The sequence below is a fragment of the Mesorhizobium sp. 113-3-3 genome (assembly GCF_016756495.1).
GTDB lineage: Bacteria > Pseudomonadota > Alphaproteobacteria > Rhizobiales > Rhizobiaceae > Mesorhizobium.
In genome coordinates, this window is record NZ_AP023243.1 from 55,792 (window position 1) to 169,742 (window position 113,951).

Sequence of the window (113,951 nt, forward strand, 5' to 3'; positions counted from 1 at the left end):
ACTGCTCGATCAGCGGCAGGTCGAGGCCCATCTCGCGGCGCGTGCGCTCCACCACATTGGCCGGCGCCCGGTCGCCGAGCACCGCCAGCACCGGATCGATCGGGATGACGCGGCCGATGAAGAAGGTGACCGCGAGAAGACCAAGATAGGTCGTCACCGCGATGACCAGGAAACGGCCAATCGCCGACGCAATAGCGACGGCGCGGGCGCCACCGCGCCCGCTCTCGTTTTCAACCGCGCTCATGCGGCGCGTCCGCGGGCGCTATTCTTTCGAGACCGGCCCGACGAAATTGGTGTCGAAGCTCGGGCCGAGCGCGAAGCCCTTGAGGTTCTTGCGAAGGCCGGCGACTTCCAGCTGCTGGTGGATGACGACGAACGGGCTGGTGTCGAGGATCTTCTTCTCGAGGTCCTTGTACATGTCGGCGCGTTTGCCCGAATCCTTCTCCAGCAGGGCCGCTTCCGTCTGCTTGGTCAGGTCCGGAATATCCCAAGCATTGCGCCAGGCCAGCGTCTTGGTCTTGCCCGCATCCGAATTATCGGGATTGGACGCAAAGGTCTGGGCGTTGGAGTTCGGATCGAAATAATCCTGGCCCCACTGGCCGATATAGATGTCGTGGTTGCGGGCGCGGTACTTGGTCAGCGTCTGCTTGCCGTCGCCCGGAATGATCTCCAGCTTGATGCCGGCCTGGCCGAGAGTCTGCTGGATCGATTCCGCCATGCCGGTGGTCGGCTGGCCGGTGCGTACGTCCATGGTTACGCTGAAGCCGTCGGCCAGGCCGGCCTTGGCCAGCAATTCCTTGGCCTTGGCGACGTCGAGCTTGAACGGGTTCTCGTCCAGTTCGCCGAGCACGCCCTTGGGCAGGAAGGTCTGGTGGATCTCGCCGATGCCCTTGAGGATGGTGGTGCTCAAAGCATCATAGTCGACCAGATATTTGAACGCCTGGCGCACTTCCGGCTTGGCGAGGTTCGGGTTCTTCTGGTTGAGGCTGATGTAGTAGACCGTGCCCTTCGGCGCGCTGGTCGAGGTGAGGTCGGCGTTCTTGGCGATGGCGTCGAGATCGTTCGGCTCGAGGTTGCGGGCGACGTCGATATCGCCGGCTTCGAGCGCCAGGCGCTGGGCCGAGCTTTCCTTCATGTTGCGGTAGATGACGCGGGCGAGTTTGGCCTTGTCCCCGTGATAATTGTCGTTGCGCTCGAGAACGACAGCCTCGTTGGCGCGCCATTCGCGCAGCTTGTAGGCGCCGGAGCCGGCATAGCCGGTCTTCAACCAGGCATTGCCGAAGTCGTTGTCCCATTTGTAGTCGGCGCTCGGCGTCACCGCGGCGACGTGCTCCTTGACCAGCTTGGCGTCGACGATCGAGGCAACGGTGGCCGACAGGCAATTCAGCACGAAGCTCGGCGCGTAGGCCTTGTCGACGGTGAACTGGAATGTGGTGTCGTCGATTGCCTTGGCCTTTTCGGTGACATTGTCGCCGCTGATGCCGAACTGGTCGATGATGAAGGCCGGGCTCTTGTCCAGCTTGACGGCGCGCTCGAACGAATAGGCGACGTCAGCCGCTGTGATCGGATTGCCAGAGGCGAATTTGAGGCCTGGCTTGAGCTTGAAAGTGTAGGTCAGGCCATCGTCGGAGACGGTCCAGCTTTCGGCGAGATCGGGCTTGACCTTGGAGGTGTCGCTGAGGTCGAGGCGGACCAGCAGGTCATAGGTGTTGCCGGTGACTTCGGCGGTCGACAGCTCGAACGCTTCGCCCGGATCCATGGAGATGATGTCGTCGATGGCGAAACCCTCGACCAGCGTGTCGGCGGGTGTGACCGCGAAGGCAGGTGCTGCGCCAATGAGCAGCGCGGACATCGCCGCGCCCGCAAGCAAGGCACGCGAGCGAAGAGCAAACTTTTCCATCATCATCGTGATTGTTCCCTGTTTTGTTGGTTTATTGACCTGAGTTCCCGGCTCAGGATTGCAGAATTCTTGTCGGACCAGAGGACGGCCTCTAACCCCTTACCGTCGCGGTTTTTGTCCAATTGGTCAACAGCATATCCAGCGGTCTCGCGGCGGGCAATGAGCATTTATGCGATGGCCGATTGGAGCAGAATGGCGGGTGGCGCGTCGACGCACAGCCTGGCCAATCGAGGCAGCCGAACGAGAAAAATCTGCTAATTTTTCAGCTATTTCAGCGCGGCGACCAGGCTGGCATCGGGAAAGCAGGTCGCGGCCTGGCCATTCTTGGTCTGCCACTTGCCGATCGAGCGGCGGGTCTTGAAGCCGGGCAGGCCGTCGGCGCTGCCGACATCATAGCCCTTGGCTTCCAGCGCGCGTTGCAGGGCGGCGATGTCGGAGCGATGGAGATCGCCGACCGGACCCCAGCTGCCGGAAAAATTCCGGTCGCCTTGCGCAATGCGGTCGGCGCCATGGCCGATGAACAGCGCGTAGAGGTCGCTGGTGTTGTATTCCTTCAGCACATAGAAATTGGGGGTGGCGATGAAAGCCGGTCCGCTGCGGCCGGCCGGCATCAGCAGGAAACCCTCCGCCGTCAACTCGCTCGGCGGAAACGGCTTGCCGCCGACGCGCTTGATGCCCATGCCCGCCCACTCGGATATCTTCTTGCCCTGATCGGGACCTTCCAGGGAGCAGGAGACGCTCTCGGGCACGGTCACCTCGAAACCCCAGCCGCGTCCCCTCACCCAGCCATAATGGACGAGATAATTGGCGATCGAGGCGAGCACGTCGGGCGTCGAGTTCCAGATATCGACGCGTCCGTCGCCGTCGAAATCAACGGCGTGCTTGAGGAACGAGGTCGGCATGAATTGCGGCTGGCCAAGCGCACCGGCCCAGGACGATTTCATCGCGCCGACGGGGGCGAGGCCGCGTTGGACGATTTCCAGCGCGGCCAAAAGCTCGGTGCGGAAGAAATCCTTCTTGGTCGACATGAACGCCTTGGTGCCGAGCACCTCGAAGGCGTCGTAGGGCATTTTCGCCGCGCCAAAGCCGGTCTCGCGGCCCCAGATCGCCAGAAGGATCTCGCCGGGCACGCCATAGCGCTTTTCGATCGCGGCAAGCGTCCTGGCATTGGCGGCTTCGCGCGCGCGGCCGCCCGACGTCACAGCACGAACCGTCTTCTCGGCGAAATAGGCGCCGGGCGAGCCGAACTCAGCCTGATGCTGCTTCTGCGGCGTCTTGGGCTTCTCGCCGGGCATGACAAGGTCGGGCAGCTTCAGATTGGGCTTGATACCATCAAAGGCGGCATCGAAAGTCTGCTTGGAAATGCCTTTGGTTTTGGCCTCGGGCCAGAGATCGTTCTGCAGCCAGGCACGGAACTGGTCGTCGATCTTGGCTGCCGAGGCGGGCGTGAAAAAGACGAGGAAGGCAAGCGCAGTCATCAGGAATATACGACAAAACTGGCGAAGGCCGCGTTCTGTGTCGGTGCCTGGCACCAGCCTGGAAGGATGCGCAACAGTCATGATCCGCATACTTTCCCGCAACTTTGTCAAAACGCCGTCCGCGAGCGCAGCGCGGCGGCGAGCGTACCTTCGTCGAGATAGTCGAGTTCGCCGCCGACCGGCACGCCATGCGCCAGCCTTGTCACCTTGATGTCGAAGCCGGACAGCTGGTCGGTGAGGTAATGCGCGGTGGTCTGGCCCTCGACCGTTGCGTTGACGGCAAGGATGACCTCCTTGACCTCGCCGCCGGCGACGCGGTCGATCAGCGATCGGATGTTCAATTGGTCGGGGCCGACACCGTCGAGCGGCGACAGCGTGCCGCCGAGCACATGGTAGCGCACGTTCATGGCGGCTGCCCGTTCCAGCGCCCAGAGATCGGAGACGTCCTCGACAACGATCAACGTGGCGGCGTCGCGGCGCGGATCGGTGCAGATCATGCAGGGGTCGGATGTGTCGACATTGCCGCAAGTGGAACAGATGCGCACCTTGTCGGCCGCCTCGCCCATGGCGGCGGCGAGCGGCGACAGCAGTTGCTCCTTCTTCTTGATCAGATGAAGGGCGGCGCGCCTGGCCGAGCGGGGCCCAAGCCCCGGCACCTTGGCCAGGAGCTGGATCAGGCGTTCGATCTCGGGACCGGCGATTCGCTTGGACATCGCTCTGATCTAGGATTTTTCAGAGCGCTTTGGAACATCCCGCGTTCGCCATGCTGCCACGCGAAGCCGTGGCGATGCGAATCAGTTGACCTCGAGCGGCCGGCTCTGGCTGGCGATCATCGCACCGATGGCGTCGGTATTCTCAGGCGTCGACTGGAACCCCATCGCCGCCTCTTGCGGCGCACCCTGGACCGAGGAGATGACGCGGGTGTTCAAGGTTCCGCCGAAACGGGCGGCATCCGGTTCTTCCATCGGCTCCTGCATGGCGACCATTGTCGGCTTCACGGCCACGCGCGCCGATTTTGCCGTGGGCGCCGCGGCCGCGGTCACATAAGTCTCTTGAACCGCGGCGGCCTTGGTCTTGGGCTGACGGGCCGGTTCCACCGATGCGGTCATAAAGACCTGTTGCGCCGGAGCGGCGCGAGACGTCTTGGCGGGGCGCACTGGTTCGGCCGAGGCAACCATCGTCACCGGCGCGGCGGGCTTCACCGTTTCAGGCGCCACGGAGGCAACCATTGGTTCATCGGGCAGCGGCTGCCAGTTGCGGCCGCGCTTCTCGTAGAAGGCATTGCCGCCGGCAACCATGGTGTAGTGCATGTTCTTGTACGGGAAGCGCAGGCCAGCGGTGTGGAAATACATCGTGTTCTTCAGCTTGGCCTTGCGCTCGCCCTTGAGCACGGCGTCGGCTGCTTCCTCGACATCAGGCATGGCGCGCGAATTCATCGGCCTGGTCATGACGCCCGGCGCGAACTGTCCCTTCTCGCCGACGACCTCGCAGATGGTGCCGCCGTGGTTGCCGGAGCGCAACCGGTTCATCACCACGGTGCCCACCGCGATCATGCCGTCACGGCTCGAGCGGTTGGATTCGAAAAACATTGCCCGCTCCAGGCACTCCCTGTCTTTCGGCGAGTGGCTGGAGGCGCGCGACGTCAGGAAACTCGGCGTGATGGCATCGGTCAGGCTGGAAACAGACATGCCGTGCGAAGTGGTCTGGCTGCAGGCAGCCAAAAACAGGGGAGACGTGATGACGCCGAGCAACAGCGGCGTCTTCCATCGCGTAACGATCAACAGGCTACCCTCTCACTTCGATGCCCGCCCCCAGGCTGCGGCAAGAATGAGACACTTTCGGGCAAAATGATGGCCAAAACGTTATTAACCACCTACTGTTGCTGAAAAGGCACAATTTTGAGCCTTTCCAGATAGATCGAACCGTCATTTCACAAAAGCGATGACCGCTTTCTCTTGGTTTCGCCGCAATTGCCGAGAGGAAAAACGCGTCCCGCTTCCCGGGGAATCGCTATCGCCCGGCTGCGATCGCAGCCGGCTGACCAGGCTCGAGTTCCTCGAATTTCTCCGAAAACAGGCCGCGCCTGAGGAAAAGTGCCCGTGCGTCCCTGGCCACCGGCGCGATCTTTCCCGGCCAGTCGCTGTCGATGAATTCGGCCTTGGTGAAATCAGGATTTGTTTCGGAAGCCGCCTCGAGGAATTCGGCGATCTCGAGCACGACAGCGCGCTCGTCCTTCGAAAGCGCCGACGTCCCGGCCTCGATCGACGGGCGGTGCACGAAATCCTCGAACAGGTAGAAGTAGCCCTTGATGCCGACAATATCGACGCCGGCATCGCAATCGGCGAGGATCTCCAGAATCTCGTAGATCCTGTTGCGGATACGCTGTTCGATCAGTCTTTCGGACGGCTCTTCGGTCATGGGCGCATCGCCGCTGGGTTCAACTTTCATGCATGCCGCTCACCCAAAACCGCCGCATGGCTTTGGGCAAGATGCATCAGAAGGGCAGTTTCATTCCCGGCGGTATCGGAAGGCCAGCGGTCAGCGCCTTGGTCTTTTCCTGCATGATCTGCTCGACCTTGGCCTTGGCGTCATTGTGGGCGGCCAGAAGCAGGTCCTCGAGGATCTCGACCTCGTCCTCCTTGAACAGAGACGGGTCGATCTTCAGCGACTTCATCTCGAACTTTCCGGTCAAGGTGACGTTGACCAGGCCGCCGCCAGCCTGGCCGGATGCTTCCAGCGTGGCGATCTCGTCCTGCATGGCCTGGAACTTGGCCTGCATTTCCTTCGCCTTGCCCATCAGGCCGAGAAGATCTTTCATGGTCCGATCCTTGTCTTGGTTTATCAGGTCTCGTCATCATCCGCCGGCGGCTCGACCGGCACTTCGGCCTCGGTCGTGTCCACCTCCGGCGCGTCGGGAATGCGCACGTCGATGATCTTGGCGCCGGGAAAGCGCGCCAGAATGGCGGCAACGGTCGGATCGCTCTTGGCATCGAGGAAGGCGTTTTCGCGCTTGGTCGATTCCATCTCGGCCAGCGTCTGGCCGCCCTCTTCCTTCGATAGCGACACCAGCCAGTTGCGGCCGGTCCAGGCGCGCAGTTTGGTCGTCAGATCGTTGAGCAGCAGCTTCGGCGCATCCTCGGTCAGGCTGACGTCGATGCGGCCCGGCTCGAAGCGCACCGGGCGGATGCAGCGCTTGACCAGCACCTTGAAGGCGATGTCGCGCTGCGCATCGGCCAGGGCGACAATGTCGGCCAGCGACCTGACCGGCACATGCTGCGGTTCGGACACCGGCGCGGGCGGCGCGACGAAGGCGGCCGGCGCAGGCGTGGCCTCGACCAGCCGCATGGTCTGCGCGCCACCGGACCCGGATGGCATGCGCGCCTGCGCCACCGCGCTCGCCCCGCCGCCATTGCCGTTGCCGGAACCAGCGGGTGCGCCATTCGGGCGCGATGCGCCATTTTGAATCGTTGCCGCCCCGTCCAGCGATCGCAGTGCTTCGTCCAGCGTCGGCAGGTCGGCGGCATGTGCCAGCCGGATCAGCACCATTTCGGCGGCACTGACCGGCCGGTTGGAGGACTGCACCTCGGGAATGCCCTTGAGCAGCATCTGCCAGGTCCGCGACAGCACGCGGACCGAGAGCGCCCTGGCAAAATCGGCGCCGCGCTGGCGCTCGTCCTGCGACAGCGATGCATCGTCCATGGCGGTCGGCACGAAACGCAGCCGGGTGACGAGGTGGTTGAATTCGGCAAGATCGGTAAGCACCGCGGCCGGATCGGCACCGGTGTCGTATTGGGTGCGGAATTCGGCGAGTGCCGCCGCCACGTCGCCCTTCATCACATGTTCGAACAGATCGACGATGCGGGCGCGGTCGGCCAGGCCCAGCATGGCCCGCACCGCTTCGGCGCTGACGGCGCCGGCGCCGTGCGCGATCGCCTGGTCGAGGATGGAGAGCGAATCGCGGGCCGAGCCTTCGGCCGCGCGGGCGATCATCGCCAGTGCGTCGTCGTCGACCGAAATGCCTTCCTTGCCGGCGATCGAGGAGAGATGCGCGACCAGCGCGCCTGCATCGATGCGCCTGAGATCAAAGCGCTGGCAGCGCGACAGGACGGTGATCGGAACCTTGCGGATTTCGGTGGTGGCGAAAATGAATTTGACGTGCGGCGGCGGCTCTTCCAGCGTTTTCAGCAGGCCGTTGAAGGCCTGCGTCGACAGCATGTGCACTTCGTCGATGATGTAGACCTTGTAGCGGGCCGAGACCGGCGCGTAGCGCACGCGCTCGATAATGTCCCTGATGTCGTCGATGCCGGTGTGCGAGGCGGCGTCCATCTCGATGACGTCGACATGGCGGCCTTCCATGATCGCCTGGCAATGCTCGCCGAGGACGGCGAGATCGACCGAGGGCTGGTCGACGGTCGATGTCTTGTAGTTCAGCGCCCGCGCCAGGATGCGCGCCGTGGTGGTCTTGCCGACACCGCGCACGCCGGTCAGCATCCAGGCCTGGGCAATGCGGCCGGTGGCAAAGGCGTTGGTGAGGGTGCGCACCATCGGCTCCTGGCCGACCAGCTCGGAAAAATTCGACGGACGGTATTTGCGCGCCAGCACGCGGTAGGCGGCGGCCTTTCCATTCTCCGGGCTTTTCGGCCCCGAATTTCCGGCTTCGCTCATTCGCCCGTTAAGCTCCAAAAGGCCGCGCCCAAAGGCGCCGATTCCTGCGCATAGTCTCGCCCGCGCTGCAATGCGTCGTCAATGTCGCGAGGAGGGCCGATGAGGTGGGAGGCTGGAACAATGACCCGTTCCGGGCTCGTTAGGGCTGCTTCCTTCCGGACCTGACCCGGTTGGCGAGTGGATCGTCCACCACCAACCTCCCGCTGTCCATATCGGCAATTGCGCGACGAAATGCAAGTGCGCAGGCAAATCGGCGCGATCACACGAGAGATTCGCTTGCAGCCCCGATGCAGCCGCTCTAGCGTTCATGGTTTGAGGAAACCAAGAAAAGCAAGGGAAACGCCGATGCTGCCGGGCCTGAAGGCCGGATTCACGCTGGATGCCCGGCTGGAGGCGGATAGCGAGCAGTTGATGTGGCTTGGGCTGTGCGAATTGCGGGTGATGAACGATCGCCGCTGGCCATGGCTGCTTCTGGTGCCGCAGCGGCCGGGCGCGGAAGAAATCCACGACATGACGCCGCTCGACCAGGCGATGCTGACCTTCGAAACCAATATGGTGGCGCAGGCGCTGAAGAAAGTGAGCGGCTGCACCAAGATCAACACCGGCGCGCTCGGCAATATCGTGCGCCAATTGCATATCCATATCGTCGCACGGTCCGAAGGCGACCCCGGCTGGCCCGGTCCGGTGTGGGGGTATGGCTTGCGCGAGCCGTATCAACCTTCCGATCTGCGCCGGTTTGCCGAAACGATAAGGGCGGCGCTATAAGCCTTCCCCGGTGTTTATTCCAAAACACGTTCATTCCCAGACATGTCCATCCCAAAGCATCAGAGTCCGTATGAGCTTCCGCCTGTTTGACGCGCCTTTGCGCGAGCCGAGCCAATTCGTCGGCTTTGCCGGCAACACGATCGATCGGCAATCCGAGAACCGCGCCGACGATTCGGTCGAAAGGGCGCTGGCGGATCCGAGGACGCGGCTGCTTTTGATGAATGGCGGCCGGCTCCACCTGAAGCTTGGAACAAGCGGCAGTCTCGATCCCTGGTTCGATGCCGCCGGGAGCGAGCCGTTCAAGCCGTCCTTTGCCGGGGCTGTGCTGCTCGGCTTTTCCGAACAGGGGCCGGTGCTGGCGATGCCGGTCGCAATCGAGGCCGAACAACTGCCCGAGACCGTCAAGGCGATCGACTACCGTTCGGTCTACATGCAAGGGCTGATCGACGAAGCGGCCGCCGGCGCGATGGCGCAAGGGGCCGCCCTGCTCGCCTGGCACGCCAGCCATCGTTTCTGCAGCAAATGCGGCACACAGTCCGAAATGCGGGCCGGCGGCTACAAGCGCCACTGCCCGAATTGCGGCACCGAGCATTTCCCGCGCACCGACCCCGTGGCGATCATGCTGACGGCGACGCGGGAGAAATGCCTGCTCGGGCGCGGCCGGCACTTCGCGCCGGGCATGTATTCCGCACTTGCCGGTTTCATCGAGCCGGGCGAGACGATCGAGGCCGCTGTGCGCCGCGAAACGCTGGAGGAGGCCGGCATCCGGCTTGGCCGCGTCGTCTACCATGCCAGCCAGCCCTGGCCGTTCCCATATTCGCTGATGATCGGCTGCTTCGGCGAACCGCTCAATGAGGACATCCAGGCCGATCTCAACGAGTTGGAAGACTGCCGCTGGTTCGGCCGCGACGAGGTGCGTCTGATGCTGGCCAGGGAGCATGCCGGCAATCTGGTCACGCCGCCGAAAGGGGCGATCGCGCATCACCTCATCCGCGCCTGGGTCGACAGCGAATAGCTACTGAAGTCATTGCAGGAGAGACAAATGATCCGTCACACCGTCGTCTTCACGCTGAAGCACCCGCCGCACTCGCTGGAGGAAAAGCGCTTCCTCGTCGACGCCAAGAAGATCCTCACAGGGATCAGGGGCGTCACGCATTTCGAACAATTGCGGCAGATCAGCCCCAAGAACGACTATCAGTTCGGCTTCTCGATGGAGTTTGCCGACCAGGCCGCCTACACCAGATACAACGACCATCCCGACCATGTCGCCTTCGTGCGCGATCGCTGGGTGCCGGAAGTCGAGAAGTTTCTCGAGATCGACTATGTGCCGCTCGGCGCGGTGATTTAGTCAGCCACTTTCCACTGCTCGCGCGACTCGCTGGCCGGGTAGACGCCCAGGATCCGCACTTCGCGGGAGAAGAAGCGAAGCTCGTCCAGCGCCAGCTTGACCAGCGGATCGTCGGGATGGCCCTCGATGTCGGCGTAGAACAGCGTCGCCGTGAAGGCGCCGAGCTGGTAGCTCTCCAGCTTGGTCATGTTGATGCCGTTGGTGGCGAAGCCACCCATCGCCTTGTAGAGGGCAGCCGGCACGTTGCGGACGCGGAAGATGAAGGTGGTCATCATCTTGGTGTCAGCTGACGGGCGCTCGGTCCATTGCTTGCTTTTGGTCAGGACGACGAAACGGGTGACGTTGGAATCGGTGTCCTCGACATTTTCCTCGATGATGTCGAGCCCGTAGAGCGTCGCCGCCAGCGCCGGCGACAGCGCGGCCATGGTGCGATCCTTGACCTCGGAGATCATCTTGGCCGCACCCGCCGTATCGCCGGCGACGACCGCCTTCCAGCCGTTCTTGCGAATGTATTTGCGGCACTGGCCAAGCGCGTGGATGTGGCTGTGCACGGTCTTTATCTCGTCGCGCTTGACGCCGGGCAGCACCATCAACTGGAAATGGATCGGCAGGAAATATTCGCCGACGATGTGCATCCGCGATTCCGGCAAAAGATGATGGATGTCGGCGACGCGTCCGGCGATGGTGTTCTCGATCGGGATCATGGCGAGGTCGGCCTTGCCGGTCTCGACCGCGTTGAAGGCATCCTCGAAGGTCGGGCACGGCAACGGCTCCATCGAGGGATAGACGTTGCGGCAGGCGGTGTCGGAATTGGCGCCCGGCTCGCCCTGGAAGGATATTCTGTTGGTCTTTTCAGGCATGGGCCAGGTCTCGATTCACGGGTGTCGAAGGGGGATTTTTCAGTTCGAAAGGATTGTCCGGGCGCGCTCGAGGTCTTCCGGCGTGTCGACGCCGAGCGGCAGCGCCCGGACGATCTCGGCATCGATGCGCATGCCGGCTTCCAACGCCCGCAGCTGCTCCAGCCGCTCGCGGCGCTCCAGCGGCGACGGTTTCAGCGCAACGAAGCGTTCGAGGGCGGCACGGCGATAGGCGTAGAGGCCGACATGGTGATAGAGCGGCCCCTCGCCCCAAGGTGCTGTGGCGCGCGTGAAATAGAGCGCCTTCAGCCGCGTCGCCGACAGCGGCGAGCCGACGATCTTGACGACGTTGGAATTGGTCTTTTCCTCTTCGCGCACGATCTCGACGCCGAGCGTGGCGATATCCACGGCGGCGTCCTCGAACGGCCTGAGCGCGGCGGCGATGATGCCGGGGTCGATGGTCGGCAGGTCGCCCTGCACATTGACGACCGTTTCGACCTTGCGCCCGGGATCAAGCGCAACCAGGGCCTCGTGGATGCGATCTGAACCCGACTCGTGGTCGATGCGCGTCATCACGGCCTCGAAACCATGCGTGCGCACCGCTTCGGCGACGCTTTGCGTATCGGTCGCCACCACCACGCGACCGAGGCCGGCTTCGGCCGCGCGGCGGGCGACATGGACGATCATCGGCGCGCCGGCGATGTCGGCCAGCGGCTTGCCCGGCAGGCGGGTGGAGGCCATGCGGGCCGGTATCAGGATCAAGGTGGACATCGCTGTGGCAAGGCGTTCGAAAAGAGGAGGGGAAAAGTGGCAAAAGGTCTCACTGGCAGCGCCCTTATAGGTGTTGCAACGCCGGAGCAAAAGACCTAGTTTCCGCCCGATTTGACCGGCTCTGGAGGGCAGGTCTCGATACCGACGGACGGAGTGGACGGTTCGGTCCGCCGGAAAAGGGAGCAAGGGGCGTATGGATTCCAACGAAGTCAACAAACTGCTCGCCGGATTGCTCGGGACCGTTTTCGTCGTTTTCTCGGTCGGCCTGGTGTCTGACGCGCTGTTTGCCTCGCCGGCTCCTGAAAAGCCCGGTTTCGCCATCGAGGCTGCTGAGCCCGCCGAAGGCGGCGCGGCCGCGCCTGCCGCCGAATCCAAGCCGATCGCCGATCTGCTGCAGACCGCCAATGTCGAGGCGGGTGCTGCCGTCTTCAAGAAATGCCAGGCTTGCCATTCCGGCGAAAAGGGCGGCCCCAACAAGGTCGGCCCCGACCTGTGGGATCTCGTCGATCGTCCTGTCGCCGAACATGAAGGCTTCGCCTATTCGGCCGGCATGAAGGAATTCTCCAAGGGCGGCACCGAGAAGTGGACCTACGACAACATAAACCACTTCATCACCTCGCCGAAGAAGTTCGTGAAGGGCACGGCCATGGGCTTCGCCGGCCTGCCCAAGGACGAGGACCGCGCCAACGTCATCGCCTATCTGCGCACGCTGTCGGACAATCCCAAGCCGCTGCCGGCACCGGGCGCCGCAGCCGACGCCAGCGCGCCCGCCAAGCCGGCTGATGGCGCCGCACCGGCCAAGCCTGCCGCGCCCGCGGCTCCGGCAGCACCAGCCGCGCCGGCCAAATAACCGAATTGTCATCAAAGCGTTCATAGAAAAGCCGGGTTCAGCCCGGCTTTTTTGTTGGGAAATGCCGGATGCGGCGACAAAGCCGCTGCATTGCGGTTTCCACGCGCGCCAAATCATCTAGGATCGCCTTCTGGATGATCTGGCACGCATCGCGAAGAGGATAGTGCATGACGGTTGGCCGAACGCTTCTCAAGTCGCTGCTGGCGGCGGCCCTTCTGGCGGCGGGACTGCAGACGACCCTGGCCGACGAGTGGCGGACCACCTCATCGCTGATCGGCCAATCCAAATATGGCGACAACTTCCAGCATTACGACTACGTCAACCCGAACGCGCCCAAGGGCGGGACGCTGAATTCTGTGCTGCTTGGCACCTTCGACAGCTTCAATCCCTACATCGTGCAGGGATCGCCAGCGGCGGGCCTCGTCGGCTTCGGCGGTGGCCTGCTCTACGATACGCTGATGGAGCAGGCGACGGACGAGGGCAGCACCAGCCACCCGCTGATCGCCGATGCCTACAAATATCCCGCCGACTATTCCTCGGCGACCTACCGTCTCGATCCACGCGCGAAATGGCATGATGGCCAGCCGATCACCGTCGACGACGTGATCTGGTCGTTCCAGGTGTTGAAGGCGAACAGCCCGCAATACAGCCGCTATTTCGAGAATGTCACTGACGCGGTAGCGATCTCCGGCCGCGAGGTCGAATTCCACTTCAACCAGAAGGGCAATCGGGAACTGCCGAAGATCATCGGAGACCTCGCCGTGCTGCCGAAACACTGGTGGGAAGGCACCGATGCCAGCGGCAAGAAGCGCGACGTCACCAAGCCGACGCTGGAAATTCCGCTGGGTTCAGCGGCCTATAAGATCGCCAGCTTTAAGGCGGGCTCGGAAATCGTCTGGCAGCGCGTGCCGGACTATTGGGCGGCCAAGCTGCCGGTGAAGATCGGCCGCGAGAATTTCGACACGCGCCGATACACCTACATCCTCGACGACAATGCCGCCTGGCTGGCCTTCACCAAGGGAGGATTGGAAGACATCAACCGCGAGTACAGCTCCCGCAAATGGGCGACGGCCTATAATTTCCCGGCCGTCCAGGCCGGTGACGTCATCAAGAAGGACTTCCAGACTCAGTCGCCACAGCCGATGCAGGGCTTTGTCCTCAACCAGCGAAGGCCGCTGTTCCAGGACCGGCTGGTTCGCGAGGCATTGACCATACCCTTCGATTTCGAGAGCATGAATCGCACCTTGTTTTTCGGTTTCAACACCCGCACATCGAGCTATTTCCAGGGTACCGAACTGGCGTCGAGCGGTCTGCCGCAAGGCAAAGAATTGGATATCCTCGAGAAATATCGCGACAAGCTGCCACCCGAACTCTTCACGCAGGAGTTCAAGCTGCCGGTCTACGATTCGCCACAAGCCGAGCGAAAGTACTTGAAACAGGCGGTCGATCTCTTCGCCAAGGCGGGCTGGGTGATTAGAGGCGGCAAGATGGTCAACGCCAAGACGGGCGCCCAGTTCAAATTCGAGATCCTCGGCTGGAATGATACCGATCAGGTGATCGCCAGTCCCTATATCGCCAATCTGCGCAAGATCGGCGTCGACGCTTCCCTGCGTATCATCGACCAGACGCAGTACATCAACCGCGTCAACAACTTCGATTTCGATGTTGTCACGGGTCTGTTCGGCCAGTCGGATTCGCCTGGCAACGAGCAGCGCGACTTCTGGAGCTCGAAGGCCGCCGACTCACCCGGCTCGCGCAATCTGATGGGCATCAAGGATCCCATCGTCGATGCGCTGGTCGACCGCATCATCTTCGCCACCGACCGCGACGATCTCGTTGCCGCCACACATGCGCTCGACAGGGTTCTTCTATGGAACTTCTACGTCGTGCCGCAGTATTATCGGTCGGCGGTCTGGTTGGCCTATTGGGACAAGTTCAAATTCCCCGACAAGCAGCCTGCCTATGTTGGTGCCGATATCGATTCTTGGTGGATTGACCTCGACAGGGAGAAGGCACTGGCCGCCAAATACAAGGGCGGCAATTGATGGGGCGGCAATTGATGGGGCGGCAATTGATGGCGATGCTGCCCCGTCGCGATTTTCTCGCCCTCGGCGCCGCTGCCGCTGCCGCGGCCATGCTGCCGGGCCGAGCCTTCGCCGACATTGCGACCGGCGTGAAATTGCATGGGCTCTCCGCCTTCGGCGACCTCAAATACAAACCGGATTTTGCGCATTTCGACTATGTCAATCCGGACGCGCCCAAGGGCGGCCAGATGAATTTCACGCCGCCCAGCGCAACCCTCAACCAGAGTTTCCTGACCTTCAACACCCTGAATTTCCTGGTGTTGAAGGGGGAGGCGCCGCCGCGCGCCGAACTCTGTTTCGATTCCCTGATGACAAGCGCGCTCGATGAACCGGATGCGGTCTACGGCTTGCTGGCCGAGTCCGTCACCTTGTCGGCGGACCGCAATGGTTTCCGCTTCGTGCTTCGGCCGCAGGCGCGCTTCCATGACGGCTCGCCGCTGACCGCCGAAGACGTTGTCTTCGCGTTGAAGCTCTACAAGGACAAGGGCCACCCCAACCTCTCCAAGGCATTGCGGCACATGACCGACGCGGTCGCGGCCGATCCCGTCACCCTTGACCTGACCTTCAATGGCGAACAGTCGGCGCAAAACATCCTGGCGGTCGTGGGCATGCCGGTCGTGTCCAAGGCCTTTTATGCGGCCAATGAGTTCGATGCCTCGACCATGACACCGCCGCTTGGCTCGGGGCCCTACAAGATTGGACGCGTGGTCGCCGGACAGACCGTCGAATATGAGCGCGTCGCCGACTATTGGGGCCGCGATCTCCCGGTGAATCGCGGCCAGTACAATTTCGACCGCATCCGCATCGACTTCTATCTCGACCGGCAGGCGGCATTCGAGGCCTTCAAGAAAGGCGATACGCATTTTCGCGAGGAATTCACCTCGCGCGTATGGGCGACCGGATATGATTTTCCGGCGTTGAACGAGGGCAAGGTCGTCAAACGGGAATTTCCCGGCGAGAAGACGCCCGACATGCAGGGCGTCGCGCTGAACCAGCGCCGTCCGCAATTCCGCGATGAGCGCGTGCGACAGGCGATCGCTAACTGCTTCGATTTCGAATGGATGAAGCGCGCGCTGTTTTACGGCTCTTACGAGCGCTCGCAATCGAACTTCGAACGGTCGGACTACAAGGCCGAGGGCCTGCCCTCGCCAGGGGAATTGGCCCTGCTGGAGCCATTACGCGCCGATGTGCCGCCACAGGTCTTTGGCGAAGCGGTAACGCTGCCTCTCTCGGACGGTTCAGGTCATGACCGCAAGCTGCTGAGCGCGGCTTCGAAACTGCTTGCCGAAGCCGGCTGGAAACGCACGGGCAGTTTCGTCGTCAACGACAAGGGCGAAAGGCTGCGGGTGGAAATGCTGGCGGAGGACGATGGCATCGTTCGCATTTTCACCCCGTGGTCCGAAAACATGAAGGCGATCGGGATCGATGCTTCGATCCGGCAGGTCGATTCGGCGCAATATGAACAGCGGCAGAGTGATTTCGATTTCGACCTCAACCTCCTGCACTGGTCGATCGGCGCAACACCCACGGCCGATAGCCTGGAGATGCTCTACGATTCGCGGATGGCGAACACGCCGGGGCAGCGCAATTATCCGGGCACCCAAAGCAAGGCCATCGACGCGCTGATCGTCGCGGCCGGCAAGGCGCGCAGCCGAACAGACCTCGTCACCGCGCTCAGAGCGCTCGACCGGGTCTTGCGCGCGCGGCTAGACTGGATTCCAACATACTATCTGGCGAATCACCGCGTCGCCTATTGGGACATGTTCGGCTTCGTCGAGCAAAAGCCCGATTTCGGCTTTCCGGTCGAGACGCTGTGGTGGTTCGATAAGGGCAAGGCGGCAAAAATTGGCAAAGGCTGAGATATCGGTCCACAGAAGGCAGGAAGCCTGATGGGCGCCTATATACTGCGCCGCATCCTTTTGATGATCCCGACCCTGTTCGGCATCATGGCGATCTCCTTCGCCGTCATCCAGTTCGCGCCGGGCGGCCCGGTCGAGCAGGTGATCGCCAAGCTGACCAATCAGGGCGGCAGCGACCGCCTCGGCGGTGGCGGCGGCGATGCGGGCGGTTCCAATTTCGACGTCGCCGGCGACGTCAGTTCGAAATACCGCGGCGCGCAGGGCCTCGATCCGGAATTCATCAAGAAGCTGGAGAAGCAGTTCGGTTTCGACAAGCCGCCGCTCGAGCGCTTCGGCATGATGCTGTGGAACTATATCAGGTTCGATTTCGGCAACAGCTACTTCCGCGATATCTCGGTGCTCGACCTGATCCTGGAAAAGATGCCGGTGTCGATTTCGATCGGGCTCTGGATCACGCTGTTGTCCTATCTGATTTCCATCCCGCTCGGCATCCGCAAGGCGGTGAAGGACGGCACGCCTTTCGACGTCTGGACCAGCGGCGTCGTCATCGTCGGCTATGCCATTCCGGGCTTCCTGTTCGGCATCATGCTGATGGTGCTGTTCGCGGGCGGCTCCTTCTGGGACTGGTTTCCGCTACGCGGCATCGTCTCGGACAATTGGGACCAGTTGTCCTGGCCGGCCAAGATCGCCGACTATTTCTGGCACATGACCCTGCCGCTGACGGCGCTGGTGCTGTCGGCCTTCGCCACGACGACACTTTTGACCAAGAACTCGTTCCTGGAGGAAATCCGCAAGCAATATGTGGTGACGGCGCGCGCCAAGGGCCTGTCGGAGCGGCAGGTGCTCTACGGCCATGTCTTCCGCAATGCCATGCTGATCGTCATTGCCGGCTTCCCCGGCGCCTTCATCTCGGCCTTCTTCACCGGCTCGCTGCTGATCGAGAACATCTTTTCGCTCGATGGCCTCGGCCTGCTCGGCTTCCGCTCGGTGGTCGAGCGCGACTATCCGGTGGTGTTCGCCAATCTCTACATCTTCTCGCTTCTCGGCCTGTTCGTCGGATTGCTGTCCGACCTCATCTACACCTGGGTCGATCCGCGCATCGATTTCGAGCGGAGAGACGTCTGATGTCGGAGGCAAGCGTTACTGCCGGCGTGGTTCCGGGGCGGATGCCGCGGCCATTCCTGTCGCCGCTCAACAAGCGCCGCCTGCAGAATTTCAAGGCCAACAGGCGCGGCTACTGGTCGTTGTGGATTTTCCTCGTCCTGTTCGTGCTGTCGCTGTTCGCCGAATTCATCGCCAACGACAAGCCGATCATCGCCTCCTACAAGGGCGAGATCCTGTTTCCGGTGCTGGTCGCCTACCCCGAGGAAAAGTTCGGCGGCTTCTATGCCGTCACCGATTACCGCGACCCGGTGATCCAGGACGAGATCAACGCCAATGGCTGGATGATCTGGCCGCCGATCCGCTATTCCTATCAGACCGTCAACAACGCCATTCCGGAAGCGGCACCCGCCAAGCCGTCCTGGCAGTATGACGCCGCGAAGCGCTGCAACCAGTATCCGCAAGGGGCTGCCGATCCCGCCTGCATCGTCGGCAACTGGAACTGGCTCGGCACCGACGACCAGGCGCGCGATGTGCTGGCGCGCGTCATCTACGGCTTCCGCATCTCGGTGCTGTTCGGGCTGATCCTGACCGCCGGCTCAGCGCTGATCGGCGTCGGCGCCGGCGCCTTGCAGGGCTATTTCGGCGGCTGGACGGACCTGCTGTTCCAGCGCTTCATCGAAATCTGGTCGGCGATCCCGGTGCTCTATCTGCTGCTCATCGTCGCCGCCATCCTGCCGCCGGGCTTCTTCATCCTGCTCGGGCTGATGCTGCTGTTTTCCTGGGTGGCGCTGGTCGGCGTGGTGCGGGCCGAGTTCCTGCGCGCCCGCAATTTCGAATATGTCAACGCCGCCCGCGCGCTCGGCGTGCCCAACCGCACCATCATGTTCCGGCATTTGTTGCCCAACGCCATGGTGGCGACATTGACCTTCATGCCGTTCCTGCTCTCGGGTTCGATCTCGACGCTGACCTCGCTCGATTATCTGGGCTTCGGCCTGCCGCCGGGATCCGCCTCGCTCGGAGAATTGCTGAAGCAGGCGCAGCGCAACCTCAATGCGCCGTGGCTCGGCATTTCCGGCTTCGTCGTCATCTCGCTGATGCTGTCGCTGCTGGTCTTCGTCGGCGAAGCGACGCGCGACGCCTTCGATCCGCGCAAGACGTTCAAATGAGCGAAGCGCCTTTGCTCAGCGTCCAGGACCTCAGTGTCGCCTTCAGCCAGGGCGGCGGCCAGTCCGTCGCCGTCGACCACATCTCCTTCGATATCGCCAAGGGCGAGACAGTGGCGCTGGTCGGCGAGTCCGGCTCCGGCAAGTCGGTCTCCGCGCTGTCAGTTTTGAAACTCCTGCCCTACCCCAGCGCCAGCCATCCCTCCGGGAAAATCCTGTTCGAGGGCGCCGACCTGCTGGCGATGAGCGAGAAGCAGTTGCGACAGGTGCGCGGCAACAAGATCACCATGATCTTCCAGGAGCCGATGACCTCGCTCAATCCGCTGCACACGATCGAGCATCAGATCGTCGAGATCCTGAAGCTGCATCAGGGCATGGCCGACCGCGCGGCCAAGGCGCGCACGCTGGCGCTGCTCAACGAGGTCGGCATCCGCGACCCGCAGAAGCGGCTCGATGCCTATCCGCACCAGCTGTCCGGCGGCCAGCGCCAGCGCGTCATGATCGCCATGGCGCTCGCCAACGAACCGGAACTGTTGATCGCCGACGAGCCGACGACGGCCCTCGACGTCACCGTGCAGGCGCAGATCCTCGAACTGCTGGCGGGCCTCAAGAGCCGCAAGGGCATGTCGATGCTGTTCATCACCCATGATCTGGGCATCGTGCGCAAGATCGCCGACCGGGTCTGCGTGATGACCAAGGGCAAGATCGTCGAGACCGGACCGACCAGGGAGATCTTCGCCAACCCGCAGCACCCCTATACGCGGCATCTGCTGGCGGCCGAACCGAAAGGCAAGCCGCCGGCCGCCAACGCCGACGCCAAGCCGGTCATGACCGGCAAGGACATCAAGGTCTGGTTCCCGATCAAGCAAGGCTTCTTCCGCCGCACGGTCGACCATGTGAAGGCGGTCGACGGCATCGATGTCACCGTGCGCGCCGGCCAGACGCTGGGCGTGGTCGGCGAGTCCGGTTCCGGCAAGACGACGCTCGGCCTGGCGCTGGCGCGCATGATCTCGTCGACGGGAACCATCCAGTTCAACGGCCGCGACATCAACCAGCTCACCTTCAACGCCATGCGGCCGCTCCGGCGCGAATTGCAGATCGTCTTCCAGGATCCGTTCGGTTCGCTCAGCCCGCGCATGTCGATCGCCGAGATCATCGAGGAAGGACTAAAGATCCACGAGCCGAAGCTGTCGCCCGATGAACGCGACGACAAGGTTGCCGACGTGCTGAAGGAGGTCGGCCTCGATCCGGCGACCCGCAACCGCTATCCGCACGAGTTTTCCGGCGGCCAGCGCCAGCGTGTGGCGATCGCACGCGCCATGGTGCTCAACCCGCGCTTCGTCATGCTCGACGAGCCGACATCGGCGCTCGACATGAGCGTGCAGGCGCAGGTCGTCGACCTCTTGCGCAATCTGCAGGCCAAGCACGACCTCGCTTATCTGTTCATCAGCCATGACCTCAAGGTCATCCGGGCGCTTGCCAATGACGTCATCGTCATGCGCAATGGCCAGATCGTCGAAGCCGGCCCCTCCCAGCAGATTTTTGAAAATCCGCAAACCGACTATACTCGGGCACTGATCTCGGCCGCCTTCAAGATAGAGACGGCGCCGGTCGGCATCGTCAGCGAGTAATTTGCGTAAGAGGGATTAGACGAACCGCGATGGAAAAAGGCCGCATCCTGCTTGCCGTCACCGGCTTTCATCCGCAGCGCTGGCGCGAGCTGCTGTCGGCCGAGCGCGAGGTGGTGCTGGAGCCGGACGGCGCCAAGGATCCGTCGATCACCTATGCGGTGGTGTGGAAGCAGAAGCCCAATTTGTTGTCGTCGCTGCCCAATCTGCGCGCCATCTTCTCGATCGGCGCCGGTGTCGACCATATCTTCGCCGATCCCGGCCTGCCCGACGTGCCGATCGTCAAGGTCGTCGCCGACAACCTCACGCAATACATGACCGAATATGTCGTCTGGCGGGTGCTCGATCATCATCGCCAGGGCCTGCTCTACCGGCAGCAGCAGCAGAAAAAGATCTGGCACGAGCCGCAGCAGCGGCCGGCCGGCGACATATCCGTCGGCATTATGGGCCTCGGCAATCTCGGCCGCGCCGCGGCTTCGGTGCTCTTGTCGCTCGGCTTCGCGGTCAATGGCTGGTCGCGCTCCGAGCGGCCGATGCAAGGGGTGGCGACCTATTCCAGCGAAGCCGGGTTGATCCCCTTCCTCAAGGCGACCGACATCCTCGTCGTGCTTCTGCCGCTGACGCCGGACACGCAAGGCATCATCAATTACGGTGTGCTCAAGGAATTGCGCAAGCGCAACGGCCTCGGCGGTTCGGTGCTGATCAATGCCGGACGCGGCCGCCTGCAGAAGGATGCCGACATCGTGCGGGCGCTGGACGACGGCACGCTGAAGGAGGCGAGCCTCGACGTGTTCGAGGTCGAGCCCCTGCCGAAGACCAGCCCGCTGTGGAACCATCCGAAAGTGTTCGTGACGCCGCACGCGGCCGCGACCTCGGATCCCATGCACCTGGTGCCGTCGATGCTGCGCCAGATGGACGCTTTCGAGCGTGGCGAAAAGCTCGAGAATCTGGTGGATCGCAAGGCCGGATACTGACCAGGAATACTATCTGGCCAGATCCCACTGCCGGAAGCGTTGCTTGATTGCTTGCACCGTGGACAGCTGCAGCTTCGGCAGGTCGAGCTCGTCGAACATCGCCTGGTATCTCCGGCGGTTCTTCGGCGTGGTCACGGCAATATGGTGGATCATGTCCCATTTGACGCTGTCGCGCCCGCCCTCCAGGGCTCCGCGTCTGTTCTTCTCGAACCAGCTTCGCCTGAAGTAACGCAGCAAGCTTGCCGGCGTGGAGATGTCCAGCAGGATCACTCCCGTCGCCCGCCGGAAACGTTGCGGCATGCAGATCGAGTAATTTCCGTCCATCACCCAGCGCTCGCCGGCGATCGCGGCATCATGCAAGGCGATGAAATCGGCCTTTGGACGCGGCTGCCAGTCGGTGTTGGGCAGATGATGAAGCAGATCGAGGTGAACGGGCTCCAGGCCACGCTTGCGGGCAATCGCGTCGGCGAGCGTCGACTTGCCGCTGTTGGACGGCCCCAGGATGCAGATGCGGTCGCCAAGGTCCGAGAGTTTCATCCGACAGTGCCCTTATGCGGATGCAGAACGCCGTCCACGACGAATTGCCGACCTATAGCGTGTCCTCAACTGGGCAAAGCGAATTTCTTCTTCTGATTGTCCGGCTTGCCGCAGTCGCGGCGCGCGATCGACCGGTTCATGGCGTCGATCTCGCCCGCCGCCTTGTCGCTGTCGCGCTTGGCCTTGGAGCGCATGTCGGGCGTGAACGGACCGAAACCCATGGCGGGATTGGAGAAGGTCGGCTTCGCGGTCACCGGAAGGCTGTATTGCTGCGCCAGGCCATTGCGCTGCGCCAGCAACTGATCGCACGGCACGGTGTCGTATTGCAGGGAGGATTCTACGTTGGCGTCCTGCCGCTCGGACATCGAATTGCCGACGCAGCCGGCCGTTGCCAGGCAAGATGCCAAGATCATCATGTTCCAGCGCATCCGATATGCTCCTCCTCCTGTCCCGCCCTGATGCGACCAGATCGCAAATATCAGTGGCGCACGCAAATCGGACTTTTTCGCAGCAGGCCGTGGCAGCACTACCGCAAGATGATCCTGCACACGCTTCAAACGGCGTGAGGCTTCCACGCCACAACGCCCAGCCCTTTGACAGGCTCGCGGCGATCCTGCCGGATGGTGGTCGGCTCCAGCGCCAGGATCGTAAGCCCTTTGGCCTCGAGTGTCCGCCTGACATAGAATTCCGAATGGGCGTAACGCCGCGAGGTCTGCAGCGCGAAATCACCTTCGCCCGCCAGGGTCTCGACGGAGAAGGCAAACAGGCCACCCTCGGCGAGCAGGCCAGCCACCGTGCCCACCAGGCCGTCGAGCGCGCCGATGTAGATCAGGACATCGGCCGATGTCACCAGATCGGGCTTTTCGCCTTGGTGGGAAAATCGCTGCAGATCCGCTTTTGTCAGCGTGTCGTAGATGCCTTTCGACCGTGCCTTCTTCAGCATCCTGGCCGAGATATCGACCCCTTCCAGCCGGTCGACAATCGGCCTCAACCTCTCGCCCATCAGCCCGGTGCCGCAGCCCAGATCGAGCGCCAGGCGGAAGCGGCCCGGCTTTGCCTTGCGAATCATGTGCTCGAGGAATTCGGGCAACCGGTAATCGAGCTTGCCGACCAGCATCTCCTCGAACGTCTCGGCATAGTGGTCGAACAGCGCTTCGACAAAGGCGCTGGGTGGGGCTGCGGCAACCGCACCCTTGCCGATCAGCTGCAGTTTGAGGGCCGCGCCCTGGCGATCGGCCGGATCGAGTTTCACCGACATCGCCCAGGCCTGCGCCGCCAGGTCGAGCCTGCCGGAAGCCTCCTGAATTTCGCCGAGGCGGAACCAGCCCATTGCCCATTCCGGCGCCAGCTCCAATGCGCCGAGCAGCAGCTCGGCCGCCGCCGTGTGATCGCCGGAGGCAACGAGCATCTCGGCATAGTCGGCACGGCGATCGGCGTTCAAATCGCCTGATGAGGTCTGGAGCGGCTTCATGATGATGGTTCCGCCGGCGGAGGCCGGACCGCCACCTCTGTAGAGCAAAGGATGCGGAAGCTGAACCGAATTGCGCGTCCTTTGCCCAGGAGAGTCAGCAGTCTGCGACCACAGGCTTCCCGCGGCGGAATTATATCCTATCTTGGAAACCATGCGCGCCAGCGACCTGCTTCATCCCCGGCCCGAGGGCCTTTACTGCCCGCCGGGCGATTTCTTCATCGACCCGGTGCGGCCCGTGAACCGGGCGCTGATCACGCACGGCCATTCCGACCATGCGCGTTCCGGCCACCGCTCGGTGCTGGCGACGCAGCAGACGCTCGACATTATGGGCCTGCGCTATGGCGAGGACTTTGCCGGAACGACCCAGGCCGCACGGCTCGGCGAGACGATCGCGCTCGGCGGCGTCAGCATCAGCTTCCATCCGGCCGGCCATGTGCTGGGTTCGGCGCAGATATCGGTCGAGCATCAGGGCATGCGCATCGTCGCCTCCGGCGACTACAAGAGGCGCAGGGACGCGACCTGCGCGCCGTTCGAGCCGATCCGCTGCGACGTGTTCATCACCGAGGCGACATTCGGCCTTCCGGTGTTTCGCCATCCGCCCGACACGGAAGAGATCGCCCGCCTGCTGAAGTCGGCGGCGCAGTTTCCCGAACGCTCGCATCTGGTCGGCGCCTATGCGCTGGGCAAGGCGCAGCGAGTGATGCGGCTGCTGCGCGATGCCGGCTACGACAGGCCGCTCTACATCCATGGCGCGCTGGCCAGGCTCAGCGCGTACTATCAGAGCCAGGGCATCGACCTGGGTATCCTCGAACCGGCAACGGTCGAGGGCGGCAAGGATGACTTCACAGGCGCAATCGTCGTCGGCCCGCCATCGGCCTTCGCCGACCGCTGGGCGCGGCGCTTTCCCGATCCGATCTCATGTTTCGCGTCGGGCTGGATGCGCATCCGCCAGCGCGCCAAGCAAGGCGGCGTCGAACTGCCCCTGATCATCTCGGACCATGCCGACTGGGACGAACTCATCGCCACCATCAAGGAGACCGGCGCCGAGGAAATCTGGGTGACGCATGGCCGCGAGGAAGCCCTGGTGCGCTGGTGCGAACTGGAAGGCATTGCCGCGCGGCCGCTGCATCTGGTGGGCTATGAGGATGAAGGCGATTGACCCGGCTAGTTTGCTTCTGTCACCTTCACCCGCGTGATGATGGATTTCTCATAGAAGATATCCACCTCGGTATACTGTCCTTTCCTGGCAGGCTTCCGGTATGCCACCTTCCGGTAGGCGACATCGTCGGTGCCAACGTCGCCTTTTTTTACGATCGTCAGATCGAGCATCAGAATTGCCGGATTGATACCTTGTGGAACCGTCATTTTCAGTTTCGGAACCAGATTTCCTGCTCTTGTTTCGACTTCGCCTGTGACATGAATCGCCGGCGATGCTCCCGGCATAACATTGATCCAGGCTTTCCATTTGCGATTTGCAGGTGCTGCCATGTTTTTACCTCCCAGGTTAAAGACACGCGGTATCATATCTTATCGAGACCTCGACCGCGAGATGTTGCGTTAACTGGTGATTTGGTTTTCTCATGAACCGCTTCGCCGAACTTCTCGACCGCCTGGTGCTGACGCCGTCGCGCAACGGCAAGCTGACGCTGCTGGTCGATTACTTCCGAACCGTCGAGGATCCGGACCGCGGGTTGGCGCTGGCCGCCATCACCGGTGACCTTACAATAGCCGCGGTCAAGCCGGCGATGCTGCGCATGCTGGTCACCGAACGCATGGACCCGGTGCTGTTCGGCTATTCCTACGACTATGTCGGCGACCTCGCCGAGACCGTGTCACTGGTCTGGCCGCAGACGCCGGGCAAGATCCCCAACCGCGAGCCGACGCTCGGCGAGGTCGTGGCAAAATTGCAGGCGGCAAGCCGCTCCGACGGGCCGAAGGTGCTGACGAGCCTGCTGGACAGCGCCGGCATCTCGGCGCGCTTCGCCATCATCAAGCTGGTCACCGGCGGCCTGCGCATCGGCGTCTCGGCACGGCTGGCCAAACAGGCGCTGGCGGATTTCGGCAAGGTCGAGGTCGCCGAGATCGAGGAGCTCTGGCACGGGCTGTCGCCGCCCTACACGGCGCTGTTCGCCTGGCTGGAAGGCAAGGCCGAAAAACCCCGGAATACGGCATTGGCGCTGTTCCGCCCGGTGATGCTGTCGAACCCGGTTGGCGACGGCGATCTCGAAAAACTCGATCCGGCGGATTACGCGGCCGAATGGAAATGGGACGGCATCCGCGTCCAGGCGGCGGCGGAAGGCGGCATCCGCCGGCTCTATTCGCGCACCGGCGACGATGTCTCCGGCGCCTTCCCCGACCTCGCCGACGCCATGCATTTTTCCGCGACGCTGGACGGCGAGTTGCTGGTCGGCGACCCGCGGGAGGCGACCGGGACCTTCTCGGACCTGCAGCAGCGGCTGAACCGCAAGACGGTGACGCCGAAGATGCAGCAGCAATATCCGGCCTTCATGCGCTGCTACGACCTGCTTCAGCTCGGCGACGAAGACCTTCGCGCATTGCCGTTCCGGGAACGCCGCAGCTGCCTCGAAGCCTTCGTGAAAACGCTCGACCCCAGCCGTTTCGACCTGTCGCCCTTCGTCGCCTTCGCGGACTGGCGGGCGCTGGAAGAACTGCGTCGCGCGCCGCCGCACCCGATCATCGAGGGCGTGATGCTGAAGCGCTGGGATTCGCCCTATGTCGCCGGACGGCCGAAAGGCCCGTGGTTCAAATGGAAGCGCGATCCGCACACGGTGGACGCGGTGCTGATGTATGCCCAGCGCGGCCATGGCAAGCGCTCGAGTTTTTACTCCGACTACACGTTCGGCGTCTGGTCCGGCGCCGAGGGTGAGGAGGAACTCGTGCCGGTCGGCAAGGCCTATTTCGGCTTCACCGACGAGGAACTGAAGCAGATCGACAAATATGTCCGGGACAACACGGTCGAGCGTTTCGGGCCGGTGCGGTCGGTGCGGGCCGACCGCGACAATGGGCTGGTGCTGGAAGTCGCCTTCGAGGGGCTCAACCGCTCGACGCGGCACAAATCCGGCGTCGCCATGCGCTTTCCCCGCATTTCACGGCTGCGCTGGGACAAACCGGCCAACGAGGCCGACCGCATCGAGACGCTGCAGGCATTGCTCGATCGCTAAAATCCTACTGCTCGATCGAGACGCGGATCTCGTAGATGTCGACCGCCTTGCCCTGCTTGTCGAAATCGGAATTGACGGCGATGGTTCCGGCCGAGCCCGGATGCTTGGCGGGGAACTGCACGTCGAACAGATATTCGTTGCGCTGCTGGCCGACCGCGTAGCGCTTGCGGCCGCAGTCGCCGAGTTCGCCGAAATTGCAGTCGACCGAGATCTGCGTGTCCTTGCCGTCCTCGGCACGCGCGATGATGTCGAACACGGCGTGCTTGCCGGCGAGCTTCTCCAGCACGCCCTGCCCGACATCGAAGGCGATCGCCGAACCGGAGGGGCCGGACTGGATGCGCAGGAACGACCCGGTGTCGTCCTTCATCACCGAGGCCTTGGCGTCCGACGGGGCGGCGACATGTGTCGGGTCTGCCGGCGAGAACACATTGATCCAGTTGCGCGACTGGTCCGCCGCACCAGGCTTGGCCGGCGCGTTGGCGCCGTCGGCCGGGGTGAAATCGTCGTCCTCGACGGTTGGCGGCGCTTCGGGCGGCGCCGTGTCGAGTTGCGCCGCCGTCTTGAACACGCCGGTCTGGAAGGCGAAGAAACCGCCGATGCCGATCGCCGCAAGCAGGGTCACGGTGAAGAAGATGGCGGTCAGCGGCAGGCGGCGCCCGCGAATGCGCCGTTCATCGCGATCGGGCGCCACTTCCGTGGCGACACCCGAAGCAGCGGGAGCGGACATGTCTATGGCCGGCACGCCGGGAAGGGTCGCGTCCGGCATGATATCGGGGACGACCGGCAGCACGCGCGAGCGCGGCGCATCGGAGGCGGGCTGCGCGGGGCCGTCGACGGTGACGGCGGGCGATGGCGCCTTGTCGCCGATCTCGATGGCGGGCGCCGCGATGGCCGCGGGCTCGGCCGCCGGTGCGTCGACCTCCAGGCCCACATCCGGCACCGCCGGCAGGAACTCCGATTCGATTTCGGTGATCGTCGCCTGGATCGCCTTGCGGCGCTTGATGGCGACCTCCACGGTCACGCCGGGATTGGCCTGGAGCGCACGGTCGAGCGCGGCAAAGGCCGACCGATAGACCTTCTCGCGGAACGCGCGGTCCTCGGCATTGCCCTTTTCCAAGGCGTTCCGGATCGCTTTTTCGATCGCGTCCACGCGGATCCCTCTGCAAATTGCCCCAATCTTCCCTGATGGTTAGCGGTAGGCGACCAATCAATCAACGGGCGGGCGGCCGCATTCTGCCTCGACGGGCCATCCAAAGTCCATCTTGGCGGTATTCCGGCAAACAAAATCGGCTCAGGCCGGGGATTCTCGCACGCCGGGCTGCGCGAACCCTTGTTTCGATCGCGGCGGGCGCCTGTGCATGATTTGGCAAGTGGCATCTTGAATTCGCGGCCGGTTGAGTCTATCACCCAGCCCATCTTGGAGGCCTCGGCCTCCCGGGCCGCTTTAGCTCAGTTGGTAGAGCACATCATTCGTAATGATGGGGTCAGGTGTTCGAGTCACCTAAGCGGCACCATTTTTTTCCCCTCCCGTCGTCCTCTCATATGCGCCTGCACCACCTGTGCAGGGGATCCCGCCAAGCCCTCCATATCCACCATTGTCGCGACTCGTCTTTGGTGGGAAACTCGTGGGCCTCAGCATGGGAGGTCCAAAATGCCCAACACTTTCAAGACCGGAGACGTCGTCAAGCTGAAGTCGGGAGGGCCGAAGATGACGGTCAGCGACGGCGCCGCTTCCGGCATGTATCTGTGCCACTGGTTCAACCGCGAGGGCGATGTCTGGATTCCGCAACATGCGGGATTCAAACCGGACCAACTGGTGGCCGCCGACCCATCGGCATAGCTCCCGCCCGTTCGCCAGGGGCGGTGGCCGGCCGGCGTGGACGACGCCGGACGGGGTGTCATGGCCGCCGCTTTTAGCATGCACGGGGGTGGCACCGCAGAATCGAATGATCGGCACGGGCGACCGACGGATTTCTCGCGTCACGGCGTTTAACGGTTGAAGCGTGACCACGGCATGGGCCGTGGCCGACGCGCCAACCGGAGACGCCTAAGCATGATAAGCCGTTCGATCCTTGCCGCTGCCTTGAGCCTGCTGACCGTTGCGGCCCTCGCCCAGACGGCGACGCAGCCTCCGGCCGCCACACCTCCGGGCGCCACGCCGCCGGCCGCCGCCGCGCCAAAGGTCAGGTCCGACATCACGCTGGCCAAGTTCCAGAAGCGGCGGGAGAAGGCGATCATGGCCGCCGACACGGATGGCGACGGCAAGATCAGCCTGCTCGAGTGGGAGGCCTTCCAGGCCAAGCGCAACATCAAGGGCGATGCCGCCAAATCCTTCGCGCGCATCGATTCCAATCATGACGGCTTTATCGACCGCGCCGAGCTCGATGCGTTCTTCGCCAAGCGCTTTGCCAGGCTGGACAAGAATGGCGACGGCGTTCTGACGGCCGACGAGATGCCAGGCCACAAATCCGCTCCCAAGCCGGAGCAATGACCAAGAGGCCATGACGCGTGATGGATATCGGGAGTGCGCCAGCCCATGAGCGCCGATCCGGACGAGGAGCTGGTTCGCCGGGTCGGGGCCGGCGACCCGGCGGCCGTGCAGACGCTCGTTGCGCGCAAACTGCCGCGCATCCTTTCGCTTGCCGTGCGCATGCTGGGCGACGCGGCGGAGGCCGAGGACGTCGCGCAGGAGACTTTCGTGCGCATCTGGCGCCACGCCTCGAGCTGGCGGCGCGGCAATGCACGCTTCGACAGCTGGATCCACCGGGTGACGCTCAACCTCTGCTACGACCGGCTGCGCCGGCGCCGCGAGGTGGTGACCGACGATTTGCCGGACATGGCCGACCCCGCCCCGCTTCCCGATGCTCGCGAAGAGCCGCACCGTGTCGAGCAGGCCTTGCAGGCAATCGCGCCACGCCAGCGCGAGGCGATCATCCTGGTCTACTATCAGGAGATGTCCAACATCGAGGCGGCCGCGACCCTGGAGATCAGCGTCGATGCGCTGGAGAGCCTGCTCTCGCGCGGCCGGCGGGCCTTGCAGATGATATTGGCCAGGGATGGCGTCCATGACTGAGAGGAGCGCGACCATGGATGGCGGACATTCACCGCGCCTCGCGGGCGACCGGGGGGGACCGGTTTTTATCGTTTCCAACCCGCCTGCGCACGCGGCACCAAGGGGCAAGGGGAAGACCGATGGCTGAAGAAATCGAGGACGGGCCGGCAATGGACGCCAGGCGTTTCGCGGCGCTCACCGAGGCCTATGGCGGCGATCCGCGGCGCTGGCCGCAAGCGGAGCGCGAGGCCGCCGCTGCCTTTGCTTCAAGCGAGACGGGCCAGGCCATTTCACGAAACGCCGGCGCGCTTGACGCCCTGCTCGACAGCTACAGCATCCGGCACCCCGGCAAGGCGCTGCACGACACGATCCTGCGGACCGCCGACCGGTACGTCGTCCGGCGCCGGCGTCAGCGCTTCTGGTGGCTGGGGCTGGGGCTTGCCGGCATCGGGCTCGCCGGCGCCATCGCCGGGCTGGTCCTGGTGACCGTCGTCACGCCCGAGATCCAGCCCGACCACTATGTGCTCGATGCCAATGCGACGGCGTTCGGCGATGCCGGACCCGACACGATCGAGGAAGACCTATGAGCACCGGCCGCAACCTCCTCATCGCCTCGGTGGTGCTGAACGTTTTCCTGGCCGGTGCGCTTGCCGGCGGGGCCGTCTGGATAAAAAGCGGGAAGCCGGCGCAGGGCACTTCGCTGGAGGCGGCCGGCGGCCGGCTTCCCGACCAGCAGCGCACGCTGTTCCGCAAGGCGCTGCGCGAAGTCCGCCGCGAGTCGCGCGATATCATCCTCGACGGCCAGCAGGCCAGGCGCGACGCGGCGGATCTGCTGCGGCAGCCCGTCCTCGACACGGCTGCCCTGTCCGCCGCCCTGGAGCGGGCCCGCAATGCCGACGTCACCGTGCGCACGCGGCTTGAGCAGCGCATCATCGAGTTCGCGGCGGCAGGCTCCGCCGAGGATCGCAGCGTGCTGGCGGAAGGCCTCTCGAGGCGCGCCGGGCCGCAGCCGTCGACACCGCCAAAAAAATCGCCGTGACGACCGACGGAAAATGCCGACGGCGCCCGTTTAACGAGATGAAGGGCAAGGCCTGCCGGGCCATCCGGCGCCGACAGGTTTCAACCTCGGATAACTTCGGAGCATGGTCATGAACTATCTGACAAAATACGCAGCCACCGCCGCTCTCGCGATGACCGGAACGGTTGCTACGGTTGCGGCATCCTCGGCGATGCCGCTGGCGCCGCTTGCCGCGCCGGCGGTGGTCGAGCACGTCGCCTGGGGTTGCGGGCCTGGCTGGCATCCCAATCCCTGGGGGCGCTGCGTGCCCAATCGCGTGGTCGTCTACCCCGGCTACTATTATTGGCACCGCCCGGCTTTCTACGGGTGGCATCCGCACCGTCACTGGCACCGCTGGCATCGCTGGTAAGGGTCTTTCGGGGCCGACAACTTGAGTCGGCCCCACGATCTCATTGAACAGGGACGAAACGGCTCGAACGGACTTCCGGCGCCGCGCGCGGGAAGCCCAAGCAATGGAGAGCTGACTTGGCTATCCCGGCCTCCAATTCCCCGCCAGACCCAGTGCCAGACCCAGTGCTTGTCGCTTTCAACCGCTTCGGGCTCGGGGCAAGGCCCGGCGACCGCGACAAGGTGGCCCACGATCCGCGAGGCTATCTGAAGGCGGAATTGCGGCAGCCCGACATCGCCCTGATCGCGCTCGACGATCCGGCCTATGCGAGCCTGCCGGGCAGCACGCCGGCCATCCAGGCCAGCATGGCGGCAAACCTCCAACGCAAGCTCGACCGCGAGCAAAAGGCCGCGGCGGCACAGCCGGCAATGGCGCGCGCCGATCCCATGCCTGGCCAGGCCACGCCGGCCCCAATTGCGCCTGCCCAACCCACGCCGCCGCCCATGGCCCCGGCAAAGCCCGTGCCGCCAATCGAGGCCACGCTGTTTCGCGCTGAAGCCCAGGCGCGCTTCGACAAGGCGTTGCGGGCCGAGGCCGGCTTTGTCGAACGCCTCGTCTATTTCTGGTCGAACCATTTCTGCGTCTCCGTGGCGAAGGACAATATCGTGCGGGCGAGCGCCGGCGCCTTCGAACGGGAAGCCATCCGCCCCTTCGTGCTCGGCCGTTTCGCCGACATGCTGATGGCGGTGGAGCGGCATCCGGCGATGCTGTTCTATCTCGACAACCAGCAGTCGATCGGCCCCGACTCGCGCGCCGGCAGGAACCGCCAGCGCGGGCTCAACGAGAACCTCGCCCGCGAGATCATGGAACTGCATACACTGGGCGTCGGCAGCGGCTATACCCAGGCCGACGTCACCAGTTTCGCGCGCATCCTGACCGGCTGGACGATGGCCGGGCGCGAAGGACGGCTGGGCGAACCCGGCACTTCCGTCTTCAACCCCAACGCCCATGAGCCGGGCGACGCGGTGCTGCTGGGCAAGACCTATCCGGCCGGCGGCATGGGCCAGGCAGAGGCGGCGCTCAACGACATCGCCAGCCACCCGGCGACGGCACAGCACATTGCCACGGAACTTGCCCGCCATTTCATTGCTGATGACCCGCCGCCGGCGGCGGTCGCGCGGCTGGCCAGGGTTTTCGCCAAGAGCGACGGCAATCTCCGGGCACTGGCGGCGGCCCTCATCGACATGCCGGAGGCCTGGTCGACGCCGCTGGCCAAGATGCGCTCGCCCTTCGACTACATCGCCGCCATCCGCCGGGCGGCCGGCCCGGGTCCGGCGAACGATCCCGGCCAGACGCTCAACTGGCTCAACGTGCTGGGCGAGCCGCTCTGGCAGCCGCCGGGGCCGAACGGCTTTTCCGACCAGGCGGACAGCTGGGCCTCGGCCGAAGGCATGAAGATCCGCCTCGACATCGCCTGGCAGACGGCCCGCCAGGTCAAGGATATTGGCAATCCCAACGACATGCTCGACGCCGTCATCGGTCCCTCGGCCTCGCCGGAGACGCGCCAAGCGGTCGCCCGCGCCGAGTCCAGGCAGCAAGGCCTGGCGCTGCTTTTGATGGCGCCCGAATTCCAGCGACGATAGCGCGAGCAAGGGTCGTTCCGTCGCCGATACCTCCGTGGAGATCTCGTCATGAGCCCGCTGTGTGAAACCCCCTCCCGACGCGCCGTGCTGATGACCGGCGGCGCGCTGTTTGCCTGGGCCTATCTGCCGCGCTTTGCCCGCGCCGCCGACAATCGCGATCCGCGCCTGATCGTCATCGTGCTGCGCGGCGCGCTCGATGGCCTGTCGGCGGTCGGTCCGGTCGGCGATCCCGACTATGCCGGCCTGCATGGCGACATCGCCTTGTCGCTCGCCGGCCCGCATCCGGCGCTGCCGCTCGATGGTTTCTTCGCGGTCAATCCGGCGATGCCGGTCTTCGCCAGGCTGTTCAAGGCAAGCCAAGCCGCAGTGGTGCATGCGGCCGCGACAGGCTATCGTGAACGCTCGCACTTCGACGGCCAGGACGTGCTCGAAAGCGGTTTCGCCGGTCCCGGCCATGTCGCCACGGGGTGGCTCAACCGGGCCCTGGAGAGCCTGCCGGCGGGCGACCGCGTGGCGACGCTTGGCGGCTTGGCCGTCGGACCGTCGACGCCGCTGGTGATCCGAGGTGCCGCCCCCGTGCTCGGCTGGGCGCCGCAATCACTGCCGGAGCCGGCCGGCGACCTCGCAACGCGGGTTCTCGACCTTTACCAGCATCGCGACCCTGTGCTGGCGGTGGCCCTGCAAAAGGGCCTCGATGCCGACCGGATGGCGCTCGACGACCATATGGGCGCCAAGGCGATGAAGCCGAAGGGCGGCCTCGACAGCGCCGCCGGCATGCGGCAGGCCGCGCAAGGTGCGGCCAGGCTGATCGCGGCGGATGACGGGCCGCGCGTTGCGGCGCTCGCCTTCGACGGCTGGGACACGCATGTCAACGAAGGCGGCGCGACCGGCCGGCTCGCCACGCTGCTCGGCGGCCTCGACGGCGCCTTCGAGGAGTTCGAGAAGGGTCTCGGCGAGCGCTGGAAGGACACGGCGGTCGTCGCCATCACCGAGTTCGGGCGCACGGCACGGATCAACGGCACGGTCGGCACCGATCACGGCACCGGCACGGTGGTGCTGCTGGCCGGCGGCGCGATCAAGGGCGGCCGCGTCATCGCCGACTGGCCGGGATTGAAGCCGGCCCAGCTCTACGAACAGCGCGACCTTGCCCCGACCAGCGATGTCAGGGCGGTGCTGAAGGGCGTGCTCGCCGACCAGTTCGGCCTGTCTGCCACCGTGCTCGGCGACAAGGTGTTTCCGGAGTCCGCGGCCGTGAAGCCGATGCGCGATCTCGTCGCGTAAAAAGCCTGATGGCGTCACAAGGGACGCCATCTTTGGCGAAAAGGAGCAGGCTCCGCGTCGATCCGCTCAGCGATCACCAGCGGTGGTGCCAGCGGTGGTAGTGGTGGTAGCGCCAATGACCCGGCCTGACCACTATCACACGACGATGGTTGGGCACGCAATTTCCCCACCGGTTCAGGTGCCAGCCGGGGCCGCATCTCCAGCCGACGCTTTCGATTGGCGACGGAGCGGCGCTGGGCTTTGCCATGGGCAGAGCCTGCGAGCCGACACTCGACAGCAGTAGCGTGCCTGCGGCGGTAGCAATCGGCAGAATGTATCTGAGCATGATTGTGTCCTCCATGGTTGATATTCCCGAGGACAACATACCACCCACCCGGCTGAATGCCGGATGGGTGGCCCTATCACATATTCGTTAGCCTAGCGGGCGGAGCGCTCGCCAATCGACGCCGCGACTTTCGGCGAGGCATCGGCTCGCTGCCCATGATCAGGCGGCCTCGACCTTGATGACCGTCGCGTCCCGCACCAGTTTGGTCACGCCGGCGAAGTCGAGCTTGCCGGAACCGAGCACCGGCACTTTCGGGACGACGCGCACTTCGGCGGGCACCATCAGGTCCATGGCGCCATTGGCCTTGGCGAAGGCCAGGAACTCCGCGCGTGTGGCGCCGGGAGCCTCGGTGATGAGAATGAGCTTCTCGCCCTTGCGCGCATCCGGCACCGAAGCGACCGCCGACAATGTGCCTTTCCACATTTCACCCGCCAGAGCCTCGACGGCGGCGAGCGAGATCATCTCGCCGCCGATCTTGGCGAAACGCTTGGCCCGGCCGCGAATGGTGATGAAGCCGCCGTCGTCGACCGAGACGACGTCGCCGGTGTCATGCCAGCCGTCCTCCAACGGCTCCAGCACACCGGGCTTCTCGGCGCGCAGATAGCCCGACATGACATTCGGGCCGCGCACGTAGAGACGTCCGCCTTCATCGACGCCGGGTACCGGATCCAGGCGGTATTCCATGCCGGGCATGATTTTGCCGACGCTGCCGGACTTGTTGTACATCGGCGTGTTGATGGCGATTACAGGTGCCGCTTCGATCACGCCGTAGCCCTCGAGGATACGCACGCCGAACTTTTCCATATAGGTCATGCGTGTCGCTGCCTTGACCGGTTCGGCCCCGGCAAAACAATAACGTATCGAACGGAAGTCGTAGGGGTGCGCAGTGCGCGCATAGCCGTTGAGGAACGTATCGGTGCCGAAGATGATCGTCGCGTTGGACGCGTAGATCAGTTCCGGCACGATGCGGTAGTGCAGCGGCGACGGGTAGAAATACACCGGCACGCCCGAGATCAGCGGCAGCACCGTGCCCGCCGTCATGCCGAAGGAATGGAAGATCGGCAACACGTTGAACACCTTGTCGCCAGAGTGGAAGTCGATGCGCGAGGCCGCCTGCGCGGCATTGGCCAGGATGTTGCGGTGGGTGAGCACGACGCCCTTCGGCGTGCCTTCCGAGCCGGAGGTGAACAGGATCACCGCCGGATCGTCAGCCTTGCGCGGTGCGCGCGGCGTCGACTTGCGCAACAGGCCGAGCAGCTTGTCCCTGAGGCCGATGGTCTTGCGCAGATCGTCGAGCCAGACGATGTCGACCGAGCGGCCGATCTCCTCGACCACCGCACCAAGCTTGGCCTGCTCGACGAAGGCGCGCGAGGTGAGCACGGTGCGCACTTCTGCGGCCTTGCAGGCGGACAGGATGTTGGCGGCACCCGCGGTGAAGTTGATCATAGCCGGCACCTTGCCGGCCGACATGACGCCAAGCAGCGTCGCGCAGGAGCCGTTGGCGTTGGGCAGCATGATGCCGAGCGTCTGCTGGTCGGCATAAAGGTTCTGGAATTTCTCGCCAAGCACGGCGGCCGCCGTCAGCAGCTTGCCATAGCTCAGCGAGCCGGTGACCGGATCCTGCACGGCGAGCCGTTTCATGCCGCGTTCATTCGCCGTCAGGATGATCTTTTCCAGCACCGTCCTGTCGATGTCCTGGGTGCGGAAGACGAGATCCGACATGACCTGGTAGAGGGCGGCACCCGCCGCGGCGCGGCGCTGGCGGCCCTTCAGTTCCGGCGGCACTTGCAGCTTGACCGGTTCCAGTATGGTCACCTTGACCTTCGGGAACAGGCGGCGGCGCACATGCTGCGACGTCAGCCGCGAGAACGGGCTTTTCTCCAGCCCGTCGATGCGGATCGGCACGACCATCGAGCCGGTCTTGTCCGCCACCATGGCGGCGCCGTCATAGACCTTCATCAGCCCGCCGGTGACGGTGATGCGGCCTTCGGGGAAGATGACCAGCGGATCGCCGCCCTGCACGATCTTGATCAGCGTGCGGGTCGACATCGGCTTGGCCGGATTGAGCGGCAAAGCGCGGGCAAGCTTCATGAACGGCTTCATCCACCAGGCCTGGGCGATGGTGTAGTCGATGGCGAAGACCGGCTCCTCATCGGTCAGCGTCAGCGCCAGCGGACCGTCGAGGAAGCTGACATGGTTGAGCGCCAGGATCGGCGCCTTGCCGGCCGCCTTGAGGTTCTCCATGCCCTCGACCTCCAGGCGCAGGAAGGCGCGGAACAGGATGGAGACGAAGTCACGGAACGCGTTGGTCGGCAGGAATTTCAGCATCAGCCAGGCGGCGACGGCGTTGGCCACGGCCAGGCCGAACAGGATGCCGCCGGTGGAGACTTTCGTCTGGATCAAGGCGACAACAATACCGCCTACCGTCATGAAGCCGGCATTGACGATGCTGACCGCGGCGACGACGCGGGCGCGGCGCGCTTCCGGCGACCAGGCCTGCACGGCGGCGAAGGTCGGCACCACGAGGAAGGCGCTGGCGATGGCCATGGCGGCGAGGTCGATCGCTACACGGATCGTGTTTGGCCCGGCGAAGAACAGCGCAAGTGTTTGCGCCTTCGGCGAAGGCTGCATGCTCCAGACGGCCCAGGCCAAATGCAGGCCGAACAGCGCCAGCAGCGCCGTTCCGACCGGCGCGGGCAGAAGCACGATGCGGCCCTGCGACATCCATGCGGCAATCGCCGAACCGATGGCGATCGAGACGGCAAACACCGCGAGATAGACGGTGACGGCGATCTCGTCGCCGCCGAGCGAATCCTTGATCAAGGTCGGCAGAATCGAGAGCACGATGGCGCCGATCAGCCAGAACCACGAGGTCATCAGGCCGGCGCGCCAGATGCGCATATCGGTGCGCAATTCGCTGACCTGGCGCCAGGTCGAGCGGAAGATGTTCTTGTCGATGGCAAGGTTGGGCGCCGCCGAACCGGTGGGCGGAATGTAGCGGCTTACGAACCAGCAGCCGACGGCGAGGGCCATCATGATCGGGCCGAACACCATGACGCCAATGCCGTCGGCCGAGACGACGCCGCCGGCGATCGTGCCGCCGAGGATGGCGGCAAACGTGGCCGACTCGATCCAGGCGTTTGCCTTGGGCAGTTCCTTGCGCTCGAGATGGTCGGGCAGGATGCCGTATTTGATCGGCCCGAACAGCGCCGAGATGATGCCGAACATCAGCAGCGCCGTCATCAGCACCGGGATCGAAGACAGCGCGATGCCGGCGACGGAGACCGCCGCCGCGGCGATCTCGGCGAATTTCAGCCGCCGGGCGATCAGGGCCTTGTCGAAACGGTCGGCGATCTCGCCGCCAAGCGCCGACAAGAGCAGGAAGGGCGCCATGAAGACGGCGCCGGCGAGCGTGACCAGCGAGGCCGCCTGGTCGGCGGCCAGCGTGAAGAGGATCAGGAACACCAGTGTGTTCTTGAGAAAATTGTCGTTGAAAGCGGACAGGAACTGCGTCCAGAACAGAGGCGCAAAGCGCCGGGACAACATCAGATGCGTGTTCATGGCGATTTCCATTTGGCGGAACCCTGCGGCTGTGTGCCGAAAGGCCCTGCAGGTTGCACGCGCTGTTTCGATCTCAGTGATAGTCCTGAGCTGGTTAAACTTCCTTGCTGTGCTTGATGCTCATCGGCGGCTTTTTGCTTGCCTGAAATGAACATCGTTCATAATCGCACCTTATCACGTTTTGAACATTGTTCAAGATAAAAATGAACGACGTTCATTGGACTCGAAAACGGAGCCGGCGGCTTGTGGAGTCTGTCAGGATTAGGATCGCGCCGCCCCGTAATGAGGCGGCGCGAAAGGTCGCCTATGCAGCGGCACCAGCCCTTTGCTTTATCAATGCCTTCTCAAACTCACCAACGGCAAACTCATGGCTCGCCTGATTTTTCGCTAGCTTCTGGGGATCAAACCGCGCCATGTCCAAAACTAGGCGGTAAGCACCAGCAATGTCCTTCAGGTGTCTGTCTATAAATTTGAACGGGTCTGTTGCCCACACAATCCTTCCATCTTTGGCTTCCATAATACCCTTCAATCCATAAACTAGTGGCATAATAAGACCATCCGGATATCGGTAATATACCGGCATTCCAAGGTAATGCGTCGTCGGTTGGGTAAGCAAAAATCCGCTTTTATCTTTAGCAGTTTCGCGCTTTCCCGGATCGTACATTTTAACTATGTTATTAGATCCAAATCTATAATTATTTGAATTATACGCGTCTGGAAATTGCGCGTAAATAATATCATAAAGTTCCGGAAGGTCAGCAAGAATATCGAAGCAGCTCTTCACGACATCATTTGTCAGCTCATGAGTTGGTCCATCAACAGGAGCAGAGACCGCCGGATTTGACATAAGGCGATCAAATTGCTTTGAGCACTCGCCCTTATTTCTGTATATATTCTGCGGAGTTACAGATATGTCTAAAGGAAGAAGATGCTCTTCGTTCGCCTTGTTGAGGGGGATCCAGGCAAGCGCGAGAAGGTCTCGGACTTTGATGGGCTTACCTTCGCCGCTTTCCCACTCATTACTCTTCCACTCGACCTGCGCAGCAACATCCGGATCAAGGCGCTCCCGAATTTCAGTGTAGAAGCCGAGCTTGTTCGATTTCGTCTCCTGCGTGAGCTGTGCGTTATTGTTTCTAGCCGCACAAATATCTAAAACGGACATCTCGAACTGCTGAACTATGTGTTGATCACTCACGTCAGACGGCACGATGATTTCTACTGGTACCAAGAAATCGAACTGATCCTTCACAGCATCGAGTTCGGCTCGATACTCTTCCCAAAGATCCTTCATGTCCTCCCAAAGCGAAATCTTGGCGATTTCCCTCTCTTCGAGAACTGCGGAGAGCATATGAATTCCGATTGCAAGCATATTGTGCCCGCCGTCCAACACCCCCTCGGATGCTGGATCGTTGAAACGAAGTTCGAATCTGTTTCGTTGAAGCGCCTCGTAGTCAGACGTTCCAAGTAAGATTCCCTTCGATTTAAAAGGGAAAAGTTCAGGAGTTTTGGCAAGCGATTCAAGAATCGAGCTGGTAACATTGCCCGTTTTGGCTGCTCGCGGATTAGCTTCAAGGGAGACATGATCGAACAAAGGGTAGAGATCACGCCCACGCATAAAACCAGTATATCGCTTTATGCCTGCAATCGAATTTTCGGATGCGATATGGCTCAGACGATCTTCATCGCGCGCGCTTGGCTGTTCGGCAACAAGTGCGAAGCGAACTATCAGTTTTTGATTTTCCATTTGTTCCAGTCCTTCGTTGCGAAGAGACTGGCCCCGGCGAAGTGCCATGCAGCGTAAGTAAGCCTACCTACGTTTCCACTTTTCAGCAGCACCACAACCGAAACCATCTCAGGTTTCTTTTCAGCCCTCCATCCGGAAGGCGATATGAAGATGCATGCGAACAAACCGTTTGTCAACGGATCGTTACTAAGCTTGTCTTACTGGGTCCTTACAAGACAATTCGGATGAATATTCATTCCGACCCCAACGTCGCCACTGTCTTCAGGGCGCCGTCGAGCATGTCGCCCTTCTCGTCCTTCAAAGCGACCTCACGTAAACGCCGGATCCAGTCGGCGGCATCGTCGCGGCCCTTGAGCATGGGAAGCGCCGACAGCACGCGGTCGAATTTCGATTGCGCCCGGACATGGGTGTCGCTGTAGCCCTTGATCAGCCGGCGGCAGTTGAGGACTTCGACGGCCAGCGTGTAGTCCTGGGGCACATATCCCAGTGCCAGCGCGTACCAGCGCTCGAGATGCGCGGTCTCGACCTTGTGGCGCAGCAGGCCGCGGCGCCAGCGGCGCAGGCCGCCGATGAACCACAAAGCGGCGAAGCCGGCAAAGCTGTCGGTGCGGATGCGGCGGCCATGGTTGATGCGGCGGTCGAGGAAGGCGGCAAGCTTCGGCCGGCTCTCGATATAGCTGCCCAGCCCCGCCGGCAGCGTGCCGCAGAATTCTTCGATGCGGGGATGGAAATATTCGGTGACCTGCAGGATCGAGCCATCCTTGACGCCGACCTCCTTGCGCACGCGCCTGTCACGCGTCGAGCGTGTCTTCAGGTCGGCGACGCGGATCATGTCATCGTAGCATAGCGCGTTGGCCAGATGCTTGGCGGCGGCGATGGACAGCGCATAAGCACGGTCGGCGCCGTCCAGCGCGACAGCCTTGTCCAGCCGGTCGAGATACTCGCGCCCATAGGCGATGTCCTGATAGTCGACGACCTTTTTCAGGCCCCGCAGCGCCATGTCGCGCACCGTCGCGGGCATCAGATCGATACGGGCGGCGAGCGCCTGCCAGCCCTGCAGCAGGTTCTGCGGGCCGGTGACGCGCCCCGCACCCAGGGCGGATTCGACAATCGCCGGCTCCGCCGGCTTTGGCGCCGGCGCGGCCGTGCCGCGCGCGCGGTCATAGGCAGCGCCAAAGGCGGCGAGGCTGGCCTTGACGCCACGGCCGCCGGCACCGATCGCCTGCTCATAGCTTTCGCGCGTGAACGGCAGCGCGTCCGACCCGGCCAGCGCGCCAAGCAGGCTGGCCGAGATCATCGAGCCGTTGTCAGCGGCGATCTTCTCCATGTCGAAGGCGATGAAGCGCTTCGACGCGGCTTCCGCCGTCGCATGCACCTTGGAGGACGAGGCCCGGCCGTCGCCCGGCTCGATCTTTTCCGACACCGCGGCGATGCGGTGCGAGGAGGCAATCAGCGTCGTGCGTTCCGGCGTGACGAAGCCACGGATGATGGCGCGGCCGGCTTCCATCAATTCGGCGGCGATCAGTATGTCGACATCGCCTTGCGAGGGCGACAGCGCGAAGACCGGAAGCCGGCCGGTGTCGCGGGCCATCTCGACATAATAGATTGTCGCGCCGGTGCGTTGCGCCACGCCGGCGACCGAGGTCGATTGCGCGACATAGCCATTGCGCTCGGCAACGTCGGTGATCCAGTCGGCCAAGACGCCACCGCCCTGGCCGCCGACCGCCAGCACGGCGAGCTTGATGACACGCTCGTCATCCTGGGCGCCGGCCTTGGCGCGGAGTGGGGGGACGGCGTCAAGCATCGGCGAAGGTCAGGCGCCGGCTTTCGCGGCGGCGTTGCAACAGGCTAATGGTGGCGCGGCGCGCGGATTCCAGAAACCGGTCCCAGCGGCTCGGATTGTGCACGACATCGGCGCGGTAGAAGGACGGGCAGAGCACCGCAGCATCGGCGACCTCGCCGCAATTGCCGCAGCCGACGCAGCTCTGGTCGATGGATGCCACGGGATCGTCGCGCAGCGGATCGTCGAGCGACTTCACCGACAGCGACGGGCAGCCCGACAGCCGCATGCAGGCATGATCGCCGGTGCAGATGTCCTCGTCGACGCCGAATTTCGGTTTGACGACCCTTGTCCCTCCCTTGATCGCCTTGTCGACCAGCGGCTTTTCGCGGCGCTGGCGGTTGAGCATGCATTCGGACGAGGCGACGATGACCTTCGGCCCCTTCTCCTCCGTCGTTAGCGCCTCGCGCAGCGTGTCCTGCATCTTGCCGACATCGTAGGTGCGGTCGACATGGCGCAGCCATTTGACGCCCATACCCTTCACCGCCTCGGTGATCGGATGCTTGGTCGACTTGGTCTTGTTGCCGGCGCGCGACGACAGGATGTCCTGCCCACCGGTCGCGGCCGAGTAGAAATTGTCGACGATGACGATGACGCCGTCATTCTTGTTGAACACCGCATTGCCGATCGAGGAGGTCAGGCCATTGTGCCAGAAGCCGCCATCGCCGACGAAGGAGATCGAGCGGCGCTTGGCGTCGGGCGAATTGAACGCCGAGGCCGAGGCCGGGCCGAGACCATAGCCCATGGTTGTCGCGCCGAGTTCGAAGGGCGGCATGATCGAGAACAAATGGCAGCCGATGTCAGAGGCAATATGGTGCTTGCCGAGTTCCTGCTCGACCAGCTTTGTCGCTGCAAAGATCGGCCGCTCCGGACAGCCGATGCAGAACCCAGGCGGGCGGCCCGGCACGACGTTGATCAGGTCGGCCGTATCGACGCCGTCGCCGACCTTGTTGGGCGCGCGCACTTCGCCCGGCAAGAGATGCGGCGCTTCGGCGCGCAGGAAGGTGCCGATGCCGTCGAGCATGACCTGGCCGGTATATTCGCCGGCCATCGGAAGATATTCCTTGCCGACCAGCCTGGTGCCACGCCCGGCCTTGTGCAGCATCGCGGCAAAGGCCTGTTCGATGTAGTTGGGCTGGCCTTCCTCGACGACCAGCACCGACTGCTTGCCCTCGCAGAAGGACAGGAACTCGTCGTCGATCAAGGGATAGACGGCGTTGAGCACATAGAGCGGCACCTCGGTCTCGCCATAGGTGTCGGCAAGGCCGAGACGCTGCAAGGCGCGGATGACCGAATTGTACATGCCGCCCTGCATGACGATGCCGACCGAGCCATGATCCGAACCGAAGAATTCGTTGATCTTGTTCTTGGCGATGAAGTCGACCGCCGCCGGCCAGCGTTTTTGCACCTTCTCCTTCTCGTGCAGGAAGGAGGCGGGCGGCAGCACGATGCGGCCGGTGTCGCGGCGCGGCGCGTCCAGCGCATCGGCCACCGTCATGGGCGGGCGCTTGTTGTCCTTGGCGATGAAGTGGCCGTGCACATGGCAGCAGCGGATGCGCACCTGCAGCATCACCGGCGTGTTGGAGACCTCCGACAGTTCGAACCCGTCTTCCACCGCCTTGACGATCGACGGCAAATTGGGGCGCGGGTCGAGCAGCCAGACCTGGCTCTTCATGGCGAAGGCATGGCTGCGCTCCTGCATGATCGAGGAGCCCTCGCCATAATCCTCGCCGACGATGATCAGCGCGCCGCCGGTGACGCCGCCGGAGGCAAGGTTGGCGAGCGCATCGGAGGCGACATTGGTGCCGACAGTCGACTTGAAGGTGGCGGCACCACGAATGGGATAGTGCACCGAGGCGGCCAGCATGGCGGTGGCTGTCGCCTCCGACGCGCTCGCCTCGAAATGCACGCCGAGTTCACCCAGAATGTCCTGCGCGTCGGCCAGCACGTCCATCAGATGGCTGATCGGCGCGCCCTGATAGCCGCCGACATAGCCGACGCCGCATTGCAGCAGCGCCTTGGTGATGGCGAGGATGCCCTCACCGGCGAATTCCTCGCCGGCGCCAAGCCTGAGTTTCTCGACTTCCTTGGCAAAAGACCGTTCGGCCATTTTTCCAACCTTCCGTTGCCGCCGAAATTGGCAGCGCGTACATCTAGATGTCGTGCTTGCGAATGTTCTTGAGCATCTTCAAAAGCGTGGCGATGAGTGCCGCATATTCGGCGTCGTCGATATCGTCGAACATCGCCTCGAAGGCGTCATGCATGGCCGGCCAGGCGCGGGTGAACTCGGCGCGGCCCTCGTCGGTCAGGAAGACATGGCGGATGCGGCTGTCGGTAACGCCCTGCTCGCGACGCACGAAGCCCTGCCCCTCCAGCGTGTCGAGCGTGCGGCTCAAGGTCGACTGCTCGATGACCGTGTAGACCGAGAGATCGTTGACGGTGACGCCGTCGGTGACCGACAGCACGGCCAGCGTGCGCACCTGCGGAATGGTCAGGCCCTGCTTGCGGAAATCATCGCGCAAGGTGGCGTTGTAGCGGCCCATGATGCGGTTCATCAGATAGGGCGCGAATTGCTGCAGGCCGATCTGCCCGAGGGTCGAAATGCGCTGGCGCTTTTCCGTGATCTTCTGTTCCATCACAGCCTCCCCGCCAGCAGAAAGCCGGAGCGGCCGCCGAGACCCGCGCCCGGATGGGTGGAGGCGCCGATATGGTAGAGGTTCTTGATGCCGGTCTGGTGGTTGCGGCTGGTCTTGAACGGCCGCCACAGGAAGGACTGGTCGATGGTCGACGAGCCGCCATAGGGATCGCCGCCGACCAGGTTGATGTTCATCGCCTCGAGATCGGCCGGCGAATAGGCGCGGCGTGCGATCACGCTGTCCTTGAAGCCGTCGATATGGCTGGCGAGGATGGCTTCGGCGCGGTCGGCATAGGCCTCGCGCAGCGCTTCAGTCCATTGTCCGTCAGCCGGCGCCTGCAGCTTGCCGGCGGCATCGCCCTTGATGTGGCGGGGCGCCTCGGGCAGTTGCAGCCAGAGGATCGCCTTGCCTTGCGGACAGCGCGACGGGTCGAGCGCGTGCGGCTGGCCGACGCAGATGGTCGGCACTTCCGGCAGCATGCCGCGCGCCGCCTCGTTGCAGGCTTTCGAGACGCCATCGAGCCCAGGCGTCAGATGCAGCAGCGCCACCTTGTCCAGCCCTTCGCCACGCCATGCCGGCGGCTTGGCCAGCGCGTAGTGGATCTGGAAATTGCCCTTGCCGTAGCGATATTGCCGCGTCGCCTCGACATCGTTCCTGGGCGCATCCGCGCCGAGTAGGCGGCCATAAAGCTGCGTCGGCGTGACCGAGCAGATGACGCTCTTGTTCGCCGCGATGGTTTCACCCGAGGCGAGCCGCACGCCGGTCGCACGGCCACCGGTCTGGATGATTGAGGCGACATCGGCACCGGTGCGGATCTCGCCGCCACGTTCCCGGATCAGGGCCTCGAAGGCCGACAGCAGGTTCTTCGCCCCGCCCTTGACGATCGGAGCGCCTGCGGCCTCCAGCGCGAAGGCGATCACCTTGGCGATCTGGCCGGAGAAGGCATCTTCCGGCCCAAGACCGGCATGCAGCACCCAGGGCGCCCAGAGCGCGCGGATGGTCTCGGACTGGTAGGTGCTTTCCAGCCAGCCGCGTGCCGGCGCCAGCGCCTCGCCGAGAAAGGCGGCAAGGCCGCGCGGGCCGCGCCGCCAGGCATCGCCGGCCAGCAGCTTGGCTGTCGGGTAGGACCACAGGCTGCCGCCGAGCAGGCCGAACAGCAGGCCGGCATTGCGCTCGATGCCACCGACATCGTCGGCATGCCGGTCGCCATCACCCGCCGCGATCGCGTTGAGGGCGGCGACATTGGCGGCGCGGTCGGTGTTGAGCACGGCATGGCTGCCGTCCGGCCGCAACACGCCCGTCGGCGTGCCGGTGTGGCAGAACTCCAGCCCGTGCCGGGCGAGGTCGCCGCCCAATGCGGCAAAGGCCGGCGAGGTGATGAACAGCACGAAGGTCGTCGCCATCACGTCATGGATGAAGCCGGGCGCGGTGACCTCCTCGGTGCGCATGCAGCCGCCGATGCGATCATTGCGCTCCAGCACGAGCACACGCGCCCCTTTGCCGCCGAGCATCGCCGCGCAGACCAGCGCATTGATGCCGCTGCCGACGATGATGTGATCGGGCGCTTTCATTGGCGGTTGCTCTCGACCGTCGGGCCTGTGCGCATGATCTTCTCCCGAAGATCCTCGCTTTATTTTCCCGACACCAGCGCCAGTGCGCGGATCGGGCTGCCGGTGCCGTGCTCGATCTTCAGCGGCGCCGCGATCAGGATGGCTCCTTTCGGCGGCAGCTGGTCGAGGTTGCAGAGGCTGGCAAGGCCGTAGCGATTGGCCTTGTGCATCAGCGTGTGCGCCGGGAATGGCGGCTCCATGCCGCCCGCCTTGCCGGCGTCGGTACCTATCGTCTCCGAGCCCCACCCCTTGATGTCCTTGGCTATCAGATACTGGATGGCTTCGGCAGTCGGGCCGGGCGTGTGCGGGCCGGTTTCGTTGGCGTTGAGGAATTCGGCTTCCGAACCATTGCGCTTGTACCAGTCGGTGCGCATCACCACCCACTCGCCTGGGTTGATGGCGCCATGCTTGGCTTCCCACGCCTTGATGTGGTCGACGGTGAGCAGGAAATCGTGATCGGCGGCGGCCTCCTTGGAGCAGTCGATGACATTGACCGGGCCAACGAAATTCTGCGCCGGAATGGTGTCGGTGGCGCCGTCCGGATAGTCCTTGCCGGTGATCCAGTGCTGCGGCGCATCGAAATGCGTGCCCGAATGCTCGCCGAGCTTCAGCCAGTTCCACGCCCACCACGGACCATTCTTGTCGTATTTCGAGATCTGATGAATCTCGACCTTCGGCGTGTCGACGGCAAGCTCCGGCGGCAGCTTGATCAGCGGCGTGTCCGGCCCGAGCTGCGCGGAGAGGTCAACCACCTTGATGGCGCCTGACAGCAACTGGCCAGCGACTTCGCCGAGGAGTTTTTGGGTGTCCATGGTCTGAAGTTCCCTCTTTCTAGTGATGATCAAGGCTCGTCTCGGCCCTTAATATCCTACTAGACGAAAACATATGCATCTGCAATTATCTTTAAGCATAAAGGAAATGGGAACGGGGCGTGAGCGAGTTCGACGCCATCTTTGTCGGGGCGGGCCACAACAGTCTGGCATGCGCCGCGCATCTGGCGCTCAAAGGCTGGAAAACCGGGATTTTCGAGCGCAGCGCAACAATCGGCGGCGCCGTCCAGACCCGCGAACTCACCCTTCCCGGCTTCCGTCATGATTTCGGCGCGATGAATCTGAGCCTGTTTGCCGGCTCGGCCTTCCACCGGAAATATGCAAATGAATTGAAAGCGCAGGGCCTGGAATTCTCGCCAGTCGCGGACTGTTTCGCCAGCGCCTTCCCGGATGGACGCTGGTTCGGCGTCAGCAACGACTTGGAAAAGACCGCCACGCGCATGGCCAATTTCTCCGCCGCCGATGCCGCGGCATGGCGCAGGCTGGTCGCCGCCTTCCCGGCCGAGGCCGAGCATCTGTTCCGGCTGCTGGGTTCGCCGATGAGTGCGCGGGCGCTTGCCGGCACGGCGTGGAACCTGTGGCGCAGGAAGGGTGTTGCCGGTGCGCTCGACACCGGCCGGCTGCTGCTGTCGTCGCCCCGCGCCTGGCTGGAGGAGACTTTCGAGTCGCCTTATGTGCGGGCAACGCTTGCCACCTGGGGCATGCATCTCGACTTCGCGCCCGACATCGCCGGGGGTGCGGTTTTTCCGTACCTGGAATCGATGGCGAACCAGAGTTTCGGCATGGTGCTGGGCAAGGGCGGCGCCGACACCATCATCCGGGCGCTGGCCGGCATGGTCACATCTGCCGGCGGCCAGATCGTCACCGGCGCCGAAGTTTCGGAGATCACGGTGTCCGCCGGCAAGGCGACCGGTGTCCGGCTCGCTTCAGGTGAGACGCATACGGCGACCAAGGCTGTCATCGCCGGCGTCGCGCCCAAGGCGCTGACCGGCACGCTGCTGCCCGGCGGTTCCGGCAATGCCGGCTTCGACACGGCGATGAAAAAGTTCCGGTATGCGCCGGGCACGATGATGATCCACCTGGCGCTGGACGACCTGCCGGACTGGCGCGCCGGGGCCGAGTTGCGGCAGTTTGCCTATGTGCATCTGTCGCCCTCGCTCGACGCGATGTCGCGCACCTATCAGCAGGCGATGGCCGGCATGCTGCCCGACGAACCGGTGCTGGTCGTCGGCCAGCCTACCGCGATCGATCCTTCACGTGCGCCTCAGGGCAAGCATGTGCTGTGGGTACAGGTGCGCATGCTGCCTGCCGAGATCCTTGGCGATGCGTCGGCCAAGATCGCGCCCGCGCATTGGGATCAGGTTAAGGACGCCTATGCCGAGCGCGTGCTCGACATCATCGAAACCTATGCGCCCGGGCTGCGGAGCAAAATCCTTGGCCGTTCCGTGTTCTCGCCCATCGATCTCGAGCGCGAGAACCCGAACCTTGTCGGCGGCGACCAGGTCTGCGGCAGCCATCATCTGGCGCAGAACTTTCTGTTCCGCCCGGCACGTGGCTACGCCGGCTGGAACACGCCGGTCGGCAATCTGCATTTGACGGGAGCCGCGACATGGCCGGGCGCCGGCACCGGCGCGGCCTCTGGTTTCATGCTCGCGCAACAGCTTGGCGGGAGGTAGGCTCCGACGATTTTATCGAGGCGACGAGAGGCAAGGCGCTGCTGCCGACGAAGCCTGAACCAACGAACGGACAGTGCCGCGCAAAGACAATAACCAACAAGGGGAACGACCATGAAAATCAACAGACGCGAATTGCTGGGATACAGTGCCGCGGCACTCGGTGTGACCGCTATTGGCCTGCCTAAAATAGCCAAGGCCGCTGCCGGCGAACTGACCATCGCCTACAATGTCAACCTGCCGTCCTGGGACCCGACCACCGGACCTTCGGCAGTGAACCCGACCATCCAGGGTCTCTACCAGTCGGTGTTCGACCAGATCATTCCGCAGAAGCCCGACCTGTCCTTCGCGCCGGGCCTGCTCACCGAATGGGGCTGGAACGACGACCGTACCAAGGTGATGATGACGGTACGCGAGGGCGTGAAATGGCATGACGGCTCGCCCTTCACGCCCGAGGATGTCGTCTGGTCGCTGCAGCGCGCGGGCGATGAAAAGACCGGTAACCCGATCCAGTTCGTCTGGAAGAACGTCAACAACTTCAAGATCGACGGCAACAAGATCACCGGCGACGTGGTGCAGTTCGACCCGGTCTATTTCAAGTGGATGTCGTTCCTGACCGGATACATCCTGCCGAAGGCCTATTACGAGAAGGTGGGTGCGGAAGGTTTCGAGAAGGCGCCGATCGGCACCGGCCCCTATATGGTGGAAAAATTCGAGCGCAACGCCTTCCTGCGGCTGAAGGCCAATCCGAACTATTGGGGCGGCAAGCCGGCTTTCGAGAATGTGACGATCAAGTTCGTCACCGATGCGGCGAGCCGTGTGGCCGAAATCGAATCCGGCTCCTCGCAGGTGACGCTCGAAATCCCCTACGAAGAATATGACCGGCTGATCGCCAAGGACGGGCTTGCCGGCTCGATCAAGAACGTCTCCGACATCGGCATGATCTTCTTCAACAACAAGGATGCCATGCTGGACAAGAATGTCCGCCAGGCGGCGGTGATGGCGGTGGACAAGGAGCTTCTGGTCAAGCGGCTGCTGCGCGGCTACGGCCAGCCGATCGACACGCTGGAGACGCCGGAATACGCGGCCTACGATCCGTCGATCAAGGTCGAGCACAATCCGGAGAAGGCCAAGGAATTGCTGGCCGCCTCCGGCTATTCGACCAAGAAGCCGGCAAAGTTCACCATCCAGACCACCAAGGGCTTCAAGCCCAAGGACTACGAGATGGTACAGGCGATCGTCGGCATGTGGCGCAAGGTCGGCATCGAGGCCGAGATCGAGGTCTACGAGATCGCCAAGCACTATGAACTGCGCGCCGCGCACAAGCTGGCGCCGGCGGCGTTCTACAACTGGGGCAATTCCATCGGCGACCCGACCACCTCGACCGGTTTCGCCATGTTCGGACCGTCGCCGCATTCGTCGTGGAAGACCGACGATCTCGATGCCAAGATCGGTCCGCTCTGGGGCGAGAAGGACGAGGCCAAGCGCATCGCCGGCTGGAAAGCGGTCGACAAGTACATCGCCGAAGAGGCCTATGTGCTGCCGCTGATCCAGTACGCCCAGCCGATCGTGCACTCGAAGAAGGTCAATGTCGTACAGCACATTTCCGGCGCGCTGCTGCCGGCTTTGATGACCCCGGCCTGATCTTCAGCCTTGCACCTGCCGGTCTTCGCCCGGCAGGCCCCCCTCATCCGGCCGCTTCGCGGCCACCTTCTCCCCGGTGGGGAGAAGAGAAACGGCCTCGGCCGTCCGCGGCCTCTTCTCCTCTCGGGGAGAAGGTGGCCCGAAGGGCCGGATGAGGGGGAGTTTCCCCAGAGTGGTTACGCCGGCATGCTCCTGCAAAGATTCCTGATCCGCCTTCTGACGATGCTGATCACGCTGTTCGGCGTGGCCGTCGTCGTCTTCGTCGTGATCCGCGTCGCGCCGGGCGATCCGATCGCCATGATGCTGCCGCCTGGTGCGACGGATGACGACATTGCCCGCCTGCGCGCGCTCTACGGGCTCGACAAGACCATCGTGCAGCAATTCTTCATCTGGCTGTCCGGCGTCGTCAGGGGCGATTTCGGCACCTCGATTTCGCTGCGGCAAGACGTGCTCGGCCTCGTCTTCAACCGGCTGCCGGCGACGCTGGAACTCGCCATCGTCGCGCTGATCATGGCGGTGCTGCTTGGCGGCACGACGGCCGTTCTCGGCGCGCGCGAACGCGGCACAGCGGTGGAAGCCGGCATCGACATCGCCAGCGGTGCAGCACTCTCCATTCCCGATTTCCTGTGGGGCCTGGTGCTGATCCTTCTGTTCGGCGTGCTGGTGCCGATCTTCGACATTTCCGGCCGCGTATCGCCGCAGCTCGACCTGCCCTTCGTCACCCAGTTCTATTTCTTCGAAAGCCTGCTTCGGCTGCGCTTCGACCTGACCTGGGACCTGTTGAAACACATGCTGATGCCGGCTGTGGCACTGGCGCTGCCGCTGGCGGCGATCATCTCGCAGCTGTTGAAACAGTCGCTGAAGGAGGTGCTCGACCTCGACTATGTCGTGCTGGCGCGGGTGAAAGGGTTTTCCGAGACGCAGGTCATCCTGCGCGAGGCGTTGAAGAACGCGGCACTGCCGACGCTGACGCTGGTCGGCGTGCAGTTCACTTTCCTCATCGGCGGCACCGTCATCGTCGAGCGGCTGTTCTCCTATGAAGGCCTCGGCAACATGGCGATCGATGCCGTCATCAACCGCGACCTGCCGCTGATCCAGGGCATCGTGCTGGTCTTCGCGCTGCTGTTCGTGCTGATCAACCTCACCGTCGACATGATGTATGCGCTGCTCAATCCGAGGCTGCGCCATGGATAGGGCCTCGAGACGCGGACTGAATCCCAGGCTGTGGCTCGCCGGCGGTTGGCTGCTGCTGGCCCTGCTGGCGGCGATCTTCGCGCCGCTGGTCGCGCCGCAGGACCCGCTGGCGCAGGATCTGATGCTGGAGCGGCTGCCGCCCTTCTGGCTCGATGGCGCCGAGCCCGGCTATTGGCTGGGCACCGACAGTCTTGGCCGCGATCTCTTGTCCCGGCTGATCTTCGGCGGCCGCATCGCCTTCATCGTCGCCTTCGCCGCGGCGATCGCCGCCTGCCTCGTCGGTTCGACGCTCGGGCTGATAGCCGGCTATTTCGGCGGCTGGGCCGATCGCATCATTTCGCGCATCGTCGACATCTGGATGGCGTTTCCGCCAGTACTGTTCGCCATCCTGCTGGTGGCCGTGCTCGGCACCGGCCTCAGCTCCGTCATCCTGGCGATCGCGATCATCGACTGGACGCGCTTCTGCCGGGTGATCCGCGCCGAGGCGATGGGCCAGTCGCGCATGGACTATGTCGAAAACGCCCGCATCGCCGGCTATGGCCGCATCGGCATCATGCTGCGCGAAGTGCTGCCCAACGTCGTGCCGTCGATCGTGGCGCTGCTGTCGCTGGAAATGGGCATAGCCGTCATCGTCGAGGCGATCCTGTCCTTCGTCAATCTGTCGATCTCGACCGACGATCCGACCTGGGGCGGCATCATCGCCGAGGGCCGGCTGTCGATCCACCAGGCCTGGTGGGTGCTGGTGTTTCCGCTGATCACGCTGATCCTCACCGTGCTGTCGTTCAGCCAGTTCGGCGAAGCGCTGAAGGCGCGTTTCGACCCGGTGCTGCGATGAGCGCCTGTCTCGACATCGCCAATCTGAGCGCCGTGCTGCCGAACGGCCAGCGCGTGCTGCGCTCGGTGTCGCTCTCCGTCCAGCCCGGCGAGGTGCGCGCGCTGGTCGGCGAGAGCGGCGCCGGCAAGACGATGATAGGCAAGGCGGTGCTCGGCGTGCTGCCGTCGAGTGTGCGCATCGTCGAAGGCGACATGAAGCTCGAAGGCGAAGACCTCGGCAAGTTGCAGCCCAAGGCCCGGCGTACGCTGATCGGCGCGCGTACGGCGCTGATCCCGCAGGATCCGCTGACCGCGCTCAACCCGTCGCGCCGCATCGGCCCGCAGATGACCGACCGGCTGGTGCGCATTCTGGGCTGGAGCGGCGAGAAGGCGGATCAACGTGTCCGGCAATTGCTTGACGAGGTGCAGATCCGCGATCCCGATCGCGTGCTGAAATGCTATCCGCATGAGCTCTCCGGCGGGATGCGCCAGCGCGTGCTGATCGCCGCCGCCTTCGCCGCCGAGCCCCGGCTGATCGTCGCCGACGAGCCGACCACGGCGCTCGACGTCACCGTGCAGAAGCAGATCCTGCGCCTGATCGCCGCGTTGCAGCGCGAGCACGGCACGGCGATCCTGTTCGTCACCCATGATCTCGGCGTCGTCGCCAAGATCAGCCAGGAGGTCTCGGTGCTCTACGCCGGCAAGGTGGTGGAGGAAGCCGACACGGCGGCGCTCTTCGCCTCGCCACAACACCCCTACACACGGGCGCTGATGGCGGCGACGCCGCGCTACACCGATCCCTTCGCTTCGCTGAAGCCGGTGGACGAGGCGGTGCTGGCCGGGCTTGCCGCCGAGATCGCAGCAGCAGACGAGGCATGGAGGCGGCCGCATGGTTGAGCCGCTGTTTTCCGTGCGCGGGCTGAAGGTCGCGCTGCCCGACATGACCCGCAAGCCGCTGATCGGCCGTGCGCCTCTAGCCGAAATTCTGAAAGGCCTCGACTTCGATCTGCCGAGGGGCTCGGTGACCGGCATTGTCGGCGAATCCGGGTCCGGCAAGTCGACGCTCGGCCGCGCGCTGGTCAGGCTGCTCGAGCCGAGCGCCGGCAGCATCAGCTTCGAGGGCCGCGACATCACCCATCTGCCGGAGGCGGAGCTGCGGCCGCTGCGCCGTGACCTGCAGATGATCTTCCAGGACCCGATGTCGTCGCTCAATCCGCGCCGCACCATCGCCAGCATCATCGCCGCGCCGCTCAAGCAGAACGGGCTTGGCGACAATCTCAGGGACCGTGTTGCAGAGGCGTTGAAGCGGGTCGGTTTGCCGCAGAGTTTCGCCAGCCGTTACCGCCACGAACTGTCGGGCGGACAGCGCCAGCGCGTCGGCATTGCCCGCGCGCTCGCGCTATCGCCGAAATTCGTGCTGGCCGACGAGATCGTCTCCGGCCTCGACGTGTCGACGCAGGCGCAGATCCTCACTTTGCTGGAAAAGCTCGCGGCGGAGATGGGCCTGACCGTCGCTTTCATCAGTCACGATCTGTCGGTTATCCGGCGGCTGTGCCGGCAAGTCATCGTCATGCGCGAAGGCGTGATCGTCGAAGCCAGTGCCACCGACGCCTTGTTCGACAATCCCCGAGAGGCCTACACGCGCGACCTCATCGCAGCCATTCCGCTGCCCGAAATCGACGCCGGCTGGCTGGACATGCCTTCGGCGGCCAAGCCGCCAGCGTGAATGCATACGCACGCCGAAAAGCGGGCTTCGGACGTGCGACCGCAAAGATCCAGGTCCCGCCAATGAGAGGACTGACATGAAGACGATACTTCGAAATGCAACGCTCGCCGCCGCTGTCCTTGGCAGCGCCGGCATGGCCTCGGCGGATTCGATCCCCGGCATGCGCGGCCATGATCATACCGGCATCACCGTTCCCGACATGAAGCAGGCGGTCGACTTCTTCACCGAAGTGGTCGGTTGCAAGAAGGCGATGTCGTTCGGTCCGTTCGCCGACGACAAGGGCACTTTCATGCAGGATGTGCTGGGTGTCGACCCGAAGGCCGTGATCGAGCAGATCACCATGGTCCGCTGCGGCTATGGATCGAACATCGAGCTGTTCAAATACACCGCGCCCGATCAGAAGGATCTGACGCCGAAGAACAGCGACATTGGCGGCTTCCACATCGCCTTCTATGTCGACGACGTCGCCGCCGCCAAAGCCTATCTCGACGGCAAGGGCGTCAAGACGCGGATGGGACCACTGCCGGTCAAGGAAGGCCCCGCCGGCGGCCAGACCATTCTCTATTTCCAGGCGCCCTGGGGATTGCAGCTGGAAGCAATCAGCTATCCCGACGGCATGGCCTATGAGAAGGGTGCCGAGACGGTGCTGTGGAGCCCGAAGAACCCGGAAAAGTAATCCTTGGCGCGCGCTTGCGGAACAACACGCAGGCGCGCCCGCACAATGATTTCGACATAAAACTTTAAGCTTGAAATATCTCGCCGCCGGCGCGATACTCACGAGGCAGCAAGCGAAGAGGAGATCGCACGGATGAAGGTTGCGGTTCTCGGCGGCGGACCAGCCGGCCTCTACTTTGCCATTTCGATGAAGCTCAGGGACGCCGGCCACGACGTGACGGTGTTCGAGCGCAACCGCGCCGACGACACATTCGGCTGGGGCGTCGTGCTGTCGGCCGAAACGCTGGAGAACCTCGCCAAGAATGATCCGGTCAGCGCCGTCTGGATCAAGAAGCATTTTGCCTATTGGGACGACATCGCCGTCATCCATGACGGCGTGCGCACCGTCTCTTCAGGCCATGGTTTCTGCGGCATCGGCCGCAAGCGGCTGCTGATCCTGCTGCAGCGCCGCGCCCGCGAACTCGGCGTCAAGCTGATGTTCGAGACTGATATCGCCGACCCCCGCCCCTATATGGAAACGCATGACCTTGTCGTCGCCGCCGACGGACTTAATTCCAGGGCGCGCAACACCTTCGTCGAAATCTTCAAGCCCGACATCGACACGCGCAAATGCAAGTTCGTCTGGCTCGGCACCAATCAGAAATTCGACGACGCCTTCACCTTCATCTTCGAGAAGACGGAGCATGGCTGGGTGTGGGCGCACGCCTACCAGTTCGACAGCGAGACCGCGACCTTCATCGTCGAATGCAGCGAACAGACCTGGGCTGCCTTCGGCTTCGGCGCGATGACGCAGCAGGAATCGATCGCGGTGTGCGAGCGCATCTTCGCCAAGCATCTTGGCGGCCATGCGCTGATGACCAATGCCAACCACATCAGAGGTTCGGCCTGGATCAATTTCCCGCGCGTGCTGTGCGAGCGCTGGTCCTACAAGAACCTGGCGCTGATGGGCGATGCGGCGGCATCGGCGCATTTTTCGATCGGCTCCGGCACCAAGCTCGCTTTGGAGAGCGCGGTGGCACTGGCCGAGTATGTCGAGACCGAGCCGGATCTCGACGCCGCCTTCCGCAAATATGAGGATGCCCGCCGCACCGAGGTGCTGAAGCTGCAATCGGCGGCGCGCAATTCGCTGGAATGGTTCGAGGAGGTCGAGCGCTATCTCGGCCTCGACCCGGTGCAGTTCAACTATTCGCTGCTGACGCGCTCGCAGCGCATCAGCCACGAGAATTTGCGGCTGCGCGATGCCGAGTGGCTGGGCGGCGCCGAAGAATGGTTCCAGCGCCAGGCGGGCGCCGGCGGCAACAGGCTGCGCCGTGCGCCGATGTTCGCGCCGTTCAAGCTGCGCGACATGAAGCTCAACAACCGCGTCGTCGTCTCGCCGATGGCGCAGTACAAGGCCGTCGACGGCTGTCCGACCGACTGGCATTTCACCCACTATGCCGAGCGCGCCAAGGGCGGCGCCGGCCTTGTCTATATCGAGATGACCTGCGTCAGTCCGGAAGGCCGCATCACGCCCGGCTGTCCGGGTTTCTACGCGCCCAAACACGAGGTGGCGTGGAAGCGGCTGGTCGATTTCGTCCACGCCGAGACCGAGGCCAAGATCTGCGCCCAGATCGGCCATTCCGGCGCCAAGGGTTCGACCCGGCTCGGCTGGGAAGGCACCGACGTGCCGCTGGCCTCGGGCAACTGGCCTGTGATGGCGGCATCGGCCGTCGCATGGTCGCCGCAGAATCAGGTGCCGAAGGCGATGGACCGCGCCGACATGGATCTGGTGCGCGACCAGTTCGTGGCCTCGGCCAAGATGGCTGACCGCTGCGGCTTCGACATGCTCGAGATCCACGCCGCGCACGGTTATCTCCTGTCGTCCTTCATCACGCCGGTCACCAACCGGCGCACGGATGAGTATGGCGGTTCGCTGGAAAACCGCATGCGCTATCCCCTCGAAATCTTCCGCGCCGTGCGTGCCGCCTGGCCGGTGGGGAAGCCGATCTCGATGCGCATTTCGGCCAATGACTGGGTCGGCATCGAAGGCGTCACACCCGCCGACGCGGTCGAGATCGCGCGGCTGCTGCACGAAGCCGGCGTCGACATATGCGACGTCTCGGCCGGGCAGACATCGGCGCTGGCGAAGCCGGTCTATGGCCGCATGTTCCAGACGCCGTTTTCCGACCGCATCCGCAATGAGGTCGGCATGGCGACGATGGCGGTCGGCAACATCTATGAGCCGGACCATGTCAATTCGATCCTGATGGCCGGCCGTGCCGATCTGGTGGCGCTGGCGCGGCCGCACCTTGCCGACCCCTATTGGACGCTGCATGCGGCGGTGACGCTTGGCGACCGCGGCGTGAAATGGCCGGATCCCTATTTGCCCGGGCGCGACCAGATCTACCGGCTGGCCGAGCGCGATGCCGCCGCGGGGCTGAAAGTATGACGGCCCCAACAGCGATTTCAGGCAAGCATGCGCTGGTCACCGGCGGCGGCTCCGGGGTCGGCCGGGCCATCGCGCTGGCGCTGGCCAAGGCTGGCGTCAACGTGACCATATGCGGCCGGCGCGAGGCGGAACTCGCCAAAGTGGCCAGCGAAAACGACCGCATTTTCGGCGTCGCCGCCGATGTCACCAATGAGGCGTCCATGGCCTCGCTCTACGAGACAGCGCAAGCCGCGCGCGGGGCCTTCGACATCGTCATTGCCAATGCTGGCATGGCCGGCAGCACGCCGGCGCACAAGACCACGCTCGCCGACTGGCAAAAGACGCTCGACGTCAATTTGACCGGTGCCTTCCTGACGGTGAAACCGGCGCTTGCCGGCATGGCCGCGCGCAAGGCGGGACGGATCGTGTTCATCGCCTCCACGGCCGGCTTGAAAGGTTATGCCTATGTCGCGCCTTACGTGGCGGCCAAGCATGGCGTCGTCGGGCTGATGCGGGCGCTGGCGGCGGAGACGGCGAAATCAGGCGTCACCGTCAACGCGGTGTGCCCGGGCTTCGTCGAGACCGACATGCTGGAAGAGTCCATCCAGCGCATTGTCGAAAAAACCGGCCGCTCGGCCGGCGAGGCACGCGCCAGCCTTGCCTCGACCAATCCGCAAGGCCGCTTCATCCAGCCGCAGGAAGTCGCCGCCGCCGTGCTGTGGCTGTGCGGCGATGCGGCGGCATCGATCACCGGACAGGCAATTTCCATCTCAGGAGGCGAGACATGGTAGCCGGCCCCCTGCCCGCACCGTCGGGACCCGGCAAGGACAGGCTGCGCCTGTGGATCAGGCTGCTGCGCGCCTCGCGTACGATCGAGGCCGAACTGCGCGAGCGCCTGAAGAAGGAATTCGATACGACGCTGCCGCGCTTCGACGTGATGGCCGCACTCTACCGCGTGCCGGAAGGCATGCTGATGAGCGACCTGTCGCGCTTCCTGCTGGTCTCCAACGGCAATGTCACCGGCATTGTCGACCGGCTGGTTTCGGAAGGGCTGGTTGCCCGCGCGCGCCGCAATGGCGACCGCCGCACGTCCATGGTGCGGCTGACGGAGGAAGGCACCAAATCCTTCGCCACCATCGCTGCCGCGCATGAGGGCTGGATCGGCGAATTGCTGGGCAAGGTCAGCGAGGAGGATGCCCGCCGGCTGACCGGCATGCTGACCTCGTTCCGCAGCAACTGGGAGGGACGCGAATGACCGCGATGGCCAACCTCAAGCCGAAGCATTTCCTGTGGGAGGTCGAGGGCAGGATCGCCAAGATCCGGCTCGATCGGCCGGAGCGCAAGAACCCGCTGACTTTCGACAGCTATGCGGAACTCCGCGACACGTTCCGCGACCTCGTCTACGCCGACGATGTCGATGCCGTGGTGTTCCTCTCCAATGGCGGCAATTTCTGCTCCGGCGGCGATGTCCACGACATTATCGGTCCGCTGGTCAAGATGGACATGAAGCAGCTTTTGGCCTTCACCCGCATGACCGGCGATTTCGTCAAGGCGATGCTCAACTGCGGCAAGCCGATTATCGCCGCTGTCGACGGCGTGGCGGTCGGGGCCGGCGCCATCATCGCCATGAGCTCCGACATTCGCATCGCCACGCCGGAGGCCAAGACCGCCTTCCTGTTCACCCGCGTCGGCCTCGCCGGCTGCGACATGGGCGCCTGCGCGATCCTGCCGCGCATCATCGGCCAGGGCCGCGCCGCCGAACTGCTCTACACCGGCCGCACCATGACGGCCGCCGAGGGCGAGCGCTGGGGCTTTTACAACCGGCTGGTCGATGCCGCCTCGCTCGAGGCCGACGCACTCGACATGGCGGCGCGCATCGTCTCCGGCCCGACCTTCGCTCACGGCATCACCAAGACGCAGCTCAACCAGGAATGGTCGATGGGCCTTGACCAGGCGATCGAGGCGGAAGCGCAGGCTCAAGCGATCTGCATGCAGACGCGCGATTTCGAGCGCGCCTACAAGGCGTTCGTGGCCAAGGAAAAGCCGGTGTTCGAGGGGAATTGATGGCTGACAAGAGTTTCCTCAACTGGCCGTTCTTCGAAGACCGCCACCGCGAACTGGCCGAAAGCCTGGAAGCGTGGTGCGCGAAGAACCTCCCCGTCGATCATCACGACGTCGACGCCGCCTGCCGCGAGCTGGTGCAAAAACTTGGCCGAGACGGCTGGCTGAAACCGACGGCTGTCGACACCGACAATCCCGGACCGCTCGATGTGCGTACCTTGTGCATCACGCGCGAGACTCTCGCCAGGCATGACGGGCTCGCCGATTTCGCTTTCGCCATGCAGGGGCTTGGCACCGGCGCGCTCAGCCTGTTCGGCACGGCGGACCAACAGCAATGGCTGGCGAAGACGCGCGCCGGCAAGGCGATCTCGGCCTTTGCCCTGTCGGAGCCGCGCTCCGGTTCGGATGTCGCCAACACCGAGATGACGGCGACCCACGACGGCGACAGCTATGTTCTCACGGGCGAAAAGACCTGGATCTCCAATGGTGGCATCGCCGACCTCTACATCGTTTTTGCCCGCACCGGCGAGGCGCCGGGCGCCAAGGGGCTTTCCGCCTTTGTCGTACCGGGTGACGCCAAGGGCCTCGGCATCGCCGAACGCCTCGAAGTGATCGCGCCGCATCCGCTGGCGAGGCTGTCCTTCGATCATGTCCGTCTGCCTGCCTCGGCACTGATCGGCAAGCCCGGCGACGGTTTTCGTATCGCCATGTCGGTGCTCGACGTGTTCCGCTCGACTGTCGGCGCCGCGGCACTCGGCTTTGCCCGTCGGGCGCTCGATGAAAGCATCAGCAGAGTGGCCGAGCGCAAGCTGTTCGGCGCACCGATGGCCGAGTTGCAGATGGTGCAGGGCCACATCGCCGACATGGCGCTCGACGTCGATGCGGCGGCGCTTCTGGTCTACCGCGCCGCCTGGACCAAGGACATGGGCGCGGCGCGGGTAACGCGCGAGGCGGCGATGGCCAAGCTGTTCGCCACCGACAAGGCGCAGGAGGTGATCGACAGAGCGGTGCAGTTGCATGGCGGCGATGGCGTGCGCAAAGGCCACATCGTCGAAAGCCTGTATCGCGAGATCCGCGCGCTGCGCATCTATGAGGGTGCTTCCGACGTGCAGAAAGTGGTCATCGCGCGGCAAGTGATGGGCGCGGCCTGACGACGGGAAATTGAAGAGTATTCGATTTTGAGACTTGGTTTTTAGAATACCGGGAGGCTTGAATGCATGAGATTTTGCAGCCGGAAGGCTGGGCCAAACCGGTCGGCTACGCCAATGGCGTCGCGGCGCGCGGGCGGCTCATCTTCGTTGGTGGACAGGTCGGCTGGAACGGGCAATGCCAGTTCGAGACCGACGATTTTGTTGGCCAGGTAAAACAGACGCTGCAAAACATCGTGGCGGTGCTGGCCGAGGCGGGCGCCGAGCCGCAGCACATCACCTCGATGACCTGGTATTTCACCGACAAGGCCGAGTACCTCGCCAACCTCAGAGGAATCGGCGAGGCCTATCGCGAGGTGATCGGCCGGCATTTCCCGGCAATGGCCGCCATGCAGGTGATGGCCCTGGTCGAGGATCGCGCCAAGGTGGAGATCCAGGCCACCGCCGTCATTCCTGACGAACTCGTTCGTCCGGAATAATGAATTCGCTGTTCCTGGAATAATTTATGCGCGCAGACCCGCCTTCCGCAAAATCGGCAGCACGTGGTCGCAGAAATAGGGCAGCTCCTGCGTGTAGTTGACGAAGGAGAGCGCGATGCCCTGATAGCCGTGCCCAGCAATGGCGGCCATGTCGGCAGCGATCGTTTCCGGTGTTCCGATCAGGGGATAAGTGCCGGCGCCGCCGGCGAAGCGTTGGCGGTAGCGGTCATAGGCGTGCGGGTCGTGCGACTGCGAGAATTCCTTCTTGCCGGCCATATGGGCGTCGACCGCCTCATGATCGGCCAGATCGACGGCGTAGCGCGTGTAGTAGGCCTGCGCCTCCTCCATCGTCGGGCGGCAGACGACATGCGCCACGGTGTAGACGCCGACATCGCGGCCGACCTTGTCGGCCCGCTCGCTGATGTCGGCGACATGCCTGCCGGCATCGCTCATCTCGGAAAAGGTCGTGAACAGGTAGTCGCATCGGGCGGCGGCGAAATCGCGGCCCGGGCCGCCAAAAGCGGCGTTCATCGTCACCGGTCGCGGAGCCTGCAGGCTGGCCGGCCGGCTCACAGCCTCCTTCAGGCGATAGTAGGTGCCTTCGTAGTCGAGCGGCTCGGCCGACGCATAAAGCTTCTCTAGAACCTCGATCCACTCGGCTGCCTGGTCGTAGCCCTTCTCGACCAGCGGCGTACCGAACATGCCGAATTCCTTCGGGTTCCAACCGCAGACGATGTTGAGGCCGGCGCGGCCCTGGCTGATGTGGTCGACCGTCGCCAGCGCCTTGGCGGCGTAGAGCGGATGCACCAGCGGCACGTGCACGGTCATGAACAGGCCGATCTGTTCGGTGGCCACGGCGAGCGCCGCTGCCCAGGTGAAGGTCTCGAACGACCATTCGCGCACCTTGTTGCGGCCGCCAAAGCCGCGCCAGCGCGCGATGGGCAGCATGAACTCCAGCCCGGCGCGGTCGGCGATTTGCGCCGCCGTCAGATTGTCCTGCCAGCTTGCCGTCCAGCGTTCCGGCACATCGGTGATGGCAAGCCCGCCATCGGCGTTGGTCGAGAAGACGCCGAGCTTCAGTTTGTTCGGGCCGTGCAGGGGATGCGCTTTGATCATCTCGGGAACTCTTGGGCGGGAGGCCACACGCTAGGCCCGCGGCAAAATATTTCAAGCCTGAAATAGCTTCGCCTCGCCGGCGATTGCGGATATGAATTCGGGGCCAGACAAAAAGGGGAACGGCATGAGCGAATTCCGCCAGAAATGCGTCGGCAGAGCAAACCTCGTCGGTTCGTTTGCCGCCATTCCCCATCCGGTCGCGGTCGAAGTGATGGCGCTGGCTGGTCTCGACTTCCTCTGCATTGACTGGGAGCATGCGCAGATCTCGCGTGACATGATCGAGACCATGGTGCGTGCGGCCGACGTTCACCGCGTGCCGGCGATGGTGCGGGTTCCCGGCCATGCGCCGGAAGCCATCCAGGCGGCGCTGGACAGTGGCGCGCAAGGCGTGCTGGTGCCGCGCGTCTCGACCGCCGCCCAGGCAGCGATGGCCGTCAAAGCCTCGCGCTATCCGCCGCTGGGCGGGCGCGGCGTCGGACCCGGCCGGGCCGCCGGCTATGGCTATCGCATTCCCGAATATCTAGCCGGCGCCAATGACAGGACCGTCGTCGCGGTCCAGGTCGAGACAGCGGAGGGGCTGGCCAATATCGACGCGATCGCGGCGGTCGACGGCGTCGACGTGATCTTCGTCGGCCCCGGCGATCTTTCGGTGTCGATCGACGCGATCGGACCGCAAGGCGCCGACAAGCTCAATGCGGCGATCCGGACGATCATTGCTGCCACGATCGCGCACGGCAAGACATCAGGCATATTTTGCGCCAGCCCACAGGCCGTAGGCCGGTGGGCGGCCATCGGCGCGAGTTTCTTCGTGCTGGCCAGCGACACGATGTTTCTGGGCGCCGGGGCCGCGGCCAACGCTGCCGCGGCACGCGACGAATTGGCTTGAGGCAGGCACGGCCCGACAAAAAAGGCGTATCGCCGGAGCAACACGCAAGCCAAGCTTTTTAAGCTTAAAACTTTCGCCTTGAAAACCGTCCCACTTTGGATAAGCATTCAAGATCGATGACGGCGGCCGTGCCGCAGGGGTGCCGGCCAGTCCATCGTGGTGCTTCGGGGGGTTCAGTCCTTGTCGTTCATGCTGCCCCAGTCATCATCCAGCGCGCGCTCTGCTTTCCATGGCGTGCGCGGCCAAATCCATGATCCGCATACAGAGACCGTCGCCGGCCACGCGCGCAGGTCGCTGCCATGAATTGACGCCCCGCTGGGAGGCGGGACGGCAAGAAACCGTGCGGGGCGAGCCCCGCCCGATCAACAACCAGAGGGAATACCCCAGAGGGAACACCATGAAGCTGTCACGTCGCAATCTCATCCTGCTCGCCGCCGCCATCGGCATCGCCGCCGGCCCGGCAACCGCCTACGCCGCCGATGTGCTCAATGTCGGCGCCTACCCGACCAATCCGCCCTTCGAGTACAAAAACGAGAGCGGCACTTTCGAGGGCTTTGAAGTCGACATCGTCAACGAGGCTGCCAAGCGCATCGGCATGACCACCGACATCGCCGATCTCGGCTTCCAGGCGCTGTTCGCCGCCACGACGTCGAAGCGCATCGATGTCGCCATCTCGTCGATCACCATCACCCCGGAGCGGCTGAAGTCGCAGTCCTTCACGCAGCCCTATTATGATTCCGACATGGGCATTGCGACGAAGACCGACAGCGCCATCAACGCCGAGGCCGACCTCAAGGGCAAGATTGTCGGCGTGCTTTCCGGCTCGACTGGCGAAACCTGGGTCAAGGCACATCAGGAAGCCGACGGCTTCAGCGACGTGAAGGGCTATGACACGCAGCAGAACCTTTTGCTCGACCTCAGCGCCGGCCGCGTCGATGCCGCTGTCAGCGACATTCCGGGCATGGAATACTCCTTCACCAAGATGAAGGATCTGAAGGTCAAGCAGCGCATCAAGACCGGCGAACAGTACGGCCTGATGATGACCAAGGACCATCCGCTGCTCGGCAAGCTGAACGATGCGCTGACGGCGATGAAGAAGGACGGCACGCTGGCCGCGATCCACAAGAAGTGGTTCGGCAGCGACGCGCCGGCCGATTCCTCGACGGTCAAGGAAATGCCGCTGCCGAAGGCCTGAGCGGCGATGCATTGAAAATCGTGCCGGCTTTCCAGGCCGGCACGATTCATTTCACGCTTCGGCGCCGCTGCCGCGCGGACCGTCTCGCCATAGGCGCGGTCGATTGGTTTTAACTTGAGCACCCCTGCTCCGGGGTGCGGGAACGCCCCATGTCGCTGATCGACACTTTCTTCAATCCCGATGTCATCATGTCCAGCCTGCCGGCGCTGCTGCGCGGTTTCCTGAACACGCTGCTGCTCGGCATTCTGAGCATCGGCATCGGCATTCCCATCGGCCTGGTGATCAGCCTGCTGCGGCTCTATGCGCCGAAGCCGGTGCGCTGGCTGGCGGTCGGCTACACCGACATTTTCCGCGCGCTGCCGGTGCTGGTGGTGCTGATCCTGATCTATTACGCGCTGCCCTTCCTCGGCATCCGCCTGTCGTCCTGGGCGTCCGCCGTGACGGCTTTCGCCTTCATCATGTCGGCCTATTCGGCCGAAGTGTTCCGCTCCGGCATCGAAAGCATTCCGAAAGGCCAATTCGAGGCGTCGCAGGCGCTTGGCCTGCCGTTCCTTTTGACCTTGCGCAAGGTGGTGCTGCCGCAGGCGATCCGCGTCGTCATCCCGCCGATGACCAGCAATTGCGTCTCGATGTTCAAGGACACTTCGCTCGCCTCCACCGTGGCGCTGCCGGAACTGTTGAAGGAAGCGACCAATGCGCAGTCGCTCTACGCCAACCCCTCGCCGCTGATCGGCGCGGCCCTTGTCTATCTGATCTTCCTTTGGCCGATGGTTCGCCTCGTCAGCCTGCTTGAAGACCGCTTCAAGACCGAGAAGGCGCGCTGATCTCGCCAATCAATCTCCACCCGCTAAATTCTTCGCAGGAGCTATCCGTGAACAAGCACCAGACCGACAATGCGAGCGCCGTGGCGTTCCCCGTCGACAGCATCCGCGCCATGTTTCCCGCTTTGCAGCGGGCCGGCGATTTCATCTTCATGGACAATGCCGCCGGCGCGCAGATCCCGCAGAGCGTGCTCGACGCGGTGACCAACCATCTGGTTTCACACAATGTCCAGCGCGGCGGCCGCTATGGCCGCAGCGTCACCGTCGACCAGTCGGTCGCCGATGCAAGGGCAAGCGTGGCGCTGCTGATCAACGCCTACAGCCCGGCGGAAATCTGCTTCGGCATGAACGCCACCTCGTTCATCCGCCTGGTCAGCCTGGGCATCGGCCAGATGCTCGCCAAAGAGATAGATGGGGGGCGAGACGAGATCGTCATCACCGACATGGACCACGACGCCAACATCGCCACCTGGCTGGCGCTGGAATCCGCCGGCGCCAAGTTCAAGTGGTGGCGCATGCGCGAGGACGGCAATCTGCATGTCGACGATCTCAAGCCCCTGGTCTCCGACCGCACCCGCCTTGTCGCCTGCACGGTGACGGCGCATTCGATCGGCTCGATCGTCGATGTCGCCTCCGTGGCCAAGATCGCGCATGCGGCCGGCGCGGAAGTGTTTCTCGACTGCGTGCATTACGGTCCGCACGGGCTGATCGACGTGCAGGCCTGGGACTGCGATTATCTCGTCTGCTCCGGCTACAAGAATTTCTCGCCGCATATGGGTTTTCTCTGGGGCCGCTTCGACACACTGAAGCGGCTGCCGACGTTCCGCGAGGATTTCATCCCCGACGAGCCGCCCTACAAGGTCGAGGCCGGCACCTTCATCTACGAGAATGTCTCGGGCATGGATGCGGCCGTGCAGTATCTGGAACTGATCGGTCGCAATCTGGCCCCTTCCAACAACCGCTCGCGGCGCGAGAACATCGTCGCCGGCATGGGCGCCATCCGCGACTATGAGCTGCTTCTGGCGCGCGAGATGCTTGCCGTGCTGAAAGGTTGCGGCGCGACCATCTATGGCGTCGCCGACGAGGCCCGCATCAACGAGCGCGTGCCGACCTTCTGCTTCAACATCGGCAGACTGTCACCACAGCGGATCGTCGAGGAAATGGCCGAGATGCAGATCGGTATCCGCGACGGCCACATGTACGCGCCGCGGCTGATGAAGCGCCTCAATCTGTCGATGGACAGCGGCGCCATCCGCGCGTCGCTGGTGCATTACAACACGGTTGAGGAAGTGCATAAATTCGGCGAGGCGTTGCGCGCGATTATCGCGAAGCTGTCGTAGCTTGGGCGCTTACCCCCACCCGGACCTTCGGTCCGGCCTCCCCACAAGGGGCAGGTGGCGCCCCGGCTTTAAGCCGCCGCCTTCTTCTTCGCCAGCCTCGCCTTGATCGAGGCGACGTCGGCGCGCGGCGTCGCGGCGAACAGCGTTTTGGTGTAGCTGTGCTTGGGGTCTGAGAAGACCTCGTCGCGCGAGCCGTATTCGACCGCCTCGCCGAAATACATCACCATCACATCGTCGGCGATGTAGCGCACCACGGACAGATCGTGGCTGATGAAGACATAGGTCAGCTGGAACTCGTCCTGCAGGTCGGCAAGCAGGTTCAGCACCTGCGCCTGCACCGACAGGTCGAGCGCCGAGACCGGCTCGTCGAGCACCAGCAAGCTCGGATTGAGCATCAGCGCGCGGGCAATCGCGATGCGCTGGCGCTGGCCGCCCGAGAACATATGCGGGTAGCGGTTGTAGTGTTCGGGTCCGAGGCCGACCTTCTTCAGCATCTTCATGGCGAGGTCGCGCCGCTCGTCGGCCGGCTTGCCGGTGTTGATGAGCAGCGGTTCGCCCAGCACATCGCCGATCTTCTGGCGCGGGTTGAGCGAGCCGTATGGATTCTGGAACACGATCTGCACCTTGCGGCGCATCTCCTTGGTCAGGCCGTCCTTGGCGATGTCGACCTTGTTGCCGTCGATGAACAGCTCGCCCGAAGTCGCCGGATCGATCAGCGTGATGATGCGGGCAAGCGTTGACTTGCCGCAGCCGCTTTCGCCGACGATGGCGAGCGTCTTGCCCTTGTCGACGCTGAATGAGACGCCCTTGACCGCATGCACGGTGCGCGAACCGCGGAACAGGCCGCCGCCGACGTGATAGTCGCGCTTGATGTCCTTGCCTTCAACGACCTTGATGCTCATCAGGCGACTCCGGCGGCCGGTTCGAACAGCATGTCTGAAACGGTGGGCAGCCGGTCGCCGACGGCGTTATCCGGCAGCGCCGACAGGAGCGCACGGGTGTAATTGCTCTTTGGCGATTCAAACAGCGACAGCACGTCGGCCTCTTCCATCTTGCGGCCCTTGTACTGGACGATGACGCGGTCGGCGGTCTCGGCCACCACGCCCATATTGTGCGTGATCATGATCAGGCCCATGCCGTATTTGGCCTGCAGCGAGACGAGGAGATCGAGGATCTGCTTCTGGATGGTGACGTCGAGCGCGGTGGTCGGCTCGTCGGCGATCAGAAGCTTCGGATTGCAGGCGATGGCGATCGCGATCATGACGCGCTGGCACTGGCCGCCCGACATTTGGTGCGGGAACGAGTTCAGCCTTTCCGCCGGCTCGGCAATGCCGACCTGCTTCAGGAGTTCGATGGCCCGCTGCCGGCGCTGCGCACCATCCATGCCCATATGGAAACGCAGCACCTCTTCGATCTGGAAGCCGACGGTGAAGCAGGGATTGAGGCTGGCCATCGGCTCCTGGAAGATCATCGACATGTCCTTGCCGACGATCTTGCGCCGCTCGGCCGGGCTCAGCTTCAGGAGATCGCGGCCATTGAAGCTCATGCGATCGGCCGTGACCTTGGCCGTCCACGGCAAAAGGCCCATCACCGCCAACATCGAGACCGACTTGCCGGAACCGGATTCGCCGACGATCGCCAGCACTTCGCGCTCGTCGACATGGAGCGAGACGCCGTCGACGGCGCGGAAGGAACCGGATGCGGTCTGGAACTCGACGACAAGATTTTGAATGTCGAGCAGCGCCATCACGACCTCCTCAGTTTCGGGTCGAGCGCATCGCGCAGGCCGTCACCGATCAGATTGATGGCAAGCACGGTGATGAGGATGGCAAGGCCGGGGAAGGTCACCACCCACCAGGCGCGCAGGATGAATTCGCGCGCCGTGGCAAGCATGGTGCCCCATTCCGGCGTCGGCGGCTGCGCGCCAAGGCCAAGGAAGCCAAGGGCGGCGGCTTCCAGGATGGCGTTGGAGAAGGACAGGGTGCCTTGGACGATCAACGGCCCGAGGCAGTTGGGCAGGATGGTGCGAAGCATCAGCCTGAGATGCCCGGCGCCGGCGACCTTCGCCGCGACGACATATTCCCGGCTCTTCTCGGCCATCACCGCGGCGCGCACAAGGCGCGCGAAATGCGGCTGCAGGACGAGCGCGATGGCCAGCATCGCATTGAACAGGCCGGGGCCGAGGATGGTGACCATCACCAGCGCCAGCAACAGCGACGGGAAGGCCAGGATCAGGTCCATGACGCGCATGATCGCCACGTCGACCCAGCCACGGAAATAGCCGGCCAGCAGGCCGAGCGTGATGCCGCCGGCGAGCGCCAGCGAGACCACGACCGCGCCGATGAGCAGCGAGAAGCGTGCGCCATAGAGCAGGCGCGAGAGGATGTCGCGCCCGACCGGGTCGGTGCCGAGCAGATATTGCGTTGAGCCGCCGTCCTGCCAGGCCGGTGGCCGCAGGAATGCGGTCTTGTCCTGAACGTCAGGCGCGTAGGGCGCCAGCAGCGGCGCGAACAGCGCCGCCAGCACCAAGAGGATGAAGACGAACAGGCCGATGACGGCGCCCCGGTTCACCGAGAAATAGTACCAGAACGTCTTGAGGCCGGTGAGGCGATCCGGGTTGCCGGCGGCCATCGGGGCGATTTCGCTCGACTGGCTCATCACGCCGCCCTTATGCGTGGGTTGATGACGGCATAGAGCACGTCGACGATCAGGTTCACGGCCATGACGATAAGGGCAATCAACAGCAGGCCGGACTGCACGACGACATAGTCGCGCTTGGAAATGGATTCGACCATCCATCTGCCGATGCCGGGCCACGAGAAGATCGTTTCGGTAAGGATGGCGCCGGCGAGCAGCGTACTAACCTGCAGGCCGATGGTGGTGACCACCGGAATGAGCGCGTTGCGCAGAGCATGCACGCCGATGACCCTGGCCGACGAAAGCCCTTTGGCTCGGGCCGTCCGCACATAGTCCTCGCCCAGCACCTCGAGCATGGCGGAGCGCGTCTGGCGCGCTATCACAGCCAGCGGAATGGTGCCGAGCACGATTGTCGGCAGCACCAGATGGCGCAACACCGAGCGAAACGCGTCCCATTTGCCGTAGAGCAAGGTGTCGATGGTCATGAAGCCGGTGATCGGCTTGAAGAAGTACTGCAGGTCGATGCGGCCGTTAACCGGTGTCCAGCCGAGATAACCGGAGAAAAAGATGATCAGCAGCAGACCCCACCAGAAGATCGGCATGGAGTAGCCGACGAGCGCGGTGCCCATCAGCGACTGGTCGAACCACGAGCCGCGCTTGACGGCCGCGAAGATGCCGGCCGGGATGCCGAGCACCATGGCGAAAATCATGGCGAAAAACGACAGTTCCAGCGTCGCCGGGAAGAGCGTCTTGAACTCTTCGAGCACCGGGCGCTTGGATGAAATGGAAACGCCGAAGTCGCCTTTGGCGACTGCACCGACATAGCGCGTGTATTGCTCCCAGATCGGCAGATTGTAGCCGAACTGCTCCTTGAGCTCTTCGTAACGCGCCGGCGCCACGCCGTGTTCGCCGGCCATGGCAAGAATAGGATCGCCGGGCAGCAGCCTGACGAAGGCGAAGGCACAGATTGTGATGCCGACAAGCGTCGGGATCAAAAGTGCAATTCGGTGGAGTATATATTTCAGCATGATGTAGGGGGGCGGCGCCTCATTGCGCCGCCCCGCTCTATAGTCTTATTCGGCCTTGTCAACGCCGTCGAAGCGGTGAATGCCGAGCGGATCCATCTTGAAACCGCTGACATTGTTGCGCACGACCGCATAGACTTGGCTATGGACCAGCAGGAAGGCGGGCGCCTCCTTGGCGAAGATCACCTGCGCCTGCTCATAGAGCTTGGTGCGTTCGGCCTGGTCGCTGGTCTTCTTGGCCTTCTGGATCAGATCCTCGAAGTCCTTGTCGCACCAGCTGGAGTAGTTCGACACGCCGATGGCCGAGCAGGCGAACAGGGTGGCGAAGAAGTTGTCCGGATCGCCATTGTCGCCGGTCCAGCCGATCTGGAACGCGCCGGGACGGTCCTTCTTCTTGCCTTCCGAGCGATACTTGGTCCACTCGTAGTTGACGATCTCCGCCTTGACGCCGACCTTGGCCCAGTCGGCCTGGATCAGTTCGGCGGCGCGCTGGAAGTTCGGATTGTAGGGACGAACGCGATCGGAAGCCCAGAGCTGGATTTCCTTCAGCCCGGCAGCCTCGAGCACCTTCTTGGCCGCATCCGGATTGTAGGCGTCGGTCTTCACATCCTTGTTCCACGACCACATGGTCGGCGGGATCAGGTTTTCGGCAGGCGTGGCGCCGGCATCCTGGAAGAGCGACTTGATCAGCGATTCCCGGTCGATCGCCTGGTTGAGCGCGTGGCGCACTTCAGGCTTGTCGAGCGGCGGGATGGTGGTGTTGTAGCTCATATAGCCGATGTTCAGGCCGGCCTGATCCATCAGGGTCACGTCCTTGTTGGCCTTGATGGAAGCGATGTCGGCCGGGTTCGGATAGGGCGCGATGTCGCATTCGCCGGCAAGCACTTTCTGAGTGCGGGCGGTGGCGTCGGGCGTAATGGCGAAGACGAGATCGTCGATCTTTTCCTTGCCCTTGAAGTAGTCGGGGTTGGCCGCATAGCGGATGACCGAATCCAGCTGGTAGTCGACGAACTGGAATGGGCCGGTGCCGATCGGCTTGGTCGAGAAGTCGGCCATCTTGCCGTCCTTCGCCAACTGGTCGGCATATTCCTTCGACACGATCGAGGCGAAGTCCATGCCAAGATTGGCCAGCATCGGCGCGTTCGGCTCGGTCAGCGTCAGCTTGACGGTCAGGTCGTCGACCTTCTCCCACTTGGCGACATATTTCGGCATGTCCATGCCGGTGTAATAGTCCCAGGTCAGGTTCGGCAAATACTTGTCGCCGTTCCAGGGGTTTTCCTTGTTGAACTGGCGGTCGAAGGAGAAGATGACGTCGTCGGCGTTGAGGTCACGCGTCGGCTTGAAATAGTCGGTGGTCTGGAACTTCACGCCCGGATGCAGGTGGAAGGTGTAGACCAGGCCGTCGTCGGAGATTTCCCACTTGTCCGCAAGGCCGGGCTCGACCTCGGTGCCGCCATGCTTGAACTCGACCAGGCGCGAATAGACGGTACGCGACGAGGCATCGAAGTCGTTGCCGCCGGTCGTGGTACCCGGATCAAAATTGGCAGGCGATGCTTCCGAGCAATAGACGAGCGTCTTTGCATTGGCCATGCCGCCCAGGACGCTTGCGGCCAGCAACGCGGCCGCAAAAGCGAGTTTCTTTTTCATTGAGCACTCCCTGATGTTCTTCCAAGCCCCTCTATCAGGCTCGCGAAGCGCGCATATAAGCACCGTTTTTCCGGCTTTGGAACACCCCGTTTGCTTACCCCGCGGGAAGCAGGAAAAAAATCCGCCATTTTGCTAAACGGCAGAAAAAATTAGCAGTTTTTTCCATTCACGAGATTATTAACGACCGCATTTTTTTATTGATCCGGCATCTGGCGACATGGACGCCGCGCCTGCCTTCACCCGGTCATCGATGCGGAAACATGCCGGTTTCAAGTGTCGCCGGCGGGAAAGATTTTCGACGGCAAATCTTTCGGCGCCTTGCCGCAGGGGCAAGACTTGCACCACCGCCGATAGAGGCAATACATAGATGGATATGCTGGCGGCACGGAGGACGTCTCTGTCAATTCGGAGGCGGGCGCGGCATGGGCGACCAGAACGGGCGAACAGGAATTGCTAGGGAGGAACGGGTGGCAAAAGCATCAAAGGCGCCGGTGAAAGCGTCGGCAAAGGCAGTCTCGAAACCAGCCGCCGCCGACGGGCAAGGCAAAGCTGGCGCCAAGGCCGCGACCGCCGGGACACGCGCAAAGTCTGCCAAGACGGCACCGGCGGCAAAGGCGGCCACCGCCAAGGCGGTTGCGAAGCCGGCAACGAAAGCCGCCCCGGCAAAGACCTCCGTGACGAAGACCTCTGCGACGAAGACTCCGGCGAAGGCTGCTCCGGCAAAGACTTCTCCCGTAAAGACCTCTCCCGCAAAGACCTCTCCCGCAAAGACTGGGGCAACGAAGGCCGCATCGCCGGCGAAGGCAGCGCCGACAACGAAACCGGCGACGGCTGCCAACAAGCGGTTGCCGAAGGCACTCACGGAACTTGCCGCCGGCCTGCCCGAGAAGCCGTGGCTCAAGAGCTATCCAAAAAATGTTGCGGCCGAGATCGGTGCGTTGCCCTACAGTTCGATCGGCGATTTCCTGGTCGCCGCCTGCAAGCAGTTCTCCGCCCAGCCGGCCTTCACCTGCATGGACAAATCGATCAGCTACGCCGATGTCGAGCAGTTGTCGGCGGCCTTTGGTGCCTATCTGCAATCGAAGGGGCTGCAAAAGGGCGCGCGCGTCGCCGTGATGATGCCCAACGTCCTGCAATATCCGGTGGCGATGATGGGCATCCTGCGCGCCGGCTATGTCGTGGTGAACATCAATCCGCTCTACACGCCGCGCGAGCTGGAGCACCAGCTCAAGGATTCCGGCGCGCAAGCCATCGTCATCCTGGAAAATTTCGCCAGCACCTTGCAGGCGGTCATCGCCAGGACCGCGGTCAAGCATGTCGTGGTGGCGGCCATGGGCGACATGCTCGGCCTCAAGGGCACGATCGTCAACTTCGTCGTACGCCGCGTGAAGAAGATGGTGCCGGCATGGTCGCTGCCCGGGCATGTCAAGTTCAATGCGGCGATGAAGGCCGGCGCCGGCCTTGGCTTCAAGCCGGCCAAGGTTGCAGCCGACGATGTCGCCTTCCTGCAATATACGGGCGGCACCACGGGTGTGTCGAAGGGCGCCACGCTGCTGCACAGCAATGTGCTCTCCAATGTCGTGCAGAATGCGCAGTGGATGGAGGACGCCTATACGATCAAGCCGAAACCCGCGCACCCGAACTTCATCTGCGCGTTGCCGCTCTATCATATCTTCGCGCTGACGGTGAACGCGCTGATGGGCATGCAGCAAGGCGCCCGCAACGTGCTCATTCCCAACCCGCGCGATATTCCAGGCTTCGTCAAGGAACTGGCGAAGTATCCGGTCCACATCTTTCCCGGCCTCAACACGCTGTTCAACGCGCTGCTCAACAACGAGGACTTCCGCAAGCTCGACTTCAAGCCGCTGGTGCTGACGCTGGGCGGCGGCATGGCGGTGCAGAAGGGCGTCGCCGAACGCTGGAAGGCGTTGACCGGCTGCCCTGTCACCGAAGGCTACGGCCTCTCGGAAACATCCCCGGTGGCGACGGCCAACAAGTTCAGCTCCGGCGAGTTCACCGGCACGATCGGCCTGCCGCTGCCTTCGACGGAAATCGCCATCCGCGACGACGACGGCAACAATCTGCCGCTGGGCGAGGTCGGCGAAATCTGTATCCGGGGACCGCAGGTGATGGCGGGCTACTGGAACCGGCCCGACGAGACCGCCAAGGTGATGACCAAGGACGGCTACTTCAAGTCAGGCGACATGGGCTTCATGGATGAGCGCGGCTACACCAAGATCGTCGACCGCAAGAAGGATATGATCCTGGTCTCGGGCTTCAACGTCTATCCGAACGAGCTCGAGGAGGTCGTGGCGATGCATCCGGGCGTTCTCGAAGTGGCGGCGATCGGCGTGCCGGACGAGCATTCGGGCGAAGTGCCGAAGCTGTTCATCGTCAAGAAGGATCCAGCCCTGACCGTGGAAGCCATCACCGCTTTCTGCCGCGAGAACCTGACCGGCTACAAGCGGCCCAAATACATCGAGTTCAGGACCGAATTGCCGAAGACGCCGGTCGGCAAGATCCTGCGGCGGGCGCTGCGCGCCTAGTGAAGGATCATCCCTTCGGCGACGAGGCGCCGGGCAGCCCGCGCCTCGACCCGACGGGCTTCATCAAGGCGAACATGCGCCTTGTGCCGGTGCCCGCGCTTGCCGAAATCCGGCTTTACACAGCCCACCCAGGCAGCGGGCTGAGGCGCCTCGTCGACCCTGAAGACGATGCTGACGCGGACGACGACGCGCCCGAACCGCAGCCGCCCTACTGGGCCTATGCCTGGGCCGGCGGCGCCGTGCTGGCACGCCACATCCTCGATCATCCAAAGATGGTGGCGGGCCGCCGCGTGCTCGACCTTGGTGCTGGTTCAGGCATCGTCGGCATCGCCGCCGCGAAGGCCGGCGCAAGCCAGGTGACTGCTGCCGAGATCGACCGCAACGGTGTGGCCGCGATCGGCCTCAACGCGGCGGCGAACGGCGTCGCCATCAACATTGTCGACAAGGACATCACCACGGGTCCGCCGCCGCCGGTCGACCTCGTGTTTGCCGGCGACGTGTTCTACAGCCGCGAGGTTGCCCTGCGGGTTATCCCGTTCCTCGATCGCTGCCTGGCAGCCGGCATCGAGGTGCTGGTCGGCGATCCCCGACGCCACGACCTGCCGCTGTCCCGGCTGCGGCTGCTTGCGGAATATCCGGTGCCGGATTTCGGCGACGCGAAAGGCGCCGCACTGAAGCCGAGCGGCGTGTTTCGTTTCGAGGCTGATACGGAACCCGCGCCGGCGGGAGCGATCAAACCGTCTCCTTGACCCGTGCCGACAGGAAATCCGGCAGGTCGGCAACCGAATCGAGAACGACGTCGGCAATGCCGGCCAGCGATTCACGCGTGCCGGTGCCGGAGAGCACGCCCACCGCCAGGCCGCAGCCGCCGGCGCGCGCCATTTCGAGATCGTGGCGGTTGTCGCCGACCATGGCGATCTCCGCCGGCTTCAGGCCCGTAAGGTCGCAAAAGGCCTGGATGGTGTCGGGCGCGGGTTTGGGGTTGGCCACCGCGTCATAGCCATAGGCGGCGTCGAACAGTTGGGCGACGCCCAGCGTGACCAAGGTCTTTTCCGCGCCGCTGGTGGAATCGTTGGTGGCGACGCCAAGCCGGTAGGATCGCTTGTGCAGTGTTGCCAGCGTGTCGACGATGCCCGGCAGCGCCACCGCCATCGCCGAGCCCTGCACCGAGGTGATCTCGTTGAAGCGGGCGACGGCCAGCATCTGGTCTTCGTCGGACAGGCGCGGGAACCACAGTTCGACGACATCCATGTTGGTGCCCGAGGCAAAGATCGAATCGGGCTTGAAGCGGCGGTTGGCGAAATCGAAGCCGGCGGCCGCCAGCAGCCTGTCGGCCTTCCAGCGATCGCCGTCGGCAGCGTCCATGGCCATGAAGTCGGCAACGCCGAGCCAGGTGGCGTTGAAGTCGACAAGTGTCCCGTCCTTGTCGAACAATATGCCTTTGATGTCTGCCAAATCAGTCACTCCGAACCACGCAATTGGTGGATGCGTTCCACAAGGCCCCTGGTCGAGGCGTCCCGGTTTGCGGCGCTTTCCTTGCCTTCCACGACAGGCAGCAGGCCGGTCGCCAGTTCCTTGCCGAGCTCGACGCCCCACTGGTCGAAGGAATTGATGTTGAACAGCGTGCCCTCGACGAAGACGCGGTGCTCGTAGAGCGCGATCAGCCGGCCGAAAGTGCGCGGGTCGAGCTTGCGATAGAGGATGGTCAGCGAAGGGCGGTTGCCGGAGAAGACACGGTGCGGCGCTATTTTGTCGACATCGGCCGGCTTCATGCCCTTGGCCAGCATCTGCGCGCGCGCCTCGTCCAGCGTGCGGCCCTTCATCAGTGCTTCCGACTGCGCCAGGCAATTGGCGAGCAGCAAATCATGCTGATGCTTGAGCTCCGGCTCATGGCCGACGGCCGCGGCGAGAAATTCGACCGGGATGAGGTCGGTGCCCTGGTGCAGAAGCTGGAAGAAGGCGTGCTGGCCATTGGTGCCCGGCTCGCCCCAGACCAGCGGCCCGGTCGGCGTCGCCACGGGCGTGCCGTCAAGGGTGACGCCCTTGCCGTTCGATTCCATGTCGAGCTGCTGCAGATAGGCCGGCAGCCGGGACAGGCGCTGGTCATAGGGGATGACCGCGCGGGCCGGATAGCCGCAGATCACGCGATGCCACCAGCCGACCAGCCCCAGAAGCACCGGCAGGTTCGCGGTGAGCGGCGCGGTGCGGAAATGCTCGTCCATCTCATGGGCGCCATCGAGGAAGGCGCGGAAATTCCTTGGACCGATGGCGATCATGACCGGCAGGCCGATCGCGCCCCAGACCGAATAGCGGCCGCCGACCCAGTCCCAGAAACCGAAGACGCGGTCCTGCTCGATGCCGAACTTGGCCACAAGGTCGAGCGCCGTCGAGACGGCGGCGAAATGCTTGCCGACCGCCTGCTTGCCGAGCGCCTTCTGCACCCAGTCGCGCGCCGTCTGCGCGTTGGTCATCGTCTCGACCGTGGTGAAGGTCTTGGAGGCGATGATGAACAGCGTGGTTTCCGCCGACAGGCCCTTCAGCGTGTCATGGATATGGGCGCCGTCGATGTTGGAGACATAATGCGCGCGCGGCCCGTCATGATAGGGCGCCAGCGCCAGCGTCGCCATGGCCGGGCCGAGGTCGGAGCCGCCAATGCCGATGTTGACGATATCGGTGATCTTCTTTCCGGTGGCGCCTGGCGCCTTGCCGGAGCGGATGGCATCGGCGAAGGCGCCCATCGCGTCGAGCACGGAAAGGACGTCGGCCTTGACGTCCTGGCCATCGACCGTGACGCCCTTGCCGCTGAGATTGCGCAGCGCCGTGTGCAGCACGGCGCGGTCCTCGGTGATGTTGATCTTCTTGCCGGCGAACATGGCGGCGCGCCGCCCTTCGAGATCAGCGGCGCCGGCGAGCTTTTCCAGCAAATCCATGGTGGTTGCGTCAACGGCGCATTTCGACCAGTCGAGCAAAAGGTCGCCGTCGCTGGCGGAGAATGTCTGGAAACGCCGTGGATCGGCGGCGAAGGCCTGGCGCATGCTGCCAGGTGCCGCGGCGCGATGATCGCGCAAGGCGGCAAGCTGTTTCTGGAAGGCTGACTTATCCACTGGCGGGAGGCTCCTGGCGTTTTTCGACGTACTTTATCAGACCGGATGTTTCCGGCGCGTGTCGTCGCGACAAACCTATTGAGCCGAATTCCGTGCGGTCAATACGCGGCGATGCCGCATCGCATCACGATGCGATGACACAATGTGTCACTCCGGGCGGCGACGGAGCCCGATTTCGGTCGAAGGATCACTGGCATAAATCCCAAAGATCAGAAAAATTGATTGGCGCAACCCCTTGTGCCACCCATACACTCGACTGGTCCAGCCAAATGAAAATTGCTGGCCATCCGAGGAAGATCTCCCATGCCACAGCGCAACGACACGGCCATATGGTCCGGCCTGTTCCGGATTTCGGCCGAATCCGGCCAAACCCTGCAGGCGCAGATCCGCCAGGCCATCGTGGCCGCCATTCTCGACCGACAGATCGCCGCTTCGATGCCGCTTCCCTCCTGCCGCATCCTGGCCGAAAAGCTTGGCGTCGCACGCGGGACGGTGGTTCTGGCCTTCCAGCAGCTCGTCGACCAGGGTTTCCTGGTGGCGCGCGAGCGGCGCGGCCATTTCGTCAATCCCGACGTGCTGGCAACACCGGCCAAGCCGCACCAGAAGGCGCCCGACCAGGCCAATGAGATCGACTGGAAGGCACGCCGGCAGATCGCCGCCAGCGACATGCCGCCGCCGGCCAAGCACGAGAACTGGATCAAGTCGTCCTATCCCTTCGTCTACGGCCAGTTCGATCCTGCGCTGTTCCCGACCGCCGAGTGGCGCGAATGCAACCGCATGGCGCTCGCGGTGCTCGAAATCCGCAACTGGGCGTCCGACATGGTCGATCGCGACGATCCGCTGCTGATCGAGCAGATCCAGGCGCGGCTTTTGCCGCGGCGTGGCATCTTCGCCAATCCGGACGAAATCATCGTCACGCTTGGCGCCCAGAACGCGCTCTATATGCTGGCTTCGCTGCTGATGACCAAGGGCTCGAAGGTGGCAATGGAGGATCCGGGCTACCCCGACGCACGCTCGATCTTCCGGCTTGCCGGCGCCGACATCCAGCCGGTGCCGGTCGACCAGTCCGGCATCGTAACCTCTTCTATCCCCAATGATTCCGGCTTCGTCTTTGTCACGCCCAGCCATCATTGCCCGACCATGGTGCCGTTGTCGGCCGAGCGGCGGCAGGATCTTCTGGCGCGCGCCAACCGGCACAATCAGATCATCATCGAGGACGGCTATGACAGCCAGCTTCTCGACGAGGCGCCGCAGCAGGCGCTGAAGAGCCTCGACCGTTCCGGCCGTGTCGTCTATGTCGGCTCGATGTCGAAGACGCTGGCTCCCGGCCTGCGGCTTGGCTACATCGTGGCCTCCGCTGGACTAATCTCGGAACTCAGGGCGCTGCGCCGCTTCATGCTGCGTCATCCGCCGGCCAACAACCAGCGCGCCGTGGCGCTCTTCCTGTCGCTCGGCCATCACGAGGCCCTGGTGCGGCGCCTGTCGAGCGCCTTCGATGAGCGGCGCAAGCGTCTGGTCCATGCGATTTCCGCTTTCCTGCCGGAGTGGCGCTCGACGGATTCGGCCGGCGGCACATCGCTCTGGCTCGAGGGGCCGCGCGGCACCGATTCCCGCGGTTTGGCCGAGGCCGCCGCCTCGCGTAGCGTGATCATCGAGCCGGGAGACCGCTTCTTCGACCGCACCGAAAAGCCTTCGCGTTTCATGCGCCTGGGCATTTCCTCGATCGCGCTGCAGCATATCGAGCCCGGCATCCGGGAACTCGCCACCGCGGCCGGCCGCAGACCGGCAGCCGCCTGATCCACCTACCCGATCCTTTGAACGGAGCCGCCCAATCGCGGCTCCGTTTCCTTTAGCGCTGGCATATGCAACCAGACCGGCTGGCTCATAGTCTGTGCCAATGCCGGCGGCATAGTCGTGGCACAAAGGGGAAGAAGCAGCCGATGGTGGACCAACCGCCGCCCTGTTTCCGAGAAAAGTGGAGTGCCTCCATGTCAGTGGTTCTTGAAAAGCAGGAAGCAGCAGTGGATCAGCGCTCGCGCCGCTCCGGTGGACGCGAAGCGCGCCGTGCCATGCGGGCAGCGCCGCTCGCCGACGACATCAGGCCGGTGCGCGCCGGCCTCGAGGGCGGCAGCTACGGACCGTTGCGCGGCAACGACCAGGAGCGAATCCACGAGGCGGTGCTGACGCTGCTGGAAACGGTCGGCTTCGCCAATGCCATACCCTCCTGCATCGAGGCGCTGACCAAGGCCGGCGCCACCTATGGCGATGACGGCCGCATCCGCTTCCCGCGCGCGCTGGTGCTCGACACCATCAAGAAGGCCGCACGCAATTTCACCCTGCACGGCCAGGACCCGAAACACGATATGGTGATCCAGGGCAAGCGCGTGCATTACGGCACGGCCGGTGCGGCCGTGCATCTGGTCGATGTCGAGAAGCGTGAATATCGCGAATCGCTGTTGCAGGACATCTATGACGCCGCCCGCATCGTCGAGGGGCTCGACAACATCCATTTCTTCCAGCGGCCGATGGTGCCGCGCGACATTCCCGATCCGCTCGAGATGGACTTCAACACGCTCTACGCCTGCGTGATGGGCACGTCGAAGCATGTCGGCACCTCGTTCACGGTGCGCGAGAACGTGCAGCCGGCGCTGGAAATGCTCTATGCCATTGCCGGCGGCGAGGAGAATTTCCGCGCCCGGCCATTCGTGTCGAACTCCAACTGCTTCGTCGTGCCGCCGATGAAATTCGCCGAGGACGCCTGCGGCGTGCTCGAGGCCTGCGTCGAGGGCGGCATCCCGATCCTGCTTTTGTCGGCCGGACAGGCCGGCGCGACCGCGCCGGCGGCGATTGCCGGCGCCGTGGTGCAGGCCGTGGCCGAAGTGCTGGCCGGCCTGGTCTATGTCAATGCCATCAAGCCGGGACATCCGGCGATCTTCGGCACCTGGCCATTCGTGTCGGATCTGCGGACCGGCGCCATGTCGGGCGGCTCGGCCGAACAGGCGGTGCTGACCGCGGCCTGCGCGCAGATGGCGCAGTTCTACGATCTGCCGGGCGGTTCGGCCGCCGGCATGACGGATTCGAAACTGCCCGACATCCAGTCCGGCTACGAAAAAGGCATCACCGACGTGATGGCCGGCCTGGCCGGGCTCAACCTCGTTTATGAATCGGCCGGCATGCATGCTTCGCTGCTCGGCTTCTGCCTGGAAAGCCTGATCATCGACAATGACATGCTTGGCCATTGCCTGCGCTGCGTGCGCGGCATCGAGGTGACCGACGAGGCGCTGTCGATCGACACCATCGCCGAAGTCTGCCTGAACGGGCCGGGCCACTATCTCGGCAACGAGCAGACTCTGCGGCTGATGCAAACCGAGTATTTCTACCCGGCCGTCGGCGACCGGTTTTCGCCGAAGGAATGGAACGAGAAAGGCCGGCCCGACATCCTGCAGCGCGCGATCATCGAGAAGAAGCGCATCCTTGCCGAACGCTTCCCGCGCCATGTCGCAAAACTTCTCGACGACAAATTGCGCGCCCGCTTCGGCGACATGATCAAGCTGCCGCGCGCCAATATGGGCGGGTAGCGCCTCGCCTTACAAAAGTCAGTCCGCGCTAAGCCCGTAACGCTCGACGACCTCGGCGCTGATAAGCTTGGCGTGCAGAGCCATCAAGACGATCTGCGCGTCGAAACTGTCACCGTCTTCCACCGCGGTCTCGATCCGGCGTTCGACGTCCTGACGCTGCTGTGGGCCTTGCGCGCTTTCGAAGGTTTCCGGACCGGCAATGCAATAGCTGAACAGCCGCGCCACGTCCGGATAAGCCGCCGCGGGCGGCTCGTCGGGCCAGCGATCCTTCATCAGATTGACGATTGTGAGTTTCACGCCCTCCGGCACGAGGGCGGGATGCAGGTCGGCGCCGCGCAAGGCGGCATCAAGTTGCCGCAGATCGCCCGAGCGTCCGAACATGCCGAGGAAGCCGAGGGAAGAGCGTCGTTGCGCCATAATGTTCCAATCCGTTTCCAACCACTTAAGCGGTAGGCAAGCGGAATACAAAGGCAGGCGAAGATCTAGCCACCAACCGCCAGCAGCAAGACACCGGCAAGGGCCGATCCGGCAAGGGTCGGCAGCATGCCGATCTTGAGCTTCAGGATGGCGATCATCGCGGCCAGGGAAAGCAACGCCGCACGCCAGTCGATCGAGGAAAGCACCGGCACATTCATGCCGAGGCTCACTGCGTGCACCTCGCGGAAAACGACGTGCAAGGCAAACCACAAAGCGAGATTCATGATGACGCCGACAACAGCGGCGGTGATCGCGCCGAGCGCGGCCGACAAGGCCCTGTTGCCGCGCAGGGCCTCGATATAGGGCGCGCCGAGGAATATCCAGAAGAAGCACGGCGTGAAGGTCACCCACAGGGTCAGCAGCGATCCGAGCGATCCGGCGAGCAACGGGTTGAGTGACCCGGCGTGACGGAAAGCGGCGATGAAGCCGACAAACTGCAACACCAGGATGAGCGGGCCGGGCGTGGTCTCGGCAAGCCCGAGACCATCGACCATTTCACCGGGAGCCAGCCAGCCGAAGGACTGGACGGCTGCCTGCGCGACATAGGCCAGCACCGCATAGGCGCCGCCGAAGGTGACGACCGCCATCAGGCTGAAGAACCGGCCGATCTCGGTCCACACACTGGCGGAGCCGGTGAACCACCAGATCAGCAGAACCGGTCCGAGCCAGATCGGCAGCCAGATCGCGACGGTGCGCGGCGCATGCCATCTGGTCGGTTTGACATGGGTCAGTTCGCCGCGCTCGAACATCAGGTCGACCGCTCCCTTGACGTCGGCAATCTCGTCCTTGCCATGCGCGGAGCCGGAAAACAGGCCCGGAGCGACGCGGTCCCCCAGCCATCCCGTCAGGCCGGCGAGCAGGATGATCAACGGAAACGGCACATTCAATGCATAGATGGCGATGAAGGCCGCGACCGCGATCAGCACCATTGCCTGGTTTTTCAGGGCGCGCCGCCCGATGCGGATCACCGCCTCGATGACGATGGCAAGCACCGCCGCCTTCACTCCGAGGAAAAGCGCCTCGACGAGCGGCATGTCGCCATAGACGACGTAGAGGCTGCTCAGGATCAGCATGACGAGCGCGCCGGGCAGGACGAACAGGATGCCGGCGACAAGGCCGCCGACGGTCCTGTGCAGCAGCCAGCCGATATAGATGGCGAGTTGCTGGGCCTCCGGGCCAGGCAAAAGCATGCAATAGTTCAACGCATGCAGGAAACGCTGTTCGCCGATCCAGCGCCGTTCCTCGACCAGTTCCCTGTGCATCAGGGCGATCTGCCCGGCCGGCCCGCCGAAGCTGAGCAGTCCGATCTTCGCCCAGACCTTCACGGCTTCGGCAAAGGTCGGCGCCGCCGGCGCCTCGACGTTCCCCGATTTGTGTGCAGGCGAAACGGCGCTCATGACGGTTTCCCCACGCTGGGCCAATTGTGTGTCTCCTCGGTGGCGTCGCGGCACCAGCGGAAGAATGCATCGTAGAGCAGCATGCCTGCTTCCAGCTGTTCCAGGTCGTCGCGAAACATCCGCGACAGGCCAAGCGAGGCCGCCAGGAAGCCGGCGGCCTGGGGCACCAGATCGAGATTTGCGGTGTCGGCCGCGCGCACGATCGCGGCAAGGCGATCGAGCGCTGTGGATTCCAGCCCGAACTCCTCCATCATCGCGTCGAAGGTGCAGCGCTCGCCGCGATGGCTCCAGAACACTTTGTCGATGTCGAACGGCACGGCCTGAAAGCGATCGGCGACAGCGGGCACTTCGGCTGCCTCGACAAACAGGAAGACCGCATGAGGATCGACGAAACGCCGGATCAGCCACGGGCAAGCGATGCGGTCGACCTTCGGGCGCGCCCGCGTCACCCACACCGTGCGGCCCTTTTCATCGCGGGGCGGCAATTTTTCAGTGCGAACCAAGAGCCCACCTGCCTCGCGCCAAGCTTCGAAGCCGCCTTCCAGGGATTCGGCTGATATTCCCTCATGGCGCAGCCATGCGGCGACACCTTGCGAGAGTTTCAGGCCTTTCTGGCAGACGACCGCTACCGGCTTGCCGGCGAAATCGGGCGCCCAGGTCGAAACGGTTTTGAAATCGCGCCGGCATGAGGCCGGCAGCAGGCGAGGGTCGGCGCCGAAATCCTCATCGATGCGAACATCGATGATGGCCGGGGCTCCCGGCAGGCCGACCAGACGGGACAGTTGCGATACGGTGATAGCGGTTGTTGACGGCATGGCGTCCACCTCCTGATAGAGAAGCCTGGACGCGAACGTTGGGCTGACGCCTCACGGGGTCGTCGCGATGCACCCCTTGTGATGATCGTGGATTTGTTGCGCGCGCTTGTCAAGGACGATAGCCGGTCTCGACTGCCGCCAGAACGCTACACGCCAAACGAAAAAAGCGACTGGCGGTCCGATTGCACGGGCCGCCAGCCGCCGATCCAACATCAGTGATTGCCGCCAGGAATAATCGATGACTATCCCTTGGAATAATCAATGATTGTCCCGGGGCACGCCCCTGGTGTGCGCGACATCCTGGTATTTAACCGCCGGCTTCAGCACCATGCCCTGGTCGAACTGGTCAACCATGCCGCGCTGGATTTCCTGCCAGGGCGTCTGGTGCTGCGGATAGTGGTAGCCGCCATTGCCCTGCAGCGCCGCGCGCCGCTTGGCGATCTCGTCGTCGCTGACCAGGATGTTGGCGGTGCCCTTGTTCAGGTCGATGCGGACGCGGTCGCCTGTCTTGAGCAGCGCCAGCCCGCCGCCTATTGCCGCTTCCGGCGAGGCGTTCAGGATCGACGGCGAGCCCGACGTGCCCGACTGGCGGCCGTCACCGATACAGGCCAGCGCATGGATGCCCTTCTTGATGAGATAGGCCGGCGGCTGCATGTTGACGACCTCTGCACCGCCGGGATAACCGACCGGGCCGGCGCCGCGCATGAACAGGATGGTGTGTTCGTCGATGCCTTGCGCCGGATCGTCGATGCGGGCGTGGTAATCCTCGGGCCCGTCGAAGACCATGGCGTTGCCTTCGAAAGCTTCCGGGTCCTTCGGGTTGGAGAGATAGCGCTCGCGGAATTCCGGCGAAATGCCGCTGGTCTTCATGATCGCCGAATCGAACAGATTGCCGCTGAGGTTGATGAAGCCGGCATTGACCTTCAGCGGCTTGTCGACGCTACGGATGACGTCGGCGTTTTCGACGACCGCCGCCTTGCAATTGTCGCCGATCGACTTGCCATTAACGGTCAGGGCATCCGGATGCGGCAGCAGCCCACCCTTCATCAGCTCGGCCACCACGGCCGGCACACCGCCGGCGTGATGGTAATCCTCGCCGAGATACTCGCCCGTGGGCTGCAGGTTGACGATGAGCGGCACTTTGAGGCCGATCTCCTGCCAGTCGTCATTGTCGAGCGGCACGCCGAGATGGCGGGCAATGGCGTTGAGATGGATCGGAGCGTTGGTCGAGCCGCCGATCGCCGAATTGACGACGATGGCGTTCTCGAAGGCCTTGCGCGTCATGATGTCGGAGGGCTTCAAGTCCTCATGCACCATGTCGACGATGCGCTTGCCGGTCTCGTAGGCGATCTGCCCGCGTTCGCGGTAAGGGGCGGGAATGGCGGCGGAGCCCGGAAGCTGCATGCCGAGCGCCTCGGCCAGTGAATTCATCGTGGTGGCGGTGCCCATCGTGTTGCAGTAGCCGGTGGAGGGCGCCGAGGAGGCAACGATGTCCATGAACTCGTCATAGTCGATCTCGCCGGCCGACAGGCGCTGGCGCGATTCCCAGACGATGGTGCCGGAGCCGGTGCGCTTGCCCTTGTGCCAGCCGTTGAGCATCGGGCCGACCGACAGCGCGATGGCCGGAATGTTGACGGTGGCCGCCGCCATCAGCAGCGCCGGCGTCGTCTTGTCGCAACCGATGGTCAGCACGACGCCGTCGAGCGGATAACCATAGAGCACCTCGACGAGGCCGAGATAGGCCAGGTTGCGGTCGAGTGCCGCGGTCGGGCGCTTGCCGGTCTCCTGGATCGGATGGCACGGAAATTCGAAAGGTATGCCGCCCATCGAGACGATGCCTTCGCGCACACGCTTGGCGAGCTCGATATGGTGGCGGTTGCACGGCGACAGATCCGAGCCGGTCTGGGCGATGCCGATCAGCGGCTTGCCCGACATCAGTTCGGCACGCGTCAGCCCGTAATTCAGGTAGCGCTCGAGATAGAGCGCCGTCATGCCGGGATTGTCAGGGTTGTCGAACCACTCCTGCGAGCGGAATTTTTTCTTCTTGGTGGGGGCGCCGGCCATCACGGTCTCCGTATTTGTATGACAAATCGATATGACAACGCGTCAATGCAAGCAAGGGGCACGCGCGTTCCCAACCCGCACTTTGGTGCGATAGACACAACAGCGCCCCTGCGCTAGGGCTTCGTACCATTGTTTCCGGGAGGTTCTTGATGGCTTTGGTGATCGAAGGCGAGGAACGCATTGCCGCACCCCTGCAAAAAGTCTGGGAAGCACTGAACGATCCCGAGGTTTTGAAGGCGACCATTCCCGGATGCCAGAGCCTGGACATGAAGTCGCCGACCGAGATGGCGGCCACCGTGGTGGTGAAAATCGGCCCGATCAAGGCGACCTTCAACGGCGAGGTGACGCTGAAAAACCTCAAGCCGCCGCATTCCTACACCATCCACGGCGAAGGCAAAGGCGGCATTGCCGGCTTTGCCAAGGGTGGCGCCGATGTGACGCTGACCGAGGATGGAGCGGATGCCACGATCCTGAAATACGCGGCCAAGGCCGAAGTTGGCGGCAAGATCGCCCAGCTCGGCAGCCGGCTGATCGAGTCGACCTCGAAGAAACTGGCCGGACAGTTCTTTTCCAGCTTCGGCGAGAAGGTCGGCGGCTGACCGTTGCGCTGCGGGTTCACTCGAAGACGATGCTCGGCACCGCCGCTTCGGCCGCGCCGCGCTCTTCATTGACCCTGTCCCAGACCTTGGCGGCGATGTCGCGATAGGTTTTGGCCTCCGCGCTATCGGGCTTCGAGACAACCACAGGCGCCCCGGCATCCGAGCTTTCGCGGATGCCCATTTCGAGCGGCACTTCGCCGAGGAAGGTCACGCCGAGGCGTTCGGCCTCGCGACGCGCGCCGCCATGGCCGAAAATGTCGTAGCGCTTGCCGGTGTCGGGCGCGATGAAATAGCTCATGTTCTCCACGATGCCGAGCAGCGGCACGTCGACCTTCTTGAACATGTTCAGCCCCTTGCGGGCGTCGATCAGCGCCAGGTCCTGCGGCGTCGAGACGATGACGGCGCCGGCCAGCGGCACCTGCTGGGCCATGGTCAGCTGCGCGTCGCCGGTGCCGGGCGGCATGTCGACGACGAGCACGTCGAGCCGGCCCCATTCGACCTCGCGCAGCATCTGCGTCAGCGCCGACATCACCATCGGCCCGCGCCAGATCATCGGCGTCTCCTCATCGACGAGGAAGCCCATCGACATCACCTTGAGGCCGTAATTCTCCATCGGCTTCAGGATCTTGCCGTCGACCGTCTGCGGCCGGCCGTGAATGTTGAGGAGCTTCGGCATGGACGGGCCGTAGATGTCGGCATCAAGCACGCCGACCCTCAAGCCATTGGCGGCAAGGCCCAGCGCCAGATTGACGGCGGTGGTCGACTTGCCGACGCCGCCCTTGCCCGAGGCAACCGCAATGATCGCCTCGATGCCTGGGACGCCGCGCTTGCCCGAGCTGTGCGAGGCCGGCGCCTGCGGCGCGGGACGCTGCGGAGCCGCCGGCGGTGCCGGCCTGGGCGCGGCGCGCGCCGGGACCGGCGCCTCCATGCCGCCGCCCTTTTTCTCCGCCGTCAGCGCCACGACGGCACCGGCGACGCCGGGAATTGATTTCACCACCCGTTCTGCGGCGGCGCGCAGCGGTTCCATTTCCTGCGCCCTGGCGGCGGGAACAGTGATCGAGAAGAACACTTTCGAATCGGCGATGAAAATTTCCGAAACCATCCCGAGGTCGACGATGTTGCCGGTGAAGTCCGGCCCATTGACCGTCTTCAGGCGCTCGGTGACGATTTCCTTGGTGACGGTCATGATCTTTCCTCGGCGTTTTGCGATCCAGATAGTGCAGTTTCCAACGAGAACCAAGCCGTGACGCAAAGGCTTAGCCAGCGTGCCACGGAAAACGACCGATGCTGTCGGATTTTGCCTGATGACACTTCCTGCCGGCAATTGCCGATGGCCAAACGGGCAGCGCGCCCTATTTCGGTTGCCTGAGCGAGACAAGACAATCCGGGAAGGAGACGGTCATGCTTCAAAACAGCAACGCAACGGCCAATCTCGCCGTCAAGGACCTGGCGAGGGCCAAGGCATTCTATGAGGGCACGCTAGGCCTCAAGCAGGTCGACGACATGGGCGGCGAACTCATTGTCTACAAAAGCGGTGCCACGCTGATCAATGTCTATCACTCGCAATTTGCCGGAACCAACAAGGCGACGGCACTGACCTTTACGGTTGGCGACCAGATCGGCGATGTCGTCAAATCGCTGAAATCGAAGGGCGTGGCCTTCGAACATTATGAGATGCCCGGCCTGACGCTCGAAGGCGACGTCCATGTCGGCGACGGCATGAAGGTCGCCTGGTTCAAGGACCCCGACGGCAATATCCTGAACCTCGTCGACAAATAGGCTTCGGCGCTTCGGGTCAGCCTGCCAGGTTTGTGACGAAATAGGTGAGAGCCGAGATCGCCGCCGTCGCCGGCAAGGTGACGACCCAGGCGATGACGATGTTGCCGGCGATGCCCCAGCGCACCGCCGAGACGCGGCGGGCGGCGCCGACGCCGATGATGGCGCCGGTAATCGTATGCGTGGTCGATACGGGAACGCCAAGCCACGTGGCGGCGAACAACGTTATGGCGCCGCCGGTTTCGGCGCAGAAGCCCTGCATCGGATTGAGCCGGGTGATCTTCGACCCCATTGTGTGCACGATCCGCCAGCCGCCGAACAGCGTGCCGAGCGCCAGCGCCGACTGGCAGGTCAGAACGACCCAGAGCGGCACGTAGAATTTCTCGCCGAGCATGCCTTGCGAATAGAGCAGCACGGCGATGATGCCCATGGTCTTCTGGGCATCGTTGCCGCCATGGCCCAGCGAATAGAGCGAGGCGGAAAAGAACTGCAGGACGCGAAACGTGTTGTCGACGGCGAACGGCGTCTGGCGCACGAACAGCCACGAAACCACGAGGACCAGGACGAGCGCCAGGACAAAACCGGTCGCCGGCGACAGCACGATCGCGGCGACCGTCTTGCCAAGTCCCGACCAGACGATGGCGCCGACGCCTCCCTTTGCAACGCCGGCGCCGACCAGCCCGCCGATCAGCGCGTGCGAACTGCTCGAGGGGATGCCGGCGATCCAGGTGACGATGTTCCAGACGATGGCGCCGACCAGGGCCGAGAAGATCACTGCCGGCGTGACGATGCTGACGTCGACGATGCCCTTTCCAACGGTCTCGGCGACATGCAGGCCGAAGAACATGAAGGCGATGAAGTTGAAGAAGGCCGCCCACAGCACTGCATATTGCGGCCGGAGCACGCGGGTGGAGACGATGGTGGCGATGGAATTGGCCGCATCGTGCAGACCATTGAGAAAATCGAAGAACAGCGCGACGGCGACGAGGCCGGCCAACAGGGGAAAAGCGATCGCGACGTCCATCGACTAGACGTTCTCGATGACGATGCCGCTGATCTCGTTGGCGACGTCCTCGAAACGGTCGACCACCTTCTCCAGCTGGCCATAGATTTCGCTGCCGATGAGATAGGCCATCGCGTCACCGCGGCCATGGCGCCTGAACAGGTCCTTCAGGCCCTGCTCGTGCAAATCGTCGGCACGGCCTTCGGCGCGCATCACCTCCTCGGCGAGGGCGTTGAGGCGTGCGCTGTTGGCGCCGACCTTGGCGAGCAGCGGGATCGCTTCCGCGACCAAGCGGGCGGCGTCGACGATGACGGCACCCATTTCCTGCATCAGCGGATCGAACTCCCTCTTCTCGAACAGCCTCACCGTCTTGACGGTCTTGTGCATCATGTCGATGGCGTCATCCATCGACTGGATCAGATCCTTGATGTCGCCGCGATCGAAAGGCGTGATGAAAGAGCGCCGTACGGCAAGCAGGACTTCCGCCGTGATATGATCGGCCTCGTCCTCGAGATCGACGATCTTCTGGCACCAGCGATCGATGTCCTTGCCCTGAAGCAGCAGCTGCAGCGCTTCCGCGCCGCCGACCACCGTACGGGAATGCCGCTCGAAGAGCTCGAAGAAACGATCCTCGCGTGGCAGCAGCTTGCGGAACCAGCCCAGCATTGTCGACCTCCCAGTTTCATCCACATAGCGCCGCATCGCGCCGCAGGGAACAGTAAGCCGGCTCAAATATGTGGATTGAGCACCGGGGCCGTCGGAGCCCGATCACTCGAAGGCGAGTTCCAGACGCCTTTCGGCCTGGGCGACGACCCGGCATTTCGTCTCGAACCGATCCGCCCTGATGGCCAGCACGAACTGGCCGGGAATGCCGGCGATGTTCGAAACGTCGATGGTGGCACCATCCTCGCCAATGCTGCGAACCGTGCAGTCGATGGTCGACATGCGGGCGTTGAAGACGATCTGCCCGGCCTTCAGCACCCTGCGCCGCGGCCGTACCTGATCGCCCTGGGAGGAATTCCAGGCCGAGGTCCGATTGCGGCCGGCTTGCTTCGAGCGGTACATGGCGGCGTCGGCGCGTTCGATCAGTTCCTGCAGGCCGCTGGTCGCCGGGTCGAGCGAGGCAATTCCGAAGCTCGCGGTGACCTGCATTTCATGTACGCCGTGCGTGATCCGCATGGCCTCGATGGTGCCACGCAGCCGCTCGGCGGATTCAAGCGCACCGTTGCGGCCGGTGTAGAGAAGCACCGCGAATTCCTCACCTCCGACGCGTCCGAATATGTCGACGTCCCGCAGGGTTGCACTGCATTGCCGGGCCACACCACTCAGGACCTTGTCGCCCGCGGCATGGCCGAAATTGTCGTTGACCGATTTGAAATGGTCGACATCAAACGCAATGCAGGAGAAATCGAAGCGCTGACGCTGCGCCAGCGCGAATGCCTTGTTGCCCTGGTCGATGAAGGCCCGCCGCGACAGCACGCCGGTCAGCGCATCACTGGAGGCGTGCTGGCGCAGTTCCAGCTCGTCCATGGCAAGATCGGCGAAATCCTGCAGGATTGCGATATCGCGGTCGCTGAATTCGCGCGGCGTGTAGCCGATCGCGCAGACACTGCCGATGTTGTGGCCGTCGCGGCTTCGCAAGGGCACGCCCGCGTAGAAGCGGATATGAGGATCGTTCCTGACCATGGGATTGTCGGCGAAACGGGGATCCTTGGTCGCGTCGGTGACGATCAGCGGCTCCTCGCTAAGGATCGTGTACTGGCAGAATGTCGCCTTGCGTTCGACTTCATTGACCGCCAGGCCCTCGCAGGCCTTGTACCATTGGCGGTGCCCGTCAATGACCGAGACGATGGCGATCGGGACATCGAAGACCGTCTTGATCAATCGCGTGATCCGGTCGAACGACGCTTCGCGCGGCGTGTCCAGAACATCGAAGCGCTCGACGGCCCTGAGCCGTGCTGCCTCGCGCAGGTCAGCGACGGAAGGCGCCGGCATTTCCGAATGCTCCTGGAGCATGCGAACCACCTGTCTTCGGCGCCCCTGCCGCACCGACCATGATGGCGAACCAAATATTATCAATTGGTTATTGCTTGCTGTCGCCATTCGCCGCCGCATGCGCGATGATCTATCAACGGCTCCGCCGCGCGATTTCGCGCGGCGACGCAAAAAGGCTCCGGCATGATCGACAAACTCGAATTCTTCATCGCATTGGCCAAGGAAGAGCATTTCGGCCGGGCGGCGGAAGCATGCGGCGTCACCCAGCCGACCCTGTCGGCCGGCATCAAGCAACTGGAGGGGCAGCTCGGCGTCATGCTGGTCAACCGCGGGTCGCGGTTCCAGGGGCTGACGCCGGAAGGCAAGCAGGTGCTGGTCTGGGCGCGCCGCATCGTGGGCGATTCAAGGACCATGCGCGAGGAGATGCGCGCGGCGCGCCACGGTCTTTCCGGACGCATCCGCATCGCCGCCATCCCGACGGCACTCGCCATGGTGGCGCGGCTGACGACGCCGTTTCGCGAAAAGCATCCGGGCGTCACCTTCTCGGTGCTGTCGCGCACTTCCATCGAGGTCTTGTCGCTGCTCGGCAATTTCGACATCGACGCCGGCATCACCTATCTCGACAACGAGCCGCTCGGGCGGGTGACCAGCGTGCCGCTGTATGACGAGCGCTATCAGCTCATCACGGCGGTAGGAAACCCCTATTCCGACCGCGACAAAGTGACATGGGCCGAGATCAGCCGGTTGCCGCTGTGCCTGCTGACGCCGGACATGCAGAACCGCCGCATCATCGACCAGCATCTGGCCGAGGCCGGCGTGCAGGTGCGGCCGACGCTGGAATCCAACTCGATGATCGTGCTGTTCTCGCACATACGCACCGGCAAATGGTCGTCGATCATGCCGCTCAACCTCGCGGAAACATTCGGCTTTTCCGAACCGATCCGGGCCATCCCGATCGTCGAGCCCGACGCCAGCCACACGGTTGGCCTTGTGGCCGCGCCGCGCGAGCCGCACACGCCGCTGGTGCAGGCGCTGCTGGACGAGGCAATGGCGCTGGCAGACGATTTCCGCAACCACCGCTAGGGTAGAGAATGGCGGCTGAGCGTGCTTGATAGAAAATTTCTATCAAGCGACGGATCAGCTTTATTGATTTCGCTGGTTTCCTCTGTTTTTGTAACGACTTAGCGCTAGAACGCTACCGACCAGGGAGGGCGCTGCATGACGATGCAGCCTGCAAGTACCGAGATCGCATCGCGCACGGCGGCGATTATCCAGGAGATGAAGGGCCTCGAAGGCCCGTTGCTGCCGATCCTGCACGAGATCCAGGAAGAGTTCGGCCACGTGCCGCAGGCGGCACTGCCGGTCATCGCGGATGGGCTTAACCTCTCCAGGGCCGAGGTGCACGGCGTCGTCACCTTCTACCATGATTTCCGTGCCCGTCCGGCCGGGCGGCATGTGCTCAAGCTCTGCCAGGCGGAAGCCTGCCAGTCGATGGGCTCGGATGCCGTAGCCGCCAAGATCAAGCAGTTGCTGGGCATCGGTTTCCATGAGACCACCCGCGACGGATCGGTTACACTCGAGCCGGTCTATTGCCTCGGGCTTTGCGCCTGTTCGCCGTCGGCGATGCTGGACGGCGAGGTGATCGGGCGGCTCGATGACGAGAAGATCGACGAGATCCTTGCCGAGGTGCGCTCATGATCCCCCGCATCTACATTCCCGGCGATTCCGGCGCGCTGGCGCTCGGCGCCGAAAAGGTGGCCAAGGCTGTTCGCGCGGAACTCGCCGAACGCGGCATCGAAGCCAAGATCGTGCGCAACGGCTCGCGCGGCGCCTATTTCCTCGAGCCCATGGTCGAAGTGGCGACTGCCAACGGCCGCGTCGCCTACGGACCGGTGAAGCCCTCCGACGTGAAGAGCCTGTTCGACAGCGGCTTCCTCACCGGCGGCCACCACAAGCGCTGGCTCGGTGCGCCCGACAAGATCCCGTTCCTGGCCAAGCAGACGCGGCTGACCTTTGCCCGCTGCGGCATCAACGACCCGCTTTCGCTCGACGCCTACAAATCGCTTGGCGGGCTCAAGGGCTTGCAGAACGCCGTGGCCATGGCGCCGGCCGACATCGTCAAGCAGGTTACGGACTCGGGCCTGCGCGGCCGCGGCGGCGCCGGCTTCCCGACCGGCATCAAGTGGAAGACGGTGCTGGATACGACGTCCGAGCGCAAATACATCGTCTGCAACGCCGACGAGGGCGACAGCGCGACCTTCGCCGACCGCATGATCATGGAAGGCGACCCCTTCGTGCTGATCGAAGGCATGGCGATCGCCGGCATCGCCACCGGGGCGACCAAGGGCTTCGTCTATATCCGCTCGGAATATCCGCATGCGGTGGCGACAATGAACAAGGCCGTCGAAATCGCCCGCAGGGCCGGCGTGCTCGGCGTCAATGTGCTGGGTTCGCCCAACGCCTTCGACATGGAAATCCGCGTCGGCGCCGGCGCCTATGTCTGCGGCGAGGAAACCTCGCTGCTGAACAGCCTGGAAGGCAAGCGCGGCGTGGTGCGCGCCAAGCCGCCGCTGCCGGCGATCCAGGGCCTGTTCGGCAAGCCGACGGTGATCAACAACGTCATCAGCCTGGCCTCCGTGCCTATCATCATGGACAAGGGTGCGGCCTTCTACAAGGATTTCGGCATGGGCCGCTCGCGCGGCACGATCCCGATCCAGATCGCCGGCAATGTCAGGAATGGCGGCCTGTTCGAGACCGCCTTCGGCCTGACGCTGGGTGAAATCGTCGATGATATCGGCGGCGGCACGGCCACCGGCCGTCCGGTGAAGGCGGTGCAGGTCGGCGGTCCGCTTGGCGCCTATTTCCCGCGCGGACTGTTCGACACGCCGTTCGACTACGAAGAATTCGCCAAGCGTGACGGGCTGATCGGCCATGCCGGCATCACCGTGTTCGACGACACGGCCGACATGCTGAAGCAGGCGCGCTTTGCCATGGAATTCTGTGCCATCGAAAGCTGCGGCAAGTGCACGCCATGCCGCATCGGCTCGACGCGCGGCATCGAGACCATCGACAGGCTCGCCGCCGGCATCGAGCCGGAAAAGAACCTCGCTCTGGTCACCGACCTCTGCAACACGATGAAGTTCGGTTCGCTGTGCGCGCTGGGCGGCTTCACGCCGTACCCGGTGATGAGCTCGATCACGCATTTCCCCGAAGATTTCAAGCCCGCGCCGGCGCGCGTGGCTGCTGAATAGGAGCTGGCAGATGAACATCAAGGCCGACTTCCCACCGCTCGTCGAAGAGATCGACTACGGAACCCCGGAATCACGGGCGCAAAAGCAGGTCACGCTGAGCGTCGACGGCCGCAGCGTCACGGTGCCGGAAGGCACCTCGATCATGCGCGCGGCGATGGAAGGCGGCGTCGAGATCCCGAAGCTCTGCGCCACCGACATGCTGGACTCGTTCGGCTCGTGCCGCATCTGCCTGGTCGAGATCGAAGGCCGCGGCGGCACGCCGGCCTCCTGCACGACGCCGGTCGGCGAAGGCATGGTGGTGCGCACGCAGTCCGACCGGCTCGACGCGATCCGCCGCGGTGTCATGGAGCTTTACGTCTCCGACCATCCGACCGGCTGGAACGAGAAGGCCGGCACCGGCGCCAGCGAATTCGACACGGTGGCGAAGTCGGTCGGCCTGACCGAGAACCGCTACGGCGTCGAGGGCCGCAACCACGTCAAGCAGGAAGACGGCGTGGCGCCCGGCCATGGCTCGCTGGCGGTCGACTACATCGCCCGCGACGAATCCAATCCCTATTTCACCTATGATCCGGCGCAGTGCATCGTTTGCTCGCGCTGCGTACGGGCGTGCGAGGAGGTGCAGGGCACCTTCGCGCTGACCATCGAGGGCCGCGGTTTCGAATCGCGCATGGTCGCCGGCATGCACGAGGATTTCATCGCCTCCGAATGCGTGTCCTGCGGCGCCTGCGTGCAGGCTTGCCCGACCGACGCGCTGCGCGAGAAGACGGTGCTCGAGAAGGGCATGCCGGAACGCTCGGCCGTCACCACCTGCGCCTATTGCGGCGTCGGCTGCTCGTTCAAGGCCGAAGTGAAGGATGACGAAGTCATCCGCATGATGCCCTACAAGGACGGCAAGGCGAACCACGGCCATTCCTGCGTCAAGGGCCGTTTCGCCTATGGCTACGCCACTCACAAGGACCGCATCCTGTCGCCGATGATCCGCGAGAAGATTTCCGATCCGTGGCGGGAGGTGAGCTGGGAAGAGGCGATCGCCCACACGGCCAAGGAATTCCGCCGGATCCAGTATCAGTACGGCCGCACCTCGATCGGCGGCATCACCTCCTCGCGCTGCACGAATGAGGAGACCTATCTCGTCCAGAAGCTGGTGCGGCAGGGTTTCCGCAACAACAACGTCGACACCTGCGCCCGCGTCTGCCATTCGCCGACCGGCTACGGGCTCGGCCAGACCTACGGCACCTCGGCCGGCACGCAGGATTTCGACTCGGTCGAATTCACCGACGTCGCCGTCGTCATCGGCGCCAATCCGGTTTCGGCCCATCCGGTGTTCGCCTCGCGTCTGAAGAAGCGGCTGCGCCAGGGTGCCAAGCTGATCGTGCTCGATCCGCGCCGCACCGAGATGGTCAAGTCGGCGCATATCGAGGCCGATTATCACCTGCCGCTGAAGCCCGGCACCAACGTGGCGGTGCTGACCTCGCTGGCGCATGTCATCGTCACCGAAGGGCTTTTCGACGAAGCCTTCATCCGCGAACGCTGCGACTGGACGGAATTCCAGGATTGGGCCTCCTTCGTCGCCTTGCCGGAAAACAGCCCCGAGATCGTCGGCAAGCTTTCCGGCGTCGACCCCGAGCTGATCCGGGGTGCCGCGCGGCTCTACGCCAAGGGCGGCAATGGCGCGATCTACTACGGCCTCGGCGTCACCGAACACAGCCAGGGTTCGACCACGGTGATGGCGATCGCCAACCTCGCCATGGCCACCGGCAATATCGGCCGGCCGGGCGTCGGCGTGAACCCGCTGCGTGGCCAGAACAATGTGCAGGGCTCGTGCGACATGGGCTCCTTCCCGCACGAACTGCCCGGCTACCGCCACATCTCCGGCGAAGCCGTGCGCGACATCTATGAGAGCCTGTGGGGCGTGAAGCTGGACGACGAACCCGGCCTGCGCATCCCCAACATGCTCGATGCCGCCGTCGACGGCTCCTTCAAGGGCATCTACATCCAGGGCGAGGACATCTTGCAGTCCGACCCCGACACCAAGCATGTCGCCGGCGGTCTCGCCGCCATGGAATGCGTCGTCGTGCACGATCTCTTCCTCAACGAGACGGCGAACTACGCGCATGTCTTCCTGCCGGGCTCGACCTTCCTGGAGAAGGACGGCACCTTCACCAATGCCGAGCGCCGCATCAACATGGTGCGCAAGGTGCTGGAACCGAAGGCGCGCTATGCCGACTGGGAGGCGACGCAGGAGCTTGCCCGCGCTATCGGGCTCGACTGGAACTACACGCATCCGTCGCAGATCATGGACGAGATCGCCCAGACGACGCCGAGCTTCGCCAATGTCTCCTTCGAGCTGCTCGACCGGGTCGGATCGGTGCAGTGGCCCTGCAACGAAAAGGCCCCGCTCGGCACGCCGATCATGCATATCGACGGCTTCGTGCGCGGCAAGGGCAAGTTCATCCGCACCGAATATGTGGCGACGGACGAGAGGACCGGGCCGCGCTTCCCGCTGCTTTTGACCACAGGCCGCATCCTCAGCCAGTACAATGTCGGCGCGCAGACGCGGCGCACCGACAACGTCATGTGGCACTCGGAAGACCGGCTGGAGATCCACCCGCACGATGCCGAGAACCGCGGCCTGCGCGACGGCGACTGGGTGCGGCTGACCAGCCGCTCCGGCGAGACGACGCTGCGGGCGCTGATCACCGACCGGGTGTCGCCGGGCGTGGTCTACACCACCTTCCACCACCCGGACACGCAGGCCAACGTCATCACCACCGACTTCTCCGACTGGGCGACCAACTGTCCGGAGTACAAGGTGACGGCGGTGCAGGTCGGCGCTTCCAACGGCCCGTCGGACTGGCAGCGCGAGTATGACGAGCAGGCCAGGAACAGCCGCCGCATCGCCGCGCTGCAGGCAGCGGAGTAGCCGTGGCCGCGCGCCGCAAAGCAACGACCGAGATATCGCGGCTGGCGCACCGCGCCAGCGGCACGGCTGTTGCCAACCGCATGGTGCCGGAGGAGACGCCGGTGGCGTTCTCCTTCGCCGGAACCACCCATGCGGTGATGATGGCGAGCCCCGCCGACTTCGAGGATTTCGCGCTCGGTTTCTCACTGACCGAAGGCATCATCGCCGACCCGCAAGAGATCGAGGCGATCGAGGTCGAGGATCATGGCGCCGGCATCGATATTCAGATCCGGCTGAAGGACCTGGCCAATACACGCTTCGAGGCGCGGCGGCGCAGGCTTGCCGGACCGGTCGGCTGCGGGCTCTGCGGCATCGAATCCATCGAGGAAGCGATGCGATCGGTCGATGCCGTTGGTGCGTCAAAACTTACGCTTGGTGCCGACGACATCGTCCGCTCCGTCAAGCTCTTGTCGAAGGTGCAGCCACTGCATCAGGAAACCGGAGCCGTGCATGCCGCCGGCTTCTACATTCCCGGCAAGGGCGTCGTGATGGCGCGCGAGGACGTCGGCCGCCACAATGCGCTGGACAAGCTGGCCGGCGCGTTGGCCAAGGCCGGCATCGGCGGCGCGTCGGGCGCCGTCGTGGTGACGTCGCGCGTGTCGGTCGAAATGGTGCAGAAGACGGCGGCGATCGGCTCGGCCTTCATCATCGCCGTCTCGGCACCGACCGCGCTTGCCATCCGCACCGCCGATGAGGCCGGCATGTCACTGGTGGCGCTGGTGCGCGGCGAAGATTTCGATGTTTTCACCCACCCGGACCGGGTGGTTTTGGGAGTTGCCCAGCATGTCGCATGACGAAGACCACATCACGAGCACCAGCGAAAAGCTGGTGCGCATGGCCAACCAGATCGCGGCCTTCTTCCACTCCAAGTCGCGCGAGGAAGGTGTTGCCGGCGTCGCCGAGCACATCAACAAATTCTGGGAACCCAGGATGCGGCGGCAGTTCTTCGAGCTGCTGGACAGCGGGGAAGGCTTCGACGAGCTCGTCGTGGCTGCATCGGCCAGGATCAAGCGGCCGATCACGCCAGCCGAGGCCGATATCAAGCTCGGGCTCAAGCCCTTCCCGGCCGACGCCGCCGCGTCGCAGAAATAGCCGCAACGGGCCGTCCGCGCTTACATTCACTTTCGCTAAAGTTTGAGCTGCCGCTATCGGCGCGGCTCTGCTATGTTTGACGATCAGAAATCGTCAGGCGGGGCGGAAGAAACCTCGTGAGGCCGATCGAGACCCGATATGCCCTCAGTGGCGAGGTGCGGATCGCCTATCAGGTGGTCGGCCAGGGTTCGCTTGATCTCGTCTTCGTCCCGGGCTTCATTTCCAATCTCGACCTGCATTGGGAAGACGAGGGCTACACAAGGCTCTTGAGGCGGCTGTCGGCATTCTCGCGGCTGATCCTGTTCGACAAGCGCGGCACCGGTCTTTCCGACCGTGTCGATGCGCACAACCTGCCCAGTCTTGAAACGCGCATGGACGATGTGCGTGCGGTGATGGACGCCGCCGGCAGTGGTCGTGCTGCCCTGCTTGGCGCCTCGGAAGGTGCGCCTATGGCAATGCTGTTCGCCGCCACCTATCCCGAGCGGACGCGCGCGCTGGCGCTCTATGGCGGCTATGCGCATTTCCACAAATGGGTGATGCCGCCCGAACGCCTCGATGCCTTCATCGCCACGGCCGAGACGGCCTGGGGCACCGGAGCCACCTTGCCGAATTTCGCGCCGGGGCGGGTCGACGACGCGCATTTTACCCAGTGGTGGGCGCGTTTCGAGCGGCTGTCAGCGAGCCCGACGGCAGCAGTGGCACTGGCGCGAATGAATGCGGAAATCGATGTACGTGGCGTGCTGGCGGCAATCAGCGCGCCGACGCTGCTGATCCATCGCCGCAACGATGCGCGGGTCCATCCCGACGCGAGCCGCTTCCTGGCCAAGAGGATTCCGAATGCGCGGCTGGTCGAGATTCCGGGGCGTGACCATCCGATCTGGACCGGCGATGTCGACCGGGTCGCCGACCTGATCGAGGAGTTCCTGACCGGCGAGCGCGCCGTCGCCGAAGCGGACCGCGTGCTGGCGGCACTCCTGGTGACGCGCATCTACGATACGACACGGATGGGCGACCGTATGTGGAGCGAACGCAGCGAGCGCTTCCAGGAAACCTGGCGGTCGCTGGTCGGCCGCCATGGTGGCCGCGCGCTGGGTACGCAAGGCGAAATGATGATTTCGCGCTTCGATGGGCCGGCGCGCGCCATACGCTGTGCGGCGGCGCTGCGCGAGGCGGCACAAGGCATCGGCGTGGCCAGCGCGCAGGGCGCGCACGTCGGTGAGATCGAACTGCGCGGGCCGCCAGTTGGGCTGACGGCGCGGGTGACGATGCAACTCGCCGCGCAGGCCAGCCGAGGCGATATCCTGGCGTCGCGGCTGGTCGCTGATCTGGCAACCGGCTCGGGCCTGCATTTTGAAGACGCCAGCCGGGTCACGCTGGACGATCTGGACGAGCCGATGGCACTGGTGCGGGCAATGTCGGAACAGCATCTGGAGCCTGACTGCCGCGCCAGGACCAAAACGAGCGAACCGGCCGTGCTGACGGCGCGGGAAAGCGAGGTGGTGAGCCTGATTGCCGACGGCAAGAGCAATGCCGCGATTGCAGCCGAGCTCAGGCTGAGCGAACACACGGTCAAGCGCCACGTCGCCAACATTCTGCTCAAGCTCGAACTGCCATCGCGCGCGGCGGCGGCGGCATTTTCCGCCAGGCACACTGGCCCGGACGGGCCATGAGAGCCATGGCGCTTTCGGGCGAAGCGGGCACACCGATGTAAGCGCTATCAATTCCCCCATGCAGGCCGAGGTGGATATCGCCGGGAAGGCACTGCGAACGGAGGATGAAATGCTCAAGTCAAAACTGAACGTCAGATCATTTGTGATCGCGGCAGGCATTGGCGCGCTGTCCACGATCTCTCCCGCAAAGGCCGAGGATGCTTCGGCGACAGCCGCCTACAAGGACATCCAGGCGACGCTCGGCTCGGTGCCGGACATGTTCAAGACACTGCCTGATGTCGCGGTCGCCGGCGCCTGGGCCGAGATCAAGGGCGTCCAGCTCAACCCGAAAACCGCGCTCGACGGCAAGACCAAGGAGCTGATGGGCCTTGCGGTCGCCTCGCAGATACCTTGCCAGTACTGCATCTATTTCCACACCGAGGCGGCCAAGCTCAACGGTGCGAGCGACGAGGAAATCAAGGAAACGATCGCGATGGCGGCGATCGTGCGCCACTGGTCGACGATGCTCAACGGCAGCCAGGTCGATCTCGCCACGTTCAAGAAGCAGACCGATGACGTCTTCGCGGCCGTCAAGGCCAAGTCACAGTGAAAATCCCTGCCCGACGACGAGCGCCGGGCAGCCCCTACCGAATATCAACCGCCCGATCGTGAAGACGGGCACATGGAGGATAAGATGCTGACCAAGACTCAAGTCGTGGATGGCGCGGCAATCAAGAAGGCGATCGAGAGCCGCGATGGTAAGATGTTGTCTAGCTTTTATGCCGACGACGCGTTGGTGCGTGTGATCGACCGCAACAACCCGCCGAGCAAGCCGCGCGAAGTCCGCGGGCGCGCGGCGATCGCCACCTTCTGGGACGACATCTGCAGCCGGGCGATGACCCACAAGGTCGACACCACGATCGCCGACGGCGACAGCCTCGCCTTCACCCAGGCTTGCGCCTATCCGGACGGCACCAAGGTGTTTGCCGCGGCGATGTTGGAGCTCAAGAACGGGCGCATCACGCGGCAGACGGTCGTGCAGGCCTGGGACGAGTAGATCAATCGCGGAGCCTGTCTATCCCGATTGAAGTGGGATGGGGCTCCGTTTTCGTGCTGGAGCATGATCCTTTTCCGAAAACCGGATTCCGTTTTCGGGATCGTGCTCTGGCCGCAACCCGGAGGAGAAGAAGATGTTCAGCGCCAGATGGCAGATCGATGCCAAATTCGGGCATAAGCAGACCGTGCTTGACCTGTTGAAGAAATGGGAACGCGAGATCGGCTCGCAGGTCGGTCTCGCCGAGCTGAAGTTCCAGATCATGACCGGATCGATCGGCGCGCGGGAAGCGACGGTCGAGTCGCATCACCAGGTCGAAAGCCTGGCCCAGCTGGAGGCGATGTTCGCCAAGATCGGCAAGATCGACGCCCATGCCAAATGGGGCAAGGAGATGGAGCCCTATGTCGTGTCAGGCACCAGCCTGTGGAACATCTATCGCATCGTCGAATAGCGTTCTTCTCCCCGTTTACGCGGAGAACATGCCGGCAGGCAGATGAGCGGCGGAGCCAACCTCAGCAAGGTTTGCGCCGCCCCTCATCCGGCCCTTCGGGCCACCTTCTCCCCGTGATCGGGCAGAAGGGAAATGGCCACCGCCCGGCCTTTCGCCATGGCTCCGGGCGTTCGTCGCTCGAAAAGCCCATTTGGGGCTTTTCGCCCGCTGCGCGGACCGCTTCTCACCCATGCGCAACCATCACATGCCGCACGGCGGTATAGTCTTCCAGCGCGTAGAGCGACATGTCCTTGCCGTAGCCGGACTGTTTCAGCCCGCCATGCGGCATCTCGTTGGTCAGCATGAAGTGGGTGTTGATCCAGGTGCAGCCATATTGCAGGCGCGCCGCCGTCGCCATGGCGCGCGAGACGTCCTTGGTCCACACCGATGACGCCAGGCCGTAGTCGCTGTCATTGGCCCAGTTCACTGCCTCGTCCACTTCCGTGAAACGGGTGACCGAGACGACCGGGCCGAACACTTCGCGGCGCACGATTTCGTCCTCCTGCAGCGCGCCGGCGACGACGGTCGGCTGGTAGTAGAAGCCGGTGCCCTCGCCCGGCTTGCCGCCGGTGGTGATCTCGATGTGCTTCAGCTCGGAGGCGCGTTCGACGAAGCTCGACACGCGGTCGCGCTGGCGGCGCGAGATCAGCGGGCCGATCTCGTTTTCGGTGTCGTGCGGCTGGTTGTACTTGATGGTCGAAACAGCCGAGGACAGATCGGCAACAAGCTTGTCGTAGACCTTCTTGCCGGCATAGATGCGGCAGGCGGCGGTGCAGTCCTGGCCGGCATTGTAGTAACCGAAGGCGCGCAAGCCGTTGACCACCGCGCCAAGGTCGGCGTCGTCGAAGACGATGACCGGGGCCTTGCCGCCCAGTTCGAGATGCGTGCGCTTGACCGACTTGGCGGCGGCCTGCAGCACCTTCTTACCGGTGGCGACGTCGCCGGTGATCGAGATCATGTTGACCTTGGGATGGTTGATCAGCGCGTTGCCGACGCTGTCGCCGCGGCCGAGCACGACATTGACCACACCTTCGGGCAGGATATCGGCCAGGATCCTGGCCAGTTTCAGCGCCGTCAGCGGCGTCTGCTCCGACGGCTTGAAGACGACGGTGTTGCCGCCGCCGATCGCCGGCGCCAGCTTCCAGGCCATCATCATCAGCGGGTAGTTCCAGGGCGCGATCGAGGCGACGATGCCGATCGGGTCGCGCCGCACCATCGAGGTGTGGCCGGGCAGATATTCGCCCGCCACGACGCCCGGCATGGAACGGACCGCGCCGGCGAAGAAGCGGTAGCAGTCGACGATGGCCGGGATCTCGTCGTTGAGCACGGCATTGATCGGCTTGCCGCAGTTCAGCGCCTCGAGCGCGGCGAACTCCTTGGCCTCGGCCTCGATACGGTCGGCGATCTTGAGGAGATAGCCAGAGCGCTGCGCGGGCGTGGTACGCGACCACAGGACGAACGCTTGTTCGGCGGCAGCCACCGCCGCCTCGATCTGCGCCTGGCCGGCCTCGGGCAGGTTGATAATGGTCGCCCCGGTCTTCGGATTGAGGATCGCCTCCTCGGTCTCGGCGCCGTTCTCGAATTTCGAGCCGATCAGCATCTCGGTATCCATTGGGTTTCTCCTTTGTCAGGAGCGAGTAGCGAATAGCTGACAGCAAATAGGGCGGTTGGCGATTTCCCTATTCGCTATTCGCTACTCCCTATTCGCCGTTGTCATTTCCCACTGCCGGCGATCTGGTCGCCGTCGCGGGTGAGGTAATAGGCAAACAGGATGGGCAGCAGTGTCACCAGCACGACGACCATGGCCACGACATTGGTGACCGGGCGCTGGCGCGGACGGATCAGTTCCTCCAGCATCCAGATCGGCACGGTCTGCTGCTGGCCGGCGGTGAAGGTGGTGACGATGACTTCGTCGAAAGACAAGGCGAAGGCCAGCATGCCGCCGGCAAGCAGCGCGGTGGCGATGTTGGGCAGCACGACATGGCGGAAGGTCTGGAAGCCGTCGGCGCCGAGATCCATCGAGGCCTCGATCATCGAGCCCGAGGTGCGGCGGAAGCGGGCCACCGCATTGTTATAGACGACGACCACGCAGAAAGTGGCGTGGCCGAGTACGATCGTCCAGAACGAGAAGGGTATGTCGGCGAGCGAAAAGGCCGAGCGCAGCGCGATGCCGGTGATGATGCCAGGCAGCGCGATGGGCAGGATGACCAGCAGCGAGATGGTCTCGCGGCCGAAGAATTTCGTCCGTGACACCGCGGCGGCGCACAGCGTGCCGAGCACCAGCGCGATCGCCGTCGAAATGGCGGCGACGCGCACCGACAGCGACAGCGCCTCCCAGACGTCGGGCCGGTTCCAGGTGACGGCAAACCACTGCGTGGTCAGACCTGGCGGTGGCCAGACGAAACTCTTCTCCTCGGTGGTGAAGGCGTAGACGAAGATCAGCAGGATCGGCAGATGCAGGAAGAGCAGGCCGCAGGCGGCGGCGATCTTCAGCCCGAGCGGAGCCGACTGGCCACGGTCAGAGCGCATCGAAGGCCCCCATGCGCTTAGCGCCCCAGAGATAGAAGCCCATGATGACGATGGGCACCACGGTGAAGGCTGCGGCGAGCGGGATGTTGCCGGCGGTGCCTTGCTGCGAATAGACGGCCTGGCCGATGAACAGGCGCGAGGTGCCGATGATCTGCGGGATGATGTAATCGCCCAATGTCAGGGAAAAGGTGAAGATCGAGCCGGCGACAATGCCGGGCAATGCCAGCGGGAACAGCACGTTGCGGAAGGTCTGGCCCGGCGAGGCGCCGAGATCGGAAGAAGCCTCGACCAGATTGCCGGGCACGCGCTCCAATGCCGCCTGAACGGGGAGGATCATGAAGGGCAGCCAGACATAGACGAAGACGATGAAGGTGCCGGTGAACGACACCGACAGCGAGTTGCCGCCGACGACCGGCAGCGACAGCCAGGCATCGAGCAGCCACAGCACATGCAGTTTGGCGAGGAGCCAGGTGAGGATGCCTTCCTTGGCGAGAATCAGCTTCCAGGCATAGATCTTGACCAGATAGCTCGACCAAAGCGGCAGCATGACGCCGAGATAGAACAGCGCCTTCCAGCGGCCACGCGCATAGCGCGCGGCGTAGTGGGCGATCGGAAAGGCGACGATGGCCGAGGCCAGCGTGACCAATGCCGCCATGGTGACCGTGCGCAGGATGATGTCGAGATTGGCGGCCTGGAGCAGATCGCCATAGGTCTTCAGCGTGAACTGGCGGTTGATGAGGCCGGAGTACTCGTCGATGGAGAAAAAGCTCTGCGCCAGCAGCGCGAAGAGCGAGCCGATATAGACGATGCCGAGCCACAGCACAGGCGGCAAAAGCATGAGCAGCAGAAGCAGTTGCGGCCGGCGCCAGAACAAGTCCGACAGCGCGCCGCGCATGCCGCCGCTGCCGGGCAGGATGGCGGGGGCGGTGGCGCGTGGCATGGTGGCGTCGACGCTCATGCCGGTTCATCCATCAGGTGCAGGTGCTCGCGGTTGAAGGTGAGCATGACCGCCTCGCCTTCGGCAGGCAGGGCGGTGCCGGCCGGCACCACGGCGTGCAGCTTCAACCCATCGGCGTCGAGCGCGAGCCTGGTGGTGGCGCCGAGATAGTTGGTCGAGATCAGTCGGGCGGCGACGCCTTCGCCGCTTGCGGCACGGCTGACGCGAACGGATTCAGGGCGAAGGCTGCCCCAGCGGTGCTGGCCGGAATAACGCTGGACGAAATCCGGCGGCAGCACGTTGGAGGAGCCGACGAAATCGGCGACGAAACGCGTGCGGGGTCGCTGGTAGATATCCTCCGGCGTGCCGATCTGCATGATCCTGCCGTCGTTGAAGACGGCGACGCGGTCGGCCATGGACAGCGCCTCGCCCTGGTCGTGGGTGACGAAGACAAAGGTGATGCCGAGCGCCTTCTGCAGCGATTTCAGCTCTTCCTGCATGTTCTCGCGCAGCTTCAGGTCGAGCGCCCCGAGCGGTTCGTCGAGCAGCAGCACCTTGGGCTGGTTGACCAGAGCGCGGGCGAGCGCGACGCGCTGGCGCTGGCCGCCGGAAAGCTGGCCGGGGCGGCGGGCGCCGTAGCCTGGCAGCCGCACCAGCGACAACGCCTCCTCGGCCGCCTTGTGCCGTTCGGCCTTGCCGACGCCCTTGACCATCAGCCCGTAGGCGACGTTATCCAGCACATTGAGATGCGGGAACAGCGCATAGTCCTGGAAGACGGTGTTGACGTTGCGGCGATAGGGCGGCACGCCCTCGGCGCGTTCGCCGAAGATCGAGATCGAGCCCGAAGTCGGCTGCTCGAAGCCGGCGATGAGGCGCAGGCAAGTGGTCTTGCCCGACCCCGAGGGACCAAGCATGGCGAAGAACTCGCCCGGCGCAATGTCGAGATCGACCGCGTCGACCGCGCGCACGCTGCCGAAATGGCGCGAGACTTTCTGGAAGGAGACGGCTGATGTCATCGGACTGTCAGTCTGTTGCCGGTTTTGTCAAAATCATCCTCAGCTACGAATCTGGCTAGGATTGCGAAATTCGCGCGCCGCTTCACCTCCCCCTCGATGGGGGAGGTCGCGGCGAAGCCGCGGGTGAGGGTGATGGCGCCGACCTGTCGGACAGCCCCCACCCCGACGCTGCGCGTCGACCCTCCCCACAAGGGGAGGGTAAGCGAAATCACCGTCCGCCGATGACGCCGATATAGTCCGACACCCAGCGGTAATAGGGCACGCACTGGTCGTTCTGGGTGACGCATTTCGAGACCGGCGTCTTCCAGAACTTGATCTTGTCGAAATTCTCGTACCCGTTGGTCTTGCAGCCTTCGTCGGTCAGGAGCTCGTTGCCCTTGCAGGCGGCGGGCACCACGGGGAGCGATCCGAACCAGGCGGAGACATCGCCCTGCACCTTCGGCGACAGCGAATGTTCGAGCCACATATAGGCGCAGTTCGGGTGGGCCGCGTCGGCTTCCATCATGGTGGTGTCGGCCCAGCCGGTGACGCCTTCTTCCGGCACGGTCGAGGCAACCGGCTTCTTGGAGGCGACCAGCGTGTTGACCTGATACGGCCACGAACCAGAGGCGACGACGCCTTCATTCTGGAAATCGTCGACCTGGATGGCTGCGTCATGCCAGTAGCGGCCAACCAGCGTGCGCTGAACGCGCAGCAGGTCGAGCGCCGCCTTGTACTGGTCCTCGTTCAGTTCGTAAGGGTCCTTGATGCCGAGTTCCGGCTTGTGGAACATCAGGTAGTTCGCGGCATCGGCAATGTGGATCGGGCCGTCATAAGCCTGGACGCGGCCCTTGTTGGACTTGCCGTCCGGCAGCTTCATTTCCTCGAACACGACGTTCCAGCTCTTGGGCGCTTCCTTGAACACCTCGGTGTTATACATCAGGATGTTCGGCCCCCACTGATAGGGGACGCCGTAATGCACCTTGTCGACGGTGAACCAGGGGGCGTCCTTCAGCCGGTCGTCGACGTTTTTCCAGCTCGGGATGAGATCGGTGTTGATCGGCTGCACGCGCTTGCCGGCGACGAGGCGCAGCGAGGCATCGCCGCTAGCCGTCACGAGGTCGAAACCGCCCTCGTTCATCAGCGAGACCATCTCGTCCGACGTGTTGGCGGTCTTGACGTTGACCTTGCAGCCGCTCTCCTTCTCGAAGGCGGTGACCCAGTCATAGCCCTTGTCGGTCTCGCCGCGCTCGATATAGCCAGGCCAGGCAACGATGTTGACCTGGCCTTCGCCCTTGCCGAGTTCCTTGACCTGGGCAATGGCCTGGCCGGAGAAGGTCAGCGCGACCGTCAGCGCCGTGCATGACTTCAGGAATGAATTCATCATCGATCTCCCATTTTGGCGCCTGATCCCGAAACCGCTCCGGTTTTCGCCAGATCACGCGCGGACTGAAAAACGTATCCGTTCGTCCGTGGACCTGATGCCGCTCTAATGGCGGCTTTGGTCCTTGAAACTGAAGGTGCTTGGAAAATTCCGGTTTCGCAAATTCATTTATCAGAACGACGATATCGGTTTTTCCGATAGATTGGGTACTCGTCAATCAAAGGCGTTGACGGACCGTCCGTTGTGACTGGGCAAGGCCGATGAAGTCGCGCGCCGCCTGCGGCAGGCCGGAGCCGCGACGCCAGACCATGCCGACCTGCACCACCGGCAAGGAGCCGGAAATATCACGCGATTCGATGCGGTCGCCTTCCAGCGACCACGGCCGGTAGACAAGGTCGGGCAGCAGCGCCACGCCGGCGCCGGTGGCGACCAGGCTGCGCACGGCTTCGACGGAACGGGTGCGGAAGGCGACATGCGGCTTGGCGCCTATCGCCGTCAGCAGTTTTCCCGTGTTCTCCTCGATCTCGTCGACGGTGAGCATGATCAGCGGCTCGCCGGCGATATCGCCAATGCTGATGATGTCGGCGCCGACGAGCGAATGGCCGAGCGGCAGCCACAGGCGGTAGGCCGACACTTCCAGTATTTCCGACTGCAGCGCGGTGCGGTCGCGCAAATTGGAGGTGACCATGACGGCGATGTCGAGCTTGCCGCCGATGAGCAGGTGCTCGAGGTAGTCGCCATTGTCCTCGATGGCCGAGACCTCGACGCCGGGATAGGCGCGGCGGTAGCGGGAGAGCAGATCCGACAGCACATAACCGGCGACCAGCGAGGTGACGCCGAGTTGCAGCCGCCCTCCCGCCACCGCCTGTTCGCCGGAAAAAGAGCGGCGGGCGTCGGAGACGTCGGCGAGGATCTTGGTCGCGTGGCGCAGGAACTGGTGGCCCTTGTGGGTGATGTTGAGGCCGCGCGGATGGCGCTCGAACAATTCGACGCCCAGATCGCTTTCGAGCTCCTTGATCGCTTCGGTGACCGACGATTGCGAGATGGAAAGGTTCTGCGCGGCGCCCGACACCGTGCCTTGTTCGGCGACGGCGATGAAGAACTGCAACTGGCGGATGGTGAAGGCCATGGCCGGACTAAACACCGGCGGCCGGGCGAAGGAAAGCCGACGGCAGAACTTATCCCATGGCCGGAGGACTGTGGCCCCGCGCTCAGCCGAACACCAGCCTGATGCGTCGCCGCCATGCGGGGCCATAGCGCAATGCCAGCATGAAAGCCGTCTCCAGCGCCACGACGATGACGATGATGCGCAAACCCACCGTGAAGGAATCCTGGCCGCTGCCGCGCAAGAGATAGCCGGTCAGGAGAAAGCCCGCATTCCAGATGGTGGCGCCGAGCAACGTCGCCATCGCGAAGGGCAGAGCAGGCAGACAAAGCGCGCCGGCCGCGATCGGCAAATAATTGCGCACCGTCGGGATGAACTGCGCCAGCAGGGACACCCGCACATGATTGCGGCGATAGGCCTGGCCGAGCTTGCGGTAGGTTGCCGGGCGCAGGAAGATATATCTGCCAACCCGTTCGATCAGCCGGTCGGCACGGTCGAATCCGATCCGCCGGCCAACGCCATACCAGACAAGGCAGCCGGCGAAGGAGGCAAGCGTCGTCACCGCCAGCAGGATCGCCAGCGTCGGACTATCCGGCGCCGCCGTCATGCCGAGGAACAGCAGCAGCACATGCGAGGGCGGGATCGGCAGGATCTTCTCGGTGAAGGCGAGGCAGAAGACGCCGAACAGGCCGAAGCCGAGAATGGCCGACAGCGGACCCGTCATGCGAAGCGCCAGTCATAGGTCCCCAGCGTATTGATCCTGGTGACGCGATAGACCGTAGCCGGCGGGAAATTGCGAAAAGTATGGCCGACCCGCGTGACTTCGAGATCGAGCCGGTCGAGCAGCGACTGGTCGAACGGGCAGCGCCGGCCAAGCGTGAACTGATACAGCGCTCCACCCGGGCGCAGATTCGCGAAAACGCCTTCGAGAATGGCAAGGGTCTTGCGCGGCGAAATCAGGCGGAAGGGCAGCCCGCTGACGGCAGCGCCAACCACCGGCCCAGGGAATAGCGACAGATGGCGCAGCCCGACGGCATCCATCTCGAAAATCCGGGCGGCGGGAAAGCGGCGCATGAGAAGTGCGGCAAAATCCGGATCGGATTCGATCAGCGTCAGATCCTCTTCCCTCACCCCGCGTGACAGCAGCGCCCGTGTGAACGGGCCGGTTCCGGGACCGAGTTCCAGCACCGGGCCTGTCTCGGGACCGATGTCACGTGTCATCAAGGCCGACAGGCTGGAGCTGGACGGCGTGACGGAGCCGACCCTGAACGGCGCAACGGTCCACGCCATGAGAAAAGACAGGGCATCATGTGCAGGCATAACCAACCTCAATCCCGGACAACAACACGCCAACCAATTTGGCGCGACCACTTGATTTCGTTTCGGCGTCGGACCCGAACCTGTTGCATCGTCGGGCCCGACGCCTTGACGCCGGCATGGGCGGTTCCTGCCGACCGGCGCTGTTTGGCGTGGCTGGATTGCATAGACATTGCGCAATGGCGCTGGCGCAAAGAAAGAACTTGCCGGCTTCCCGCCATTCGGCTTTGCCATGCTTGCGCAATGTTGGCGCTGTAGCGCCCGATACGGTGTGCTCGTTGCCGGGGAGTGTGGATGCGTATCTTGCTGGTCGAAGACGAGCCCGAAATGGTCTCGGCGCTGCGTGCGGCGCTGAAGCGCCACGACATGGTGGTCGATCACGCCGGCACGCTGCTTGAGGCGGAGGGCTTCGTTGCGGTCGACAGTTACGACGCCATCCTGCTCGACCGCCAGTTGCCGGACGGCGACGGGCTGTCGCTGGTGCCGCGATTGCGTTCGGCGGCGAACACCACGCCCGTGCTGGTGCTGACGGCCAAGGGCGACACGTCTGACAAGGTCGATGGGCTGGACATGGGCGCGGACGACTATCTGGCAAAGCCGTTCGCCTTCGAGGAATTGCTGGCCCGCTTGCGCGCCTTGCTCAGGCGCCCGGCGCCGATGCAGTCGCAATTCATCCGCGCCGGCCATCTGGTGCTCGATGTCGGACACCGCGAGGCTGCGATCCGCGGCGAGCCGCTCAGCCTGCCGCGCCGCGAACTCCTGGTGCTGGAGGCGCTGATGCGGCGCACCGGCCGCATGGTGCAGCGCGAGGCGCTGATGGAAGCGGTGTTCGGCCTCGACGACGAAATCCAGTCCAATGCGCTCGACACCCACGTCTCGCGCCTGCGCCGCAAACTCGCCGACGCCGATGCCGGGGTGACGATCAACGGCATTCGCGGCGTCGGCTATCTCCTGCGCGAGACGACATGAGCATTAAGCGATGAGCCTCAAGCGCCCACGTTCGCTCAAATGGAGCCTGGTGCTGCGCATCGCCTTGCTGCAATGCGCTATGCTGACGCTGATCATTGTCGGCATTCTCGGCGCCCTGCTCGCCACCGGCCTCATTCCGCACGACTATGAGGACGGCACGATGGATGTGCTGGCGGATGCGGTGGTGCGCGACGCGGGCGGCAAGCTTGTGCTGCGCGAGACTTCGGATCTGAAGAAGCTGCGATCCGATGTCCCCGACCTGTGGTTCATCATCCGCGACAAGCAGGGGCAGCGGCTGCAGGAAGGTACGGTTCCGACCATCTTCCAGCCCTTCGCCGGCCTGCTGGACACGATCAGTGACGCGCGTATCGACCATTCCATCGGCGAGAGCGCGCCGCCGGACGCAAAGATCCGCTGGACCGAAACGGCCGCGGGCAACGTCCAGATCTTCTCCGGCACCAAGGGCGGGCTTTCGCTGCTTCGCCTGCTCGGACAGGCGCCGGCATTCTTCCTGCAAGGCATATTGCCGCTCGCCGGCCTCATGGCGCTGGCCACGCTGTTTGCGACACCCTGGGTGGTGCGCGGCGCGCTGTCGGGCCTTGGCCATGCCGCCGCCGAGGCCGAGCGCATCGACATCGACCAGCGCGGCGTGCAACTGCCGCTGAAGGACGTGCCGACGGAAGTGACACCGCTGGTGAAGGCGGTGAACGCCGCCCTTGCGCGCCTCGACAAAGGCTATGAGCGCCACAAGCGCTTCCTGACCGACGCCGCCCATGAACTCCGAACGCCGGTGGCCATCCTCAACACGCGCCTGGCCTCGCTGCCGGCGACACCGGAGCGGGCACGCCTGCTGCAGGACGCAGCACGGCTTTCGACGCTGACCGACCAGTTGCTCGACCTGCAACGCCTCGACCGGCAGACCTCGCCTTTCGAGAAAGTCGATCTCGTGGCAATCGCGCGCGGCGTCATCGTCGACCTCGCGCCAATGGCTTTCTCGGCCGGATACGAGATGTCGTTCGAGCCGGAACGGGAGACGGTCTTCGCCAGCGGCGACCGCACCGCGATCGAGCGCGCGGTGACCAACATCGTCCAGAATGCCATCGAGCATGGCGGCAGGACTGGCAAGATCACCGTCAGTGTCACCGCTCCCGCTGTCATCGAGGTGCGCGACGAAGGCGACGGCGTGCCGCCAGCCGAGCGCGAACGTATCTTCGAGCCCTTCTACCGGCTGCGCCCGCAGGATCACGGCGCCGGGCTCGGCCTCAATCTGGTGCAGGAAATCATGCAACTGCATGGCGGGCGCATCGAGATTCTCGACGGCAAACCGAGCGGCGCCTGCTTCCGGATGAGTTTTCGCCCGTTGCCCGCATAACGCCGCCGTAGACGGAAAGTTACGCTGACGCGTTTGACATCGCCGAAATCGTAACTAACTAAGTTACATGAAACGCAACGGCCGATTGTCCTCCACCTTGCACATTCTCGTCCACATGGCCGAGAAGCCGGAACACGCGCTGACCTCCGAGCAGCTTGCCACCTTCATCCATACCAATCCGGTGGTGGTGCGCCGGACCATCGCCGGCCTGCGCGACGCCGGCATCGTCACCTCGTCGCGCGGCCATGGCGGCGGCTGGCTGCTCGGACGGGCGCCCGAAAACACCTCACTGGCCGAGATCAGCGCCGCCCTTGGCGAGACGCTGCTGCCGTTCAGCACCGAACCGGAAAGCCCGGGCTGTCTTGTCGAGCAAGCGGTGATCGCCGTGCTCGACGATTTCCGCATCGAGGCGGAGAAGCTGTTGGCGCAGAAGCTCAGCCGCATCACGCTGGCCGACCTGACCGCCGATTTCCGACGCCGTTACGACCTCATTGGAGTTTCCAGCCATGCAGTATGATCTTGCCATCGTCGGCGGCAGCTTCGCCGGCCTGTCCGCCGCCATCCAGGCGGCGCGGGCCCGGCGCAACGTGCTGGTGATCGACGCCGGCCAGCCGCGCAACCGTTTCGCCGCGCATTCGCACGGTTTTCTCGGCCAGGACGGACGCTCGCCCGGCGCCATCCTCGACGATGCAAGGCGGCAATTGCTGGCCTATCCGACTGCCAGGTTTGTCCAGGCGCGTGCCGACAAAGCCGTCGCCAACAGCAGCAGCGATTTCGCGATCACCACCGATGGCGGCGAGACATACAGCGCCGCGCGGCTGGTGCTGGCCACCGGCGTGCGCGACATCCTGCCGGAGGTTCCCGGGCTTGCCGAGCAATGGGGCAAGACCGTGCTGCATTGCCCCTATTGCCACGGCTACGAGGTGTCGGGCGGGCCGCTCGGCGTGCTCGCGACCGGCCCGATGTCCCTGCACCAGGCGCAGTTGATCGCCGATTGGGGCAACGTCACGCTGTTCGGCAACGGCCAGATCGAGCCCGACGCCGAGCAGATACTCGCTTTGGAGAGCAAAAATGTCAGGTTCGAACCCGCGATCGTCAGCGAACTCAGGGAAGACGGCGCGGGCGGCCTGGTCGTCCACCTCGACGGTGGCCGGAAGGCCGGCGTCAGGGCGATGTTCACCGCGCCGCGCAACACGATGGCAAGCCCGCTGGCCGAGCAGCTCGGCTGCGGCTTCACGGACGGCCTGCTCGGCCCGGCAATATCAGTCGATGACCGGCAGCAGACGACAATTCCCGGTGTCTATGCCGCCGGCGACGCGGCACGCGCGATGCACAACATCGCCTTCGCCGTATCGGCTGGGACCTTCGCGGGCGTGTGCGCCCACCAATCCTTGGTGTTCGGCTAAAATCCGGCTTCGCCGCCGGCAATGCTGAGCCGCGCGCCGGCCTGTGCCAGCGCCGCGGCGATGTCATGCGGCGGCGAACGGTCGGTGGCGAGTTCGGAAAAGCCGTCGAAGCCGCAGACCTGGACCAGGCCCTGGCGGCCGAATTTGGTATGGTCGGTGATGACAAGCGAACGCTGGCCGCGCGACAGCACCATGCGGGCGAATTCGGCCTCTTCCAGATCATAATCCATGACGCCCGTCACCGCGTCGACGGCGCCGGTGGAGATGATGGCATGGCTGACCGAGAAGCGGCTGACGAACTCGATGGCCGAAGTGCCGAACGCGGCACCTGAGTCGCTGCGCAATTCGCCGCCGGCCATATAGACCTTGTTGCCGTTGATGGTGGCCAGCGTGCGGGCGATGTCGGACGAATTGGTGACGACGGTCAGCCGCCGGTGGCCGAGCATCTCCCGCGCCAGGAACGAGGTCGTGGTGCCGGTGTCGAGCATGACCGATTCGCCGTCGCGGATGGTGGCGGCGACCATGCGGGCAATGATGCGCTTGGCGTCGGCATTCTCGCGCATGCGCCGTTCGAACGGTGCTTCGCCGACCATCGACGGCAGGCCGACGGCGCCGTGCATCTTCAGAACCGAACCGTCGCTGGTGAGCGGCTTGACATCGCGGCGCACGGTTTCCAGCGAAACACCCAGCCGGTCGGCCAGGCTGGCGATGGTGACGGTTCCCTCTTCCTGCAACAGCCGCAGGATCTCGCCGTGGCGTTTGGAATGGACCATTGGGTTTCCCGGCTTAGGTTTTGACCGGTTTTAAGGTAATTCAAGCGCTTTTAAAGGGATCAAATCTTGCTTTCGGGCAAAACACCCAAAAAAAGTCACATCTTTTTATTGACAACCGGGCAACCCTGGCGTGAAATTCAAGGCATCAGCAGGGGTCCGGAGCTGCAACGGGAGGGTGATGGCAGAGCCGCAACTCACTGGCCAGGCGGTCTTGAACGCGCCTGGCGCAAGGAATTTTCAGATCCGCGGGGGCGGATGCCG

The 113,951-nt window shown here is 63.9% G+C and carries 105 protein-coding genes, 1 tRNA gene and 1 other RNA gene (1 of these 107 running past the window's edge); 58 read left to right on the top strand and 49 right to left on the bottom strand.

Annotated elements, in window-relative coordinates:
• From JG746_RS00270 to ffs, 9 genes are all read right to left on the bottom strand, one after another.
• On the bottom strand, positions 1-244 hold the 5' end (the start) of the coding sequence (locus tag JG746_RS00270; protein WP_202356359.1) for an ABC transporter permease. 818 nt of this gene lie to the left of the window's left edge; the window shows 244 of its 1,062 coding nt (coding positions 1-244); its start codon is at positions 242-244; its stop codon lies off the left edge, out of view.
• An 18-nt stretch (positions 245-262) separates the two neighbouring features.
• On the bottom strand, positions 263-1,906 hold the full coding sequence (locus tag JG746_RS00275; RefSeq protein WP_202356360.1) for an ABC transporter substrate-binding protein: 1,644 nt from the start codon (positions 1,904-1,906) through the stop codon (positions 263-265).
• 260 nt (positions 1,907-2,166) lie between these two features.
• A complete protein-coding gene (locus tag JG746_RS00280) occupies positions 2,167-3,378 on the bottom strand; it encodes a lytic murein transglycosylase (protein ID WP_244730621.1) in 1,212 nt (403 codons plus the stop codon).
• A 107-nt stretch (positions 3,379-3,485) separates the two neighbouring features.
• Positions 3,486-4,091 (bottom strand): recombination mediator RecR, encoded by a 606-nt coding sequence (gene recR / locus JG746_RS00285; RefSeq protein ID WP_202356362.1) that lies wholly within the window; start codon positions 4,089-4,091, stop codon positions 3,486-3,488.
• 81 nt (positions 4,092-4,172) lie between these two features.
• Positions 4,173-5,159 (bottom strand): cell wall hydrolase, encoded by a 987-nt coding sequence (locus JG746_RS00290; protein ID WP_202356363.1) that lies wholly within the window; start codon positions 5,157-5,159, stop codon positions 4,173-4,175.
• A gap of 229 nt (positions 5,160-5,388) precedes the next feature.
• Complete coding sequence (locus tag JG746_RS00295; RefSeq protein WP_202359217.1) at positions 5,389-5,796, bottom strand: hypothetical protein; 408 nt, start codon at positions 5,794-5,796, stop codon at positions 5,389-5,391.
• Between the two features lie 76 nt (positions 5,797-5,872).
• Complete coding sequence (locus JG746_RS00300) at positions 5,873-6,196, bottom strand: YbaB/EbfC family nucleoid-associated protein (protein ID WP_202356364.1); 324 nt, start codon at positions 6,194-6,196, stop codon at positions 5,873-5,875.
• A 23-nt stretch (positions 6,197-6,219) separates the two neighbouring features.
• Positions 6,220-8,043: a DNA polymerase III subunit gamma/tau gene (locus JG746_RS00305; protein WP_202356365.1), complete on the bottom strand. Its 1,824-nt coding sequence runs from the start codon at positions 8,041-8,043 to the stop codon at positions 6,220-6,222.
• A gap of 104 nt (positions 8,044-8,147) precedes the next feature.
• An RNA gene (gene ffs, locus JG746_RS00310) (signal recognition particle sRNA small type) lies at positions 8,148-8,244 on the bottom strand.
• A gap of 144 nt (positions 8,245-8,388) precedes the next feature.
• Here ffs and JG746_RS00315 point away from each other — a divergent pair.
• From JG746_RS00315 to JG746_RS00325, 3 genes are all read left to right on the top strand, one after another.
• Positions 8,389-8,808, top strand: coding sequence for an HIT family protein (locus JG746_RS00315; protein ID WP_199645468.1), 420 nt, complete (start codon positions 8,389-8,391; stop codon positions 8,806-8,808).
• 70 nt (positions 8,809-8,878) lie between these two features.
• Positions 8,879-9,823 (top strand): NAD(+) diphosphatase, encoded by a 945-nt coding sequence (gene nudC, locus JG746_RS00320; RefSeq protein ID WP_202356366.1) that lies wholly within the window; start codon positions 8,879-8,881, stop codon positions 9,821-9,823.
• Between the two features lie 27 nt (positions 9,824-9,850).
• Positions 9,851-10,156 carry a Dabb family protein gene (locus JG746_RS00325; RefSeq protein WP_202356367.1) on the top strand — a complete coding sequence of 102 codons (306 nt, stop codon included), beginning with the start codon at positions 9,851-9,853 and terminating at the stop codon, positions 10,154-10,156.
• Here JG746_RS00325 and JG746_RS00330 read toward each other — a convergent pair.
• Complete coding sequence (locus tag JG746_RS00330) at positions 10,153-11,016, bottom strand: prephenate dehydratase (RefSeq protein ID WP_202356368.1); 864 nt, start codon at positions 11,014-11,016, stop codon at positions 10,153-10,155. The two genes, JG746_RS00325 and JG746_RS00330, sit on opposite strands and share 4 nt — an antisense overlap.
• A 39-nt stretch (positions 11,017-11,055) precedes the next feature.
• Entirely contained in the window at positions 11,056-11,784 is a 729-nt protein-coding gene (locus tag JG746_RS00335) for a 3-deoxy-manno-octulosonate cytidylyltransferase (protein ID WP_202356369.1), read from the bottom strand.
• A gap of 193 nt (positions 11,785-11,977) precedes the next feature.
• Between JG746_RS00335 and JG746_RS00340 the strand changes: the two genes are divergently transcribed.
• From JG746_RS00340 to JG746_RS00370, 7 genes are all read left to right on the top strand, one after another.
• Entirely contained in the window at positions 11,978-12,634 is a 657-nt protein-coding gene (locus JG746_RS00340; protein ID WP_202356370.1) for a c-type cytochrome, read from the top strand.
• A gap of 167 nt (positions 12,635-12,801) precedes the next feature.
• Positions 12,802-14,679: an extracellular solute-binding protein gene (locus JG746_RS00345; RefSeq protein ID WP_202356371.1), complete on the top strand. Its 1,878-nt coding sequence runs from the start codon at positions 12,802-12,804 to the stop codon at positions 14,677-14,679.
• Between the two features lie 29 nt (positions 14,680-14,708).
• Positions 14,709-16,577, top strand: coding sequence for an extracellular solute-binding protein (locus tag JG746_RS00350; protein ID WP_202356372.1), 1,869 nt, complete (start codon positions 14,709-14,711; stop codon positions 16,575-16,577).
• A 30-nt stretch (positions 16,578-16,607) separates the two neighbouring features.
• Positions 16,608-17,702 (top strand): microcin C ABC transporter permease YejB, encoded by a 1,095-nt coding sequence (locus JG746_RS00355; RefSeq protein WP_202356373.1) that lies wholly within the window; start codon positions 16,608-16,610, stop codon positions 17,700-17,702.
• Positions 17,702-18,847: an ABC transporter permease gene (locus JG746_RS00360; protein WP_202356374.1), complete on the top strand. Its 1,146-nt coding sequence runs from the start codon at positions 17,702-17,704 to the stop codon at positions 18,845-18,847. The genes JG746_RS00355 and JG746_RS00360 overlap by 1 nt, the downstream gene beginning before the upstream one ends.
• Positions 18,844-20,475 (top strand): ABC transporter ATP-binding protein, encoded by a 1,632-nt coding sequence (locus JG746_RS00365; protein WP_202356375.1) that lies wholly within the window; start codon positions 18,844-18,846, stop codon positions 20,473-20,475. Before JG746_RS00360 ends, JG746_RS00365 begins: the two co-directional genes overlap by 4 nt.
• Positions 20,476-20,504: 29 nt before the next feature.
• Positions 20,505-21,446 carry a 2-hydroxyacid dehydrogenase gene (locus tag JG746_RS00370; protein ID WP_202356376.1) on the top strand — a complete coding sequence of 314 codons (942 nt, stop codon included), beginning with the start codon at positions 20,505-20,507 and terminating at the stop codon, positions 21,444-21,446.
• 9 nt (positions 21,447-21,455) lie between these two features.
• On the opposite strand, the gene JG746_RS00375 is transcribed toward JG746_RS00370, so the two are convergent.
• The 3 genes from JG746_RS00375 to JG746_RS00385 form a co-directional block, all read right to left on the bottom strand.
• Entirely contained in the window at positions 21,456-21,983 is a 528-nt protein-coding gene (locus JG746_RS00375; RefSeq protein ID WP_202356377.1) for an AAA family ATPase, read from the bottom strand.
• Between the two features lie 65 nt (positions 21,984-22,048).
• On the bottom strand, positions 22,049-22,558 hold the full coding sequence (locus JG746_RS00380; protein ID WP_244730622.1) for a hypothetical protein: 510 nt from the start codon (positions 22,556-22,558) through the stop codon (positions 22,049-22,051).
• Positions 22,537-23,454: a class I SAM-dependent DNA methyltransferase gene (locus JG746_RS00385; RefSeq protein WP_202356378.1), complete on the bottom strand. Its 918-nt coding sequence runs from the start codon at positions 23,452-23,454 to the stop codon at positions 22,537-22,539. The genes JG746_RS00380 and JG746_RS00385 overlap by 22 nt, the downstream gene beginning before the upstream one ends.
• Before the next feature lie 151 nt (positions 23,455-23,605).
• Here JG746_RS00385 and JG746_RS00390 point away from each other — a divergent pair, with 151 nt between their 5' ends.
• The gene (locus tag JG746_RS00390; RefSeq protein ID WP_202356379.1) at positions 23,606-24,613 is read left to right on the top strand and encodes a ligase-associated DNA damage response exonuclease; all 1,008 of its coding nucleotides are present in this window, start codon (positions 23,606-23,608) and stop codon (positions 24,611-24,613) included.
• A gap of 5 nt (positions 24,614-24,618) precedes the next feature.
• Here JG746_RS00390 and JG746_RS00395 read toward each other — a convergent pair whose 3' ends face one another.
• Positions 24,619-24,942, bottom strand: a complete 324-nt coding sequence (locus JG746_RS00395) for a hypothetical protein (RefSeq protein ID WP_202356380.1) — start codon at positions 24,940-24,942, stop codon at positions 24,619-24,621.
• Positions 24,943-25,034: 92 nt separating this feature from the next.
• On the opposite strand from JG746_RS00395, the gene JG746_RS00400 reads away from it, so the two are divergent.
• The gene (locus JG746_RS00400) at positions 25,035-26,636 is read left to right on the top strand and encodes a cisplatin damage response ATP-dependent DNA ligase (RefSeq protein ID WP_202356381.1); all 1,602 of its coding nucleotides are present in this window, start codon (positions 25,035-25,037) and stop codon (positions 26,634-26,636) included.
• Positions 26,637-26,640: 4 nt separating this feature from the next.
• On the opposite strand, the gene JG746_RS00405 is transcribed toward JG746_RS00400, so the two are convergent.
• Positions 26,641-27,786, bottom strand: coding sequence for a hypothetical protein (locus JG746_RS00405; RefSeq protein WP_202356382.1), 1,146 nt, complete (start codon positions 27,784-27,786; stop codon positions 26,641-26,643).
• Between the two features lie 288 nt (positions 27,787-28,074).
• On the opposite strand from JG746_RS00405, the gene JG746_RS00410 reads away from it, so the two are divergent.
• The 9 genes from JG746_RS00410 to JG746_RS00450 all read left to right on the top strand — a co-directional run bounded on the left by JG746_RS00410 (position 28,075) and on the right by JG746_RS00450 (position 34,018).
• Positions 28,075-28,150: transfer RNA gene (locus JG746_RS00410), tRNA-Thr, on the top strand.
• A 137-nt stretch (positions 28,151-28,287) separates the two neighbouring features.
• Entirely contained in the window at positions 28,288-28,476 is a 189-nt protein-coding gene (locus JG746_RS00415; RefSeq protein ID WP_019863018.1) for a YodC family protein, read from the top strand.
• Positions 28,477-28,689: 213 nt separating this feature from the next.
• Positions 28,690-29,127: an EF-hand domain-containing protein gene (locus JG746_RS00420; protein ID WP_202356383.1), complete on the top strand. Its 438-nt coding sequence runs from the start codon at positions 28,690-28,692 to the stop codon at positions 29,125-29,127.
• A gap of 45 nt (positions 29,128-29,172) precedes the next feature.
• Entirely contained in the window at positions 29,173-29,709 is a 537-nt protein-coding gene (locus JG746_RS00425; RefSeq protein ID WP_202356384.1) for an RNA polymerase sigma factor, read from the top strand.
• A gap of 119 nt (positions 29,710-29,828) precedes the next feature.
• Positions 29,829-30,275, top strand: coding sequence for a hypothetical protein (locus JG746_RS00430; RefSeq protein WP_244730623.1), 447 nt, complete (start codon positions 29,829-29,831; stop codon positions 30,273-30,275).
• Positions 30,272-30,727, top strand: a complete 456-nt coding sequence (locus JG746_RS00435; RefSeq protein ID WP_202356386.1) for a periplasmic heavy metal sensor — start codon at positions 30,272-30,274, stop codon at positions 30,725-30,727. Before JG746_RS00430 ends, JG746_RS00435 begins: the two co-directional genes overlap by 4 nt.
• A gap of 109 nt (positions 30,728-30,836) precedes the next feature.
• Entirely contained in the window at positions 30,837-31,115 is a 279-nt protein-coding gene (locus JG746_RS00440; RefSeq protein WP_202356387.1) for a GCG_CRPN prefix-to-repeats domain-containing protein, read from the top strand.
• A 164-nt stretch (positions 31,116-31,279) separates the two neighbouring features.
• A complete protein-coding gene (locus JG746_RS00445) occupies positions 31,280-32,737 on the top strand; it encodes a DUF1800 domain-containing protein (protein ID WP_244730624.1) in 1,458 nt (485 codons plus the stop codon).
• 48 nt (positions 32,738-32,785) lie between these two features.
• Positions 32,786-34,018, top strand: a complete 1,233-nt coding sequence (locus tag JG746_RS00450) for a DUF1501 domain-containing protein (protein ID WP_202356389.1) — start codon at positions 32,786-32,788, stop codon at positions 34,016-34,018.
• A gap of 73 nt (positions 34,019-34,091) precedes the next feature.
• Here the strand turns inward: JG746_RS00450 and JG746_RS37805 are convergent, their stop codons facing one another.
• From JG746_RS37805 to JG746_RS00485, 8 genes are all read right to left on the bottom strand, one after another.
• Positions 34,092-34,346: a GCG_CRPN prefix-to-repeats domain-containing protein gene (locus JG746_RS37805; protein WP_446721201.1), complete on the bottom strand. Its 255-nt coding sequence runs from the start codon at positions 34,344-34,346 to the stop codon at positions 34,092-34,094.
• A 156-nt stretch (positions 34,347-34,502) separates the two neighbouring features.
• A complete protein-coding gene (locus tag JG746_RS00455) occupies positions 34,503-37,904 on the bottom strand; it encodes an acyl-[ACP]--phospholipid O-acyltransferase (protein WP_202356390.1) in 3,402 nt (1,133 codons plus the stop codon).
• A gap of 304 nt (positions 37,905-38,208) precedes the next feature.
• Positions 38,209-39,648 (bottom strand): hypothetical protein, encoded by a 1,440-nt coding sequence (locus JG746_RS00460; RefSeq protein ID WP_202356391.1) that lies wholly within the window; start codon positions 39,646-39,648, stop codon positions 38,209-38,211.
• Between the two features lie 232 nt (positions 39,649-39,880).
• Positions 39,881-41,452 carry an indolepyruvate oxidoreductase subunit beta family protein gene (locus tag JG746_RS00465; protein ID WP_202356392.1) on the bottom strand — a complete coding sequence of 524 codons (1,572 nt, stop codon included), beginning with the start codon at positions 41,450-41,452 and terminating at the stop codon, positions 39,881-39,883.
• Positions 41,445-43,598: a thiamine pyrophosphate-dependent enzyme gene (locus tag JG746_RS00470; RefSeq protein WP_202356393.1), complete on the bottom strand. Its 2,154-nt coding sequence runs from the start codon at positions 43,596-43,598 to the stop codon at positions 41,445-41,447. The genes JG746_RS00465 and JG746_RS00470 overlap by 8 nt, the downstream gene beginning before the upstream one ends.
• Before the next feature lie 43 nt (positions 43,599-43,641).
• Positions 43,642-44,124: a MarR family winged helix-turn-helix transcriptional regulator gene (locus JG746_RS00475; protein ID WP_202356394.1), complete on the bottom strand. Its 483-nt coding sequence runs from the start codon at positions 44,122-44,124 to the stop codon at positions 43,642-43,644.
• The gene (locus tag JG746_RS00480; RefSeq protein ID WP_202356395.1) at positions 44,124-45,695 is read right to left on the bottom strand and encodes a phytoene desaturase family protein; all 1,572 of its coding nucleotides are present in this window, start codon (positions 45,693-45,695) and stop codon (positions 44,124-44,126) included. The genes JG746_RS00475 and JG746_RS00480 overlap by 1 nt, the downstream gene beginning before the upstream one ends.
• Positions 45,696-45,754: 59 nt before the next feature.
• Entirely contained in the window at positions 45,755-46,546 is a 792-nt protein-coding gene (locus JG746_RS00485) for a cyclase family protein (RefSeq protein WP_202356396.1), read from the bottom strand.
• Positions 46,547-46,665: 119 nt separating this feature from the next.
• Here JG746_RS00485 and JG746_RS00490 point away from each other — a divergent pair, with 119 nt between their 5' ends.
• The 13 genes from JG746_RS00490 to JG746_RS00550 all read left to right on the top strand — a co-directional run bounded on the left by JG746_RS00490 (position 46,666) and on the right by JG746_RS00550 (position 60,384).
• Positions 46,666-48,240, top strand: coding sequence for a phytoene desaturase family protein (locus JG746_RS00490; RefSeq protein ID WP_202356397.1), 1,575 nt, complete (start codon positions 46,666-46,668; stop codon positions 48,238-48,240).
• A 111-nt stretch (positions 48,241-48,351) separates the two neighbouring features.
• Complete coding sequence (locus JG746_RS00495) at positions 48,352-49,881, top strand: ABC transporter substrate-binding protein (RefSeq protein WP_202356398.1); 1,530 nt, start codon at positions 48,352-48,354, stop codon at positions 49,879-49,881.
• Positions 49,882-50,067: 186 nt separating this feature from the next.
• On the top strand, positions 50,068-51,075 hold the full coding sequence (locus JG746_RS00500) for an ABC transporter permease (protein ID WP_202356399.1): 1,008 nt from the start codon (positions 50,068-50,070) through the stop codon (positions 51,073-51,075).
• Complete coding sequence (locus tag JG746_RS00505) at positions 51,041-51,910, top strand: ABC transporter permease (RefSeq protein WP_202356400.1); 870 nt, start codon at positions 51,041-51,043, stop codon at positions 51,908-51,910. Before JG746_RS00500 ends, JG746_RS00505 begins: the two co-directional genes overlap by 35 nt.
• Positions 51,907-52,785 carry an ABC transporter ATP-binding protein gene (locus JG746_RS00510; RefSeq protein ID WP_202356401.1) on the top strand — a complete coding sequence of 293 codons (879 nt, stop codon included), beginning with the start codon at positions 51,907-51,909 and terminating at the stop codon, positions 52,783-52,785. The genes JG746_RS00505 and JG746_RS00510 overlap by 4 nt, the downstream gene beginning before the upstream one ends.
• Entirely contained in the window at positions 52,778-53,614 is an 837-nt protein-coding gene (locus JG746_RS00515) for an ATP-binding cassette domain-containing protein (RefSeq protein ID WP_202356402.1), read from the top strand. The genes JG746_RS00510 and JG746_RS00515 overlap by 8 nt, the downstream gene beginning before the upstream one ends.
• A 76-nt stretch (positions 53,615-53,690) precedes the next feature.
• Complete coding sequence (locus JG746_RS00520; RefSeq protein WP_202356403.1) at positions 53,691-54,290, top strand: VOC family protein; 600 nt, start codon at positions 53,691-53,693, stop codon at positions 54,288-54,290.
• Positions 54,291-54,422: 132 nt separating this feature from the next.
• Positions 54,423-56,717, top strand: coding sequence for a bifunctional salicylyl-CoA 5-hydroxylase/oxidoreductase (locus tag JG746_RS00525; protein ID WP_202356404.1), 2,295 nt, complete (start codon positions 54,423-54,425; stop codon positions 56,715-56,717).
• Positions 56,714-57,487: an SDR family NAD(P)-dependent oxidoreductase gene (locus JG746_RS00530; RefSeq protein WP_202356405.1), complete on the top strand. Its 774-nt coding sequence runs from the start codon at positions 56,714-56,716 to the stop codon at positions 57,485-57,487. Before JG746_RS00525 ends, JG746_RS00530 begins: the two co-directional genes overlap by 4 nt.
• Positions 57,481-57,951, top strand: a complete 471-nt coding sequence (locus JG746_RS00535; RefSeq protein ID WP_010913223.1) for a MarR family winged helix-turn-helix transcriptional regulator — start codon at positions 57,481-57,483, stop codon at positions 57,949-57,951. Before JG746_RS00530 ends, JG746_RS00535 begins: the two co-directional genes overlap by 7 nt.
• Complete coding sequence (locus tag JG746_RS00540) at positions 57,948-58,760, top strand: enoyl-CoA hydratase family protein (RefSeq protein WP_202356406.1); 813 nt, start codon at positions 57,948-57,950, stop codon at positions 58,758-58,760. Before JG746_RS00535 ends, JG746_RS00540 begins: the two co-directional genes overlap by 4 nt.
• Complete coding sequence (locus JG746_RS00545) at positions 58,760-59,908, top strand: acyl-CoA dehydrogenase family protein (protein WP_202356407.1); 1,149 nt, start codon at positions 58,760-58,762, stop codon at positions 59,906-59,908. The genes JG746_RS00540 and JG746_RS00545 overlap by 1 nt, the downstream gene beginning before the upstream one ends.
• Positions 59,909-59,970: 62 nt before the next feature.
• On the top strand, positions 59,971-60,384 hold the full coding sequence (locus tag JG746_RS00550) for a RidA family protein (protein ID WP_202356408.1): 414 nt from the start codon (positions 59,971-59,973) through the stop codon (positions 60,382-60,384).
• Positions 60,385-60,408: 24 nt separating this feature from the next.
• Here the strand turns inward: JG746_RS00550 and JG746_RS00555 are convergent, their stop codons facing one another.
• On the bottom strand, positions 60,409-61,500 hold the full coding sequence (locus JG746_RS00555) for an LLM class flavin-dependent oxidoreductase (RefSeq protein WP_202356409.1): 1,092 nt from the start codon (positions 61,498-61,500) through the stop codon (positions 60,409-60,411).
• 124 nt (positions 61,501-61,624) lie between these two features.
• Here JG746_RS00555 and JG746_RS00560 point away from each other — a divergent pair, with 124 nt between their 5' ends.
• The 4 genes from JG746_RS00560 (at position 61,625) to JG746_RS00575 (ending at position 65,742) form a co-directional block, all read left to right on the top strand.
• Positions 61,625-62,386, top strand: coding sequence for an HpcH/HpaI aldolase family protein (locus JG746_RS00560; RefSeq protein ID WP_202356410.1), 762 nt, complete (start codon positions 61,625-61,627; stop codon positions 62,384-62,386).
• A 397-nt stretch (positions 62,387-62,783) separates the two neighbouring features.
• The gene (locus JG746_RS00565; RefSeq protein WP_202356411.1) at positions 62,784-63,581 is read left to right on the top strand and encodes an ABC transporter substrate-binding protein; all 798 of its coding nucleotides are present in this window, start codon (positions 62,784-62,786) and stop codon (positions 63,579-63,581) included.
• A gap of 149 nt (positions 63,582-63,730) precedes the next feature.
• Positions 63,731-64,405, top strand: a complete 675-nt coding sequence (locus JG746_RS00570) for an amino acid ABC transporter permease (protein WP_019862987.1) — start codon at positions 63,731-63,733, stop codon at positions 64,403-64,405.
• Positions 64,406-64,452: 47 nt separating this feature from the next.
• Positions 64,453-65,742 carry a cysteine desulfurase-like protein gene (locus JG746_RS00575; protein WP_202356412.1) on the top strand — a complete coding sequence of 430 codons (1,290 nt, stop codon included), beginning with the start codon at positions 64,453-64,455 and terminating at the stop codon, positions 65,740-65,742.
• Positions 65,743-65,810: 68 nt separating this feature from the next.
• On the opposite strand, the gene JG746_RS00580 is transcribed toward JG746_RS00575, so the two are convergent.
• The 5 genes from JG746_RS00580 to JG746_RS00600 are packed head-to-tail and all read right to left on the bottom strand — an operon-like array spanning position 65,811 to position 71,051.
• A complete protein-coding gene (locus JG746_RS00580; protein ID WP_202356413.1) occupies positions 65,811-66,644 on the bottom strand; it encodes a dipeptide ABC transporter ATP-binding protein in 834 nt (277 codons plus the stop codon).
• Positions 66,644-67,489, bottom strand: coding sequence for an ABC transporter ATP-binding protein (locus JG746_RS00585; protein WP_202356414.1), 846 nt, complete (start codon positions 67,487-67,489; stop codon positions 66,644-66,646). The genes JG746_RS00580 and JG746_RS00585 overlap by 1 nt, the downstream gene beginning before the upstream one ends.
• On the bottom strand, positions 67,489-68,373 hold the full coding sequence (locus JG746_RS00590) for an ABC transporter permease subunit (protein ID WP_244730845.1): 885 nt from the start codon (positions 68,371-68,373) through the stop codon (positions 67,489-67,491). The genes JG746_RS00585 and JG746_RS00590 overlap by 1 nt, the downstream gene beginning before the upstream one ends.
• Before the next feature lie 26 nt (positions 68,374-68,399).
• On the bottom strand, positions 68,400-69,407 hold the full coding sequence (locus tag JG746_RS00595) for an ABC transporter permease subunit (protein WP_202356416.1): 1,008 nt from the start codon (positions 69,405-69,407) through the stop codon (positions 68,400-68,402).
• 45 nt (positions 69,408-69,452) lie between these two features.
• Positions 69,453-71,051, bottom strand: a complete 1,599-nt coding sequence (locus tag JG746_RS00600) for an ABC transporter substrate-binding protein (protein ID WP_202356417.1) — start codon at positions 71,049-71,051, stop codon at positions 69,453-69,455.
• A gap of 467 nt (positions 71,052-71,518) precedes the next feature.
• On the opposite strand from JG746_RS00600, the gene JG746_RS00605 reads away from it, so the two are divergent.
• On the top strand, positions 71,519-73,597 hold the full coding sequence (locus JG746_RS00605; RefSeq protein WP_202356418.1) for a long-chain fatty acid--CoA ligase: 2,079 nt from the start codon (positions 71,519-71,521) through the stop codon (positions 73,595-73,597).
• A 74-nt stretch (positions 73,598-73,671) separates the two neighbouring features.
• On the top strand, positions 73,672-74,346 hold the full coding sequence (locus tag JG746_RS00610; RefSeq protein WP_202359219.1) for a class I SAM-dependent methyltransferase: 675 nt from the start codon (positions 73,672-73,674) through the stop codon (positions 74,344-74,346).
• Here the strand turns inward: JG746_RS00610 and JG746_RS00615 are convergent.
• Together JG746_RS00615 and pgi are read right to left on the bottom strand one after the other, a co-directional pair.
• Positions 74,330-75,052, bottom strand: a complete 723-nt coding sequence (locus tag JG746_RS00615; protein WP_202356419.1) for an HAD family hydrolase — start codon at positions 75,050-75,052, stop codon at positions 74,330-74,332. The two genes, JG746_RS00610 and JG746_RS00615, sit on opposite strands and share 17 nt — an antisense overlap.
• A 5-nt stretch (positions 75,053-75,057) precedes the next feature.
• Positions 75,058-76,701, bottom strand: a complete 1,644-nt coding sequence (gene pgi / locus JG746_RS00620; protein WP_202356420.1) for a glucose-6-phosphate isomerase — start codon at positions 76,699-76,701, stop codon at positions 75,058-75,060.
• A 303-nt stretch (positions 76,702-77,004) separates the two neighbouring features.
• On the opposite strand from pgi, the gene pdxR reads away from it, so the two are divergent.
• On the top strand, positions 77,005-78,498 hold the full coding sequence (gene pdxR / locus JG746_RS00625) for a MocR-like pyridoxine biosynthesis transcription factor PdxR (RefSeq protein ID WP_010913204.1): 1,494 nt from the start codon (positions 77,005-77,007) through the stop codon (positions 78,496-78,498).
• A 191-nt stretch (positions 78,499-78,689) separates the two neighbouring features.
• Entirely contained in the window at positions 78,690-80,279 is a 1,590-nt protein-coding gene (locus JG746_RS00630) for a trimethylamine methyltransferase family protein (protein WP_202356421.1), read from the top strand.
• A gap of 18 nt (positions 80,280-80,297) precedes the next feature.
• Here JG746_RS00630 and JG746_RS00635 read toward each other — a convergent pair whose 3' ends face one another.
• The 4 genes from JG746_RS00635 to JG746_RS00650 form a co-directional block, all read right to left on the bottom strand.
• Positions 80,298-80,696: a hypothetical protein gene (locus tag JG746_RS00635; protein WP_202356422.1), complete on the bottom strand. Its 399-nt coding sequence runs from the start codon at positions 80,694-80,696 to the stop codon at positions 80,298-80,300.
• A 65-nt stretch (positions 80,697-80,761) separates the two neighbouring features.
• Positions 80,762-82,153, bottom strand: a complete 1,392-nt coding sequence (gene chrA / locus JG746_RS00640; protein ID WP_202356423.1) for a chromate efflux transporter — start codon at positions 82,151-82,153, stop codon at positions 80,762-80,764.
• Complete coding sequence (locus JG746_RS00645) at positions 82,150-82,968, bottom strand: chromate resistance protein ChrB domain-containing protein (RefSeq protein ID WP_202356424.1); 819 nt, start codon at positions 82,966-82,968, stop codon at positions 82,150-82,152. The genes chrA and JG746_RS00645 overlap by 4 nt, the downstream gene beginning before the upstream one ends.
• Positions 82,969-83,226: 258 nt before the next feature.
• Positions 83,227-85,032, bottom strand: a complete 1,806-nt coding sequence (locus JG746_RS00650) for an IlvD/Edd family dehydratase (protein WP_202356425.1) — start codon at positions 85,030-85,032, stop codon at positions 83,227-83,229.
• Positions 85,033-85,181: 149 nt separating this feature from the next.
• On the opposite strand from JG746_RS00650, the gene JG746_RS00655 reads away from it, so the two are divergent.
• Positions 85,182-85,631, top strand: a complete 450-nt coding sequence (locus tag JG746_RS00655) for an SRPBCC family protein (RefSeq protein WP_202356426.1) — start codon at positions 85,182-85,184, stop codon at positions 85,629-85,631.
• Between the two features lie 16 nt (positions 85,632-85,647).
• Here JG746_RS00655 and JG746_RS00660 read toward each other — a convergent pair whose 3' ends face one another.
• On the bottom strand, positions 85,648-86,817 hold the full coding sequence (locus JG746_RS00660) for an Mrp/NBP35 family ATP-binding protein (protein ID WP_202356427.1): 1,170 nt from the start codon (positions 86,815-86,817) through the stop codon (positions 85,648-85,650).
• A gap of 215 nt (positions 86,818-87,032) precedes the next feature.
• On the opposite strand from JG746_RS00660, the gene JG746_RS00665 reads away from it, so the two are divergent.
• Positions 87,033-87,410, top strand: a complete 378-nt coding sequence (locus JG746_RS00665; protein WP_202356428.1) for a VOC family protein — start codon at positions 87,033-87,035, stop codon at positions 87,408-87,410.
• A 16-nt stretch (positions 87,411-87,426) separates the two neighbouring features.
• On the opposite strand, the gene JG746_RS00670 is transcribed toward JG746_RS00665, so the two are convergent.
• From JG746_RS00670 to JG746_RS00680, 3 genes are all read right to left on the bottom strand, one after another.
• On the bottom strand, positions 87,427-88,431 hold the full coding sequence (locus JG746_RS00670) for an inorganic phosphate transporter (RefSeq protein WP_202356429.1): 1,005 nt from the start codon (positions 88,429-88,431) through the stop codon (positions 87,427-87,429).
• Between the two features lie 3 nt (positions 88,432-88,434).
• Complete coding sequence (locus tag JG746_RS00675; protein ID WP_202356430.1) at positions 88,435-89,076, bottom strand: DUF47 domain-containing protein; 642 nt, start codon at positions 89,074-89,076, stop codon at positions 88,435-88,437.
• 102 nt (positions 89,077-89,178) lie between these two features.
• Entirely contained in the window at positions 89,179-90,405 is a 1,227-nt protein-coding gene (locus tag JG746_RS00680; RefSeq protein WP_244730625.1) for a sensor domain-containing diguanylate cyclase, read from the bottom strand.
• A 183-nt stretch (positions 90,406-90,588) separates the two neighbouring features.
• Between JG746_RS00680 and JG746_RS00685 the strand changes: the two genes are divergently transcribed.
• From JG746_RS00685 to JG746_RS00730, 10 genes are all read left to right on the top strand, one after another.
• Complete coding sequence (locus tag JG746_RS00685; protein ID WP_202356432.1) at positions 90,589-91,488, top strand: LysR family transcriptional regulator; 900 nt, start codon at positions 90,589-90,591, stop codon at positions 91,486-91,488.
• Positions 91,489-91,623: 135 nt separating this feature from the next.
• Complete coding sequence (locus JG746_RS00690; RefSeq protein ID WP_202356433.1) at positions 91,624-92,103, top strand: formate dehydrogenase subunit gamma; 480 nt, start codon at positions 91,624-91,626, stop codon at positions 92,101-92,103.
• Positions 92,100-93,656: a formate dehydrogenase beta subunit gene (locus JG746_RS00695; RefSeq protein WP_202356434.1), complete on the top strand. Its 1,557-nt coding sequence runs from the start codon at positions 92,100-92,102 to the stop codon at positions 93,654-93,656. Before JG746_RS00690 ends, JG746_RS00695 begins: the two co-directional genes overlap by 4 nt.
• Before the next feature lie 10 nt (positions 93,657-93,666).
• Positions 93,667-96,579 carry a formate dehydrogenase subunit alpha gene (fdhF, locus tag JG746_RS00700; RefSeq protein ID WP_202356435.1) on the top strand — a complete coding sequence of 971 codons (2,913 nt, stop codon included), beginning with the start codon at positions 93,667-93,669 and terminating at the stop codon, positions 96,577-96,579.
• Between the two features lie 2 nt (positions 96,580-96,581).
• Positions 96,582-97,412 (top strand): formate dehydrogenase accessory sulfurtransferase FdhD, encoded by an 831-nt coding sequence (gene fdhD / locus JG746_RS00705; protein WP_202356436.1) that lies wholly within the window; start codon positions 96,582-96,584, stop codon positions 97,410-97,412.
• The gene (locus tag JG746_RS00710) at positions 97,402-97,710 is read left to right on the top strand and encodes a formate dehydrogenase subunit delta (protein ID WP_202356437.1); all 309 of its coding nucleotides are present in this window, start codon (positions 97,402-97,404) and stop codon (positions 97,708-97,710) included. Before fdhD ends, JG746_RS00710 begins: the two co-directional genes overlap by 11 nt.
• A 116-nt stretch (positions 97,711-97,826) precedes the next feature.
• On the top strand, positions 97,827-99,380 hold the full coding sequence (locus JG746_RS00715) for an alpha/beta fold hydrolase (RefSeq protein WP_202356438.1): 1,554 nt from the start codon (positions 97,827-97,829) through the stop codon (positions 99,378-99,380).
• 109 nt (positions 99,381-99,489) lie between these two features.
• Entirely contained in the window at positions 99,490-99,969 is a 480-nt protein-coding gene (locus JG746_RS00720; RefSeq protein WP_202356439.1) for a carboxymuconolactone decarboxylase family protein, read from the top strand.
• Between the two features lie 84 nt (positions 99,970-100,053).
• Entirely contained in the window at positions 100,054-100,416 is a 363-nt protein-coding gene (locus JG746_RS00725) for a nuclear transport factor 2 family protein (RefSeq protein ID WP_202356440.1), read from the top strand.
• Between the two features lie 133 nt (positions 100,417-100,549).
• The gene (locus tag JG746_RS00730; RefSeq protein ID WP_202356441.1) at positions 100,550-100,864 is read left to right on the top strand and encodes a hypothetical protein; all 315 of its coding nucleotides are present in this window, start codon (positions 100,550-100,552) and stop codon (positions 100,862-100,864) included.
• Positions 100,865-101,087: 223 nt separating this feature from the next.
• Here the strand turns inward: JG746_RS00730 and JG746_RS00735 are convergent, their stop codons facing one another.
• The 8 genes from JG746_RS00735 to JG746_RS00770 form a co-directional block, all read right to left on the bottom strand.
• Positions 101,088-102,515, bottom strand: a complete 1,428-nt coding sequence (locus tag JG746_RS00735; RefSeq protein WP_202356442.1) for a gamma-aminobutyraldehyde dehydrogenase — start codon at positions 102,513-102,515, stop codon at positions 101,088-101,090.
• A 101-nt stretch (positions 102,516-102,616) separates the two neighbouring features.
• Positions 102,617-103,432, bottom strand: a complete 816-nt coding sequence (locus JG746_RS00740) for an ABC transporter permease (RefSeq protein WP_115141083.1) — start codon at positions 103,430-103,432, stop codon at positions 102,617-102,619.
• Positions 103,422-104,390 (bottom strand): ABC transporter permease, encoded by a 969-nt coding sequence (locus tag JG746_RS00745; protein ID WP_202356443.1) that lies wholly within the window; start codon positions 104,388-104,390, stop codon positions 103,422-103,424. The genes JG746_RS00740 and JG746_RS00745 overlap by 11 nt, the downstream gene beginning before the upstream one ends.
• The gene (locus JG746_RS00750) at positions 104,387-105,385 is read right to left on the bottom strand and encodes an ABC transporter ATP-binding protein (RefSeq protein ID WP_202356444.1); all 999 of its coding nucleotides are present in this window, start codon (positions 105,383-105,385) and stop codon (positions 104,387-104,389) included. The genes JG746_RS00745 and JG746_RS00750 overlap by 4 nt, the downstream gene beginning before the upstream one ends.
• A gap of 208 nt (positions 105,386-105,593) precedes the next feature.
• On the bottom strand, positions 105,594-106,748 hold the full coding sequence (locus JG746_RS00755) for an ABC transporter substrate-binding protein (protein ID WP_202356445.1): 1,155 nt from the start codon (positions 106,746-106,748) through the stop codon (positions 105,594-105,596).
• A gap of 217 nt (positions 106,749-106,965) precedes the next feature.
• Positions 106,966-107,877, bottom strand: coding sequence for a LysR family transcriptional regulator (locus JG746_RS00760; protein WP_202356446.1), 912 nt, complete (start codon positions 107,875-107,877; stop codon positions 106,966-106,968).
• A gap of 82 nt (positions 107,878-107,959) precedes the next feature.
• Positions 107,960-108,577, bottom strand: a complete 618-nt coding sequence (locus tag JG746_RS00765) for a DedA family protein (RefSeq protein WP_202356447.1) — start codon at positions 108,575-108,577, stop codon at positions 107,960-107,962.
• Positions 108,574-109,173 (bottom strand): class I SAM-dependent methyltransferase, encoded by a 600-nt coding sequence (locus JG746_RS00770; protein WP_202356448.1) that lies wholly within the window; start codon positions 109,171-109,173, stop codon positions 108,574-108,576. Before JG746_RS00770 ends, JG746_RS00765 begins: the two co-directional genes overlap by 4 nt.
• A 291-nt stretch (positions 109,174-109,464) precedes the next feature.
• On the opposite strand from JG746_RS00770, the gene JG746_RS00775 reads away from it, so the two are divergent.
• The 4 genes from JG746_RS00775 (at position 109,465) to JG746_RS00790 (ending at position 112,917) form a co-directional block, all read left to right on the top strand.
• Entirely contained in the window at positions 109,465-110,139 is a 675-nt protein-coding gene (locus JG746_RS00775; RefSeq protein WP_140888298.1) for a response regulator transcription factor, read from the top strand.
• 10 nt (positions 110,140-110,149) lie between these two features.
• Positions 110,150-111,511, top strand: coding sequence for a sensor histidine kinase (locus JG746_RS00780; RefSeq protein WP_202356449.1), 1,362 nt, complete (start codon positions 110,150-110,152; stop codon positions 111,509-111,511).
• 67 nt (positions 111,512-111,578) lie between these two features.
• Complete coding sequence (locus tag JG746_RS00785) at positions 111,579-112,028, top strand: RrF2 family transcriptional regulator (RefSeq protein WP_202356450.1); 450 nt, start codon at positions 111,579-111,581, stop codon at positions 112,026-112,028.
• Complete coding sequence (locus tag JG746_RS00790) at positions 112,018-112,917, top strand: NAD(P)/FAD-dependent oxidoreductase (RefSeq protein ID WP_202356451.1); 900 nt, start codon at positions 112,018-112,020, stop codon at positions 112,915-112,917. Before JG746_RS00785 ends, JG746_RS00790 begins: the two co-directional genes overlap by 11 nt.
• Here JG746_RS00790 and JG746_RS00795 read toward each other — a convergent pair.
• The gene (locus JG746_RS00795) at positions 112,914-113,690 is read right to left on the bottom strand and encodes a DeoR/GlpR family DNA-binding transcription regulator (RefSeq protein WP_202356452.1); all 777 of its coding nucleotides are present in this window, start codon (positions 113,688-113,690) and stop codon (positions 112,914-112,916) included. The genes JG746_RS00790 and JG746_RS00795 overlap by 4 nt on opposite strands.
• Between the last annotated feature and the right edge of the window lie 261 nt (positions 113,691-113,951).

What these genes read in the sequence shown, in the direction of transcription:
- JG746_RS00275 (WP_202356360.1), bottom strand. Translation starts at nt 1,906, where the DNA reads ATGATGATGGAAAAGTTTGCTCTTCGCTCGCGTGCCTTGCTTGCGGGC.
- JG746_RS00280 (WP_244730621.1), bottom strand. Translation starts at nt 3,378, where the DNA reads ATGACTGCGCTTGCCTTCCTCGTCTTTTTCACGCCCGCCTCGGCAGCC.
- recR (WP_202356362.1), bottom strand. Translation starts at nt 4,091, where the DNA reads ATGTCCAAGCGAATCGCCGGTCCCGAGATCGAACGCCTGATCCAGCTC.
- JG746_RS00295 (WP_202359217.1), bottom strand. Translation starts at nt 5,796, where the DNA reads ATGACCGAAGAGCCGTCCGAAAGACTGATCGAACAGCGTATCCGCAAC.
- JG746_RS00300 (WP_202356364.1), bottom strand. Translation starts at nt 6,196, where the DNA reads ATGAAAGATCTTCTCGGCCTGATGGGCAAGGCGAAGGAAATGCAGGCC.
- JG746_RS00305 (WP_202356365.1), bottom strand. Translation starts at nt 8,043, where the DNA reads ATGAGCGAAGCCGGAAATTCGGGGCCGAAAAGCCCGGAGAATGGAAAG.
- JG746_RS00315 (WP_199645468.1), top strand. Translation starts at nt 8,389, where the DNA reads ATGCTGCCGGGCCTGAAGGCCGGATTCACGCTGGATGCCCGGCTGGAG.
- nudC (WP_202356366.1), top strand. Translation starts at nt 8,879, where the DNA reads ATGAGCTTCCGCCTGTTTGACGCGCCTTTGCGCGAGCCGAGCCAATTC.
- JG746_RS00325 (WP_202356367.1), top strand. Translation starts at nt 9,851, where the DNA reads ATGATCCGTCACACCGTCGTCTTCACGCTGAAGCACCCGCCGCACTCG.
- JG746_RS00330 (WP_202356368.1), bottom strand. Translation starts at nt 11,016, where the DNA reads ATGCCTGAAAAGACCAACAGAATATCCTTCCAGGGCGAGCCGGGCGCC.
- JG746_RS00335 (WP_202356369.1), bottom strand. Translation starts at nt 11,784, where the DNA reads ATGTCCACCTTGATCCTGATACCGGCCCGCATGGCCTCCACCCGCCTG.
- JG746_RS00340 (WP_202356370.1), top strand. Translation starts at nt 11,978, where the DNA reads ATGGATTCCAACGAAGTCAACAAACTGCTCGCCGGATTGCTCGGGACC.
- JG746_RS00345 (WP_202356371.1), top strand. Translation starts at nt 12,802, where the DNA reads ATGACGGTTGGCCGAACGCTTCTCAAGTCGCTGCTGGCGGCGGCCCTT.
- JG746_RS00350 (WP_202356372.1), top strand. Translation starts at nt 14,709, where the DNA reads ATGGCGATGCTGCCCCGTCGCGATTTTCTCGCCCTCGGCGCCGCTGCC.
- JG746_RS00355 (WP_202356373.1), top strand. Translation starts at nt 16,608, where the DNA reads ATGGGCGCCTATATACTGCGCCGCATCCTTTTGATGATCCCGACCCTG.
- JG746_RS00360 (WP_202356374.1), top strand. Translation starts at nt 17,702, where the DNA reads ATGTCGGAGGCAAGCGTTACTGCCGGCGTGGTTCCGGGGCGGATGCCG.
- JG746_RS00365 (WP_202356375.1), top strand. Translation starts at nt 18,844, where the DNA reads ATGAGCGAAGCGCCTTTGCTCAGCGTCCAGGACCTCAGTGTCGCCTTC.
- JG746_RS00370 (WP_202356376.1), top strand. Translation starts at nt 20,505, where the DNA reads ATGGAAAAAGGCCGCATCCTGCTTGCCGTCACCGGCTTTCATCCGCAG.
- JG746_RS00375 (WP_202356377.1), bottom strand. Translation starts at nt 21,983, where the DNA reads ATGAAACTCTCGGACCTTGGCGACCGCATCTGCATCCTGGGGCCGTCC.
- JG746_RS00385 (WP_202356378.1), bottom strand. Translation starts at nt 23,454, where the DNA reads ATGAAGCCGCTCCAGACCTCATCAGGCGATTTGAACGCCGATCGCCGT.
- JG746_RS00390 (WP_202356379.1), top strand. Translation starts at nt 23,606, where the DNA reads ATGCGCGCCAGCGACCTGCTTCATCCCCGGCCCGAGGGCCTTTACTGC.
- JG746_RS00395 (WP_202356380.1), bottom strand. Translation starts at nt 24,942, where the DNA reads ATGGCAGCACCTGCAAATCGCAAATGGAAAGCCTGGATCAATGTTATG.
- JG746_RS00400 (WP_202356381.1), top strand. Translation starts at nt 25,035, where the DNA reads ATGAACCGCTTCGCCGAACTTCTCGACCGCCTGGTGCTGACGCCGTCG.
- JG746_RS00415 (WP_019863018.1), top strand. Translation starts at nt 28,288, where the DNA reads ATGCCCAACACTTTCAAGACCGGAGACGTCGTCAAGCTGAAGTCGGGA.
- JG746_RS00420 (WP_202356383.1), top strand. Translation starts at nt 28,690, where the DNA reads ATGATAAGCCGTTCGATCCTTGCCGCTGCCTTGAGCCTGCTGACCGTT.
- JG746_RS00425 (WP_202356384.1), top strand. Translation starts at nt 29,173, where the DNA reads ATGAGCGCCGATCCGGACGAGGAGCTGGTTCGCCGGGTCGGGGCCGGC.
- JG746_RS00430 (WP_244730623.1), top strand. Translation starts at nt 29,829, where the DNA reads ATGGCTGAAGAAATCGAGGACGGGCCGGCAATGGACGCCAGGCGTTTC.
- JG746_RS00435 (WP_202356386.1), top strand. Translation starts at nt 30,272, where the DNA reads ATGAGCACCGGCCGCAACCTCCTCATCGCCTCGGTGGTGCTGAACGTT.
- JG746_RS00440 (WP_202356387.1), top strand. Translation starts at nt 30,837, where the DNA reads ATGAACTATCTGACAAAATACGCAGCCACCGCCGCTCTCGCGATGACC.
- JG746_RS00450 (WP_202356389.1), top strand. Translation starts at nt 32,786, where the DNA reads ATGAGCCCGCTGTGTGAAACCCCCTCCCGACGCGCCGTGCTGATGACC.
- JG746_RS00455 (WP_202356390.1), bottom strand. Translation starts at nt 37,904, where the DNA reads ATGAACACGCATCTGATGTTGTCCCGGCGCTTTGCGCCTCTGTTCTGG.
- JG746_RS00460 (WP_202356391.1), bottom strand. Translation starts at nt 39,648, where the DNA reads ATGGAAAATCAAAAACTGATAGTTCGCTTCGCACTTGTTGCCGAACAG.
- JG746_RS00465 (WP_202356392.1), bottom strand. Translation starts at nt 41,452, where the DNA reads ATGCTTGACGCCGTCCCCCCACTCCGCGCCAAGGCCGGCGCCCAGGAT.
- JG746_RS00470 (WP_202356393.1), bottom strand. Translation starts at nt 43,598, where the DNA reads ATGGCCGAACGGTCTTTTGCCAAGGAAGTCGAGAAACTCAGGCTTGGC.
- JG746_RS00475 (WP_202356394.1), bottom strand. Translation starts at nt 44,124, where the DNA reads ATGGAACAGAAGATCACGGAAAAGCGCCAGCGCATTTCGACCCTCGGG.
- JG746_RS00480 (WP_202356395.1), bottom strand. Translation starts at nt 45,695, where the DNA reads ATGAAAGCGCCCGATCACATCATCGTCGGCAGCGGCATCAATGCGCTG.
- JG746_RS00485 (WP_202356396.1), bottom strand. Translation starts at nt 46,546, where the DNA reads ATGGACACCCAAAAACTCCTCGGCGAAGTCGCTGGCCAGTTGCTGTCA.
- JG746_RS00495 (WP_202356398.1), top strand. Translation starts at nt 48,352, where the DNA reads ATGAAAATCAACAGACGCGAATTGCTGGGATACAGTGCCGCGGCACTC.
- JG746_RS00500 (WP_202356399.1), top strand. Translation starts at nt 50,068, where the DNA reads ATGCTCCTGCAAAGATTCCTGATCCGCCTTCTGACGATGCTGATCACG.
- JG746_RS00505 (WP_202356400.1), top strand. Translation starts at nt 51,041, where the DNA reads ATGCGCTGCTCAATCCGAGGCTGCGCCATGGATAGGGCCTCGAGACGC.
- JG746_RS00510 (WP_202356401.1), top strand. Translation starts at nt 51,907, where the DNA reads ATGAGCGCCTGTCTCGACATCGCCAATCTGAGCGCCGTGCTGCCGAAC.
- JG746_RS00515 (WP_202356402.1), top strand. Translation starts at nt 52,778, where the DNA reads ATGGTTGAGCCGCTGTTTTCCGTGCGCGGGCTGAAGGTCGCGCTGCCC.
- JG746_RS00520 (WP_202356403.1), top strand. Translation starts at nt 53,691, where the DNA reads ATGAAGACGATACTTCGAAATGCAACGCTCGCCGCCGCTGTCCTTGGC.
- JG746_RS00525 (WP_202356404.1), top strand. Translation starts at nt 54,423, where the DNA reads ATGAAGGTTGCGGTTCTCGGCGGCGGACCAGCCGGCCTCTACTTTGCC.
- JG746_RS00530 (WP_202356405.1), top strand. Translation starts at nt 56,714, where the DNA reads ATGACGGCCCCAACAGCGATTTCAGGCAAGCATGCGCTGGTCACCGGC.
- JG746_RS00535 (WP_010913223.1), top strand. Translation starts at nt 57,481, where the DNA reads ATGGTAGCCGGCCCCCTGCCCGCACCGTCGGGACCCGGCAAGGACAGG.
- JG746_RS00540 (WP_202356406.1), top strand. Translation starts at nt 57,948, where the DNA reads ATGACCGCGATGGCCAACCTCAAGCCGAAGCATTTCCTGTGGGAGGTC.
- JG746_RS00545 (WP_202356407.1), top strand. Translation starts at nt 58,760, where the DNA reads ATGGCTGACAAGAGTTTCCTCAACTGGCCGTTCTTCGAAGACCGCCAC.
- JG746_RS00550 (WP_202356408.1), top strand. Translation starts at nt 59,971, where the DNA reads ATGCATGAGATTTTGCAGCCGGAAGGCTGGGCCAAACCGGTCGGCTAC.
- JG746_RS00555 (WP_202356409.1), bottom strand. Translation starts at nt 61,500, where the DNA reads ATGATCAAAGCGCATCCCCTGCACGGCCCGAACAAACTGAAGCTCGGC.
- JG746_RS00560 (WP_202356410.1), top strand. Translation starts at nt 61,625, where the DNA reads ATGAGCGAATTCCGCCAGAAATGCGTCGGCAGAGCAAACCTCGTCGGT.
- JG746_RS00565 (WP_202356411.1), top strand. Translation starts at nt 62,784, where the DNA reads ATGAAGCTGTCACGTCGCAATCTCATCCTGCTCGCCGCCGCCATCGGC.
- JG746_RS00570 (WP_019862987.1), top strand. Translation starts at nt 63,731, where the DNA reads ATGTCGCTGATCGACACTTTCTTCAATCCCGATGTCATCATGTCCAGC.
- JG746_RS00580 (WP_202356413.1), bottom strand. Translation starts at nt 66,644, where the DNA reads ATGAGCATCAAGGTCGTTGAAGGCAAGGACATCAAGCGCGACTATCAC.
- JG746_RS00585 (WP_202356414.1), bottom strand. Translation starts at nt 67,489, where the DNA reads ATGGCGCTGCTCGACATTCAAAATCTTGTCGTCGAGTTCCAGACCGCA.
- JG746_RS00590 (WP_244730845.1), bottom strand. Translation starts at nt 68,373, where the DNA reads ATGGCCGCCGGCAACCCGGATCGCCTCACCGGCCTCAAGACGTTCTGG.
- JG746_RS00595 (WP_202356416.1), bottom strand. Translation starts at nt 69,407, where the DNA reads ATGCTGAAATATATACTCCACCGAATTGCACTTTTGATCCCGACGCTT.
- JG746_RS00600 (WP_202356417.1), bottom strand. Translation starts at nt 71,051, where the DNA reads ATGAAAAAGAAACTCGCTTTTGCGGCCGCGTTGCTGGCCGCAAGCGTC.
- JG746_RS00610 (WP_202359219.1), top strand. Translation starts at nt 73,672, where the DNA reads ATGCGCCTTGTGCCGGTGCCCGCGCTTGCCGAAATCCGGCTTTACACA.
- pdxR (WP_010913204.1), top strand. Translation starts at nt 77,005, where the DNA reads ATGCCACAGCGCAACGACACGGCCATATGGTCCGGCCTGTTCCGGATT.
- JG746_RS00630 (WP_202356421.1), top strand. Translation starts at nt 78,690, where the DNA reads ATGTCAGTGGTTCTTGAAAAGCAGGAAGCAGCAGTGGATCAGCGCTCG.
- JG746_RS00635 (WP_202356422.1), bottom strand. Translation starts at nt 80,696, where the DNA reads ATGGCGCAACGACGCTCTTCCCTCGGCTTCCTCGGCATGTTCGGACGC.
- chrA (WP_202356423.1), bottom strand. Translation starts at nt 82,153, where the DNA reads ATGAGCGCCGTTTCGCCTGCACACAAATCGGGGAACGTCGAGGCGCCG.
- JG746_RS00645 (WP_202356424.1), bottom strand. Translation starts at nt 82,968, where the DNA reads ATGCCGTCAACAACCGCTATCACCGTATCGCAACTGTCCCGTCTGGTC.
- JG746_RS00650 (WP_202356425.1), bottom strand. Translation starts at nt 85,032, where the DNA reads ATGGCCGGCGCCCCCACCAAGAAGAAAAAATTCCGCTCGCAGGAGTGG.
- JG746_RS00655 (WP_202356426.1), top strand. Translation starts at nt 85,182, where the DNA reads ATGGCTTTGGTGATCGAAGGCGAGGAACGCATTGCCGCACCCCTGCAA.
- JG746_RS00660 (WP_202356427.1), bottom strand. Translation starts at nt 86,817, where the DNA reads ATGACCGTCACCAAGGAAATCGTCACCGAGCGCCTGAAGACGGTCAAT.
- JG746_RS00665 (WP_202356428.1), top strand. Translation starts at nt 87,033, where the DNA reads ATGCTTCAAAACAGCAACGCAACGGCCAATCTCGCCGTCAAGGACCTG.
- JG746_RS00670 (WP_202356429.1), bottom strand. Translation starts at nt 88,431, where the DNA reads ATGGACGTCGCGATCGCTTTTCCCCTGTTGGCCGGCCTCGTCGCCGTC.
- JG746_RS00675 (WP_202356430.1), bottom strand. Translation starts at nt 89,076, where the DNA reads ATGCTGGGCTGGTTCCGCAAGCTGCTGCCACGCGAGGATCGTTTCTTC.
- JG746_RS00680 (WP_244730625.1), bottom strand. Translation starts at nt 90,405, where the DNA reads ATGCCGGCGCCTTCCGTCGCTGACCTGCGCGAGGCAGCACGGCTCAGG.
- JG746_RS00685 (WP_202356432.1), top strand. Translation starts at nt 90,589, where the DNA reads ATGATCGACAAACTCGAATTCTTCATCGCATTGGCCAAGGAAGAGCAT.
- JG746_RS00690 (WP_202356433.1), top strand. Translation starts at nt 91,624, where the DNA reads ATGACGATGCAGCCTGCAAGTACCGAGATCGCATCGCGCACGGCGGCG.
- JG746_RS00695 (WP_202356434.1), top strand. Translation starts at nt 92,100, where the DNA reads ATGATCCCCCGCATCTACATTCCCGGCGATTCCGGCGCGCTGGCGCTC.
- fdhF (WP_202356435.1), top strand. Translation starts at nt 93,667, where the DNA reads ATGAACATCAAGGCCGACTTCCCACCGCTCGTCGAAGAGATCGACTAC.
- JG746_RS00710 (WP_202356437.1), top strand. Translation starts at nt 97,402, where the DNA reads ATGTCGCATGACGAAGACCACATCACGAGCACCAGCGAAAAGCTGGTG.
- JG746_RS00720 (WP_202356439.1), top strand. Translation starts at nt 99,490, where the DNA reads ATGCTCAAGTCAAAACTGAACGTCAGATCATTTGTGATCGCGGCAGGC.
- JG746_RS00725 (WP_202356440.1), top strand. Translation starts at nt 100,054, where the DNA reads ATGCTGACCAAGACTCAAGTCGTGGATGGCGCGGCAATCAAGAAGGCG.
- JG746_RS00730 (WP_202356441.1), top strand. Translation starts at nt 100,550, where the DNA reads ATGTTCAGCGCCAGATGGCAGATCGATGCCAAATTCGGGCATAAGCAG.
- JG746_RS00735 (WP_202356442.1), bottom strand. Translation starts at nt 102,515, where the DNA reads ATGGATACCGAGATGCTGATCGGCTCGAAATTCGAGAACGGCGCCGAG.
- JG746_RS00740 (WP_115141083.1), bottom strand. Translation starts at nt 103,432, where the DNA reads ATGCGCTCTGACCGTGGCCAGTCGGCTCCGCTCGGGCTGAAGATCGCC.
- JG746_RS00745 (WP_202356443.1), bottom strand. Translation starts at nt 104,390, where the DNA reads ATGAGCGTCGACGCCACCATGCCACGCGCCACCGCCCCCGCCATCCTG.
- JG746_RS00750 (WP_202356444.1), bottom strand. Translation starts at nt 105,385, where the DNA reads ATGACATCAGCCGTCTCCTTCCAGAAAGTCTCGCGCCATTTCGGCAGC.
- JG746_RS00755 (WP_202356445.1), bottom strand. Translation starts at nt 106,748, where the DNA reads ATGAATTCATTCCTGAAGTCATGCACGGCGCTGACGGTCGCGCTGACC.
- JG746_RS00760 (WP_202356446.1), bottom strand. Translation starts at nt 107,877, where the DNA reads ATGGCCTTCACCATCCGCCAGTTGCAGTTCTTCATCGCCGTCGCCGAA.
- JG746_RS00765 (WP_202356447.1), bottom strand. Translation starts at nt 108,577, where the DNA reads ATGACGGGTCCGCTGTCGGCCATTCTCGGCTTCGGCCTGTTCGGCGTC.
- JG746_RS00770 (WP_202356448.1), bottom strand. Translation starts at nt 109,173, where the DNA reads ATGCCTGCACATGATGCCCTGTCTTTTCTCATGGCGTGGACCGTTGCG.
- JG746_RS00775 (WP_140888298.1), top strand. Translation starts at nt 109,465, where the DNA reads ATGCGTATCTTGCTGGTCGAAGACGAGCCCGAAATGGTCTCGGCGCTG.
- JG746_RS00780 (WP_202356449.1), top strand. Translation starts at nt 110,150, where the DNA reads ATGAGCCTCAAGCGCCCACGTTCGCTCAAATGGAGCCTGGTGCTGCGC.
- JG746_RS00785 (WP_202356450.1), top strand. Translation starts at nt 111,579, where the DNA reads ATGAAACGCAACGGCCGATTGTCCTCCACCTTGCACATTCTCGTCCAC.
- JG746_RS00790 (WP_202356451.1), top strand. Translation starts at nt 112,018, where the DNA reads ATGCAGTATGATCTTGCCATCGTCGGCGGCAGCTTCGCCGGCCTGTCC.
- JG746_RS00795 (WP_202356452.1), bottom strand. Translation starts at nt 113,690, where the DNA reads ATGGTCCATTCCAAACGCCACGGCGAGATCCTGCGGCTGTTGCAGGAA.